We start from the raw sequence: 115,343 nt of genomic DNA, 5'->3' as shown, positions 1-115,343 counted from the left end.
GATTGTGCTTGGCAATGTAATGCCTGGGAGATATCGACTATTCTCATGTTTCGTATTCATTTCATCCATAAGTTCTGAGCGATTTCCCCAAATACGTACATCATGTCCATTGTCAGCTAATACCATCGCTAACGCTGTTCCCCAGCTACCTGCTCCTACTACTGTGATTTTTGTCATAAAATCACATCCTCTCCATTAGTCTCTTGCTCGAGCAATAATGTGAATCGGCGTTCCTACAAAACCGAACGCTTCACGTAAACGATTCTTTAAGAAGCGCTCATATGAAAAGTGCATTAATTCTGTATCGTTTACAAACACAACAAATGTTGGTGGTTTTACCGCAACCTGTGTCGCATAGAAGATTTTCAGACGGCTACCATTATGAGTCGGTGTTGGATTCATCGCTACCGCATCCATAATTACATCGTTTAATACGTTTGTTTGTACACGGATACTATGGCTTTCATTTACCTCATTGATAACCGGTAATAACGTTTGTGTACGTTTTTTCGTTTTTGCAGATAAGAATACAATCGGTGCATAATCCAAGAATTGGAAATGAGCACGAATGTTTTCTTCAAATGCTTTCATTGTTTTTTCATCTTTTTTCACTGCATCCCATTTGTTTACAACGATAATAACAGCTCGTCCTGAATCATGAGCATATCCAGCGATTTTTTTATCTTGCTCAATAATTCCTTCTTCTCCGTCTAAAACAACTAAAACAACGTCAGAACGTTCAATCGCTCTAAGCGCACGAAGTACACTATACTTTTCTGTACTTTCATATACTTTTCCTTTTTTACGCATACCAGCTGTATCGATGATTACATAATCTTGATCATCTTTACTATATGGTGTATCGACAGCATCACGCGTCGTTCCTGCGATATTACTTACAATTACACGTTCTTGACCAAGAAGTGCATTTACAAGCGATGATTTCCCTACGTTTGGACGTCCAATTAAAGAGAAACGGATTGTTTCATCGTCATACGCTTCTTCTTCAATCTTTGGAAAATGATTTGCAGCTTCATCTAACAAATCACCAAGTCCTAAACCGTGTGTACCTGAAATCGGGAATGGCTCGCCAAATCCTAATGAATAAAAATCATAAATATCACTACGCATTTCTGGATTATCAACTTTATTTACCGCAAGTACAATTGGTTTTTTAGAACGATACAAAATTTTAGCAACTTCTTCATCCGCTGCAGTTACACCATCGCGACCATTCGTCATAAAAATGATAACATCTGCTTCATCAATCGCAACTTCCGCCTGTTGACGAATTTGTGTCAAGAACGGCTCGTCTCCAATATCAATTCCACCTGTATCAATAATGTTAAACTCATGATTTAACCATTCTCCCGCACTATAAATACGGTCTCGAGTTATACCTGGGATATCTTCTACGATTGAAACTCTTTCTCCAACTATTCTATTGAAAATAGTAGATTTTCCTACGTTCGGGCGGCCTACTATTGCTATTACTGGTTTCGGCATATACTTTCATCCTTTCAACTTGCTTCTGTTTATTATGTAAAAAACCCTTCTTTGTGCAAGAAGGGATTTGCATTCCAGAATATTTCTCAACGTATCAAAACACCTCACATTATAACACACGTTCCTAATGTTTCACAATAATATATACATTCTCTTGTAAGCGATGCGCAATACCATCTAAAATTGCCTCTAAATTATTTGCAACAAATTCTAGTTCCTCCATCGACTCACAAACAAATAAAGGAGCACCACCTGCAAATTTTTCTGGCGCTGTTGTAATAACTGCCAGGATAACGCTTTCTAACATCATCTCTTATCTCCCCTTCCTTTCGGGGCTTCCGATGACATATGGACAGCACTTTCTAACGTTGGTACATTTCCTATGACACTTATTGCTTTCTCTGCATCTTGATCTTGCGGTAAGACAAAAATCCCAACCCTGCCATCCTCTAAATCACGCTTTGCTAACGGTACAAGCGCTGGTGTACCAGAATCTCTATAAATGCCTAACGCCACCGAAACATCGTGTAAAATAGCTTGCCGTTGCCCTAAATTTGAGATTGTCACCATCGCATCAATTGATTTCGGTTTTAATATAAACCCCATGCCATATTTCATAATCTCTTCTTGCCTCACCGGCAATCCAATATTCATAATATAAATATTATCGATATAAAGCCCTGCTCCTTCAAAACGCAGCGGAACATGCTCAATATCTACAAGGTCATGGAGTCTTCTACCAGACATTAATTTTTTCGCAATAAAAAATGCGATTATAGCCATAATTACTCCAGCAATCCATGAACGGAACCCTATATACGCAAACGTCGTTACAAACGACGTTAACATCGCCAAATAGTTGCGACTTTCAAAAACCAATGCAATCCCTTCAATGTACGTATTTCCACGCGGTACGAGCTCATATCCATCTAATTGTTGAAGTGTATTTCTTTCCATATTACGTACATCACGAAATTGTGTCGCTGCTAACGTAAGAAATGTAATGGCAGAAAAATCCTTTTTCAAAATAGATGGGATTGCAATCGCTCCTAAAGCTGCTGCAATTAACCCCATTGCAATATGAATAATCTTTCCATGTAGCCTCGTCGGATATTGCCGTGTATCCGTCCGAAGCATTAACACCCTTGTAACTGTCCCCGCTATTACGCCGCATAAAATGGCTGGTGTATATTCAGTCATGTATTACCCTCGCCTTTCTTTTACGTGTTTTTCTCTTAAACTGTTCCATGTATACTGATGCTTTTGCAATCCAAAACAATACTGCCATGAATAATGTAGAAACGGCGACGATATCAAAAAATGCTAAACTACCGTAATCATATGGAAAATTCAATTTCCGAAAAATAAATGTCACTAGCAACTCTCCTTGTAACATCCCTACATATAGGGAACATAATCGTAATATGCGATCCCCATGCAATAACACTGATGCATACACAAGAGCACTACTTAGCAGAAACACTCTATCCACCACAATCCAAATCGGATCATATATCTCTAACAGATGAAAACTTGTATATAACATCGCAATAATAAGTGCCGAAAGTAAGCTATATAATTTTTTCCAAACAGAATACAGCGCGATCCCTATAAAAGAAATAATACAAAGTAAAAGAGCATTTACTGATACCATGAATGAGGCGATCGTTACATGTAACGGAGAGCAAATTATAAAAATCAATATACAAGCGCCTAACTTCCACCGAATATGGTCCTTTTTCATAAAAAAGGTTACGACAACCCACCCTATCCAAGCTATAAAATAAAAAGTACTTCCATCCATCTACTTCACCTCCTATGTTTTCCATTATGGGAATTTTTTATGAAAGTTAATCCACTTTATTTACGCATAGTTTTTTCTTATAACAGCAACACTTTTAACAAGGAGGTGTTATTCATTATGGGTAAAGATCGCCAAGAACGAAAACTACGAGAATCACGCCGCGTTGAATCTGATCGTGATCAATCACTACAATATCCAGGTGCAACTGGACTTGATACACCAGAGCAGGCTCGAAAACAAAACCAGCACTAATGAATACAAAAAGACGGTTTCGATATTGTACGAAACCGTCTTTTACATAATCATTTTAATGATTTTTATTTATATCGAAATAATATTTTGTGTACTATATCCTCCTATCACTTTTTTTACCTCCACCTATTTCCTTTAGAAAATCAAGCCCTCTCCAAAAATCTAGTAACTAATCATCTTCATTTTTTAACCTTTTTTCAATTACAATTTTTATAAAATACCAATTCCATTTTATATTACGAGAAAGAAAACAAAACAAAAAAATCAACCGAACGGTTGATTTTTTATCTCCTACTATAATGCGCAGTATCAATACCACGCTGCATTAACCAATGATATGTTTCACCTTTTACAACAAGAGGTACAGATTGCAACTCTTCTATCGTCTTCGCACCAAGAGCTGTCATAATAAATTTCAAATCTGTATGTAGAAGTTCAATTTCATCCACTAATTTCTCGATACCATCTTGCATTAAAATACGTAAAAAGTAACCAGCAAACGCAGTTGTATTCGACCCTAATGCGATTGCTTTCGCTACGTCAAGCGCTGTCTGTATACCCCCTGATGCAATAAAAGAGAGGTTATTATTTGTAGAGGTTGCTTCAATAATCGAGGTTGCTGTTTGTATGCCCCAGTTATTAAAATAAGAAAGCATTCGCTGTCTTCTTTCATTTTCAACAGCAGCAAAATTCGTACCACCTTGCCCACCAATATCAATTGCCGTTACACCTACGTTCGCTAACTGTTGCATTGTTTCCTTGCTCATCCCAAATCCAACTTCTTTTACAATGACAGGAACTTTACTATTTAAAACAATTTTCTCTATGCGCTGAAGTACACCAGTAAAGTCACGGTCTCCTTCTGGCATCGTTAACTCTTGTATGACATTTAAATGAATTTGCAATGCATTCGCTTCAATCATATCAACGGCACGCTCTGCCTGCTCGATAGTTGCCTCACTACCTAAATTAGCAAAGAAAATACCATTCGGGTTTACCTTTCTAATCACCTTATAAGAAGCAGCCTCACTTTCATCTTTTAACGCCGCCATTTGCGACCCTACAGCCATAGCAAGGTTATGCTGTTTCGCTACATATGCTAATTGCTCATTAATATGTAACGTTTTCTCTCCTCCACCACCAGTCATCGCATTGATAAAAATCGGCGAACTTAGTGAAAGTTCGCCGATTTTTGTTTCACATGTTATTGTGTCATAATTTGAATTTGGCAAGCTTTGATGCACAAAATCAATATCATGAAAGCCATGCGTACGAGACTGACCAGTAGAAAGAGCGTATTCAATATGATCTAATTTACGTTTTGCCCTTACCACTTGTACCCCTCATTATTTCTTTAATTTTTTCAGTTGTTCACCAATAATATCACTTAATTGGAAAGTAGCAGAATCAGCATTTGGCTCATACTGACTATAATCTTCAATTACATTATTTTCCTCAAGCGCTTCTTTTATACTTAAAGAAATACGTTTCTCCGCTACGTGAACTTCAAGTACTTTCACTTTTACTTCTTGTCCCATTTCCAATACTTCATTCGGGTTTTTCACGTGACGATTTGCAATTTGAGATACGTGTACAAGTCCTTCAACGCCAGGTAAAATCTCAACGAATGCACCAAATGTAACAAGGCGTTTTACTACTCCCTCACGAATATCTCCAGCTTTTATTTCGCCAGCAACGTTTTCCCAAGGTCCTGGTTGAGCCGCTTTAATTGATAAAGAAATACGTTGTGTATCAGCATCAACAGATAACACCTTCACCTTCACCTTTTGACCTTGCTCTAATACTTCAGAAGGTTGCTCTACACGTTCGTGTGAAATTTGTGAAATGTGAACTAAACCGTCCACGCCACCAACGTTAACGAAAGCACCAAAGTCAGTTAATCGTTGCACTGTTCCTTCAACAACGTCACCTTCTTTTAATGAAGAAATTGCTTCTTTTTTCTTAGAATCTAGTTCTAATTCTACTACCGCTTTATGCGAAAGGATTACACGATTTTTTTCACGGTCTAATTCAACAATTTTCACCGCTAATGTTTTACCTTTATAGTCAGTAAAGTCTTCTACATAATGTACTTCTACAAGTGAAGCTGGAATAAAACCGCGAACACCAAGGTCCACAACTAATCCGCCATTCACAATATCTTTTACAGTAACATTAAATACATGACCAGAAGTAAATTTCTCTTGTAATTCTACCCATGCTTTTTCTGCATCAACAGCACGTTTAGATAAGACAAGATCATCTTCTTCTAATTTAATAATTTTCAACTCTAGTGTTTGATCTAATTCTACAACATCGCTTGCTTTTTCAATATGAACGTTAGCTAATTCACTAATTGGAATTACGCCATCTGTTTTGTATCCAACATTTACAAGCACTTGTTTCTCTTCAACTTTCGTTACAGAACCTGTAACAACGTCACCAACTTGTAATTCTTTTGAATCCATAACTTCTTCATTCATTTTCTCTACCATGGAAATACCTCCCTACAGAATTGACAAAGCATTTTTTTATGTATATACGAAATGAAAACAAAGTTTTCATTTGCATGTTTAAGAATTTCTCATCACATACTCTTTTTCAATACCATTCACAAGAAAATATATTAAACCTATATAAATAGTATACAGCAAAACCATCTTGAAAAAAGTATGTTTTGAAATATAATAGCGAATATATTCTGACAGTTTTATTCCTCTTTAACTAACTTCTTACAAATTAGCTCATTTGTCAAGGAAAGAGACTCACAATTCACGTATCCTTTACATTTCTATTTCAACAAAAAAAGAAAGAGGATTATCCCCTTTCTTTATTTCGCAAACACTCCTGAAACAATACTCATAATTTTTTGGACAACTTCTTCAATTGATAAAGAAGTCGTATCTAATTCCAATGCATCATCAGCCTTTTTTAGTGGAGAAACTTCGCGTTCTGAATCTAATTTATCACGCTGAGCAATTTCTTCTTTTAGCTGCTCTAAATTAGAATCGAAACCTTTATTTAAATTTTCTAAATGCCTTCTTTCCGCTCTTTCTTCAACAGAAGCAAGCATAAAGATTTTCACTTCAGCATCCGGTAATACATGTGTACCAATATCACGACCGTCCATTACAACGCCGCCTTTTTTCGCTAACTCTTGCTGACGACGTACCATTTCTTCACGAACAAGGCGATGCTTCGCTACAATAGATACTTGATTCGTCACATCAGGTGTACGGATTACTTCAGAAACATCTTGTCCATTCAAAAATACAAGCTGCGTATTTTCTCCTTGCTGAAATTCAATATTTACATTCTTTACAACTTCCATTAACTGTTCTTCATTTTCAATATCTACTTTTTGTTCAAGGGCTGCATATGTAAGCGTACGGTACATCGCGCCTGTATCAATATAAACGTAAGAAAGTTCCTTCGCAACAACTTTTGCCACTGTACTTTTCCCAGCAGCTGCTGGACCATCTATAGCAATTGAAATTCGTTTATCCATTGTAACACCTCATTTTTTCACTTATAAAACAAAACGAAAAGCAGGTGTTCACCCTGCTTCTTCTCATTTGCTTCACGTCATTAAATCCTCAATTATTGTAGCATAATCCTTCATAGAAGAAAATGAAAACTACCTATTCACCTGCAAGATTTCTGCTTTATTTTTTACCATGACACCTTCGTAATAAACAATTTTAGATAAATATTTCACTGATGACTTATGTATAAATAACAATTGTACAACAGAAAGACAAATGAATTGTATTATTAATATACGAATAAAAATTCTCTCCATCTTTTTCAACATAATTGCCCCCTCCTATACTATATTTGCACATTTCGTTTCGTGATTTTATACATCGTACATATAGCAGTTAATTTTATTGTCATTTTCGAGACATACTTTTATACATTTCCATTGTCGAATTTACTCAAAACATGTTATGTTCTAAATGTATTTTTTTACTTGAAAGGGGTATAAGCATTGAAAAGAATCCTAGTTTTACACACAGGTGGAACAATTGCAATGGAGGAAGATAAAGAAACTGGGGTCGTACAACCAGGTGAAAAAAATCCTCTTTTAAAATTCATTCCTGATTTAGAAGGCGATGTTGATTTAATCGTTGAAGATGTGTTCCATCTACCATCTCCTCATATGACACCGAGCGAAATGTTACAATTACAAGTCATCATTGATGAAAGAGTAAAACAAGACAACATTCATGGCGTAGTCATTACGCATGGTACGGATACATTAGAAGAAACAGCTTATTTCTTAGATTTAACAGTACAAGCAACCATTCCGATTGTTGTGACAGGTGCAATGCGCTCTAGCAATGAGTTAGGTGCTGATGGTCTATATAACTTCTTATCAGCTGTAAAAGTTGCTAGTTGTGATGAAGCTGCAGAAAAAGGTGTTTTAGTCGTATTAAACGACGAAATTCATTGCGCTACAAATGTAACGAAAACACATACAAGTAATGTCGCAACATTCCAAAGCCCACAATATGGACCAATTGGAATGGTAACAAAACGCGGTGTTGTCTTCCATCACGCTTTAGTACATCACGAAACATATACGATAAACAAAGTATCTAAAAATGTAGTTGTTCTAAAAGCATATGCCGGCATGGATGATACATTATTAGCAGCAATCGAAAATCTTCCTGTAGACGGTATTGTTATCGAAGCGCTTGGACAAGGTAATCTACCTCCAAGAACACTTCCTAGTCTAGAACGATTATTAAATAAAGGTATTCCTGTCGTATTAGTTTCTCGCTGTTTCAACGGTATCGTTCAAGACGTATATTCGTATGAAGGTGGCGGTAAACACTTAAAAGATATGGGCATTGTATTCACATACGGCTTAAATGCACAAAAAGCACGCATTAAATTACTTGTCGCATTAGAGAATACAAATTCTCATGAATCCATTCAAAATATGTTTATGCACGAATAAAAAGGAGCTGTCGAGGTTTTCCCGACAGCTCCTTTTTATTTTTCTCTTGATGCAATAGTTTGTGCAATCGCATCTCCATGAAATCTACCGTTCTCGATAAATATTTCATTTGCATTATTTCCAGCAGCTATGACACCTGCAATGAAAATATTTTCAGCATTCGTTTCCATTCTATCCTCTGTATAAATTGGACGTCCTGTTTCTTCACCAATCTTAACACCCATCTTTGTTAAGAAGCTATGATCAGGATGATAACCAGTCATCGCAAATACAAAATCATTTTGGATTGTAAAATCTTCACCATCAACTGTAAACGTTAATGTATGCTCAGTAATTTCTTTCACATGAGCCCCGAAATGCATTTGAATTGTGTCGTTTCGTACTAACGCCTCAAATTCCGGCAAAATCCAAGGCTTTATGCTTGGTGAATACTCACTTCCACGATACAGTACCGTTACACGCGCACCAGCTTTAACAAGTTCTAACGCGGCATCTACACTCGAGTTTTTCCCACCTATAACTACTACATCTCGATCAAAATAAGGATGCCCCTCTTTAAAATAGTGAGCTACTTTCTTCAATTCCTCACCTGGAACATTCATATAATTTGGATTATCATAATATCCAGTTGCTACAACAATATATTTCGCTATATATATTTCTTTACTTCCGTCACGCTTTGTCGTCTCAACCTGAAAAACTTCTCCATCGTTTTGAACTTTCTCCACTCGCTCAAAAGCATTTACACGTACAGATTTACGTTTTACTACTTCACGATAATACGCAAGCGCTTGATTTCGAACTGGCTTACGATTTTCTGTAATAAAAGCTACATCACCAATTTCTAATTTTTCACTAGAAGAGAAAAATGTTTGATGAGTTGGATAATTATAAATGGCATTTACAATGTTTCCTTTTTCAATTACTAACGGATTTATCCCTACCTTTTGCAACGAAATCGCTGCCGCTAATCCGCACGGACCGCCTCCGATTATAATAACTGTTTCTTTCTGCATACTCGTCCACTCCTAGTCTTCTACCGATACACTATTTATAAAAACAAGAAAAAACCTACTTACAGCAGTAGGCACCTATCTTTATTGTATTCATTTTTCATATATTTGTCATCTAAACGAAACGTACATCCGATAGACATCTGCTAAAAACTGCTGAAATTTAATACCTTGTTTCCCTAATACATTCTCAGGATCAATCTTTCTAGCTGGATCAAGCGTTTTATGTGACACGATATCTTTTTTCGGATTTAAGCCAAAATTTTGGCATAAATACGCATGATACCATGTAAAACGATTATATGCTTCCCAAAAGTTAACATCACCGCCATAACAAAGTTCCACTCCAATGGCCGCCTTATTCGCGTCATAGCCGTATAAGTCATTATCCGTCGGCACACCATATCGAACATGATATGCAACTTCATTTATAGGAATAATCTCCAATATTGTTTTATCATCTATAAATGTATGCGCCGAAGCTTTCGGTTGTAATTCATTAAAGTAATCTCGATTTCCTATCGCATTGCTTCCAGGATTCCCCGTATCATGACTTACAATAAATCTCACTTTAGTTAGAGGAATCCCCGGTCGTGAACTTCCATATCCTATATAGTTGCGCTCTATAGGAAACATCGCCATTGCTACCAACTCCCGCTCTAGAAGATTACCTTACTTCCTTATATATGTATTCGGTAGCAATGTCCTTATCGCATATTTCTTACGCGAAGAGAAAATCGAAAATATTTGAAGTGAACACCATAAACAACAAGATACTTACAGCCACTCCATAAAAACCGTAAAACCAAACACAATCTTCTTTCGTATCTAAACCGAAAAATTTGTTTACCGATTGTAATAATGTGCCACGCTTGCTTTGTTTGTTTCGTAATACTTCCACTCGCTCTACAACATCTGCTGGCATCATAAATCTTTGGTCTACTGTCATTTTCATCATTTATCTCTCCTTAAAATCATTTCCGTTTTGTTTATCTAAGGAGAGTATAGCACGTTTGTTCGTATAGAACAAGTGTTCTTTTTGTTTTTATTTTATTTTTCAGCAAGCCAAGTAAAAATTGAGATTACAACGGTAATAATCGGCCCTACTACAACCACACCAAATATCAAAAACAGTAGCCCTTCCCCGAACATCCGGACAGTACTTATTTTTCGAGCTTTCACCGTTCTTGCAAGTTCTCCCTCTAACCTCTTAACCTTTTCTTCTAATTGTTCTACTCGTTCCAGCATTTCATTCTTCATATACAACACCTCATTTAATACTTCAACAAAAAAACGTGATTCCCTCGAAAGGAAATCACGTTTTCTCAATATATAATATTTTATACCCAACCTCTGAAGCGGCTTGCTTCAGCCATTTTACGAACACCAATCATGTAAGCCGCTAAGCGCATATTCACTTTACGAACTTGTGCTGTTTCATAAATAGAATCAAATGATTTTACCATTACTTTTTCTAAACGTTGTTCTACTTCTTCTTCAGTCCAGTAGTAACCTTGGTTATTTTGTACCCACTCAAAGTAAGATACCGTTACACCACCAGCACTTGCTAATACGTCTGGAACAAGTAAAATTCCGCGATCTGTTAAAATTTTAGTCGCTTCTAATGTTGTTGGACCATTTGCAGCTTCAACAACGATTTTCGCTTTAATATCATTAGCATTTTCTTCTGTAATTTGGTTCTCAATTGCAGCTGGAACTAAAATATCGCAATCAAGCTCTAACAATTCTTTGTTTGAAATTGTATTGTTAAATAGCTTTGTTACTGTGCCGAAGCTATCACGACGGTCTAATAAATAATCAATATCTAATCCGTTTGGATCATGTAAAGCGCCGTAAGCATCTGAGATTGCAATAACTTTCGCACCTGCATCATGCATAAATTTAGCTAAGAAGCTACCAGCATTACCGAACCCTTGAACAACAACGCGTGCACCCTTAATATCAATGCCACGTTTTTTCGCAGCTTCGCGAATACAAATTGTTACACCTTTCGCAGTTGCTGTTTCACGTCCATGTGATCCACCTAATACAAGCGGTTTACCTGTAATAAATCCTGGTGAATTAAATTCATCAATACGGCTATACTCATCCATCATCCATGCCATAATTTGAGAGTTTGTGAATACATCTGGAGCTGGAATATCTTTCGTCGGACCTACGATTTGGCTAATTGCTCGTACATAACCGCGACTTAATCTTTCTAACTCACGGAATGACATTTCACGTGGATCACAGATAATTCCACCCTTACCTCCACCATATGGTAAATCAACAATACCACATTTTAAACTCATCCAGATTGAAAGTGCTTTCACTTCATTTTCTGTTACATTCGGATGGAAGCGAATTCCACCTTTCGTTGGACCAACAGCATCATTATGTTGTGCACGATATCCTGTAAATATTTTAACAGTCCCGTCATCCATACGAACTGGTATTTTCACTGTCATCATACGAATTGGTTCTTTTAATAATTCATATACTTCGTTTGGATAACCCAATTTTTCTAACGCTTCACTAATAACAATTTGTGTTGAATTCAATAGTTCAAAATGTTGTTCCCTTTGTTGTTGTGTTTTTGTTTGAGTTCCCTTTTCGGCTACCATAGTAAGTAAACCCCCTGTAATTTCACTTGTTTAGTAAACCTTCATTGCCTAGTATACACCCTTAAATTTGGAATGCAATAGAAAACGCTAACAAATATATACAAACTATTTTCTGTTGCAAGCGTTTTCACTATTATTATAGTCCTTTTATTACTTTTAGAAAAGTAAAATACTTAAATATTTAAATATTTTTTATTTTCCTCAGCGACGCTCCCATAAAACTGCATATTTTTTTTTCAAAAAGTATGTTCGCGTATTTACTATCATCCCTTCCCTTATCCAAATAAAAACAAAACCTCAGCTATGTTGTATTAGCTGAGGTTTTGTTTTTTCACAAAGTAATTGTGTATTTGTTCTATTGCGTTAAAATCCATTAATTCTTTACCGTACTCCATGATGCGATAAATAGTTGCTGTAGACGGATTGCCGTATTCCGCTAAAATAGCTATAAAATCCGCTTTTAACAATTGAATTTGTTCCTCTTCTTCCACCCAAAGATAGAAGCGCTCATCCCACGTATATAGCTTTCCGCCAGTTACACCAAGGTTATATAAGCGATTCGACAGGTTAATTATGTCATCTAGCGTAGCAAACTCATATAATATATGTTCACTTTCATCTAGAGTCACTTGCATTTCAATAAACTCGTCACGGAACTCATCATCCGTATCAATTTCTTGATTTTCTTTCGTTACAATTACAACCATCCCTTGTGCTTGTAGAGAAAACACTTCAACTGCAATCGGACCATCTGCTTCAAACCCTAATTCCTTATTTGCTTCTTGCATCATATCACGAAATAATTGCTGTACTTTCGGCGCATTTCTCCATAAATCTTCTTTCGTTAATCCTCTTTCAGATAAATCATCAAATGTTAGAAAAATTTTTATCTTATTGTAATTTAATCGTTCCAGCCTCATCTCATACCCTCCCTACGTAACCAATGCATCTAATTTTTATTATATGAAATAGAAAATAGATGGTTCTTTTCGAACAACTATTCCGACATTTTTAACCATTCATCCCATTCTTCTTTCGTATCACCAATTAAGATTGTTTCAATGTCCAACTGGTTTAGAACGCCTAGCTTTCCGATAAATCCAACAGAAAGAGATTCCCTTTTTTCTTGTAATACATTTATAAAGTTCATCGTCTTTTTCATTTCTAGTTCGTCAGCAAAAGATACAAATACATATTTCGGCTGTATTTCCTCTACCGCTGACAACATACCATCTTCAGCTAAGTTTGTCCTAATATATATCGCCTCATATCCTTTTAAGCGTAAATAAGTTGAAAAAATAAATCCTTTCAATGCATTCTTTTCTAACACAATAACTTTGTGTAAAGAAGAAAACATTGAGGCATTGTGATACACCATCCCTAGACGCGTTTGTAAAAATGATAGTGCATATTGAAATTGCACCATTGAAATCTCATTATTATTTTTTGACGTTAATAATTTGTCTGTCACTCGAAGAACGATACTGGCAACAACCTTTTCTGTTGAATATATACTAAAAGCTTCGTTTAATAATGCAGCAATTGTAATTTCATCAAATTTTAACAAAGCTTGTAGCAAATCGTCCACTAAAACAACTTCTTTATCGAAATGTATCTCTTTTTGAACTGTACTCTGCAAACGATTCTCTTCTAATAACTGAACTGCTTGTCCAATCATCATACCGGAAGAAACTTTTTCCATTAACCATTTTAAAATTTGAATATGCTCTTCTGTATATAAACGATGCCCAGCTTGATTCCGCTTTGGGGCAATAATTTGATATCGTCTTTCCCATGCGCGAAGCGTACTCGGCTGAACTCCAATTATATTTGAAACAGCTTTTATATTATATTTTCCACTAAGAGTTGGCATCATTTCCCTCCGCACAATGTAATAATATGTGTTTGAGCAGGCGCTCGGAAACGAAGTGGTATCAATGTTGTTCCGTACCCATTACTAACAAAGAGAATCGTATTCAAATGGTTATATACGCCACCTTTTAAATATTTTTTAGATGGGAATAATCGGATTTGTCCTCCATGCGTATGTCCACTTAATACAAGTGAAATCTGTTCATTTCCAGACATCTTTTTTATTATATCAGGGTTGTGACTAACTAAGATACGAAAACCATCTTCTTTACAATCCGCCAATGCCAAATCTAAACGATCACGGTGCAATCCAACATCATCTATACCGAGCAAACAAATTTTCTCGCCTAATTCAGACTCAAATACCACTCTTGTATTATCTAAAACTTTTACGTTATTTTCTAATAATAAAGCATCTAATTCATGATATTCTATCTCATAATCATTGTTTCCCCACACAAAATATACAGGAGCTATCTCTCTTAACTTTTGAATATTGGCAGAGATTTTTGATAAAGAGACTCCTTTCTCTGCTAAATCTCCTCCGATAATTACGAGATCTACTTTTCCTTTTACTTGTTCAATTAACAAATTCGAAATGACTCTTCTATGAATATCAGAAATAAAAAACACATTTACTTTTTGAAAACTTTTCGGAAATTCTTTAAATACTAAAGTATGTTCCAACACTGTATTACGCATCGCTTCTTTATACATCACAAGAAGTAATAAAATCCCCATTCCTATGAGAGTACTGAATAATATAATCCATATCATATTTTTTACTCCCCTCATCATAAAGATAACCCTAGGCTTTTATAACAAACTGCGTTCGCCTAATTCACTAGCTCTCTTGCTTTGTGGACTTATCTTTTATCGGAATTTTTAATTCTTGACCTGCACTCACTTCATCTTCTTGCAAGTTATTATACTTTTTAATTACTTCAACCCCATTTTCATCTGAAAAATATTGCTTCGCTATACTTTCTAAAGTTTCTCCCTCTTTCACAGTATGCGTTATCGCTTTTTCAGACTGTTTCTGCGACTCAGATTTAGCTGAATCAAAGAAGATTACTTCAAACGCACTTTTCCCGGCATTATTACTATCGCCCTTCACCTGAATATATTTATCCGTATACCACAAAATACTAATCGGCAGCAGAATGAATAGAAATGTTAAAACCCGGACGAAAATATGATTTATTTTAAACTTTTGTTTTTTCTCTTTATTTCTATGAATTTCACTACGCGGCGGTAAACTTTCTTTTTCTTCTACTCGCTCAACTTCTAATTCCTCTTCAAAATCAGGAATTCGTTTCCTCATGTTGTTCACCACCACCTTCCATTTATTTTCTTAATTGGAGTCCCATTATAAAATCAACAAGAAAGTGTGCAAAGATTGTTATAAACAAATTCCCTGTCCATTCAAATACATAACCAAAGACAAAGCTAATGAAACAGACGAAACAAAACAAAAATGGCTTTGTTATATAACGAATATGTAACACTGCAAATACGAAACTCGCAATTACAATTCCAAAATGAGTCTGCACTACACCTCTAAATAAAAATTCTTCTGCAAAACCGATTACGAACGTAATAATGAGTAAATGCAGAACCGACATTCCTCGAAACATCTTATCGTTAATACCACCATCATCAAACCAAGACTCTGGAAACACTCGCATTGCAACATAATCTAATAACACAATACCAATCGCTAACAAACCACCTATAATAAGTATAGATACTGGTTCCCATCTCCATAAATTAAACACTTCTTTTACATCTTGAAATAATATATATGCTAGTAAACAGCCAATACCGATAATAATTAACTGTGTTATATATAGATTCAGCCTTATTTCCTGCGGACTCATATCTTCAACATTATGCCTTTGAATGTTCATCATTCCCCCATCTTTTCTAGGCCGAAAAGCTTTTGTAACTCTGTTTCCCAATTATAGTCGAAATCCGATTGTTGCGCTCGTCTTTTTTTATAATCTTCTTTTGTAATACCACAATAATCACAGCAATTATTTAACTCTTTCTCTTTCCTATAACCGAACTGTTGCAACACATATTCACGTCTACATCCTTTAACTCGTATCCATGACTTCATATTTTCTAGCTCACTATATTTATTACGCAACCTTATCTCTACTTCAGCTATTAATCGGTTCATAATTTCATCTGACAAACTCTCTAATAATAATCTTCGTTGTTGTATAATTCCAACCTGTTCGAGATGATAACGAACGAAACGCCAATATTGCTCATTAAATCTTGCTGCATTATAACAAATTTCTTCTACATCTTCTATTGGTAATTCTTTCGTTTGAAACATTCTTTCTTGTAGTAAAGAAAATAAAAATTGTATTTGCGACTTACTTGGCAATTCATCCTCAATGATTGAAATTGGTAAATCATGATCCAACGGACTACACAATAAAATAGCTATACTCGGTTCGCCATCTCTTCCAGCTCTTCCGATTTCTTGTAAGTAAGAAGCTATATTAGTTGGATAATGAAAATGAATAATATATTGCGTATTCGCCTTATTTACCCCCATACCAAATGCACTTGTACATATTACAAGCTGCAATTGATCGTTCATAAACTGTTGTTGAATTAACATACGCTCTTCATGTTCCATACCACCATGATAAAAAGCTACACCAGTAACACCTTTTCCTCTCAAGTATTCCGTTAACCTTTCTGTCCACGCTCTACTTGAACAATATACAATTCCCGACCCTTGTAAATACATCACCTGCTCCAAAAGCGCCTCTTTCTTTTCTTCTATCGTCTCTACAAATTGCACCTCCATTGCAATATTAGGACGGTCAATAGAGTATACATGTTCCGCGGCACCCTTTAAATTTAAACTGTCTGCGATATCTTGTAGTACCCCTTTTGTCGCTGTGGCTGTCAATGCTAATACTGTAGGAGAACCAATATTTTCAATAACTACATTTAGTTTCTTATAGTCCGGTCTAAAATCATAACCCCATTGAGAAATACAATGAGCCTCATCAACAACAAATAATGAAATATGAATTTTCTTCAATTCCCTAATTAATAACTCCGACTGTAACATCTCTGGTGAAACAAAAATAAATTTATATGAAGATAATTTTTTCATCGCTTCTCTTTTTTCATTTAATGTCCGAAAACTATTAAATGCTATCACTCGGTTTTTCACAACATACTTTAATTGTGTCACTTGATCTTCCATTAAAGATAATAACGGTGATACAACAAGCACTGTTCCTTCTCGCATAAGCCCCGGAAACTGATAGCACATAGATTTCCCTCTTCCAGTCGGAAGCATTGCTATCACATCTTTTCCTTCTAATAAATCTGTAATAACTCCTTTTTGACCTGGACGAAATTCAGAATATCCAAACCACTTATATAAATATTCTTCAAGTTTCATTTACACCCTCCATCCGCGCTAATACAAGACGAACTTCAAAATAAGAGATATCTTCTCCAACCGCTTGTTTCAAAACACGTAACTTCCGCGTTTGTAATGCTTCAATTACTTTTATTACTTTGTCTATCTTTTCTTTTTCCATAAACATTTCAATAGAAAAATCTTTTTCTCGCAAAGCAATTTCAACAAAATGATCTTCTATCGTTGCAACCTTTAAATTCCGAATCGTCGCTATTTCTTCTAAAGAACGCCCTTGTCTCCAAAAATTATATGTTTTTTTCGTGGATAAACTAAATAATTCAGCTCTCTCATTTGGATAAGATATAATTTCAGCTAATAGTGGAAATTCATTTTCTTTATCACGAACTTCTTGTATAAAGAAATGCATTGTACCCCAAAATAAAAAATACACCCTGAATATATCTTGTTTCGTAATTTCTGCTAATTGTTGCAATGTACAACCAATACGTTCATAGCCCGTTAGTCGATATGTTACAATCGTCGCTTCTATCGCATTACTCTTTTCCAAAAGATTATGTACTTCCGTCCATAGTTTCCTCGCCAACTCACTTCTTTTATATGGCCTTCCTGTTAGAAAACGTTTTACCCACATCATTATTTCTGTATCTTGTTGAATTGGGATAAACTTCGTATTATTCTGTTGTAAATTTGATATGGTTTGAATAATCAATGATAATCTTTTCCAAAATGTTTCACCTAATTCACCATAATGTAAACCATGCAAATGTGCTGGAAAAGCATAAACATCCTCCCATTTATGTAACTGCATTTTACCCGTAGGTGTTAACACATATGTATTTTCATGTATTTCTTGAATAAAATCCGCTTGCAACAACTTTACAACTTCACCATCATAGTCATTTCTATTTAATGATTTATATATTCCGAATAAAAAAGAAATCCGGAACATATTTCCATCTTGTAAAGTTTGCGAAGAACGTTTGCCCTTTAGTAAATAATAAATAGAAGAAACGGTTCTTTCACCATTCAATTGTTTTAAACAATGCAACAAAGTATATTGTATTTGCATGACCGCTTCCACCTTCCAATCTTAACTTCATTCTTTTCAGTACAATTACACTATCTACTGTCGCTCATTAAACTTATCATATAAGAACTATATACTTGTATATATTCTATTGTATCAAACGAAATCACATTTACGTATTTTGAAAATCTTATGACATAATTCAAAAATAAGTTGACACTCTAATTGATAAGCATTATCATTATAATTTTATGTTGAAAAGTTTCACAAACCGTTTTACAATAAGGTTATAATTTTTATGGCGAGCTTTTCACATACATATTATCAGGAGGGAAAAAAGATGGCAAAATATACAATCGTTGATAAAGATACTTGTATTGCATGTGGTGCTTGTGGCGCTGCTGCACCAGACATTTATGACTATGATGATGAAGGTATTGCATTTGTAACATTAGACGATAACCAAGGTATCGTTGAAATTCCAGATGTATTAATTGAAGATATGATGGATGCATTCGAAGGCTGTCCAACTGACTCAATTAAAGTTGCTGACGAATCATTCGACGGAGACGCTTTAAAATTCGAATAGTCTTTTATTAACTTCAAAAAACGCCCCTCATATTGATGAGGGGCGTTTTTTGTATCTAAATTTTATTTTCCTTAATAAAAAACCATTAGTAGTTCCACACTACTAATGGTTTTAATATATATTATGCATTTTTCATTTTTGCAAACATCCATACTTTCAGGCGTGAGAATAATGCTACAAATACAATTGTTACAACAATTCCTTTAATTAAATTAAATGGTAAGATTGCCGTTACAACCGTTGTTCTGATAGCTTCGCTAGACATAGCCGGTGAATTTAAAAACCAAGTGTAAGCCGGGAATATGATGATGTAGTTTAATACACTCATAATAAGTGCCATTGTAATTGTCCCTAGCATTAATCCTGTCGTTAAACTCTTCACAGTACGATACTTTCTAAATAAGAAAGCTGCTGGTCCAATAAATAAACATCCTGCAATAAAGTTTGCAATTTCTCCAACTGGTACTCCTGTTAAACTTCCTTGAATCCCGTAATGTAAAATGTTCTTTATCGCCTCTACAATCACTCCTGCTACTGGTCCAAAGATAATTGCTGCAATTAGAGCTGGTACATCACTAAAATCAATTTTCAAAAATGGCGGAAGCCCTGGGAACGGGAAATCCAACATCATTAGTAAATATGCAATACTACTTAGCATCGCTACACTCACCATCTGCACTACACTGTTTTTTTGTTTCATCTTTCTCTCTCCTTTTCCATCGATCATCTCATGGAAAGTGGAAAGGTTCTGCTATGCCTATTTTTTCATAGAACGAAAAAACCCTTTGTGTTTTACACAAAGGGAGAATTTAAGGCACATCAAACAGACGTTCAAATCCATATCTTTTTTGAACGCTTGAACCTCCATCTTCTCCCATCCAGACTATACTGTCGGCTTTGGAATCACACCAAATCCTGCCTTAACGGCTCGCGGGCTTAGAACAAAATCATAAATAGTTCATCACCGCCGGTCGGGATTTTCACCCTGCCCCGAAGATAGACCGATATTCTATTTTCCCCTTCATTATACAACAACCTCATAACATTGTGAACTAAAAAATTGTAACTTATTTAAAATTAGTTATTTATTTTTCGTAACAACAAATGAATTGCGAAATATTTTACAATACAATCCATATTTTTTATTATTCGGCATTTCTCTTTTGAATTACCTAGTCATATATAATTAAAAGTGATAAGATATTGAATTGTTAAGATAAGAACATTTTCTGAGTTATGGAGGAAATGTCATGAAAAAAGAAAAGAGACATTCTATTCGAGAAGCAATGAAAAAAAACTTAAGAAAAGAATACTTTTACTTAAAAAAAGAATTACTTTTCTACTGCCCAATTGATTTAGGCACATTCTCAAACGAGACATACTATGCTACTTTCGATGAAGATGGCATCAGTATTTATCAGTATGATAAGAAAACAGAAAGTAAATTAAAATTGTGTGAGCGTCATCCGTGGAAGAGTTGGAGTAAAGTGAAGATTGATCACTATTTGACAACTTCTCAATTTATTTTTCAGGGTGAGCGAAATTGGATCTTATCTCTTTTTCAAAAAGGAAAAGAAGCTCAAAAAATTATTGAAGAGCATACATCTTTACAAACAGAAGTTGTTTCCCGCTCTTTCTTAAAAAAACTTCCTGGCTTTCGTTCTAATACACCACTGAATAAATACATCGGTAGCATTTGTTACACTGCACTTATTGCATTTTTATTAAAATGGATGATTCCATTTCAAGCACCACAAATCGCTCTGTATTCTATTTCGATTGGTTGTATGCTTCTTGGCCTACTTTGTTTGACAATCGGTTTAATTGAACCGACTATCGTACTGTTTCGAACAAAAGAGAAAACAAGAACAAAAGTTTTTTACTTATATAGCTATTTAGCTATTTCTGGATTTATATGTGTCTTTATTTTTTGGTAAAAGAAACCGTCCCAAAATAAATTTTGGGACGGTTTTCTTTTAAATATAGATACTCTAATTCACTCAATACTTCTAGGAGAAGCGCCCATATAATTTCATTTACATTGAACCTTATTTAAGAATATTCAAAGTTTAATTTTTGAGACGTTGCCTTTACTTAACATATAATTGTTGATTAGGATAAATTAGCTCTTGCTGCAATCCATTTTTTTCTTTAATTTCCTTAAGTGTCATACTAAATTTCCGTGCAATACTAACTAAAGTATCCCCTTTTTGTACGACATATAATGATGAAGAAACAACTTCATTTCTTTGTTCACTTAAAACAAGCAATGGGTTCATCGCATTCTTTTTCGCCATCGTCCATCTTCCTTGATGAAGTTCTAGATGTAAGTGTGCACCTCGCGATTCTCCCGTGTTCCCTACTTCTCCAATTTTTTCTCCTTTTGAAATATAATCCCCTTGAACTACATATCTCTTATTTAAATGTGCATACACAGCCTCATATTCTCCATGTTTAATAAATATAACGTTTCCATAACTACTTGAATAATAAGACTTTGTTACCTTCCCTTCTTGAATAGCTGACACAGGCGTGCCGATCGGTGCCGCTATATCTATACCGTAGTGTTTTCCGTGTCTTGTCCCAAAATAATCACTTATCTGTCCTTCAACAGGCCATGCCCATTGATTTCCCTCTGCGTACACATGTAATTGAGATAAAAACAGTACTGTCAATAACATAACGCCGTATTTTAAAACTTTCATATACATCCTCCGTTTTCTAATTACCACCATACCTTCTCTATTTTGGTATATTACAGAAAAAAGTATACAAAAAAGAAAGTGAATCACTCCACTTCCTTCTCTTTCTTATCACGAAAAACGATTGCACTGCGATTATACTCTACATCTTTTACTTGTAATCGAGCGTTTATTACTCTAGCTACTGCAAATAAATAGTCAGATAATCTATTTACATACTTTAGAACAACTTCATTTATTTTTCCTTCTTTTTGTAAGGACACGATACATCGTTCTGCTCGCCTTACAACTGTACGTGCAATATGAATAGCAGCTGCCGACTCGCTTCCACCTGGTAAAATAAAGCGCTCTAGCGGCGGTGCTTCTTCTATATACGAATCAATCCTACTTTCTAAGTTTTCGACCATTTCAATTTTTACTTTATAAGGTATCTTCTCACCTACTATCGCCAAGTCTCCCCCGCAATCAAATAGTTCATGTTGAATCGTTTCAAGTTCATTGTAAATATCTCCGAAAGGCCCGCCTTGTAGTTTAGTCATTGCATATCCGATATGAGAATTCGCCTCGTCTATTGTTCCATACGCTTCCACACGGATATCATCTTTATCAACCCTACCACCTATTACACTTGTCGTTCCTTTATCTCCTGTTTTTGTATATAATTTCATTTCTTCACAGCACCTCTCTTGTTATTCTTTATTCGAGCAACATAGAAAAAAGTTCTACCATTCTTTATTTAATTGAGTTTACAAAAAAATAAAAAACAGCAGAACTTTATTCATTATCAACTTTAAAAACGTATATCTAAATTATACGATTCGGTAAATAGACAGAGAATGTAGTTCCTTCTCCAACAACACTTGATACAGAAATTTTACCATCATGGCCTTGAACAATATTTTTCGCAATCGCAAGCCCGAGTCCTGTTCCACCTTTTTTCCCACGTGTTCTTGCTTTATCAGCTTTATAGAAACGATCAAATAAAAATGGAATATCTTCTTCTGGAATACCAACGCCCGAATCTTGTACTTCAAAAATGAGACCATTATTTTTCGTATCAATTACAAGTGTTACATGTCCGCCTGCGTTCGTATGACGTATTGCGTTATCAATTAAATTCGTCAATACTTGTTCCATACGATCTGCATCAAACGGGTATTGTTCAATTGGATTTTTGAAATCAACTGTTAGTTCAACTTCTTTATCCTTTGCAATCCCTTGGAATTTACGACCAATTTTTTCAACAAACGGATGTATGTCCACTTCACCTATATGTAACTCTACATTACCACTTTCCATGCGTGCTAAATCTAATAATTCATTTACAAGTTTACCTAAACGAACGGATTCATCATAAATGATTTGAACAAACTCATTAATTTCTTCTTTCGTTTGCACAATATCATCTAAAATTGCTTCACTATACCCTTGCAGCATGACCATCGGTGTACGAAGTTCATGCGATACATTCGCAATAAAGTCTTGACGCATCTTTTCAAGACGACGTTCTTCCGTCATATCTCGCAGTACTGCTACAGCCCCGCGAATTTTCGTTTGATTGTAGAGCGGCGTCATAAGAACTACATAGTTCCCTTTTTGTAAATTAATTTCAACAACTTGTTGTTGTTCGCTTTCTACAACGAGATGGAATAGTTCAACAAGTTCAGAAGGCAGTTTTTTACTGAGCTCTATCTCTTTTTCTTCTTGCCAAACTTGTAAGAAATGTTCAGCCGGCGGATTGATTACTACAACTTCACCTTCTTGATTTAATGTAATAACCCCATCTGCCATACTACTCAAAATACTTGCTAACTGTTCTTTCTCTTGCTGCAGGGCATTCATATTAAACTTCAACTGTTTCCCCATTTGATTTAAGGCCGTTGCAAGCTCACCAATCTCGTCCTGAGATACCATAGGGGCTTTCGCATCAAACTTCCCACGCGACACTTCAAAAGCAACCTCACGCATTTTACGAAGTGGTGCTGTAATTCGAGTAGATAAGAAGAATGCAAAGAAAGTTGTTAATATAATCGCAATCCCTGCTGATAAGAATATAAAATCAGTCGTTCTTTCCATACCTTGTATCGGCACTTGTAAAGATTCGTACACAAACACTGCACTTTGATTTTTTGATTGCACTGGTTTTCCGACAATCATAATATCATTTTCAGTATTTTTATTCTTTCTACTATTAGAGGCTTTTCTAATGTTATTCTTAATTTCTTTTTTGTCTGTAAACACAGCCGCTAATTCTTTATCTTCTTTTAAGTCATCCATTGTAAGAGTGACTAAGCCTTCTTGTTTCGGTGAAGAAGAGATTTCTTTACCATCTTCTACAATAATAATCCTTGAAAGTGGATCAGAGAATTTGTAAGCGATATTCTCAATCGTTTTTACATCGGCACCTTCTTCAATTAACTCTGAAACACTTGTTGCGACTTTTTGAAGCCTAGCTTCACTCATATCAACATAATACGTTCTAAAAAACTGTGAAAGTAAAATCGCAACAAATCCAAGAACAAACGAAACGAGAAGTAATATGGTCATCCATAACTTCCCTACTACACTTCTCCAAAGCATCAGTCGTTCACAACCTCAAATTTGTAACCTACACCCCAAACAGTAACAATCATTTTCGCTGCATCTGGTGATTTTTTGCTTAACTTCTCACGTAAACGCTTTACATGTGTATCAACTGTACGTAAATCTCCGAAGAATTCATATTGCCATACTTCTTTTAACAGTTGCTCACGATCGAATACTTTATCAGGAGCTTTCGCTAAAAATAATAGTAACTCATATTCTTTCGGCGTTAAGTTTACTTCATTACCATCTGCAGTAACACGGTGTGCATCGTTGTCAATTGTTAAGTGCGGGAATACAGTAACATCTTTTGTCGTTGTATCTTGTGTAAAGAATGTTGTTGGTACAGCACGACGTAATACCGCTTTCACACGTAGCACGACCTCACGTGGACTAAATGGCTTTACAATATAATCATCTGTTCCAACTTCAAATCCTTGTACTCTATTTACTTCTTCACCTTTTGCTGTCAGCATAATAATTGGTGTCGCTTTCTTCTCACGAACCCCTTTACATACTTCAATGCCATCTTTACCAGGCATCATAAGATCTAATAAGATTAAATCGTAATCATTTTGTAACGCCATTTCTAAAGCTGTATCACCATTATCTGCTTCTTCAATTGTGTATTGTTCTCTTTCTAAGTACATTTTCAATAAACGACGAATACGATCCTCATCATCTACAATTAAAATTCTTGATTCATTTTCCATCTCTACCCGCTGCGTACTCTCACTTCAGCGGTTCACACCTACCCTTCTTTACTATTATGTTGCGCTATTCTCGTTTATTTAAGCAATCTTCTAAATGTTTCACTTCCCATATTATGCTTCACAAGAATAATAAATTTTGTTCAATTTTTTTCCAAAACTATGTATTTTTTTTGAACAGTATATAATGTCCTCGACATCATTTTACAAAATCAACCGCTACTTTGTCATGTTTTTCTCAAAAAAGAAGAAAAGTTGACAAAAATAAAATAGGAAAGTGACATGCACTCTCCTATTTTATTTCTCTATGCATATGAATGTAAACCGGCAATAATTAAGTTTACTACAATAAAGTTAAACATAATAATTGCAAAACCAATTACTGCAAGCCAAGCTGATTTCTCTCCATGCCACCCTTTAGATAATCGTAAATGTAGTACTGCAGCATAAAAGAGCCACGTTATAAGTGCCCAAACCTCTTTCGGATCCCAGCCCCAAAAACGCGTCCACGCTATTTGAGCCCAAATCATTGCAAAAATTAACGCTCCTAATGTGAAAACTGGGAATCCAATTGCAATAGATCGATATCCGATTTCATCTAGTAAATCACTATTCGTATTCTTTACTAACGGCTGAAGTGCTGCCGATACTCGCTTCCGTAGAACAAGTCTTAATACAATATAAAGTAACGTTCCAACTAACACTGACCAAATAACAGTATTTAATTTCTTCGCATTTACAATCGCTGGAACTTCAACTGCCGGTTCTAATTTATTTTCTGTCAGTAACTTCCCTTCATGCGGTCCAACTAAAGCCGGAAGATTGTACTTCATTTCCAGTTGCTGTTCATTTTTATCAACCCATTGAAACTTCGCTTCATATTTCATACTAGAAAATACCGTTGTTACTCCAATAAATCCAACTGTACAAACAAGTGTAAATACTACCGTCTCTAGCCAAAATGTCCGTTTACTTCTCGTTGATTGATCTACATTTTTTAATAAATACATAACGCCCGTAATAAAACTAATCGCTAAAATTGCTTGTCCTGCTGCTGCAGTCGTCACGTGAATATGTAACCAATTACTTTTTAAAGATGGAATAAGCGGAGATATTTCCCTCGGAAACATACTTGCATAGGCAATTAATAAAAGCGCAACTGGTAATGCAAATAGTCCAATTATACTTACACGGTACATAAAATACATTACAATAAATGCTCCTACAAGCATCATGCCGAAAAATGTACCGAATTCAAAAAAGTTACTAACTGGTGCATGCCCTGATGCGATCCACCTTGTAACAAAATATACTGTTTGTGCTATAAACCCTAAAATTGTAATTGTTATTCCTACATTTGCCCATTTATGACCCTTTTCTTTAATGGCTCCACCAAAAAATAGAGTCGCAATTAAATATAAAATAAATGCGGTAAAGAGAAAGTTACTACTTATTTGCACCATATCGTTTCCCCACCTTAACTAATTTTTTTATCGATTACTTTATCATTTGGCTGTGGAATTGCTGTACCTTCTATTACTCTTTCAATATCTTTCTTTAAACCGAACCAATTTTTATTCGTATGCCCTGCAATCCACCATTCATCATTAACACGTTGTATCCAAATACGGCGATGATTCCAATACATACCTTGAATGACACCAACCATAAATATAAACCCTCCAATACCGAGAATCCAAAGCGTTAAATCTTTTCTTACAGTAAGTGCTGTTGCATTTTGCATTTCAACACCTGCAAACGACATTTTATATTTGTTGTTTCCATCAGGTTCTATATTTTGCTGAATACCAACAAAACTCACTTCACCATCTAGTGTTTCAGGTGTAAACATTTTAAATACAAATGCAGGATTGTTCGGTAATTTCGTTTTTGTATTTGGTTTTCCATTCTCATCGAAATAAAAATCAGGAAAATAGCTTAATAGTTCTAGAGAATAACCATTTCCTAAATCATATTTTTCCTTAGGATTCGTTAAATCTACTTTAATCGGTCCCCATTTTTGATTATTTTCTTTATTTTGCAAGTTGAAGGACATACTTTTAAATTCACTTTCTTTATAATCCACTTGATACACTGCAAATTGATCAAATTTCAGTGGTTCATTTACTCGAATTTCCGCTTCTTTTACTTTTTCCAACTTTGGTTTTTGCCCTGCTATATTTTCGCCCACAGCTTTATATAATACAGCATTCGTTTGAAAGTTTTTCGCAATCATTTTATCGCCTACACGATCAATCGCTTCCTCAAAAACTTCCTTGTCCTTACTTTTATCATAAACTTCTTTTATAAATTTCTCGTTTTTTAAGTAGTATTGTCCATCCGTCCCTGGTATTTCTTTCGTTTCACCATCACGTAACCAAAGTGCTTCGTCTACGTACATACTCGGTAAAAAACGAAGCATCGCACCGAATAAAAAGATAATAAGACCGATATGATTTACATATGGACCCCAACGCGAGAAGCGTCCCTTTTCTGCTAAAACGTTTCCGTCTTCCACTTTCACGTTATAGTTTCTTTTCTTTAAATTCTTTTGCACTCTTTCCAGGTCACCATCTTTCGGTGTACCAGTCCCATATAATCTCTGTCTCTTTAAAAAGCTAGGATGTCTTTTTACGCCTTGCTTTTTTAAAGCTTTATAAAGTGGAATAACGCGGTCTAAACTACATATCACAAGTGAAATACCGATAGAAGCAATCAAAATCATATACCACCATGAACCGTATAAATTATTAAATCCTAATTGATAGTATAATTGCCCTAAAAATCCGTATTCTTGTTTATAATATTCAGCTGGTGCAATCCCTGGAGTTATGTACATTTCTTGCGGAAAAATAGTTCCTATCGCTGATGCAGCTAAAGTTATTACGATTAGCCATACACCCACTTTTACAGAAGAGAAAAAGCTCCAAATTTTATCGACTATCGTTTTTGTTTGCGTGAGAGATCTCCGTGCACTCCCCTCATAGCGCATATCCAATAGTTTTGCATTTTCATTGCTTTCAAATGGTTTCCCGCAAGCTTCACAAAAAACGGTTCCTATCGGATTAACATGTCCACATTCACATTTAATTTCTTTCAACACTCTCACCGCCCCTGTCTCTATATGTACTATTGTATATTCTAACCTCGAGTTACCGCAATACTCAGAATTTTTAAACCAGAGGCACTATAGACACGCACCTCTTATGTAAAGGCTTTCTTTATTACGGAGTAATTTTCTTTAAATACCCTTCTAACTGTTCTTTCGTTTGTTCACCTATAATTTGCTCCACTACTTTTCCATCTTTATCAATCAAAAAGCTTGTCGGTAATGGACCTACTCCATATGTTCCTATAATCTTTTGTCCTTTATCAATAGCAACTGGGAATTTCAAACCATATTGGTTCACAAAGTTCTTTACTGCAATATCCGTTTCATCCGCATCTAACGCTATGATTTCAACGCCTTTTTCTTTATACTTTGGATATAATTCATTCATATAAGGCATTTCTTTTTCACAAGGTTTACACCACGTACCCCAAAAGTTTAAAAATACACCTTTTCCCTTTAAATCTTTTAGTTCAATTTTCTTCCCTTCTAAATCCGTCACAACAAAGTTAGGTGCTTCTTTTCCGATTTGCATTTTCTCTTTATTAGCAAAGAATCCTTGATAAAGGGTAAATCCTACAGCACCACATAAAATGAGTAGAATAATAACGCGAAATAATAAGCGATTTTTCTTCATATTACCTCTCCTCTCCTCGGTAAATGTTATGTATTATCTTCTGTAAATGTTGTATTGAATAAATCACCAGCAGAGCACTCCACTGGTGAATTTTTAACTCTATAGCTTATCTTGGCTTTGTAGAAGCAAGCGCGCGTAATTGTTTCACCTCATGTGGTGTCAATTCTCTCGCATCACCAGGTCGCAGGCTTCCTACTTCTAAGAAAGCATAACGTTCACGTTTTAATTTCACTACTTTACAGTCTAACGCTTCAAACATACGACGTACTTGACGGTTACGTCCTTCATGAATTGTTAATTGTACAATAGCCATTTCTTTACGCTTGTCCCAAGAAATAATTTTCACATGTGCTGGTGCTGTTTTACCGTCTTCTAGTGCAACACCGCGTTCTAACATGCGAATTTTCTCACCTGTTAATGGGCCTTTTATTTTTGCAACATACGTTTTTTCAACTTTATATTTAGGATGCATTAATATATTTGCGAAGTCCCCGTCGTTTGTCATTAATAATACTCCTGACGTATCATAATCTAGACGTCCGATTGGGAATAAACGTTGTGTAATTTCAGGGAAAAAGTCTGTTACAACACTTCTACCTTTATCATCTGATACACTTGAAATTACACCAGTTGGTTTATATAGTAAAAAATAAACAGGTTCTTCTTTTTCAAGAGGGATGTTATTTACTTCTACTTTATCTTGAGGAGTTACTTTTGTTCCTAACTCTTTCACTATTTTTCCGTTAACTTTCACTTTTCCTTGCTGAATTAATTCCTCAGCCTTTCTTCTCGATGCAATACCTGCTTGCGCAATCACTTTTTGTAATCGTTCCATTTCTTTTTTTCACCTCGAATTTATCTTACCTTACATTAGAAAGACTTGGCAACCGCATACGCTTTACGGTTATTCGCTCCATCTCACTTAAACAACATAGCGATGATATTAAACATATAAAGGTCAAATCATGTTTTTATCCTTTATTATTGTCCATATTTTTCATATTTCTCACAATAAAAGTTCATCATTTTGTCAAAAATACCACATAAAAAAACCACTATTAAGCTACACCTTAATAGTGGTCGTATACGTATTATACGCGAAATAGCATAAAAAATGAATAGCTTTACTGAAACAATAGGGAAACAAAGACAATCGAGCAAATAATTCCGATTAAATCTGCAAAAAGACCTACTTTTAATGCATCTCCCATTTTTCTAATACCAACAGCTCCGAAGTATACTGTTAAAATATAAAAAGTCGTATCTGTACTCCCTTGCATCGTAGAAGCTAATCTCCCAATGAATGAGTCTGGCCCATATGTGGCAATTAAATCAGTCGTAATACTTAGACCAGCAGAACCTGAAATAGGGCGTATTAGTGCTAATGGAACGATTTCTGCTGGAACATGAATTAAATCTAGCATTGGCTTCATTACTGATATCATTGCATCTAGCGCACCTGAAGATCGGAATATAGAAATAGAAACAAGCATTCCAACCATAAACGGTAAAATGGAAATTGCAATTTGAATCCCTTCTTTTCCTCCCTCAACGAACGATTCATACGTCGGCACTTTCTTTATCGTGCCATATAAAAGGATAAAACCAATTACACAAGGGATTACCCATAAGGAAATTGTATTTACAATACTCATTTTTTCCGCCCCTTTCTACTCCTTCTTCGGTAAAAATAGCGGTCAATCCAAATCGCTCCAATCATAGAAAGTACTTGTGCAATAAATGTTACCCCAACAATTTCAGTAGGATTGGCTGATTCATACGTCATTCGAATTGAAATGACTGTCGTAGGAATTAATGTAATAGCTGATGTATTTAATGCTAGAAACGTCACCATAGAACGGCTCGCCGAATCCTTTCCTCCATTTAACTCTTTTAGTTGTTCCATCGCTTTAATACCAAGAGGGGTTGCTGCATTACCTAGACCAAAAAAGTTTGCCATCATATTTGATAGAATAAATCCCATGGACGGATGGTCCTTTGGTATTTCTGGAAACAACCTTTTTACTATCGGCATAAAAAGCGAAACTAATTTTTTTAACAATCCGGCTTCCTCTGCAATTTTCATTAAACCAAGCCAAAATACTAAAACACTAATAAGTCCTATACAAATCGTTACTGCATCTTTTGCTCCGTCAAATACAGCCTTATTCACTTCTTCCATCGTTCCATTTATCATGGCGTATACAATCCCAATGACAGCCATCGCTACCCATACGAGATTAACCATCGTTCCCAACACCTATCATGTAAGAAAAAATTTCTTTCACATTATTCCAGTAAAGTCCCGTTGTAGCTACTAACTTCCGTTTACTATAAAATAAATTCCGTTCTCCAACTTTCTCATTGCCAACATAAACATCTGTCTTTCCAACCTTTACTCCATCCTCAAGCGTTATACTTTTATCCAGTTCAACTTTTAATAACACGTTCTTTCTTTCCTCTTCAGTTAACGGCACGGAAAAACTATTTTTCGTATAAACATGGTTGGCATACTTCTTTTCATTTATTTCAGCAATTGCTCCTTGTCCTAAAACTTTCGTTTGCTTGAAACGTTCGAATCCTTTGTCAAATAGATTCATATGATCATCCCAATCACTAGAAGCACTCAAAGTTACGACAATTAAATCTAGTCCATCTTTTGATGCCGTTGTAACAAGCGTTCTTCCTGCTTTCTTCGTAAAGCCTGTTTTTCCTCCTGTTGCAAATTCATAATAAGACGTTACCAACTTATGTTTATTTTTCCACGGGTAATCCCAAGAATCGGATTTATACGTTTTTGTTCCAAAGATTTTTTTAAATGACTCGTTTCCCATTGCATACTTCGTTAATAACGCCATATCGTAAGCCGACGAATAATGTGATCCATCTCCATCTAAACCATGAGGGTTTGAGAAGTGAGTATCTTTCATTCCAATTTCTTTCGCCTTTTCATTCATTAAATATACGAATCCATCTATACTCCCACCCACACTTTCAGCAATTACTTGCGCTGCGTCATTACCAGATCTAAGCATGAGTCCGTATACTAAATCTTCTAACTTCACTTTTTGTCCAGGCTTTAAATAGATTGCTGATCCTTCCACCCTCACCGCTTCATTGCTAACTGACACCATTTCTTTCATCTTCCCTGATTCAGCAGCTAACAAGGCAGTCATAATTTTTGTTATACTAGCAATTTTTTGAGGTTCATGTTCTGCTTTTCCGTATAATACACGACCAGACTGTTGCTCCATTAATACAGCATTTCGAGCACTGACATTGCTGTTCATCTTTGCATATGTAGGAATTGGCATAACGCTTGCGTACATAATAAGAAGCGTAATGATTACACAAATTCGTCTCATATTTCCCCCCACGTCCTTTTGGCACTTTTTGTACAAGTGTATGCTTGGCCTTTTAAAATATGAACGAAATCTTCCTTCTGCTTTCATTAAAAAAGACGCAGAGAATTTGCGTCTAATATGGTGTCCATTCAATTTGTTTCGCAGTTTCAAACCTTTTTTCTACATCAGGCCAATTTACAACATTCCACCAGTTTTTAATATATTCATCTTTTCGATTTTGGTATTGTAAATAATACGCATGTTCCCAGACATCTAGTACAAGGAGTGGTATCGTATCCCATTGTGTAAATAATTGATGAAGTGTACTTTGCAAAATTTCTAACCTTCCAGACCGGGGCACCCAAACGAGAATTGCCCAGCCTGAACCTTCTACTTTAGAGGCCGCTTCTGTAAAATGTTTTTGGAAACGTAAAAAGCTCCCAAAATCTTGTTCGATTTGTTGTGAAAAAGCACCTCTTGGACTTCCACCACCGTCTTTTTTCATGTTATTCCAAAATATCGTGTGTAAGTAATGACCTGACCCATGAAAAGCCGCTTCTCTCTCCCAATGCTTAATTAAATCAAATTGATTTGTTTTTCTCGCTTCTTCCATCATCTTCTCTGCTTTATTTAACCCTTCCACGTAACTCCGATGATGTTTATCATGGTGTAACATCATAATTTCTTTAGAAATATACGGTTCTAACGCATTATACGGATAAGGTAATGGCGGGAGTGTATGTCCTCCAATTGGAACAGCTCGTTCGCTATCCCCTCTTTCATATAATTCATATTCCTCTTCTTCTTGCATAAATACTTCCTGCAAGTGATGCTGAATGTGTTCTACATCATCACTTATTTCATACATAAACTCTGCATCTGTTTCATACTCATGCTCTTTCATACGCTCTAACAACGTCTGAATTTTATAAGCAAGCATATGGACATCATACACTTCCATTGCGCGGCTATCTAATACGTGAAGAACACTTTCACACCAATTTTCTACTTCATGAAAGTAATCTGTAAATACACCTTGCTGATTCATGTTGCACCTCCCTAATGCTATCCACTTAACTATATTCAATGAAAATCCCTTATATAACTGTACAAAAGGAAAAGAAGCTAAGTCACCTTAGCTTCTTTTCCCCAATCAATATTTGTGTAACATCTTTGTCTGATAATCCGTCTCATAATATTCTAGTTCTTCACGCATCAATTGAAATTTACCTTCTAAACTCTTCATCACTTGCCCCAATGATGCAGGTGGTGTTTGTTGAAAAACGATAGAATTTTTTCCGGTATATGCAGACCGACTATTTTCATACCAATAATCACTCTTCGGTGAAAAAAACTCCGCAATTACTTGATGGTAAATCTTATATAAAATTTTTTCAGCTGCTGTTTTTCGAAATGGCTGACTATTCAACAAAACAAAACATGCATCATGTCCTTCTTCGCAAAAAACGAGAAGTCGTCTCATTGATGCTAATAACCCTTTATAATATTGCTCGTTCCCTGCCGGTGTCTCCTCTAATAAAGAAGGCAACGTATGATAATTTACATAATTGGTTATTAAATGAATAGCATCTTCTAAAAATATAGAAACTTGTTCTGTTTGATTTTCAACCATCAAATTAGACATTTTTCTCTCTCCTTTGCCATTTCACACTATTTCTACTCTTTTATTTTTATGTAATTCAGCCAATATTTCTTGTACTTTCAACACCGTTCCTTCATCAAAATATTGTTGAAATTCTTCCATATTATTTAAATACAAACGTTTTTGCGCACGAAGCTCCCTATCTTTCACTAAACAACATATCGCTACAATATCGCGCAAATATATGTTTTTTTCTTCTACTTTATACACTGGATTTCCTTCAAAAGGAGTAATTTCTTGTAAAACTTCTTCAAAATATCGAACGTATAAAACCGAAAAAGTTTTCTCTTTATCATTTAATATATATGTCACTTCAGATTTGTTAAAAAAATCCTCTGATGTATTAGGTTTCGCTTTTTCTAACTCATATCCTACATAACCTTTTATAATCATATACTCCCCCCTCCTCCTTCTTTTATCTTATTCTAACTTAATTTTCTGATAAACAAAATATTCTTTTAAATATACCTATATAAAAAATAGCTCCCCTATACAGGAATTTACCTTTTTATTTTTCTTGAAGTTTGTCATAATAATATTATTGTCTCAGTTTTCTTACACAAGGAGAGTTGTATTTATGTCGTTTTCATGGAAACGTTTCTTACAAATCGGGAAAATTATCTTCCCATTTGTTGTATTAACAATTGTATTCTTTCAAGCAAAAAAAGAATTAGCGGGCATTTCTTTTTTAGAAGCGATTGATACAATTAAAAACATTCCAACTGGAGGAGTCTTTTTAGCAATTACACTTGGTGCATTCGCTGTATCAACAATGTTCTTTTATGACTATGTTATGCTTCGTTACTTAAAAGCTGATATTCCTGTCCAAAAGATTTTCCGTATCTCGTGGATTGCTAATACTTTAAATGGATTTATCGGGTTTGGTGGTCTCGTTGGAGCCGGCGTACGCACAATGCTTTATCGTCCATACATAAAAGAAAATGGAAAACTTATTAAAAGTATCGCTTGGATGACAACTGCCTTTATTAATGGATTAGCCATTCTTTCATTTCTTGGTCTTATCGGAATATTAGACACGAGATTTATTTTGCATGAAAAACCATGGCTATGGCCTGTTCTTATCTTCTTTGCTCTTTTCGTTCCTATATATATCGGGTTTTCTAAATTAAAAAATAGAAAAGCGACGCAAACAGAGGGACAAGAAGAAGAGGAGAAGAACCCAACCGTTTTATACTCATTAGTTTCATTAGTCGAATGGGTATCTGCTGGTATTGTTATGTACGTCATATTATTATTATTTGGCATTGAAATCGAATTCCAAAAGTTTTTAGGCGTATATGTCATTGCTGCTTTAGCTGGTGTCGTTAGTCTTGTTCCTGGTGGCCTTGGATCATTTGACCTTGTCTTCTTAACTGGGCTTGGGCAATACGGCATCGATACAGGTGTTTTACTCCCTGCTATGTTATTATATCGTCTCGTCTATTACATCTTACCATTCTGCCTTGGTCTCATTTTTGCAGCTTTTGAAATGACAGGAGTAGCCATTAAAAAGTTTGAAGATAAACCTTTTATTGCGCCTGCATTAGAGACAACTGGTGTTATATGGACCTTGCAGCGTGACTTTCTAGGAAAGTTAGGTTCTTGGGCATCTGCTGCTTTAACAGTATTTGCTGGCTTAATGGTTATTTTATCAACCATTCTACCGACAAGTATAAATCGGGCACACGCCTTACATATTCTAGCTCCAAAACACCTTATTCAATTTTCTTTTAGCTTATCACTAACATTCGGTATTCTCCTACTCATTCTTTCACGGGGGATATATTACGGAACAAAACGTTCTTATTATATGACGATTGTTTCTTTAATTGGAGCGGCTATTTTTAATACACTAAAAGGAATTGATGTTGAAGAAACGTTTATTTTATTAATCGTACTCGCAGTATTGTATATGCTTCGTAAAAGGTTTGTACGTGAGAAAATGGAAGTCTCACTTTCCGATATCGTAAAAGTTTTTATATTCCTACTTGTAACGTTATATTTATATAAAAACTTAGGTATTTTATTTGCAGGTGCAAAGGAAGCTTTCAAACCTGATTTTGTCGTTCGTAATATTACACAAGTGAAACGAAGTGCATTAGCAGCTGCCTTTTTTGTTCCTACTTTTTTACTAATTGGTTCACTCATTGCAAATCGTTATCGAAATGAATTTCCCGGGCAACCAGCTAATGATAAAAGATTACAAAACTTCCTAGATGAACATGGTGGAAATGTACTTAGTCATTTAGGTTTTTTAGGAGATAAGCAGTTCTTTTTCAGTAGTGATGGAAAAGCACTCATTCTCTTCTCAATAACTGGAAAACGACTTATTGTACTAGGTGATCCAATTGGTGACCCTTCCTCCTATCGTACTGTATTGCAAGAGTTTTTAGCTGAGGCTGACCGATTTGGATACATTTGTGTATTCTACCAAATTGAAAGTAAATGGATGAGTTTATATCACGATTTTGGTTATAACTTCTTTAAGCTCGGTGAAGAAGCTGTTGTTGATTTAAATACCTTTACAATAACAGGAAAGAAACGTGCTGGCATGCGAGCTACTTTCAACCGTTTTGAAAGAGAAGGCTATACATTCTCTATTCATGAGCCACCTTTCTCCGACGAATTATATGAAGAGTTAAGAAAAGTTTCAGATGCATGGCTTGGTGGAAAAAAAGAGAAAGGTTTTTCACTCGGATACTTCGATCGTGAATATATTAGTCGCGCTCCTATCGCAACATTATCTGATGCGGATGGAAAAATTATTGCATTCACAACATTCATGCCCGTATATCAAAACGGATCATTATCTGTCGATTTAATGCGATATTATCCAGATGCGCCTAGCGGCATTATGGACGCAATTTTCATCCACTTATTCCAGTGGGCAAAAGAAAATGAATACCACTCCTTTAATATTGGTATGGCACCACTTTCAAATGTTGGTTTATCCACACAGTCTTTCTGGTCTGAACGAGTGGCTGCTGCAATCTTTAATAACGTTCGTTATACGTATAGTTTCAGCGGATTACGCCATTTTAAAGAAAAATATAAACCAGCATGGAGCGGTAAATATTTAGCATTTAGGAAGAATCATTCTTTACCAATTACAATGCTCTCTGTAACAAAATTAATAGGAAAAAGAAAAAACAGCTAAATTCTTAGCTGTTTTTTCTTTTTTGAACTTGTACAATAAATTCTTTTTCATACTTCTTACCATTTATATAGAAATTCCCCCACATTTTATACGTGCCCTCGGCAGGAAATGTAATCCGGTATTGTAATTGCTCATCCGTATCTACAGGCATAGCATATAAAAAGTTCTCCTTCGTTTCATCCACGATATAGAGTGACTCTACTTCTCCTCTCTCTGAATGTAATTTCAATTTTTCACCCTTTTTCGCTTGAAACTGAAATGTTAACGTAACTGGTTCATTCGGATGTAATGCACCAAATAAAAGAGAAACTTCATACTCTCCTATTTTTTTTGTAAGTACACTGTCGATTGGAAATTTCACTTTTTTCTTATTGTTCTCCTCTTTCGTTCTACCAAAATCTTTCCTAGCGAATGACTCTACGGACTTATTTTTATCTTCGTATAAAAATATTGTATATTCTTCGTCTTTCGCTATTTTGGAGGATAACTTATATGACCCGTTCCCTGCAAATGTAGGTTTAATTTGTTGTATGTGTTTTAACTGTCCATCTACAATCACTGCCCGAATTTGATCATTTACACCACGAATTTCATTATTCTTTTTGTTTAACAACTGAAATACAATATCTACTTTCTCATTTCCCTTTCCATTTGACACATCCCACTTTACTTCCTGAACATCTCCTACAGTCTCTTCGTTTTCTTGATATTTTTTTATGTAAAATCCTCCTGCCACAATAAGTACTAACGCAATAAGTCCAATGACAAGATTTTTCAAAACATCACCTACCATTTTTATTGTCTCTGTTCATACAAAACTTCTTAAGGTATATATTCTAGATTATGATTTATGAAATCCTCCTATTTTGCACATATTACAAATAATAAAAAGATTTTAATTGAAAGGATTCGTAGTGTATAATGCAAATGATATTGATTTCTATCAATACATTATAAGGAGGACTTTTCATGAGTGTACATATCGAAGCAAAACAAGGCGAAATCGCTGAATCTATTCTATTACCTGGTGATCCATTACGTGCAAAATATATCGCTGAAACATTTCTAGAGGATGTTACTTGCTATAATAACGTACGTGGTATGTTAGGTTTCACTGGAACTTATAAAGGAAAACGTGTATCTGTTCAAGGTACAGGTATGGGTGTTCCTTCTATTTCTATTTATGTAAACGAATTAATCCAAAGCTACGGAGTTAAAAATTTAATTCGCGTTGGAACTTGCGGTGCAATTCAAAAAGATGTAAAAGTTCGTGATGTTATTATCGCAATGACGGCTTGTACTGATTCTAATATGAACCGTTTAACATTCCCAGGATTTGATTTTGCACCAGCTGCAAACTTTGATCTTTTAAAGAAAGCTTACGATGCTGGAACTGAAAAAGGATTACACGTTCGTGTCGGTAACGTTTTAACAGCAGATGTGTTTTATCGTGAAAGCATGGACATGGTTAAAAAACTTGGAGATTACGGTGTATTAGCAGTAGAAATGGAAACAACTGCTCTTTACACATTAGCAGCGAAATACGGTGTAAATGCATTATCTGTATTAACAGTTAGCGATCACATCTTCACTGGCGAAGAAACAACATCTGAAGAGCGTCAAACTACATTTAACGAAATGATTGAAATCGCTTTAGATGCAGCAATTCAACAATAATACACTAAAGAACTTGTCATACGTCTGGCGAGTTCTTTTTATGTGACTTTTTATAAATAACTATTTTATAAAGAGACAGATTTCTCTCCTCTACTTTCTTGTAACGTTTGTTATAATAAAGTGAAACTTTAATCAGTGGGGATTTTTCCCATTCCCCATTGATTATTAGTTGAACCAATCAGGATTTTACGGGCAGGTGATCTCCCGCCTAACTCCCTTGTATTTGCCGAATTTTGAAGTAGGAGTCTTATTACCTGTTAAGGCGGGATAAAGAAATCATTTACAGTATTTCTCATAAGAGGTGACGCAGTGAAAAACAGAAGTATCGTCTTTAAACTATTTTTATTAACATCCACTTTATTTACAATCATATTCCTACTTTTTTTCCTAGGACAATCTCTATTTTTAGAGAAATTTTATATTAATAAGAAAGTAAAAACAGTCCAAACTGCTTTTGAAAAATTCGTAGATAATTATGATAAAAGTGATAAAAGTTATGAGCAGGTTAGAAAACTAAAACAAGAATTTCATGATAAAACAAATGCAGATATGCAGTTTTTGGATTCTAACGGTATTATTAAAAGTGATAACAATTACTATATCGATGTATTTAATCCCAACAATAATAAACAGTATTCCATTCCACTCAATAATCTTTTAACACCAGAAGAATATAATAAATTCGAAAATTTAGGTTTAAAAAAAGATGTAATAATCAATGTTGATGGAGTCGTACAAGAGAATAATATAATCACACCACAAAAATTAGGAACGAATTATAATCAATGGCAGAACGAACATTTCTATTCGGATTTTCAGTCAATTAATGGTAACCCTTCTAAGAACAGACTTGCAAGCCGATACAAATCTACAACTCGAATCGTCTTTACAGGTGTTATAACTAAGTTACAGCTCCCATCCAAAGCTGAGGTTCGTCTTGCAAATGATATTGAAACATTACAAGCCGTTCAATATTTCGCAGATATGATTAGAGAGGGCACTTCTAACTCGAACCAATTAAGTACTTTTATATTAGATGGTGGAGAAAATATAAAAAATAGTATCTTTGTAAAACCGATTATAGAAAATGGAAGGATTACAGAATACGCTTTTGCGATAGCATCTTTGCAGCCTGTTAATGAAGCGATGCTCGTTTTAAAAGATTATTATGTTTATGCCTTAATTATCGTGTTTCTCGTTATTATTTTGTTATCCTTCTACTACTCAAAAATCATTGTTAAGCCATTAATTAAAATAAATCGTGTTACAAAAAAAATGGCTAATTTTGATTTCAGCGAGAAATTACCTGTTACAGCTGACGATGAAATTGGCGGGCTTTCTGGCAGTATCAATACATTATCTGTAAATTTAAAAGATCGAATCGATCGATTAAATGTCGCTAATACAAAGTTACAACAAGATATTGAACGTGAACGTCAATTGGAAAAAACAAGAAAAGAATTCATTTCTGGCGTGTCACACGAATTAAAAACACCACTGAGCGTAATTAGAAGTTTTGCAGAAGGAATTAAAGATGGTGTTAGTAAGGATACTTCGTATTATACTGATGTTATTTTAGAAGAAACAGAAAATATGAACAGGCTGATTGTTGAAATGTTAGAATTAGCAAAGTTGGAATCTGGTACTTACAAACTAGATATGACGACGTTCTCAATCGGTGAATTAACGCAACAAGTCTACACAAAATTATTATTTAGCATGGAAGAAAAACATTTACAAGTGAACATCGATGCAGACCCTTCTATACTTGTTAAAGCAAATCGCAGTCGCATTGAGCAAGTAGTTGTGAACTTACTAAGTAATGCAATCCGTTATACGCCAGATGGAGAAAAAATACAAGTCTCTATTATAGAGGCAGAAGATACCGTAAAAGTCGAAATCGAAAATACAGGAAACCCTATCCCTGAAGAAAGTCTTGAAAAAATTTGGGATCGCTTCTATCGTCTAGATGCATCACGTAGCCGTCACACTGGAGGTACTGGTCTCGGATTATCTATTGTAAAAAACATTTTAGACCTCCATCATGCCGAATACGGTGTGTATAATACGACTAACAGTGTTGTATTCTATTTCAATTTACAAAAAGTAAAAGAAGTCAAATAATTTGTCTTAATTTCACTAGGAGTTCACATGAAATTCACACTCTCCCTTTATAGTAAGAAACAAGTTAATCCTTTCCTTTACACATATAAAAGAGGAGAGTGCGTGAAATGAAACAAGCAGGACAACCTATTCAAAATGAAAAACAATTAGAAACTATCAAAAATATACTTTTACAATCTTCGAAACGTGATGGCTTATTATTCGTATTAGCTGTAAATTCTGGCTTAAAAGTAAGTGAAATCTTACAATTAAAAGTTAGTGATGTAATCGATGAAAATGAAAATGTTCGCCATTCCATTTTATTTTACAATGAAAAAGTGAAGAAACATAAATGGTTTGCTGTAAATGAAGACTTACAGCACGCAATCGAAGACTACATGAAAGAACGTAAAACTTGGAAACGTAATGAACCATTGTTAAAATCTCAAAAAGGAACAAAATCTATTACGAGACAACATGCATGGTACATTTTAAACAAAGCTGCAAAAGAAGTTGGATTAGAAGGGATTAGCTCACATACACTTCGAAAAACTTGGGGTTATTGTGCATACAAATCAGGTGTTGATATTGCATTTTTACAACACTTCTTTGATCACAGTACTCCATCAAAAACTTTAAAGTATATCGGTATTGCTTAATAACTCTTATACATAAAAAAGGTTACCATTTGAAAATTTGGTAACCTTTTTTATATTTCATATTCTCTTTTCTTGTCTCTCCTATACTGTAGTGGTACTCTAATACTAAGGGGGAGAAATTATGAACACACTTACAATTGAATTACCAAAAGAAACGGCTGAAAAACTTGATTTATTAAAACAAGCTTATGAAAAGAAAACAGGTGCTTCTATCTCTGAGAGCACTCTCGTTCAAACACTTATCTCAAAAGAATTTATCCAGGCGATAACTCCTTTTGATTTACAACAATTTGTCAACGGAAAAGAACAGCATTAATCGCTGTTCTTTTTTTATCTCTATTTAAAATATACAAAGTTTTTTATATATTTTTAGAAAAACCATTGACAATGATAATGATAACCATTATCATTTATTATGAAGCCAACAATTGATGAATCAACCAAACGCTCAGTAACATTGTTACCCCTCTTTTTCATATAGAAAGGCACTGTACATTCCCCCTGTTTGTACAGTGCCTTTCTTGTTTATTATTATTCAAAAAAATTTAATTGCTCCGGCTTCGGCTCACCATATGTAATGTTCATCATTTTCATAAGCTGTTTCGCATTATCTGCTGCATCCCCACCTGAATTGTTGTTAAACAGTACGTATATATCCTTTGTTTTCTTTTTTAATTGCTCTAGTCGTTCAACCCATTCTTCCAGTTCTTTATTGTTGTAGCGATATAAACAGCGAACCGCTCTCCAATTTTCCCCTTTATCAAGCCAACCATGAACATTTCGACCGTGAAAACGTATTAATGCCATGTCTGAATTCGTAACCTCTAACACGAGTGGCACAGAACCTATCCCAGCCTGTGGTTCATCACAAATTGTATGAACCCATTTCTCCTGTTCTAGAAACTGTAACGTCTTATCTCTCATTTCTGGATAAAACCATGTTTGATTTCGAAATTCTATTGCACATGGTAAACCTTCCATTTTTTCTTTCGTATATCGAAGAAAATCTACATTTTTCTTTTTGCAATCAAACCATGGTGGATATTGAAATAAAATTGTTTTTAATTTATCAGCTTCTAATAAAGGAAGAATAGACTGTTTATACAAATCAAACATCTCATCGAACGTAGAAAAAGGAATTTCACCTTTCATATGTCCTGTCATTCCTTGATACGCTTTTACGACAAAAGAAAAATCTTTCGGCGTTTCCATTGCCCATTTTATATAATTTCGTGCAGGTTGCATCGCGTAAAATGAACTATCCACTTCCACAATAGGAAAATACTCGCTATATGTTCGTAATTTATTTCTATTTTCATAGGAATCTATGTATAAAGAATTATGATCTCCCCATCCTGTCACTCCAATGAACAGCACATATATCCCTCCCTTTTTAACTTCATCTTCTATTCACTTTCCAAACACTTTGCATCATGTAGCCTTTTCTTTAAGAGTATCCTTATAAAAATATGATATACTATATGGAAGAATTTTTAAAATGAGGGGTTATTTATTTATGCTTCCAAACGATGCTACTGTATCTCATGAAAAACGAATTGAAGAACTAGAAAATAAAGTACGTTTTTATGAAGAACTTGTGAATCAATTACCACATCATTTCACATACAAAAATCCACATATTGGTTTACGAATAAAGAAAACCAGAACAACTCATTCCATTCAAGAAATACCAAAAGAAAATAAAGAAGCTAATTTTCAACTTACTTGTGATTCATTATTTTTATTTGAACAACTTGAAAAACACTTTGTTCATATTTTTGATGCCTTTTCACATCATGTAACCTTTGTCGATAGTAAAGGGAATATTACTTTATGTAATCAAGTTGCCGCAGATGATTTCGGTGTAATACGCAATGATATTATTGGAAAACCAATTCAACAATTACTAAACTTGCCGGAAGAAAAAATTAAAGCAATTGAAACATTAAGAACGGGAACAGAAATATATAATGAAGAAGTTTTAGACAAAAATTACGGTATTATAAATAACCGAATTATTCGTGATTATAACGGTGAGATTTTTAGAGTTATTAGTGTCTTTCATTATTTAAATACAGAACGTGATGCAGAGAAGTTTTCGTTAGCAGGGCGAATCGCAGCTGGAATTGCACACGAAGTACGAAATCCTCTTACAACAGTACGAGGATACTTACAATTTTTACAAGAAAGCGTTTCTACATCAAATCAAGAGTTATTTAAAAACTTGCTTATCCCTGAATTAGATCGTGCAAATAATATTATTACAAAATTTTTAGCTGTTTCAAAAACACGGGAATTTACAAGAGAACCGTTTCCGATCAATACATTTTTACGTGACTATATTGAACAGTTACTAGCTAGTGAAGTCTCCTTGCATAACATTTCAATTGATTATAACTTCTCTAATGAATTAGATGATATTTTAGTCAATATTGATCGACATGAACTTGTTCAAGTGTTTTTAAATCTATTTCAAAATGCCGTCGATGCTCAAGGCGACAAACCACTTTCTATTCAAATCACTAGTTATCGCCTTGATAACTTCGTTCGGATTACTTTCACAGATAATGGAATTGGTATTCCTCCAGCTATTCAAGAATATATCTTTGATCCATTCTTCTCAACGAAGGATTCGGGAACAGGACTAGGCTTGTCAGTAACAAAAAAAATCATCCAAAATCATAACGGCACATTAAAAATGACTAGTAATGAAGATGGTACAACTTTCACTATTTCAATTCCAATCTTACCTAAAACAACCCTTGAAAAATTAAATCAATGTAAATAAAGGACTAATCCACGAACTACATGCCAATTGTTAAACACTCCCAACAATTAGCATGTAGTTTTTTATGTTGCACTTTTCTTCTTTACATTATATAAACCTTTCTCTATATCTTACTTATTTCTTTCTAGGTGGGCCAATTTCTTATTTTTTTAGAAATGGTAGTTTGTCCATCACGAATTTAGTATAAATTTCATTTTAATATATAGTAATGACTAATGATTCTATGAAATGAAAGAAAAGAATGAAAAGATGAACAATAAAAATAAAGGAAAAGTATTTTATGGTAATGATTGTTGCGAAATAAGAGCATGTAGCCATATTAACATCCCTAAGTCAGAACTTACAGAATTTGTTAGACTTCTTCAAGCTCTTGGTCAAGCTATTCTAGTTCAATATGGATCTGGTTGCCTAGGGGAGGAACTACGGGGACTACTGGTGCTCAAGGGCCTCAAGGCGCTCAAGGACCTGCGGGCGATACAACTGCGACACTATCTGTCTTCCGAATTTACTAACCACAATTTCCGAAAATATTTTGGGAGGATAAGTGCTCCTTTTTTACGTTTCTTTACCTCAAATTTACTCTATCTTAATCCTCATTTTGTATGATAAATAATAAAGTCAAAGATATGAAAGAGGGATGAAAAATGAGAGTTATGTCACTGATACGCATTTGGATTGCTCTTATGGTATGCATTATTTTATGTGTAGGATTTTTTTTAACTCTAAAATATTCCACTATTTCAAAAGCGGAGAGAAAAACAGTTCCATACAAACTTTTGTATTCGAAACAAAACGACATCCCTTATTCCAAATCCACAAATAATGAAAAAAAAGTTATAAAAGGAATGCTTATTACGAAAGCTTCTAACTACGAAACTCTACTTCAAATTGCTGAAACGATTAAAGATCAGTATACAAATAAAGGAATTGATGAAATCACGCTGTCTATCCATAATGAAAATAATGGTAGTTATGAAGAAGAATTACCTTACGAACCGATTAGTAAAGGAACAATAATCGTCACATACGATTCTCAATCTTTTGGCATTACGAACATTACTCTTAATGAATAGTAGCATTTATCTCACTCATTATGAGCTCACTTTATTTTTCACATGAGAAAGAGGCGAATAATGAAATTCGCCTCTTTTTTCACCATAATGATGGAATCCACTCTTTCACTTTATCAAACCACTCTTGCTGTTCTTTTTTCCTTTGTTGTTCCTCTTCTTGCCTTCTCTTTTCTTCTTCTTTTCTTCTCTTTTCTTCTTCAATTGTTTGCAATTGTTTTTTATAGTCAGCCTCAGATATTAACGACAATTGGAACGCTTTTTGGGCTGGGTTTGCATTTGCTTTTTTCATGATGTCCCGGAACATCGTCGTCGTAATTTGACTACCACCTGGCACATAATGCTCGCTATCTGTTTTGTCATATCCCACCCAAATCGCACCTACTAAATCTGGTGTGTATCCTACAAACCACGAGTCCTTCGCTCCTACGCTCGGACCATTTACAAGTTGAGTCGTCCCTGTCTTTCCTGCTGTATCAACATTATTAACTTTCGCTTTTCCACCTGTTCCCTTTTCTACAACACCTTTTAATAAATACGTCATCTTTTGAGCGATTTTCTCACTCGTCACTCGTGTCTCTTTCTTATACCATTTCCCTATTATTTCCCCTTCAGCATTTTGAACTTCTCTAATTGCATGAGCCTCTACTTGAACCCCATCATTAGCGAATGTACTATATGCTTGGGCCATTACAAATGGAGATGTCCCTACATGCATCCCACCTAAAGCAATTGGATACGTACGGTCTTCTGGTACTAATGGAATACCAAATCGCTCTAAAGATTTCAATCCTTTATCTAATCCTATTTGTTCTAATAACCACACAGCAGAAACATTATACGACTTTGCTACCGCTTCGTACATTGTCACATTACCATGAAAAGCCTGATCACTATTTTTAGGTTCATATTCTTTAATATGAAATGGTTCATCCTTTAATATATCGTATACCTCATACCCTTGTTCTAAAGCGGGTACATATACAGCTAGAGGCTTTAATGTTGAACCTGGCTGTCTTTTTAATTGCGTAGCATGATTAAATTGTAAAAACTGATATGGTCCTCTCCCCCCAACTAAAGCTGGAACACCGCCTGTTTTGGGATTGATAAGGACTACACCCGTTTGCATAAGTTGATCTGAGCCACTATCTTTGAAATAACTATCATTATTTACAACATCTTCTACAGCTTGTTGTTTTTTCGGATCCAGCTCAGTATAAATACGATAACCACCTGCTAAAATTTCATTTTGTGTTAATTCATACTTATCCATCGCTTCTCTAACTATATAGTCTACATATTGGGAGTATTTACCTTTATATTTATCATCAACCCCACGTTTTAATACAAGGCCTGACTCTTTTTCTTTATTGTATTGCTCTTCAGAAATATATCCTTGTTCCTTCATTAAACTTAATACGACATTACGTCGTTCAATTGATTTATTAAAGTTTTTATAAGGCGAATACGCAGACGGCGCTTTAATTAAGCCCGCGATCGTTGCAGCTTCTGAAATTGATAAATCTTTTACCTCTTTATCAAAATAAGATTTAGCTGCCCTCTTTATCCCCCAAGCACCTTCCCCAAAATAAATTTGATTCATATACATTTCAATAATTTCATCTTTTGTATAAGTACGTTCTATTTTTTTCGTTAAAAAGTATTCCTTTATTTTACGAGAAAATGTACGATCTTGTGTCAGAAATACATTCTTCGCGAGCTGCTGTGTAATTGTACTTCCCCCTGCTACAACTTCTCCTGCTGTAATATTTTTAAAAACTGCACTTATAATTCCACTATAATAAATACCATGATGGTTAAAAAATCCCTTATCTTCTACTGCAACAATTGCCTGAACCATAATATCAGGAATATCTTTTCTTTTAACGCCTTCTGTTTTCGAAGAAGCTAATTTAGTTGCGACCTCATTATTTGCATCATAAATTAAAGTCGGTTGTGGAACAGCTTGTTTTAATTCAGATATGTCTTGAATGGAAATTATTATATTTACAGCAATAAATAGAGTAACGAGTACACTTCCCAATACAATTAATGAATTACGAAGTTTCTTCCTCTTATTGAACCACTCAAGCATTTTTTTAAAATGAGTGTTCTTCAATTTCATTCGTTCACTTCCTTCATTTATTTACACTCTTCTTTTTAAAAGGAAGAATATACCGCCTTTTAAATTTATTATAATAACGTAGTCATTCCTATAGTGTAAAGCTTTTCTTTTACATTCATACTTTTTGCAAGAAAAGGACATTCTACAAGTAAGATATTCACTATTGGATATTAATATTATTAATAGAACAACGAGAGTTATGTTAAGTTTTTGTAAACTTTTCGATAAAATGTTTTAAAAAACGACAGTTTTTTGTTAGAATTGATTAGCCAATATATTTTACATATATTACTTTTGTGGGGGTAACAATAATGGTCTTTAAATCAAAAAAAGATAAATTTTCTGAAATGTTAATGAATGTTTCCGAAAATTTAAAAGAAGGCGCGCAATTTTTCGTGGAGTATAAAATTAAAAATGCTAGCGATTTAAAAGAGTTTTCTATGCGCATGAAAGAGTATGAGTCAAAAGGTGACTCATTTATTCACGAAATCATTATGGAGCTAAACAAAGCGTTTATTACTCCGATTGAACGTGAGGACATCCTACAACTTGCAATGAGTATGGATGATGTATTAGACGGATTAGATCACAGTGCTGGTCTGTTCGAAATGTATTCTATTACAGAAGCTGATGAATACATGATTAAATTCGTAGAAGCAATTAATCAATGTGCAATTGAAATTGCAAATTCTGTTGAACTACTGTCTAAAAAGAAGTTAGTCGACATTCGTACGAACGCGATTAAGATTAAGGATTACGAATCACAATGCGATGATATTCGTCGTCATGCGATTAAGCACTTATTCTCTCGTGAGAAAGATCCGATTAAGATTATTCAATTTAAAGAGATTTACGAAGAGCTTGAAGAAGTAGCTGATAGCTGTCAAAGCGTTGCAAACGTATTAGAAACAATTATTATGAAGAATGCGTAAGGAGTTTGATCATGGATACACTCTTGATACTGACCGTTTTAGTAGTCATTTGCGCTTTAGCTTTTGACTTTATCAATGGATTTCACGATACAGCAAACGCTATTGCAACGGCTGTTTCAACGAAAGCTCTAAAGCCTAGACATGCAATTATTATGGCAGCTATTATGAACTTTTTAGGTGCAATGACATTTACAGGTGTAGCAAAAACGATTACAAAAGATATCGTTGACCCATTTGCTTTACAAAATGGTTCTCTTGTAATTTTAGCTGCTTTACTTGCGGCGATAGCATGGAACTTAATTACTTGGTACTACGGTATCCCAAGTAGTTCTTCGCATGCAATTATTGGCTCAATCGCAGGTGCAGCCATTGCTGCTGCTGGTATTAGCTCATTAAACCTTAAAGGATTCATTAAAATTCTTGAAGCTTTAATCATTTCACCAATTATCGCTTTCGTTATTGGTTATATCGTATACAGTATTTTTAAAGTGGTCTTTAAAAACTTTAACTTAACGAAAACGAACAAAAACTTCCGTATATTCCAGATTTTCACTGCAGCATTACAAGCCTATACACACGGTACGAATGATGCACAAAAAGCAATGGGAATCATTACGATGGCTCTTATGGCTAATAACTATCATACTTCTAGCGATATTCCATTCTGGGTACAATTATCTTGTGCTATCGCAATGGGGCTTGGTACTTCTGTCGGTGGATGGAAAATTATTAAAACTGTCGGTGGACAAATTATGAAAATTCGTCCTGTAAATGGTGTAGCTGCCGATTTATCATCATCACTTGTTATTTTCGGTGCAACATTCATTCACTTACCGGTTAGTACGACGCACGTTATCTCTTCTTCTATTTTAGGGGTTGGTGCTTCTCACCGTGTGAAAGGGGTAAAATGGGGAACTGCAAAACGTATGTTAATTACATGGGTTATTACACTTCCTATTTCAGCTTCTTTAGCTGCTCTGTTTTACTATCTATTACATTTTGTTTTCTAATCAAAAGTCGTCTTCCTTATTTTTCTAGGAAGACGACTTTTTTGTGAACAAGCCTATTTCTCATTAAAAAGCGTGTATAATAATTGGTGGATAAGTTATTTAGAGGAGTTGGCAATTTTGGAATACATCATGTTACTTTTCATCGGACTAATCGCCGGGACAGTCGGCAGCCTAGTTGGGCTTGGAGGCGGAATTATTATTGTTCCGTTATTAATTGGATTACACAGTTTATCACCACAACTTGCAGTAGGGACTTCTATGGTAACAGTCGTTTTTACAGGGCTATCTTCCACCCTTACTTACATGAAGCATAAACGAGTAGATTATAAAAGTGGACTTATTTTATTTATCGGAAGCGGCCCTGGTGGTATTATCGGATCATGGGCAAATAAATTTTTAAACCAAGACACATTTTCTTTATACTTTGGGATTTTCCTTATATTCGTCTCAATTCTACTTATGCTTCGAGACAAATTAAAACCTCTTTCCCTCTCAAATACGTCTGTAATTAAGCGTTCTTTTACAGATAATGATGGAAATACTGTACACTATCAATTCCCACCGTTTCTTGCTATCTTTATTGCCTTTATAGTTGGGTTTATATCTGGGTTATTTGGAATTGGTGGCGGTGCCTTACTTGTTCCAGCAATGATGCTTCTTTTTGCATTCCCAGCACATATTGCAGTAGCAACTTCAATGTTCATCGTATTTCTATCAGCAATTGTAAGTTCTGCAACTCACATCTCACTTGGAAATGTCAGCTGGATTTATGCATTAATCCTTATTCCTGGTGCATGGATCGGCGGAAAAATCGGGGCTTATATTAATACAAAACTAAGTGGTAACGCCGTAATTAATTTATTACGTATTACGTTAATTATTCTTGGAACTAGATTAATCATTATTTCCATTTTATAACGTATTCTTTTTAGAATGCGTTTTTCTTATACACATGAATATAAAAATCCTCCGAGGAGAACAAATAAAATTAAACAAACACATAATAACATATAATTTGAAATATGTACTTTCTTCAAGTTGACCACTCCTATAACTGCGACTGTTATCTTTATGATAGCGAAAAAATAGTTCACTTGCAGTTACAGAGTGCTAACAATGCAAAATCAATTATTACAAATTTTATCCTTATATTTCATTTCTTTGTATATTCTATCGATTTAATAAAAAAAGATGTCATATTGACATCTTTTTTAGTGAAGAAGTGACCATCCCATAAAGTCTTCATGTACTTGGCACGCCCTCTTATCATTTCGATCATATAATTCAGCATAACTATCTGTTTCTTCATCATAAGCCATCGTATAAATAATTTGGCCGTCTACTTCAACGGATAAAACGACTCCACCTTTCATCTCTTCTACATGAATGATAGCATTCGCCGGAATTCTCATATCCGTCATTCTCATCGCATCTAACAATATACTAAACCCCCTACAGCGTATTCATTGCTAGTACTATTACACACTAAATAGTATACTACTGTAATAGCATACATTTCGTCAATGAAATTGCTGTTGAAATAGCATATTGTCTATATACATATACGCTAAAATAGAAGAAATAGAAACATATTAATGGGGGGCTAACATTGATTCTACACAAAGGAGATGTACTATTCCGTCAAGGTGAGGACGGTCCTTTATACTTTATAAAAACAGGCTTATTAAAAGTAGTTCGGCTAGAGGAAGACGGAACACCATTTTTATTCAACATTATCGTTCCAGGTGAAACAATACCTCATCATTCTTTGATTTCACCGAAAGAATATCACGGTACAGCTATCGCTTTAATAAAAACAGAAGTTGAACCGATCACTAGTAGTGAATGGTATGAGAGACTTCAAGCAAATCCCGAATCATATGCCAACATCGCTATGCAATTGCAATCTAAATTAAGAATGATGCAACAACGAATTGATCAATTGACAACCGTCTCTCCGAAAGAACGTCTTCATCGTTTACAAGAATGGTTCACATTATATTTAGGTGACATTCCTATATATGAAATATTAACACAAACTGAAATTGGTCAACTGATAGGCATACGCCGTGAAACAGTTAACCGTTTATTACGAGAACAAATAAAAAACGAGGTAAAATAAATACCTCGTTTTTTTGTTTATTCTCATTCGTCTTATTGTAAGCTTGTTGCTGGGCCGAAAAATTCATAATGAATATGCTCTTGTTTCACACCTAAATCAGTTAGTGCAGCATTTATATGCTTCATAAATGCTACTGGACCACAAAAATAAAATTCTGCTTCAGTTGTCGGAATAATAGTTTTTAACCACTCGCTTTCAACGAAACCTTCTTTATCAAAGTTCTTCATTTCTAAATCTTTTTCAGTCGGTGCAGAATAACAAGTATATGCTTTAACTTTTTCATATTCATTTTCTACTGCCTTAACGTGTTCTTTCATTGCATGTGTATTACTATTTATTGCTGCATGAACAAAATATACATTACGTTTTGAATCTTGTTCAATTAACGTATTTAACATACTCATCATCGGTGTAATCCCTACTCCACCACTAATTAGTACAACTGGTAACGTTGAATCCATATTTAACACGAAATCTCCCGCTGGTGCACTTACTGGTAAAACATCTCCTTCTTTTACATGTTCATGTAAGTAATTAGATACTTTACCGTCTGGTGTATCTACACCTTTTTCTTTCTTTACACTAATACGATAATATTCTTTCCCAGGTGCATCGGATAAACTGTATTGACGATTATGTGTATATGTCTCACCTTCAATATTGATTTGAACCGTTACATATTGACCTGGGATGAATGAAGAAACTTTCCCTCCATCTTCAGGTTTCAAATAAAATGACGTAATAACATCGCTTTCCTTCACTTTTTTAACAATCACAAAGTTGCGGAAGTCTTTCCATCCACCTTCTTTATGTGCAGCTTCTTCATACATCTCTGCTTCAATGCTAATAAATGCATCAGCAATGACACCATATGCTTCTCCCCATGCATTTAAAACTTCATCAGGTGCACCTGCGACCTCTTTAATGGCACGTAGTAAACATGTACCTACAATCGGATAATGCTCAGCTTTAATACCTAAACTTCTATGCTTATGACCAATTTGTTTTACAACCGGAATAATTGCTTCTAAATTATCAATGTACGTTGCAGCTGCATAAACAGCATTCGCTAACGCTTGTTGTTGTCTTCCCTTTTTTTGATTCGTATGGTTAAAAATATTCAATAACTCCGGATGTTCTGAAAATAAAATTTGATAAAATCTCGTTGTAATTTCAACGCCTTTTTCTTGTAATAATGGTACTGTTGACTTTACGATTTCAATTGTTTTTGCACTTAACATTGTATCCCACTCCTCTATTTCCTTAACTGTTTTTAGTTTAACTGAATCTTATAATGCAGATTGTGATTTTAATCACTATTAACACGTTGTTTTTGTGAATAATATATGAACATTGCATTTACAAAAGAAAATAAGCTAACTAGAATTCTAGCTAGCTTATTATTTTGTTTGTATAGCTTGTTCAATTACCTTTCTATCTTTCCCATCGCCAAACTCCGTATACCCCCAGATATTCGTTTCACCTCTATATTTATTTACGATAATATCCAAGTCATGATATACACGGTGGGCATACACTACATACTCAATATTTTGAAGTTCCACACCTTTTTTTACAATTTCATAGCTTCTATTTACATCGCGTTTTATTTTTTCATTCTTTATTTCCGTATGTATATTTTTTAAAGATGGTTCTTGTTGTTGAAACCATTGCTTAAATTGCTTCCAATCCCCGTCTGTATAATTCTCTGCTTTACCGTAATTTAAGAAATTATTATAGCTTTCATGTGTCATTCGAATAAAATCTAGCACGTTTGTCTCTTCTTGCACATCTTCTACTTGAGCTATTGTATTTACCTCAGCAGGCTTATTCGCATAATGTAACAGCACTTTCATAAGACTATAACTCGCAATGATCATTACGATAATAATCCCGAATACACTTAACAATTTCTTCATATACAGAACTCCTTCTCTACTAAAGATATTACAATGTATGACTATACTTGTAACATTCTCTCGTAGAAATATAATTCCTGTATTAATTCTTCCTATCATTTCAACAATATTTTTCTACACATTTCGTCTTGGCAAATGCTCCTGTAAAACAATATAACCTTCATAAGCTGTATAACCAAGTATAGCTATTAATCCGATATAACAAGCAAATACTGTCCATTTCGTTTTCGTATCCACTTTATAATAGTTTTCTTGTTGTTCCTTTTCTGTTTTCCATTCATTTAATTTTCTTTCTGACGCTTCAAATACTTCTCTTATGTGAATAGTATACTCATCTTTTTCATCTTCATATGGAACATAATCTAACGGTTCAAACTTCGGTAAAAGATACTCTAACACTTCCATTTTTTGAAGTTCACCTATTTGTAACTCTTTTTCCCGTTCTCTTTGTCTTAATGCATTCATCTCATGATGCATCATGTATATAGTCCGATGTACAGCTCCAGTTTCTTTTAATTCCTCTTCAAGCCTAGCAACATATTCTTTCATTCCATCAATTTTATGCCCTAATTCCTTAATCGGCTCATCTCTCTTTATCACTCTGTATAATTCCATACAACCGATAATAACAATAAATCCTCCCAAAATACTTTTAAAGTAAATTGAATAGCCAAGTAATAAAATAAGGCCTGCTCCCCAAATTTTAGTACTGACAACTGAAATAATTCGCCCACCATCTAGCGGCGAAACAGGAATTAAATTAAAGAAATTAATCATACTTCCAAGCAAAATAACAAGCGCCCAAAACGGCTCTTGCGTCATTATATAAAGTGGAATCGCGGGTAAAAATGAAAGAAGTCCGAAAAGCGGCCCCATATAGGCGATGTAAGCTTCATCTTTCGCATTTTTCGGCATCTCTTTCATTCCAATAAGGGCCCCCATAAACGGAATAAAGATTGCTGGCGATGTTGGGATCCCCTTTCTTTTCGCAGCCCATAAATGGCCCATTTCATGAACAAACAACAAATAAATGAGCGCCACTCCAAATTTCCAACCATATAGAACTGCGTATGCGCCAAGCGATAGAAACATACTAAATACCGTTGAAAACTTTGCTAATTTAAAAATTGCAAATACCCACTTTAACTTAGACAGTAAAAATAGACCTATCGCAACAATAATTCCCCATAATCCTTTTTTATTATTTTTCATATTCCTCTCCTTTATCTCTCATTAATGAATCCTATTCATTCATCAAAGCTTGTTCTTTTCTCTATTATGACATATTTTTTTCTATTGTTAGAAATAATGTTTATTTAATCCATTTTTAGCCAAAAATATAAATAAAGGAGGTATATACGAATGAATTTACAATCTCTCATAATAAGTGTTTTATCATTTTTAGCTTCAACTCTTATTTTTTATACAGTGAGCTATGTATTATTATTAGATTGGTTGCCAAATCACTTACTTATCACTCTTATCATTCTTTCCGCTCTTATGATTTCATTTCTTATTACACGAAAATCAATGAATGAGCCATCTGCAAAAGCAAAATAATAGAGAGGGTGTTCTTCTCCCCTCTCTATTATCATTTCCTAGGAAAGGCTATATAGAATTTCAATTCAGTTACAGCCAATAAGGATCTTATCTCAAAATTCAGTTGGAACAAAGAAGTTAAGCGGGAATCAACGCCGAATTGGCAAAGACTATTAATCAACGAAAAATGAGCATCCTCTGCCGATTAAAGTCTCACTTTATCTTTGAAAATTCATTTTTTCACCATACTCTTTAACGATTTGAATTATATTTTGAAACACGCCTATTTTTTCTTTTTCACTGTTTAATATTTTCAAATCATACTTTTCGTAATATGTTTCTAATGATTTTAATTGTGATTCTGAAGCACCTTTTATCGGAACAGTAGCCTGCAATTCATATTGCTTATACCCTTCCTTTACTTTTTCACCTAAAATCATTTCGCTCTCTTTTGCTCCAATTAATTTTTGAACTTTTTCTGGGAAAGTGAGTTGCAAATAATACTCTCGTTCCTTCACTAACTTGTTGTATAGTGATTGTGAAATCGTATACCGTACCATATAATTCACGTTTTGATCGCCCGCTTTAATATGAAACGTAGTAATCTGCAAATCTTTTTTTGTCACTTCCGTTAAAGGACCTACCTGCATCTCATCTTCTTTTTGTTCTGAAACATTTGGAAATATAGCCAAAAGCTTTTCCGTATCTTTTTCATTCAACATATACATAGCTTTCTTATATTGCACCCATCCTCGTCTATCTTCTCCCCTTAACCATGCATAATAAGTTTCTTTTTTCCCATCTCTACTAATTTGTATTTCATATTCAGGTTCACCGAAGCTTCCGGTTATTTCTTGTTTCTCAGCTTTATCCAAAATGTCTATTACTAACTTCGCTTCTGATTCCTGCAACTTTTTCTCTTTATGTTTTTTTTGTATAACGGTTACCTCTATTGTTTCTTTCACTTCATTCACCGTCTCTTCTACTTTTTTTGTTTCTTTTTTTTGCTCAGCTTGACCACAAGCTGCTAGTAACATAACAAATAACAACAATACATATTTCCCTTTCAAATTAATCCTCCTTTTACGATAAGAAATTCTTATAATCTTCATACATAAAACAAAAACGTGACATCCTATTAAATAAGTTATACTAATCATTGAAAGGAGGTCTTTATCATGTCCATTAATTTTCATGATCCAAATAATAAATACACATACGCAACAAGAAACGCTCATATTTCTTGGGCTGAAATGGTAAAAAACATTACAGACATACAAAACAAGCAAATAATTGATATTGGCTGCGGTGGCGGGATTTATACGAAAGAACTTGCTCTTATGGGAGCCAAAAATGTTGTGGGACTTGATTTTTCAAAAGAAATATTACAAGCTGCAAAAGAAAATTGCGGCAACATTCCAAATATTTCTTTCATCCACGGTGATGCACATAATATCCCATACCCTAATGAAACATTCGACATAGTTATTTCTCGTGCAGTTATTCATCATTTACAAGACATTCCTACATTTTTATGTGAAGCTTCTCGTATATTAAATAAAAACGGTGTACTTATTTTACAAGATCGAACGATTGAAGATTGTACAGTTCCAGGAAGTCCCGAACACATTCGTGGATATTTTTTCTCTATATTTCCAAAACTCATTGAAATAGAGTCAAAAAGACGCCAAAAAACCAACACGATACAGAAAGAATTACAAAAACATTCTCTTCACGTGCTTCCCACACAAACACAATGGGAAGTACGAAAAATACATGATTCTGTAGAAGCATTGCTACAAGATTTATCTCCTCGAACAGGTCGATCCATTCTATATGAGTTAACAGATGATGAACTTTCTCAACTTCTACAACATATACAGACCGCATTACAAAACGTCTCTCCTATTATTGAAAGAGATCGATGGACAATTTGGAGCGCCATGAAGTTGTAAGAAAGGAAGCCTCACAAAATAATGTGAGGCTTCCTTTCTTTCATAATCTAATTTTGCAACACTCTTGATATCCTCCACTTCTGGCCTGTGCACTTCCACACTTCGGACATACTAAATATCTAGACTGATTTGTCAACAAACTACCTTTTTGAAAGAGTAAAACTTCTGCTTGTTTAAACGAACGCGAATAATATAACCACATAAAACCAATTATAGCAATAATGCCAAATAATACTCCCATCGCAAGCATTTCAGTCACCTCTTTTGGTTTGTTCTTTCCAGCAAGTGGATTGTTGTAATATTCTCTGTAAATTCAAATAATCCCTTCTTTACTCCTATAAATATCAACTTTCTCTATAAATTTTACAATTCTCCACAAATTTTTACTCCCATTTTACAATTCATTATTCCTTTTGCAACAACGAATATTACTTTCGATATTTCCGTATATAAATATATCTTTCAAAAAAACATATTGACTTTCTAAAAAAAACATGCAACAATACTGTCAGAATACTTGAATAAAAATTCATTGACGAGAACGAGTACGTTATAGAACTGTTCCCCAGAGAGTTGGCGATTTGCTGAAAGCCAACGTTCAGTGCGTAACCGAAAATCATCTCCGAGAAGTAGAACCGAATGTTACAGTAAGTTCTTACCGGCCGTCCCCCGTTACAAGGAACACGTATCATGTTGTACGTTGCAAAGCCGTATACATATAGATTTATTTCTACATGTGTAAATTAGGGTGGTATCGCGGGTAAATATAACTCGTCCCTTTCTTTAGGGACGAGTTTTTTGTGTTCTTACAAATGAATTTAAAAAAGGAGGAAAAACAATGAACACTGTATCAAAAAAACATATTTTTTTCACGGGTCTTATGCTATTTTCTTTATTTTTTGGGGCAGGTAATTTAATTTTCCCTCCCATGCTTGGCCAAAATGCAGGTGAAAACTTTTGGCCAGCAATGATTGGATTTTTACTAACAGGAGTTGGCTTACCACTACTAACTGTTATCGCAATTTCTCTATCTGGAAATGGAATGCAGCAACTTGCAAGTCATGTTCATCCATTATTCGGAATTTTCTTTACAGTAATTGTATACATTGCTATCGGTCCATCTATGGGCATCCCACGTGTTGCAAATGTCGCTTATGAAATGGGTGTTAGTTCTTTCTTACCAGAAACAATCCGCTCTAGCAGCCTAGTGCTATTTGTATATACAATCATCTTCTTTACTATCGTATTTTGGCTGAGTTTGAATCCATCTAAACTTGTTGATCGTATTGGAAATGTATTAACACCTATTTTATTACTCTCTATTTTCTTATTGTTTGTTAAAAGTGTATTTACACCACTTGGGCAATCAGGACCAGCAATGCAAGAGTATCAAACTTCTCCAATCTTCAAAGGCTTTATGGAAGGCTACTTAACAATGGACACTATTTCAGCACTTGCATTCGGAATTATCGTTGTAAATGCAATTCGTTCTAAAGGTGTGAATGATCGTAAGTCCATTGCCATCGCCACAGCAAAAGCAGGGCTTATTGCCGCTACAGGGCTCGTACTTGTATACGGTGCACTCGGCTGGCTTGGGGCAACTAGCGTCTCGCTCGGATATGCAAAAAATGGCGGACAGCTACTTACTGTTATCGTACAACAATTATTCGGTCCATACGGTTTGCTCCTATTATCTCTTATCGTTACACTCGCTTGTTTAACGACATGCGTTGGACTCGTATCTGCGTGCAGCCAATATTTTTCAACATTATTGACTACATTTTCATACAAAACGTTCGCGAGTATCATTTGCGCATTAGGATTATTAGTTGCCAACTTAGGTTTAACAAAAATTATCGCAATCTCTGTTCCAATTCTACTTGTTGTGTATCCAATTGCGATTGTACTCGTACTACTATCATTACTTCATAAATACTTCGGTGGATATCGCTCTGTTTATGTAGGTGCTTTAATCGGAGCAGCTGTAGTGAGCGTATTTGATGGATTAAAACAAGGTGGTATTTCAGTTTCATTCATCACACCATATTTTGAATTTATCCCTTTATATAATGAAGGAATCGGTTGGCTAATACCAGCATTAGCAGGAGCTCTTCTTGGCCTTACAATCGCTAAGTTAAGCGGTACGAAAAAAGTTCCATTACTAATCGAATCTAACGAAGTAAAAGCCTCCTAAAAAAACTCCCAAAAGGGAGTTTTTTTACATTTGATAAGCAGTATGATTAAAACTGCTTATTTTATAAGCTTTCGTATAATATTCAATATTTGTATCAACTGTTTCTACCTTGACAACATCATAGCGCTCTTCTTGCTTTACTAAAAATAAATAGTATTCCTCTGTTGCCTCAATAATCGCAATTTTATCTGTTTCAACATTATATTGTTCACAAAGTGCTTGTAATGCGTTCACATACTCCCCTAATTTTTTAGACTTATCCATTCCGAATATAGTTTGAACTAACATATACATTCTCCCCTTTATATGTACTGTTAACACCTTGATGATAACGCTTACATTATTTATCGTCAATAAAAACATTCGATGGTTTTAACGCCAAATCTATATTGTAGCGAGCCAATAATCAGCGAGGAATTCCCCGCCAATTAAAGCTTCACTTTATCACTTCGTTAATTGATGCCTAAATGCATAAATAACTGCCTGAGTACGATCACTTACATTCAATTTATTTAATATGTTACTCACATGTGTCTTTACCGTTTTCAGTGCAATAAATAACTCGTCCGCAATCTCTTGATTACTTTTTCCCTCTGCAATTAATAACAAAATCTCAAACTCTCTTTCCGTTAAGTCATCATGCAAAGGTTGCTCTTTCTTTTGACGCATACGGGACATCATTTTCCCGGTAACTTTCGGCTCTAATACTGTTTCTCCATCATAAGTAGCTCGTACAGCATCAGCAATATCACTTGCTCTTGATGTTTTTAATAAGTAACTGGTCGCACCAGCCTCAATAACAGGGTACAATTTTTCGTCATCTAAAAAGCTTGTTACAACTACAATTTTTGCTTCTGGCCATTCTTGAATAATAGCACGTGTTGCTTCGACACCATCCATCTCATCCATAACAAGGTCCATTAAAATAATATCCGGTCTTAATTGCAATGCTAATTCTGATCCTTTTCGTCCATTCTCAGCTTCCCCTACTACTTCAATATCTGGCTGTGTAGATAAATATGCCGATACACCCATACGAACCATTTCATGATCATCGACAAGCAATACTTTTATCATACTTCTCCCCCTCTCTCAATCATAATCGGTACTTTTACTTCTATTTGTGTACCTTTGGCCGGGAAACTAAGCACCTTGAGTGTCCCACCAATTTCATGAACACGCTCTTGCATCGATCTTAGGCCATATGAACCTGCCTTATTAACGCCTACTTCAAACCCAACGCCGTCATCAATAATTTTTAAAATCGCATATTGATCAATTTTTCGAAGGCGCACTTCTGTTTTCTTTGCCTTTGCGTGTCGCAACGTATTTGATAGCGCTTCTTGCACAATACGGAATAAATGATCTTCTACACCTTTTTTTAATTCTATTGGCTCAATAAGCCATTCAATTTTCATATGTTGTTTTCGCGATAATTCCGTTAATAATTCCTCTATACCTTCTGTCAGTTTCTTACCTTCCAATTGTACAGGACGTAAATGAAGGAGCAATGCTCTCATTTCTGATTGAGCATTTACAACCATATTTTCAACAAGTTGTAATTGTTTTTTTGTCACATCTGGAAATTCAGTTATTTGTTCATTAATCGCTGACATCATCATCGACATTGCGAAAAGCTGCTGACTTACTGAATCATGCAACTCCCTTGCTAAACGATGCCTTTCTTGAGAAATCGCTTCTTGTCTCATCTCTTCATTCCAATGAGCTCGTTCATTCGTTACTTTTTGAAAGAGTCCAGCTTGCTCCTCTAATCGACGAGCCAAAACGATTACTTTTCGTTCCACTTCATGAAATTCATCATCTGCAGTAAACGAAACATCGCTCGGAAAATTCCCTCGCTCTACTTCAAATAGAAACGTATTTAATCCTTGTATACGCTGCTCTATATAGTAACCGATTGCATATCCTACAATTCCCCCGATAAGTAAACTTGTAGTCATAATAAACAAGCCAATTGGAACAGAAGCGATGGATTCCTTCCATAATAAATCATACACTTGTTGCTCGCTTTTCCATACATATACAATTGTACAAATGAGTGCGATACTAACTGAGGACAACATAGAATAACGAATATACATCCACGAAATATTTTTTTGTTTCTTCATTATACTTTCCTCACTTCCGTGTCGCCTACGACAAGCGAAGAAATAATTTTAATACGACGAGGAGCCTCTTTATACTGCTCTGTTCTAAATGTAACATTGCGGTTAAACCCTGTCTCTTCATGACCTGGCAAGAGCACACGTCCGACAATAACAGAATGATTTAAAGAAAGTTCAATATCATATGGCACATATAAACGAATATTACCAACGACACCCCGAATAACAATTATCGTTTCCCCTTCTGGAATCATAGCAGTAGTTAAATCTATTTCCACATCACAAGCACCGTATTGAACATTAATATCCTCAAGTTCATAAATATGATCCATCATTCGTACATTGCCTACAAACATATTTTTCAAATATGGTTCTGTACGATATATTTGCTTCTCTTCGTCTATAATCCCTTTTTCTTTAATTTCAACCTTCATTGCTTTTTGCTGATGCCCTTGTTGAATCAATTGATAACCAATTAAAGCTAAACAAGCAAATACGACAAGAACAAATGCTGCTGATGAAAATAAGAAGAATAAAAATACGATACCACCAACAAATAAAAATACATTTCCCCGTACATAACGATTCTTTTTACGATAATGCCTTCCAAACATAAGCATAATAAATGCAAAAATGAGACCACCTGGTTCAAAATGTCCAAGTATCATATCAAGAAAAAGACCGAATCCAAATATGATGAGGAGCATCCCCATTAATTGTGTCTTTGAAAAATGTTTCTTCATTTCAGCTCCCCCCTTCTTGTCACATATACATAGAAGAAAAGGCATTGCTTTCCAACACCTTTTCTCCTATCACTATATCATAAGCCTGTTTTATAATATACTACTATTATTTTGTTAACTCTTTCGTTAACGATACATCATTCTTTTCTTTCATTTCACGCTCAAGTTTTGCAATTTTCATATCAAATGTGTCACGCTCATGCTCTTCATTCATACGAGTTTCTAAGTCACGAATGTGATCTTCAATTTCTTCAAATCGTAAGAACGGATTATTTTCATCCATTTTATGCATCGCAGTATTCATACGACGATTTGCATGTGCCATATTTTCACGTGCCATTAGTTCCATACGCTTTGCGTGCATTTCTTTTAATTTATTTTTCATTTCAGAAAGACGACGCTCTAACTCATCAATTTGCTCTACAACACCTGCATACATTTCTTCTAATCGAGTTACTTGCCCTTCATAATAAGCTACCTCTTCTAACGCACGTTCGTGCAATTGTAATTCGCCTGCTTCTTGAGCAATGATAGCTTGCTTTGATCTTTTGTTAACGAAATAACGTGCTTGCTCAAGCTCACGAGCAAAGTTAGATTTTAATGTTTTATGACGTTCAATTAACTTCTCAATTTTTGTTATTTCACGCTCACTATCACGTAAATATTGGTTTAACATCGCAATTGGATTTTTTCTTTCCTTCTCATCTAACACGTTATGAAAATCAGCTAAAATTGCATCGCGTACACGTCCGAATAAAGATTGTTTCATTATAAATCTTCCTCTCTTCTACTTTATTTATAATTTGATTTATTGTTTTAGTTTTTCATTAATTTGTTCCACTCATCTTCAAAGTTGCTATATGGTTTAGAACTTTCTGGAGCAGATTCAACAACTACATCTTTTTCTTTTTTCCACTCACGGTATCCGTAGTATAAAACCACTAAAGCAGCGATACCGATTAATGCTGGTGAATGAGAAAGCGCAATGGATAAACCGATTAAACCAACAATACCCCAAGCTAACTTTCCAAAAAATGACTTAGCTCGCACAAATGATTTATAGCTCCAATATACAACTCCTGCTCCGATTGCGAATCCTACAATACCAGCAAGACTACCAAGAGCAATTAAAGCCAAAATACCGGCTGCGATAAACGCTAGAAATTGTTTCATCTTGTGCTTGCCTCCCTTCGATTTGATACTCTTATCTTAACTATTTTTTCATCTTTCCATAACGAGCTTAAGAACCGTTTTTAACTCAGACTTAAGACCGAGTCATATTCAGCCCTTTACGCAAAAAAACGTGCAGAGTTTATTCTCTGCACGTTTTTTTAATTACTAACATTCATATTAAATTAAGCTGTTTTATGATACTCTTTTTTCTCAGCTACTTTAGAAAATCTTGGAAATCCAATTAAAATAGAAACAATCCCACATACTCCAACTAAGATTGGATAAAATGCATATGGCAACAATTCAACCGGAGATAACGCTGCAAATCCTGCTGCCGTTAACATTTGGGCACCGTACGGAATTAATCCTTGTACACAACATGAGAAAAGATCTAATACACTCGCTGATTTACGAGGGTCTATTTCATATTGATCTGCAATATTTTTTGCAAGCGGGCCTGTAAAAATAATCGAAATCGTATTATTCGCTGTACACATATTAGTCATACTTACTAAACCAGCAATACCAAATTCTGCACCTTTTTTCGAACGAATATTACGTGTTAATACATTCATTAAATATTGAATACCACCATTATATTGGATTAATTCAACCATACCGCCAATTAATATAGCAAGTAATACTAACTCCATCATACCGCCCATTCCAGTCGTTACACTTTTAAAGAAACTTTCTAACGTGTAACTTCCATCTATAAGACCGATAACACCAGATAATACAGTTCCACCAGTTAATACAATAAGTACATTCCAGCCAAGTAGCGCTGTAATAAGTACTCCTGCGTACGGTAAAATCTTTATCCAATCAAAGCTATGTGCTTTAATTTGCGTGTCACTTCCTGAAGTAACTATTACTAATAGTACAATTGTAATAATAGCCGCTGGTAACACAATTAAAAAATTCGTTTTAAACTTATCTTTCATTTCTGTTCCTTGTGAACGAACAGCTGCGATTGTTGTATCTGAAATAAATGATAAATTATCACCAAACATCGCTCCCCCAACAACAGTAGCCATTGCAAGCGCAATTGAGATATCAGTTTGACCACTAATACCTACAGCAATCGGCGCTAATGCTGCAATTGTTCCCATTGAAGTTCCCATTGCTAATGAAATAAATGCACCAATAACAAAGATTCCAGCTACGATAAATCCTGGCGGTAAAATAGTTAACGCTAAATTAACAGTTGAGTCTACTCCGCCCATTCCTTTAGCAGTTTCAGAAAATGCACCTGCAAGCACAAAAATTAATACCATAATCATAATATCCGGATTTCCTGCACCTTTAGCGAACCGCTCTACTTTCACATTAAAACTTTCTTTACGATTCATCACTAAAGCGACTCCTACAGCAATTGAAATCGCTACAAGTATCGGCAATTTATAGAAATCACCTGTAATAATTCCAGAACCAATAAATAGCGCCAAAAATATCCCAAGTGGTAATAAAGCTAAACCATTTCCTCTCGTTTCTTTCAAAGTACCATCTCTCCCTAGTTTCAACCTTTTTTTAATGAATAACAAAAGACCTCTTCCGGTGAGAAGAGGTCTTATACATCTATAAGAAACGCTCTTCTCATCTTTCAAGCACATGCTTGCTGGATTTGGCACAGCACTCTGAAATCGAGTCCGCTGCCGAGGCATCGTAGGGCCAGTCCCTCCGCCTCTCTTTATAAGAAGGTTTCATATTTATTTTTTAATAATAATTTCTTCCCTAACTTTACTCGCTTACAAAACAAAAGTCAATTATTTTTTGTATAGATTTTTTTGGTAATTATACAAAAATTTGAATACAATAATCATTTTAACTTTTCGATTTCTTCTTCCAATATTGAAATCCAATAAAATTCACTATTTTTTATTGCTGCTAATATCCATTTCGTAGTGTACCAAGCTAACTCATACTCTTCCTTCGTGACATCGCCACTTTTATAAGCATCCTCTAGCTCCTCTTCATCTAATACATACACCTTACCGCTAGGTAATAATACTACATCTAAATATAAATCATCAAAATACGGTAAACCACGATCGTCTATTTCATATTCTTTCGTCACATCAATATAATATTGCACTAAATTGTGCCTATCATCTAACATAACTGTAATCGCAAAGTTCTTTCCATTAATGAAATATTGAACCCACGTATACCCATCACTTGCAATACAAATTTCTTTACCATCATATTCTTTACAACTAGGCTCTCTCACCTTTTTTATATCCAGTATTCCGAGCATTCCCTCTTCCACTTGCTTAAGCCTATAACTCTTTTCTATTAGTCTTTTCCACGAAGAACCGTCACCATTTTTACGTTTCATTATGTATACTCCTCTTCTATATACAGAAAAGCTCCCACATATTATGTGAGAGCTTGTTCATATTATAATTAAGCAGCTTGACCCTTTTCAGAAATCTCTTTTAAATAAGCTTGTCCTTTTTCAGCGTCATATTGACCTTCCCACTTAGACATAACTACAGCTGCTAAAGAGTTTCCTACAACGTTAACTGCTGTACGAGCCATATCTAAAATACGGTCAATACCAGCAATGAACGCTAAACCTTCAGGTGGAATACCTACTGTACCAAGTGTCGCTAATAATACAACGAATGATACGCCCGGTACACCTGCGATACCTTTTGATGTAACCATTAATACAAGTAATAATGTAATTTGTTGTGTAATAGATAAATCAATACCGTACATTTGCGCCAAGAAAATAGCCGCAATTGCTTGATATAAAGTTGATCCATCTAAGTTAAATGAATAACCTGTCGGAATAACGAAAGATGTAATTGCTTTCGGACAACCGAATTTCTCCATTTTCTCCATGATTTTTGGTAAAACTGTTTCTGAGCTTGCTGTAGAATACGCTAAGATCAGCTCGTCTTTTAAAATCTTAAAGAATTGGAAAATGTTAATTCCAAATATTTTCGCTGTAAGTCCTAAGACAACTACGACGAAGAAGATCATTGCTCCATATACGACAATTAGTAATTTCCCTAATGGAATTAATGAAGCAAGACCAAATGTAGAAACTGTAACACCAATTAGTGCAAACACACCAAATGGTGCAAATTTCATAACTTGGTTTGTTACATAAAACATTGCATCAGCTACACCTTGGAAAAATTGAAGAACTGGTCTTCCTCTCTCACCAATTGCTGCTACACCTAAACCAAATAGTACAGAGAAGAAGATAATAGCAAGCATATCTCCGTCAGCCAATGACTTCATAATGTTCGTTGGAACAATATTTACAAACGTATCTGCAAATGAATGACTTTGTACTTGCTCTGTCGTATGTGTATATTTCGAAATATCTGTCTTTGTTAACTGCTCCATATTTACGCCTTTTCCTGGTTGGAAAATATTCGCTATTAATAGACCAACAATAATTGCAATTGTTGTAATAATTTCAAAGTAAAGAATTGTTTTTCCGCCTAGTCGACCTAGTTTTTTAACATCGCCAACACCAGCAACCCCAACAACAATACTTGCTACAACAATCGGTACAACGATCATTTTAATTAATCGGATGAAAATATCACCAATTGGTTGTAAGTACTTAACAACAGCTGGATTATCAAAGAAAATCGCCCCAACCGCAATACCAAGCGCAAGCCCTATTAATATTTGCCATGCAAGTCCTATTCTTTTCATATTTGTTGTAACCCCCTCTTCGATGTGTCACTCTATCTCTCATTCTATCTCTATAAAACTAAGAAATTAAGAGTATTACATATTATTCGACAATTCACTACATTTTGTCCCTGTTAAAAATCATAAATCAAAATTTAAAATCTGACAACAAAATAACTTTCCCCGAATGCAAATAATTTTCTTGACAAAAAATAAACCCATGTTAGAAAACCTCACATGAGAACGATTCCTTACTAGTGTTTTATTAGCTTTCTAAGTACTATTTCACCCCATAAAAACTAATACTTTCCTCCTGTATTTTACAGATAAATCCCAAAATATACCTTTATTACAGCCATAAATAAAATGTAAGTACTATGACAATTAAAGTTGAAAAATGATAAATTCCGACAAAACTTAGCAATTTTATAAAGTTTTCTTTACATTATGATTACAACGATAGACACTCTTCTTCTTATGATATATAACATTCATAGGGAAAGGAGTCAGACAACTATGAAAAAGAAATTTGCAGCGTTTAGTGTTTTAGCAGCAGGAACGATTTTTGCTTCCCCGTTACTTTCACCCGTATACGCTGAAACAAATCAAGATAAATTATCTAACATTCAATCTGAATTAGAAGGCAAACAAAGTGACTTACAAAATAAATCAGTCGAGAAAGAACAAATAGAAAAAGAAATTCAAGAATTACAGAAAAAAATCGATGAATTAACTACTTCTATTAATAAAAACGAGGCTGAATTAAACGATACAAAAAAAGAAATTAGCAAAACACAACAAGTAATTACTGACAAAAAGAAACATATAGAACAATTACAAACAAACATAGATACACGTCAGGAAGTTATTAAACAACGATTACAATCTATGCAAGAAAAACCGCGTACAAATATCATTACAGAAGTATTAACAAACTCTACAAACATTGCTGATCTTGTTGATAATATGTACTCCGTAAGTTTAATATTAAACAACGATACAGATATTGTAAAAAAACAAACATCTGATCAAAATGCTGTAACTACAGAAAAAGAAGCTGTTGAGAAAAAAGAACAACAACTGAAAGAATCTGAGCAAAAACTAGAACAAAAACAACAAGAATTACAAAATAACCAACAGCAGCAACAGACTCTTATTAACGATCTACATACGAAAGTAGCAAAAGTAGATTCAGAGATTGAAGGATTAGAAGAATCCAAAGGCATTTTAGAAAATCAACGTCAAGCTGTGCAAAAAGCAATTGAAGAAGAAAAACGGGCCGAAGAAGCTCGTAAAGCGGAAGAAGCTCGCCAGGCAGAAGAGGCTCGCAAACAACAAGCTACTAAATCTGCTCAAGCAACTCAAGCAGCTCCAACACCACATGATACAAACATCGGTGGCTTTATCAAACCAGCAGCTGGATCAAAAACTTCCGGATTTGGTGTACGTTCTTTAGATAACCATAAAGGAATTGACATCGCCGCTTCGGGAACGGTTCCAATTATCGCTGCTGCAGATGGCGTTGTTATTCGCTCAGAATTATCATCTAGTTACGGAAACGTAGTGTATTTATCTCACCGTATAAACGGAAAAACATATACGACAGTATATGCTCATATGAATAGCCGTTCTGTATCGAATGGACAAACTGTAAAACAAGGCGATCAGCTTGGATTTATGGGGAACACGGGCCAATCATACGGACAACATTTACACTTCGAACTTCATCTTGGAGAATGGAATGTCGGCAAGACAAACGCAGTCGACCCATCTCCTTATATCGGATTATAAAAAACCTCGGTACCTACCGAGGTTTTTTATTTACACTTCACACAATATAGGCATTCTACATAGACTATAACTAAATGCCTATAGTTTACGAGGTGATCAATATGAATACGCAATTACAACAAAAAATAGAAGAAGCTAGAGCGACATTTATCGGCCGGATATTTACATTTGGCGGATCAGTTTTATTTTTAATCGGTTCATTCCTCGCAGTCACCACAGCCTATAAAGCGTATAATCGTCTATTACATTCAACAACATAAAAAAAGACGGGAGATCCCCGCCTTTTTTTATGCAAACATTTTAAATACACCTATCACATTTAAAAATACAATTATTACAGTTATCGGAATGACATAACGAAGTAAGAAGAACCAAATGTTAAATAACGTTTTCCCCTTCGTTTCCGTCACTTCTAATTCTTTCATCAACAACTCTTTACTCATTTTATTTGGTACAAATAATGAAATAGCTAGTACTCCTAACGGCAGCAATACGTTACTTACCGAAAAGTCGACTAAATCAAAGAATGTTTTCCCAAATATTTTCACGTCACTCATAATCCCAAATGATAACGCTGATGGAATACCGACTGCAAAAATAAGAATACCAATTAATAATGATGCTGACGGACGCTTCTTCTCATTACCTTTCGCAACAGATGCTACTACAATTTCAAGCATTGAAATTGCTGATGTTAAAGTCGCAAAGAAGAATAAAATTAAAAACATAATAAAGAAAAATTGACCAAATGGTATTTTTGCAAATACTGCTGGAAGGACGATAAACAGTAATCCCGGTCCTTCAGTCGGTTTAACTCCTAATGCGAAAATCGCTGGGAAAATTGCTAATCCTGCAAGTACTGTAACAAAAACAGTTAAACTTACAATAGATGTTGCCGATTTCGCTAAATGTTCCTCTTTCTTTAAATACGAACTATACGTTACCATTACCGAGGCACCTACAGTTAGCGAGAAGAAAGATTGTCCCATCGCATATAAAATTGTATCTGCTGTAAGCTTTGAAAAATCTGGTTTCAAGAAGAACTCTACTCCAGCAAAAGCACCATCGAGTGTTAACGCACGAACAATAATCGCAATAAATAAAATAAATAATAGCGGCATCATGTACTTACTTGCCTTTTCTATACCTTTCTCTACACCTTTACTTACAACAAAAATCGTACAAAGCATAAAGATAAATTGCGCTCCAATCGCACTTAACGGATTTGAAATCGTTTCACCGAACAATTGTCCATAATCAGCTACTCCATTCCAGAAACTTCCTGTCACACTATAATATAAATAAAGTAAAATCCATCCACCTACAACACTATAAAAAGATAGTACACTAAAACAAGTAACAACTCCCATACGACCAATCCAAGGATATAATTTGCTATTTGGCACTAGTACTTTATAAGCTGTAACCGCCTCTTTTTGCGTGCTACGTCCAATAACAAACTCCGCTATTAGAAGAGGCATACCTATAAATAAAGTTAGCAGTAAAAATACAAGGAAGAATGCGCCTCCCCCGCCATTACCTGCAACATATGGAAATTTCCATATCGCACCAAGACCTACTGCGGCTCCGGCTGCTGCGAGTACAAAGCCTATTTTCGACGTCCATTGCTGTGTTTCTTTCATCATAAATTCTCCTTTTCTGAATATTTAAACTTTTGTTAATTATACACTTTCATTTCATACTCGCACACCTCCTTTAGAAAATAAAAAAGTCCCCTACACGCAAATATGCATGTAGAGGACGATATATGTAATGTAAATACCGTGGTACCACCTCAATTGGATTGATAAATCCCACTTGTTCAAGTACAGGAATAATTCCGATACTCTATCCTTTTAACGGCGGAACCCGGGTTGCCTACTACAATGTTCAACATACCTCTCGCAAGCCCATTCTGTATAATTTATCGTACCGGGCTCCCACCTAACCCCAGCTCTCTGAACGCATCAAATATACGTACTCTTCTTGCTCATCGATTTCATCTATTGAAGTTACTTGTGATTATAAATTATATTTTTATATTTGTAAAGCGCACTTTATCTTTTATTATTTTAAAACCTTTCCCTCTAATTCTCGCAAAAAACTTTCTCTTTCTCTCTCGTTTTGCACATATACTGATTTCAACACTTCTTGGAGTAATATATTTCGTTCTCTCTTTTCTAACTGTAAATCTTTTAACTTCACCCTTACTTCATATAAAAAATCTAAATACGATTCATATGTCTCATCATATTTATTTGCAATCTCATCTCGAATTTTTTTTGCGAGCTTTGGGCTCGCTCCCCCAGTAGAAACTGCTATATTAAGCAAACCACGATGAATCGCTGCTGGAAAGTGAACATTACCACTTTCCGGATTTGTAATAACATTTACTAATTGATTCTCTGCGGCATCTTCAGCAACTTGTTCATTTAATATTGAATCACTACTCGCTGCAACAACTAAAAAAGCATTTTTAATATCACTTTTTTCATATTCTCTTTGATACCAACGAATTTTCTTTTCTTCCACAAGTTTTACTAAATTCGCATCTAATTCTGGACTGATCACAACTATATCCGCACCTTGTTTGAGTAAAGGAATAATTTTAAATCCTGCAACTTTTCCCCCACCAATAACAACAACGCGTTGCTCATTAACTCGCACTGTAAGTGGATACATACTGATCTCCTTTCAATAACTCCGTCGTTTTCTGAATTAACATATCTTGTAACGCTTCATTCTTCCCTAAATATGAACTGATTTTTATCTCTTCCAATGCATATTGGCGCACTTCTTTCTCAATATGTTTCATAAGTAAACCTGTAAATAACAAATAAGGTAGCACAACGATGTTCTCCACTTCCCGTTCTACAACTTCCTTCAATTTCCTCTCAAATTTCGGCTCCGCAGCCGCTAAATAACAAACCTCAACTTTTTTAATTTTCTCCTCAGCTTGAAATAAAGAGGCGATCCATTTTATATCTTGTAATACTTCAGGATCACTACTTCCTCTTGCAACGAGCAGAAGGGTCACTTCAGCCTTCCCTTCCTTTTCAATACCACTTCCGTTATATACTGATTTGATCAGTGTTTCTGATACACCAAACGGATTACCATAAGTCACTTTAACATTCGGATATTGATTCTTGAGCTTTACCAATTCAAATGGAATATCTTTCTTCACATGACCTGCCGCTAATAAAAAAACAGGGATGGCAATAATCTCCGTGGCCCCACGCTTCACACATGTACGAAAACCATCTTCAATAGAAGGATTCGCTAACTCTAAAAAACAAACTTCTTGAATATTCGCTTCTATACGACTCATACACGATGTAATAAATTGAATCGCCTCTTCTTTCGCTGTCTTCAAACGACTTCCATGACATATATATAAGACGGCTTTCATTTTACAACACTCCACTTACTTGATAAGCATTTTCCGTTTGCTTCTCAAACCAATGGATTTTTTCTCTAAAACGGACAACTTCTCCAATTACAATCATGCTCGGATTTTGAATTTGCTCTTTTTTCGCAACATCTACAATTGTTCCTAATGTCCCAACAACTGTACGTTGCATAGACGTCGTCCCCTGCTCAATAATAGCAGCTGGCGTACTTTTACCTTTTCCATGCTTCATAAGTTGCTCACATATGTAGGGCAAATTACTAACCCCCATATATATCGCTAAAGTCTCTACACCTTTCGCTAAACTTTCCCATTTCACTTCTTCTTCAGCACCTTCTTTCCTATGCCCAGTCACAATAGCAAAACTTGCACTTGCATCACGGTGCGTCACTGGAATACCAGCATAAGCAGGTGCAGCTATTCCAGACGAAATACCTGGGACGATTTCAAATGGTACACCTTGCTTTGCTAATGCTTCCGCTTCTTCTCCCCCTCTACCAAATACAAATGGATCGCCGCCCTTAAGCCTCGTTACAACTTTCCCTTTTTTCGCATACTTAATAAGAAATGTATTAATTGTTTCTTGCTTCATCGTGTGATAATTCGGGAGTTTCCCGCAATAAATTAAATCCGCGTCAGGCTTTGCGTGTGAAAGCAGCTCTTTATTCACAAGGCGATCGTATAAAATAACATCTGCCTTCTCAATACATTTCAACCCTTTAACAGTAATTAAATCTGGATCGCCAGGACCCGCTCCAACAATATAAACCTTCCCCATCATCTCTCCTCATTTCTACTATTAAAATGAAACTTCCATTCGTATATAAGAATGGAAGTTTTTATTTTTTCGTATTACTAATCTCTACTCATGAATAACAAATGCTGCACCTTTTCGAATCTTCTTTTTTTCAAACAAAGAAATCTCTTTTACCTCTGGCAACGGTAAAAAATGTTTTTCAAGCTCAATCTCCGCAAGCTTAAATGCCTGTTCTTCACTTTGAGCAACAACAACAATCGGAACAATATCACTCACTAATACAGCTTCAAATCGATATAAATCCATATTGTCCCCCCTAAGACGCTATGACTTCTTCTAACACGTTATTTAACGCTATTTGTAATGTGTCTACACCAACACGACCTACAAAATCATAAAATGTTTCGGCTGGTAATTTATTCTCTTTGAAATAACTTATAAATGATGCGAGTACATCAGGTAAATCCTCGCCATCTATTTTTCCTTTTAACTTTTGATTGTAGGCACCGCCATCTAACAACGTTCCACCTACATATATCTCAAATGCTTCAACAATTCCCTTTTCCTTCGTTTTCATTTTCACCCCTTGTAACCCAATGTCAGCAATTTGACGTTGACCACATGAATTCGGGCAGCCTACCATATGAATTCGAACTGGAACATCGAGTGCAATTTGTGTATCTAAGTATTCTGCAATTTTTCGTAATCTTTCTTTCGTTTCTACTAGTGCAAGATTACAATATTCAATACCGGTACATGAAACCGCATGACCAATAAATGATTTTGGGCTTGCAGATATCGCTTCAAACAACGGTTCACTAAGTAATCCTTTTACATTTTCCGGAGGAACGTTCGGAATAATGAAATTTTGTGAATTACATGTACGAATTTGTCCATTTCCATATTGCTTTGCGATTCTTGCAATCTCAAACATTTCTTCTGCATGTAAACGACCTACCGGTACATTAAAACCTACATATTTTAATCCCTCTTGTTTTTGGTCTTGAACACCATAAAAATAGCCTGCATTCCATCCTTTGAGTGCACTTTCCCCTTTACTTTGTAAAGGCCCTGTATATTCTATTAGTTTCTCTTTAAATTTCTCTGCTCCCCAGTCCGCAACAAGAAATTTCAAACGGGCTAAATGACGTTTCTCACGATATCCAAAATCACGGAATATAGTAGCAATCGCAATTGCCACTGCCTTCACTTCTTCTGGTAAAACGAACACATCTAATTCATCAGCTAAATATGGACGGGCTGATAATCCTCCGCCTACTTTTATATGAAAACCAACTTTTTTATCACCATCTATTTCTTTCGTAGCAGGTGTAAATGCAACACAGTTAATCTCTGCGTTTGCTGAGTTATAAATATTAGAACTAATAGACATTTTAAATTTACGTGGCAAATTAGAAAACTCTTCATTATGTTGGAAATAGTCATATACCTCTTTCACAATATGTGTCGTATCAAATAGTTCATTTGCATCAATTCCAGCAAGCGGATTACCTGTAATATTCCGCGTTATATCACCACAAGCCCCCGCTGAAGATAATCCAACTCTTGCTAATCTTTTAAAAATATCTGGTATTTGCTGAATTTCTAACCAGTGAAACTGAATCGCCTGTCTCGTAGTAATATCTATTACATCACGTCCATAATCCTCAGCGATAGAAGCAAGTACTTCTGCCTGCGCATTTGTAATAATCCCTGACGGAATATTTACCCGCATCATAAAATAACCAGCTTCTTTTGGACGTTGTAAATACAATCCCGCCCATTTAAAAGCATCCCACTCTTCTTTCGGAATAGATTCAAATCCATTTTCCGCATAGTAAGGAATATCATTAAAAATTTCTAAGCCATCTTTTTCTAATTTATTTTTCTCCGTTTGATTTAGTTTTTCATTGTTAGCCCATACTTTTTCATAACTCATTTTTAAATCCCCCTATATAAAGTGAAACTTTAATCAGTAGAGTTTTGTTCATCCCACGCTGATTATTAGCCTTAACCAATCGGGTATTTACGGGCAGCCCGCCCCCCACCTAACTTCCTTGCCCCAATCGAACTTTGAGGTAGGAATTTTACTTCCCGGCAAATAGCGGGATAAAACTACGCTCTTGTAAGTACTTCACGATTTGTTCTGCACATTCTTCAATAGAATATTTGTGCGTTTCTACAATTAATTCTGCTTGCTCTGGCTCTTCATAAGGCGAATCAATACCTGTGAAATCCTTAATATCACCTTTTCTTGCCTTTTTATAAAGCCCTTTCGGATCACGTTTCTCACACTCTTCAATCGGACACTTCACAAAAATTTCAATAAATTCATCTGCCGCTAATAAATCTCTTACTTGTTTGCGGTCTACTCGAAATGGTGAAATAAATGCTGTAAGGACAACTGTTCCTTGATCTACAAATAACTTTGCCACTTCGCCAATACGTCTTATATTTTCCATGCGATCACTTTCAGAAAATCCTAAGTCTTTATTTAAACCGTGGCGAATGTTATCCCCATCCAGCACGTAATTTCCAATATTCTTTTCAAACAGTTTACGAGCGACCGCATTCGCTACTGTAGATTTACCCGAAGCTGATAAACCAGTAAACCAAATTACAAAACTGTGATGTCCATTCTTCAATCTTCTCTCATCTTTTGAAACCGAAGCTGTATGCCAAGTAATATTCGTATCCATCTCGTTCTCTCCCTATTCTGTTACAACTTCTTTTTTTAAACCTTTAATTAGCACTTCTACTACTTCTTTACGACTAAATGTACTTGGCGGAATCTCACCGTTTCTTAATAATTCTCTTACTTTCGTACCTGATAAAATAACATGATCTTCTTTTCCGTGCGGACATGTTTTCGTTGAAGCCATCGCTTCACATTTCGTGCAGTAAAAACTATGTTCAAAGAATAGTGGTGTAATGCCTAACTCTTCTATCGTAAAATTCGTGAAGATTTCTTGCGCTTCGTATGTTCCGTAATAATCTCCTACTCCGGCATGATCACGTCCTACAATAAAGTGGGTACATCCAAAATTCTTTCTTACTAACGCATGAAATATCGCTTCTCTTGGTCCTGCGTAACGCATTGCAGCAGGAAATACACTTAAAAAGACACGATTTTTCGGATAATAGTTTTGAAGGAGTACTTCATAGCTTTCCATTCTTACATCAGCAGGAATATCGTCCGATTTCGTTTCTCCAACGAGTGGATTTAAAAAGAGACCATCTACAATTTCAAGAGCAGATTTTTGAATATACTCATGGGCACGATGTACCGGGTTTCTCGTTTGAAATCCGACTACTGTTTTCCACCCACGTTTTTTAAATTCTTCTCTCGTTTCAATTGGGTCTAAATGATAAGAAGGAAATTGATTATTTTCAAAGCGTTTTGTTAGAATAATAGTTCCTCCAACGTAAACGTTTGGTCGTTCATATAACTTTTTCACTCCTGGATGAACCTCATCCGTTGTTTTATATACAAGTAACGCTTCTTTTTCTTTATCTGGTACGAAAATATCTTCTATTTGAATAGCACCATATATATTTCCATTGTTGACAAGCTTTACTTCCTCTCCGGTCTTCAGGCTTTCTGCGACTTCTTCTGTTACCGGTAATGTAATTGGTATACTCCACACACTACCATTTGCTAAACGAAGCGTCTCTACGACTGAATCATAATCTTCCTTCCCCAAAAAACCAGTAAGCGGGCTATATCCACCTGTCGCCAATAGTTCTAAATCACTTAAAGCAATGTTGTCTAATTTAATTTCTTTTTCAATTTGTGATACATCATATGTCTCATCTATACGGTTTACTAATTCGTTTACTGTGCTCATTTTCTATATCCCCTCTTAGCTTTATTTCAAGATTCATCTTATTGATAATGAAGACCACATTCGGTTTTCACTTTCCCAGCCCATCTACCATCTCTTGAATCGCCACCATCCCCTACAGGTAAAGTACATTTCTCACACCCAATACTTGGATAGCCAACATCATGCAACGGGTTATACGGCAAGCTATGTTTGTATACATATCGCCAAACTTCTTTCCACGTCCAATGAATGAGTGGACAAACTTTAATAGATTGAAAACGATGATCTTGATTTATAAACTTTGTATGCTTACGTGTTTCTGATTGTTCCCTTCTTAAGCCCGATATCCATGCTTTTTCCACGACTAATGATTTTTCTAAAGGTAAAATTTTTCTAATCTTACAACAAAGATTCGGATTGCTCTCCCACAGTTTTTCACCATGCAACTTCGCCTGTTCATCAAGTGTAAGTTCTGGCTGCTTTTCTATAATATTCAATGAAGGAAATCGTTCCCTCACTCTTTGAATTAATTCATATGTTTCTTGAAAATGAACATTTGTATCCAAAAATACAACTTTAGCAGATGGATTTACTTGGTTTATAAGGTGCAGCAATACCATACCTTCCACCCCAAAGCTACATGCGTAGACGATTTCATCTTTATACTCTTCATAAGCCCAATTTAATACTGATAACGCGCCTTTTGTTTCATCTTCTTCCGAAAACGAAACAACATTTTCTTCCCACGTTTCATACGTCAACATGTTTTTTCCCCCTGTAAAAGCAAAAAGACGGTTTTAACCTAATGAAAATAGGTTAAAACCGCCTCTAGTTTTTCTAGTCAGCGCTTTTCACTTTAAACGTACTTTTTCACTTTTCTCTAACTGAATTACTTTTCCATCTTGCACAACAATTGTAATTGAGCCATATTTCATATCAGCAAGCATCGCTTCAATCTTCTCGGATACTTCATCAAAATGTTCCCGTACACCCACGCGAACAGCCCCCCTTTTTATTCATAAAAAAAATCTTTCCCATTTCGAAAAGACTGTTCGGTAATATATTTTACCTTATCTTTCAAAATGGATTCCATTTTGCTGGATTTAGCACCTTGCTTTCTATAAGCAGGTTGCCGAGCTTCTTCGGGCCAGTTCCCTCCGCTTCTCTTGATAAGCTTTGTATTTGTATTTTATCACAATTCTGATTTTTTTCAATCCTAGTTTTCCGATATATTTTAATTATTTTATTTTACAAAAAAGGAATTGCCCATCCGAACAACTCCTTTTTCTATTTAAACAAGCTCTTTAATACGTATGCGATCGTTCCCAATAATATTTTCATATGTTTCGCGTTCCACAACTACTTGCGATGTTCCGCCTTTTGCAAAGACAACGGCTGGTCTTCGAATCCGATTGTAATTATTCGCCATCGAGTACCCGTAGGCTCCTGTACAGGAAACTGCTAGTAAATCAGCAGAAGCGACTTTCGGTAAATGAATATCCCAAATCAACATATCTCCGCTCTCACAACATTTCCCCGCAATCGAAACGAGTTCCTCATTCTCATCATTCCCTCGATTCGCTAACATTGCTTCATAACGCGCACTATATAAAGCAGGTCTTAAATTATCTGTCATTCCACCATCGACTGATACATATTTCCGAATACCAGGAATATCTTTCACAGACCCAACTGTATAAATTGTTGTCCCAGCATCACCTACAATGCTACGGCCTGGTTCAATCCATATTTCTGGCAATGGATATTCACATACAGTAAATTGTTCTCTCACTGCACTTGTTACAGCTCGCACATATGTCTCAAGAGTTAACGGTGTATCCGACTCTGTGTAGCGTATTCCAAATCCCCCACCTACATTTAACACTTTTACTACATAGTTTGTTTGCTCTCTCACTTCTTCTAAAAATTGGCGAAGAACTTCAATCGCTCGAACAAAGCCAGCTGTTTCAAATATTTGCGATCCGATATGTGAATGAATCCCTAGTACATTATAATTGGATTTTTGTAAAGCAAATCCAATTGCCTGCATCGCTTGACCGTTTGAAACGCCAAATCCAAATTTCGAATCATCTTGGCCTGTTGTAATATATTCATGTGTGTGCGCCTCTACTCCAGGCGTTACACGAATTAATATGTTCACAAACTTTCCATGTTGCATCGCTAAATCGTGTAAAACTTCTAATTCAAAGAAATTATCTACGACAAAACAACCGATATTCGCCTGAAGAGCCATCACTATCTCTTCTTCTGTTTTATTATTTCCATGAAAATGAATACGTGATGCTGGAAATCCTGCTTGGAGCGCAGTATATAATTCTCCTCCAGAAACAACGTCTAATGACATATTCTCTTCACGAGCTACTCGGCACATCTCCATGCACAAGAACGCCTTGCTTGCATATGCTACTTGATAAGAGAAACCACTTTCTTTAAAAGCACGATGAAATGCTCGGCATTTTCCTCGAATAGACTCTTCATCGTATACATAAAGTGGTGTTCCGTATTGCTTTGCTAGCTGCGTCGTATCGCACCCTCCAATTTCTAAGTGTCCTTGCCCATTAATTCGGCTTGTGCCGTGTAAATACATTTAAATTCCTCCCTTATTTCCTCTAAAACTCATAACCCCAATCTTCTATTCATTGCAGCACGCTTTTAGATAGACAAAAAACGCGCGGAACAATGTTCACACGCGTTTCTTATTAGGAAAAATATATATTGAAAAAATAAACGAGTTGTTATCTCCTCAAAATAAGAAACCGCATCAACATCTCCAAATAGCTCTCCATAAAATAAATCTTATGACAGTACTACATTTATTCAATGTAGTCCCAATATATGAATAAGATGGTTATTCTTATATTTCGGCAATAGTCCCTTTCAGCCTATGATCACAGATTCCATGAAATCTCCCATAGCTTACTCTTTCCTATCGCGGCCTCTACCTTTGAGAGTAGATGAGGTAAGTCTATTTAATTTTCAAACATCTAATTGTTGCTATTAACAATACCAAAGGACCATTTTATTTGTCAAACAATTTTTTATATTGTTTTTTTACAGTTTAATTTTGTATCATTTGGTAAGCGCTTTACTGAAATCTTTGTCACTTCCCATTCGCCTTCTTCGTTATTAAATGTAATCGTTACCTTCTCAAATGGGGGAGCAATTTTCCCAGCAACACGTTCATACTTTGTCACTTCAATACTTGCTTGAAATAAATATGTACCGCTATACACTTTTTTTAAACTAATAATTTTAGGGCATTGATACGGTTTCAAACTTCCATATTGTTTTTCAATTGCTTTATTTATTTTTGGAAATAAAACAGAATAAAGTGCATCTTCCATAAGAGGTGCATCATATTGAGCTATTGACACACTCGGTGAGGTAAAAAGTATAACACTACTGCATGCTATAAAATATAATAATTTTCGCATTATAACCTCCGTATTATCACGCGATTCTTTCTGCGTACGATAATTATCATACATAGAAATTCTGTTTTATTGTCTCCCACCACTCTTTTTCTACTCGATTATTATAAAAAAGCCCACAACTCTCTTTTATTTTCGTATAATGATACTCATAGTATAATAATCATAATAACAAAGGACTGTTCGTATATATAAAATGAGTCGTTAAGCAAACTGACTCACAAGAACTGTCATGCTTTTTAGGAGAGGAGTATATTATGCTACAACATCTGTTTCCAAAACTGCGATTTGCACTCGTTGCAGTCGTTTTACTATGGATTAAAACATATATTGTGTACAAGCTAGCATTTGATATTAAAATTGATAATTTCTTTGAAGAATTCATGCTTTTTATTAATCCACTAGCTGCGTTACTTTTATTTTTCGGCTTAGCTTTACTTGCATCTAAGTACCGAAACCGAATTATAATTGGAATCAGTTTTATACTGTCATTTATTTTATTTGGAAACGCAATGTTTTATGGGTTCTATAACGATTTCGTTACTTTCCCGGTTTTATTCCAAACAAACAATATGGCTGATTTAGGGACAAGTATAAAAGAACTCTTTACGTACAAAACATTACTTTTATTTGCAGATGCAATTATTTTAATGTTTATTTCGCGTAAATTCCCATCATTTGGCGACAAAACACCACTTTCCCGCTCAGAGAAGCGAACTTTCTTTAGCGGTGTAACAGCTTTATTAGCACTACAAATTGTTGTATCAGTTATTTATAAACCACAAATGTTCTCGCGCTCATTTGACCGTCAAACTGTCGTAAAGAATTTAGGTTTATACACATATCATCTATTTGATATTACACTTCAATCCAAGTCTTCAGCTGAGCGTGTATTTGCAAGTGGGGATGGATTTTCTGAAATCAAAAACTATACAGACTCAAAAGACAAACAAGTTGATAAAAACTTATTTGGAGCTGCAAAAGGTAAAAATGTAATTTTAATTTCAATGGAATCTACACAAAGCTTTGTTATTAATAAAAAAATAAATGGAAAAGAAATTACCCCATTTTTAAATGAATTTATTAAGGATAGTTTCTATTTCGATAACTTCTATCATCAAACTGGACAAGGCAAAACTTCTGATGCTGAATTTATCGTTGAAAACTCACTTTATCCGCTAGATCGTGGTTCTGTATTCTTTACTCATGCAACAAACGAATACACAGCGACACCAGAACAATTAAAGAAATACGGATATTCTTCTGCCGTCTTCCATTCAAATGATAAAACGTTTTGGAATCGGGATGTAATGTATCCTGCGCTTGGATATGATCGTTACTTTAATTTAAATGATTACGCAGGAACGGAACAAATGTCTGTCGGTTGGGGATTAAAAGATAAACAGTTCTTTGAACAATCTATTCCAAAGTTAAAATCTTTACCGCAACCGTTCTATACAAAATTTATTACATTAACAAATCATTTTCCGTTTCTTCTAAATCCGGAAGACCAATATGTTGATGAATTCAACTCAGAAAGTGGTGTTGTAAACCGCTACTTCCCAACTGTTCGTTACACAGATGAAGCTCTTAAATTATTTATTAAACAATTAAAAGAAGAAGGACTGTATGATAATTCCGTTATTGTCATTTATGGTGATCATTATGGTATTTCCGAAAACCATAACGCAGCTATGGCACAGTTCCTAGGAAAAGATACTATTACACCATTCGATTCTATGCAATTACAACGAGTTCCTCTTATTATTCATGTGCCTGGTCAAGAAGGAAAAGTTGTTTCTAAAGTATCTGGTCAAATTGATATTAAACCAACGCTCCTTCATTTACTTGGTATTAAAACAAATAAATCCGTTGAATTTGGAACTGACTTATTTATTAAAGAAAAAGACCCGCTTATGGTAATGCGTGATGGTAGCTTTGTTTCTGAAGAGTATGTTTATACAAAAAATATGTGCTACAAAAGAAGTACGGGTGAAGAAGCTGATATGACGCTATGTCAGCCGTATATTGAAAAAGCAAAAACAGAATTAAAACTCTCCGATAAATTAATTTATGGAGATTTATTACGTTTCGATCCTAATAATCAATATAAAACTGGAACGATGACAACGAAATTTGAATAGTAAAGGAATCAACTTTATACAAGTTGCTTCCTCTTTTTATTTTCACTTAATTTTTAAATCATCCTTCTATGAAATCTTTCACAAATTGGTAATTTCTTTCGTATGAGGAATAAATTTATGTTATGATAAAATAAGTAAACTTTCATACACTAATTAAGAATTTATTACAGAAAGCAAGGGATCAGATTTTGTATAGAGCAGCTATTCCAAACTTATTTACGCTCGGAAATTTATATAGCGGATTTTTATCAATCGGCTATGCATCTTTAGGATATTATAAATCAGCTGCTATTTTAGTACTTATCGGGATGATGTTAGATAGTCTTGATGGTCGTGTTGCTCGTTTATTACGTGTTGATTCACAAATGGGAAAAGAGCTCGACTCGCTTGCAGATGTCGTAACATTTGGTGCAGCACCTGCTGTTTTAATGTATTACACATCTTTCTCAAACTACGGAATCATCGGATTATACATAGCGGGATTATTCCCTCTTTTCGGAGCATATCGTTTAGCACGATTTAATGTAACACCATCTTCTACTTCAATGAAATATTTCACCGGAGTACCGATTACAGCAGCGGGAGGGCTTGTTGCTTTCTTAACATTATTTTCACATACCATTCCAAAAATCGTTCTTATTACCGTATTTGTAACGTTCGCATTTTTAATGGTGAGCCGCATTCGTATCCCAAGTTTAAAAGATGTACCAATTCCACGATATAGCATCATTATTACACTATTTTTAGTTGGAATCATTATTACAATGTATCAAACAGGATTTGGCAATTTTTCTGTTTTCTTATTCATTGCCATTCCACTATATATTTTGTACATGTTATCTCAATTCATTAGACAAAGACCGTCTAAAAAAGCAAATAAAGAAAAATAAGAAAACCTTCCGAGTCCGGAAGGTTTCTTTTTATTTTGTGACTAATACCTTTTGATTTACAGGTGTTACTGGCTCTTCTTCGTTTAATACAGCTAAAATATTTCTGACAGCCATTTCAGCCATCGCATCACGAGTTTCAAACGTTGCATTCCCTACGTGTGGAGCAAGTACTACATTCTTTAACTCTTTTAGCTCTTCTGTAATTTTCGGTTCAAATTCAAACACATCAAGAGCTGCCCCTTCAATTTCATTCGTTTTTAATGCACGAGCAAGTGCTGCTTCATTCATAATTGGTCCACGTGAAGCATTTACAATATACGCTGTTTTCTTCATCATTTTAAACTGCTCTTCATCAATCATATGATGTAATTTCGGATTATAAGCACAGTTAATTGTAATAAAATCTGCTGTTTGTAATAATTTTTCCAACGTCACATACGTTGCTCCCAGTTCACTTTCAGCTTCAAACTTACGATTTGGCCCTGTATATAAAACATCCATTCCAAATGCTTTCGCACGTTTTGCAACAGCCTTCCCGATTTCTCCAAGACCAATAATTCCGATTGTCTTACCGTGGACTTCTCGTCCTAAGAAAAATAACGGTGCCCATCCGTTAAATCCAGTCGTACGACATAACGTATCCCCTTCAGGAATTCTACGCGCCGCTGCTAAAAGAAGTGCAAATGTTAATTCTGCAGTCGCTTCCGTTGATACTTTCGGTGTATTCGTTACTGCAATTCCTTTTTCACCCGCATACGTGTAATCAATATTGTCGTAACCAGCACCATAGTTTGCAACAATCTTTAAATGAGGCGCTGCATCAATAACTTCTTTTGGCACCTTTGTCGAAAGTAAACTTAACAATGCATCTTTATCTTTTACAAGCTCTGTTAATTCATCTATAGAAATTAACTCCTCTTTATCGTACATTTCTACATCATGATCTTTTAATAGTTCTAATCCAATTTCCGGAATTTTTCCCGCTACTAATATTTTTGCCACTACTAACACCTCTTCTATAGAAAATAAGATATCTCTTATATTTCATTGTAAGAAATCCACATATAAAAACCAAGGAATTTGATTATAGTTTTGAAAATCGACACTTTTCCATGAAAAAAGAGGAGATGCAACTCTCCCCTCTTCTTACGCCTTTTCCTGCGATTCTTTTCCGAGCTTCACATCAATAGTTCCTTCTGCAACCGTATCGCTAATTTGCTCCTCAATAACCGATTGAGATGCAGCATTCGTTTCAGAAGTATAAGCTTGTTGCTGTGCAACTTGTACATTTTGTTTATTTTGTTGTTTCGCCATTTCTTACCCTCCTTTTCATTCTTTCTTATTTTGAACAAAAAGGGTGGTTTTCATCAAAAAATTGCGTTTCATTTTGAATTTGTTACTTCTTCTTCAAGCGACCTCATTACTCTTGCTCGCTTCGTAAATGTTGCAATCTGAGTAACACCGTGCGCTCGTAATGTTTGTACATTCTCTTGTACATAGTTCCCTAAATCATTTGGATAATGGGCATCCGAAGAAATCGTAATTGGAACACCATACTTAGCTAATACTTGTAAATATAGTGGACTTGGGCACATTTCACGAACAGGATAACGATAGTACAACCCTGCATTTATTTCTGTTGCCGTATTCATTTCTACTAACGCACAGGCAATTTCCTTATAATAAGAAAGCTGTTCATTCTCATCCAATCGATAATTAAATACCTTTATATTATCTAGATGAGCGATAATATCAAATAACTCGGTACGAATCGCACTCTCAACTGTTTTAAAAAACGTATCGTATAATGCGCGTAGGTCATGCACCTCAAAATATTCTTTCGTATCTGGATTATCAAATCCCCAGCCATTTAGAAAATGAACGGAACCAATTACATAATCAAAGTCTCCTAGCGCTAATAATTCTTTTAACTCTCCTTCACAACCAATAAAATAATCCGCTTCAATTCCAAGTTTAAGTTTGACACCTCTTTTACTCCAGCGTTCTTTCGCCTCTTCAATTGCCTTTGTAAAATCATACAGTGAAACTACCCTTACTTGATCTAACCATTCTTTTTGTATACGACCGAGCTTAGAATCACTAATATCTACATATTTTTCATAATATCCTTTTGCTTCATGAAAACGATATAGATGATCAACAATTCCCACTTCTTTTATTCCTTTTCGCACAGCTTCTTCTAAATATAGATCTATCCATTCTGTTGTAAATGGCCCTTCCTTCACACGTTTTTGCAAACGCTCTTGTGTTTTCATAAGCCAATCCATAGAATGCCTTTCTTGAAGCGGTTCATAACATTCCAACGCTTCATTTATTTTAGCAAGCCATCCTATTGAATACGGTCCTTCTTCTAAGTGAAGATGATAATCTACTTTCATATACATTCCCCCTTATAATGTATCTATTTCCCTTCTATCCCCAACTCTCGAAAGCTTTCCATTTCGTTCTTTCACCTCTCGCATGACATCTTCCAATGCGATATTTTTTTCAGCTAATAAAACGAAACAGTGATAAAATACATCAACCATTTCTTTCACTACTTCTTCTTTATCATTATTTTTACATGCGATAATTACTTCAGCACACTCTTCACCAATTTTCTTTAAAATTTTATCTTCTCCTTTTGAAAATAAATAATTTGTATACGATTCAGGAAGTGGGCTTTCCCTTCGTTCTTCAATTGTTTTATACAGCAACTTAAAGGCATTTTCCATATGTATCCCCCTATATAATTTGATAGTGAAAACATGTCTTCTCCCCCGTATGACAAGCAGGTCCTACTTGTTTCACATTCACAACAATTGAATCTTGATCACAATCTAAGTATAGAGATTGCACATATTGAACATTCCCTGATGTTTCTCCCTTATTCCATAACGACTGCCTCGAACGAGAGTAAAACCATGTTCTTTTCGTCTCTAACGTTTTTTCATATGCTTCTTCATTCATATAAGCTAGCATTAAAACTTCTTTCGTACCTTCTTCGATGACAATTGCCGGTATTAATCCTTTTGAAAAATTAGGTTTCATAACCGCACCTCAACATTTGCATCTCTTAATTTTCGCTTTACACTCTGCACTGTCGCCTCACCATAATGAAAGATGGATGCCGCTAATGCTGCATCAACTGTTGTCTTTTGAAAAACTTCTATAATGTGATCCGTATGACCACAGCCTCCTGATGCGATGACTGGAATGGAAACACTTTTTGAAATTTCTTCTGTTAAACGAAGATCATATCCACTTTTCGTTCCATCTGCATCCATACTCGTTAACAAAATTTCACCCGCCCCGAGCTTAACAACACGATTCGCCCATTCTATGGCATCCATTCCTGTGTCAACTCTTCCGCCGTTGACGTATACGTTCCATTTATCTTCTGCTACTTTTCTAGCGTCAATTGCCACGACAATACATTGTGATCCAAAGTGTTCTGCGCCCTCTTCGATTAGCTTCGGATTTCGCACTGCCGCTGAGTTTATTGAAACTTTGTCTGCTCCAGCTCTTAGTAAATTGTACATATCTTTCACACTTGAAATCCCCCCGCCAACCGTAAGAGGAATAAATACTTTAGCTGCTGTTTTTTCTACAACATCTATAATCGTTTTTCTTCCTTCATGAGTCGCTGTAATATCTAAAAATACGATTTCATCTGCCCCTGCCACGTTATATGCTTCAGCTATTTCAACCGGATCACCGACATCTTGTAATCCTATAAAATTTACCCCCTTTACGACTCGCCCTTCTTTCACATCTAGACATGGAATAATTCGTTTCGCTAACATAACTTCGTTACCTGTAACACTTCTTCTAAATCAATCGTTTTCTCGTAAAGCGCCTTTCCAATTATGACACCATATATATTCATATCATTTAACTTTTTCACATCTTGAATAGATGCCACTCCTCCAGAGGCAATGAGACGAATGCCCACACTTTTTTGAAGTAACGCCAATTGTTCAAAATTTGGCCCTGCAAGCGTCCCGTCTTTCGAAATGTCTGTAAACACAATCGTTTGAACATCTAAACTTTCCATTTGTTTCGCTAAACTAATATAAGAAATTTCAGACAGATCAAGCCAACCTCTCGTTGCTACGAAACCATTTTTCGCATCAATTCCAACAATGATTTTCTCTTTATATAGACGAACTGCTTCCTCTAAAAATGACTTATCATAAAGAGCTGCTGTTCCTAAAATCACTTTTTCTACACCTACTGACAATAACTTCTCCACCGCTACAAGTGAACGAATTCCTCCTCCCACTTGCACAGGAATACGTACCGCCTTGCAGATTTTTTCAATGACGGGCAAATTTAACGACTCGCCAGCAATTGCACCGTCTAAATCAACAATGTGTAGTATTTCCGCTCCAAGCTTTTCAAATATGATTGCCTGCGCTACCGGATCTTCATTCATCACCGTTTCTTTACTAAACTCTCCTTGATAAAGTCTAACGCATCGTCCTTCTTTTAAATCGATAGCTGGGAAGATTTCCATGCTTCTACCACCTCTTGAAAATTTTTTAATATTTGCATGCCAATTTCACCACTTTTTTCTGGATGAAACTGTGCACCAAATACATTTCCTTTCGCTACAAACCCTGGTACTTGCATTCCATAATCACTTACTCCGCATACAATTTCATCTGGACAATCCGCGTAATATGAGTGAACATAATACACGAAAGAACCATCCACTAATCCATTCCAAAGCGGAAATTCTCTTTCCTTCCTTAATTCATTCCATCCCATATGAGGAATTTTATGCGAAACTTTTAACTTACGAATTTCCCCTGGTAGTAAACCCAACCCGCTACAATCTTTTAGTTCCTCACTTCGTTCAAATAAAAGCTGCATGCCCAAACATATACCGAGGAGTGGTTTTCCTATATCACAAACCTCTTTTAGTACACACACTAAATCTCTTTCTTCTAATACGTCCATCGCTTTCGGAAATGCACCTACTCCCGGTAAAATCACGCCATCGCTTCTCAATATCTCTTCTTTATCACTCGTTACAATGTACTCTGCCCCAATATGTTTTAATGCTTGCTCTACACTGCGAATATTCCCCATTCCATAATCTATAATGGCAATCAATTACAACATCCCTTTCGTTGAATTTACACCAGTAATGTTGGCATTTTTTTCGACCGCTTCTCTAAGCGCTCTACCAAAAGCTTTAAATAATGCTTCAATTTTGTGATGCGTATTACTTCCGTATAGAACGCGCGCATGTAATGTAATATTGGCAGCATGTGCAACTGCTCTAAAAAATTCTTCCGTCAATTCTGTATCAAAATCCCCAAGCTTCGGATTTGTTAATTCCCCTTGAAATACACAATATGAGCGTCCACTTATATCAATTGCGACAAATCCTAAAGATTCATCCATCGGTACATACGCAGAACCGTAACGATTAATTCCCTCTTTGTTTTGCAATGCTTCTTTCAAGCAATTTCCGAGTACAATTCCAACATCTTCAACGGTGTGATGTGCATCGACAAATGCATCCCCTTCTGCTTCAACTTGCAATCCAAATCTTCCATGTCTAGCAAATAAAGTAAGCATATGATCGAAAAAACCAACCCCTGTTTGAATAGATACATTTGTACTTTCATCAAGCTGCAAATTTAATTTAATTTTTGTTTCTGTCGTCTCACGTACTTGACTGGACTGACGCATTATTTTTCCTCCTCAAACCTTATTTGGATTGCTCTCGCATGTGCATGTAACCCTTCTTTATTTGCAAGCTCTACAATGTGATGCTGTACATTTTTTAATGCTTCCTCCGTATAAGAAATAAAACTTGATTTTTTCACGAAATCATCGACTGATAACGGAGAAAAAAATCTTGCCGTTCCGCTCGTTGGTAATACATGATTCGGTCCCGCTAAATAATCCCCGAGCGGTTCAGGTGCATATGACCCAAGGAAAATAGAACCTGCATGTTTCACATAATCTAGAGCATTCATCGGTTCTTTTATATGTAACTCTAAATGTTCTGGAGCAATTTCATTTGATAACTTTAGTGCCTCCTCTAAAGAAGGAACGATAAAGATGGCTCCATTTCTATTTATTGATTCACGTGCAATTTCACTTCTTGGTAACATTTCTAACTGTCTTTCTATCTCTTTTTCTACTTCTTTAGCTAGTTCCATATTCGTTGTAATACAAATCGCCGTTGCTCTCTCATCATGCTCTGCTTGCGATAATAAATCCGCTGCGATATATTTTGCATTACCTGTTTCATCCGCGACAACTACAATTTCTGATGGACCAGCAATCATATCGATATTTACTATTCCGTATACTTCTCGCTTCGCTAGAGCGACATACAAATTTCCCGGTCCAACTATTTTATCCACTTTCGGAATCGATTCCGTCCCGTATGCTAAAGTAGCAATTGCTTGCGCGCCACCTATCGTATAAATTTCATCTACTCCCGCAAGATTTGCAGCAGCTAATATATGCGGATCAATTCCTCCTTTCCTCGGCGGTGTTACCATTACAATCTTTTTCACACCTGCGAGTTTCGCCGGCAATACATTCATTAATACTGAAGAAGGATATGAGGCTGTCCCACCCGGTACATATACACCTACATTTTCTAACGGCCGAATGAGTTGCCCTCTAATTATGCCTTTACTTTCACAATCGAATATTGAGTGCTTCTTTTGCTTTTCGTGATACGAAACAATGTTTTTCTTCGCCTCTTTTAAAGCTTCTAAAAATGAATTCGTTACAAACATACTCGCTTGCTGTATTTCTTCTTCACTTACACGAAAATCTTTCATCTCTACACCATCAAACTTTTTTGTATAGAAAGATAAAGCTTCATCTTTCCCTTCCCTTACATTTCTAATGATTTCTCTTACACTTCTTTGAACAGTTTCTTCTATTATATTAGCGTTTTCTCTTAGCACTTTTACTTTAGATAATGCCTCCTTAAAGTCTTCATAAATGATTTTCATTTTAAGTCCTCCTATTTCCCTGATAAGATTTCTTGCTCCATCATATTTACAATACTGAATATTTCGTCTTTTTTAGTTTTTAAGGCTGCCTTATTTACAATCATCCGAGCCGATATAGAGTGCATTTCCTCAAATACAATAAGTCCATTCTCTTGTAATGTTTTTCCTGTTTCAACAATATCTACAATCGCATCTGCCAATCCAAGAAGAGGAGCGATTTCTACAGAACCTTCTATTTTAATAATTTCTACATCCTCTCCCTTATCATGAAAATAAGTAGAAGTAATATGTGGGTATTTCGTAGCAATTCTTTTCTTCCGGTAACTCTTCGGATTATACGTAGGAATAGAAGCAACACAAAACTTACAAATCCCCACTCCTAAATCCAGCATTTCATAAATATCTTTCTCGTTTTCCATTAAAATATCTTTTCCAACGATCCCAATATCAGCTACCCCATGTTCTACATAAGTAGCAACATCAACCGCTTTTACTAAAATAAATGAAACATTTGTATTTTTACTTTGAAATACAAGCTTCCGACCTTTATTTTTGAGATCGGAACAATCAATTCCAATCTGCTCAAAAAGTGGAATGACATGTTTTTCTAACCTTCCTTTCGTTAACGCAATTTGAATGTTACGCATGAAGCCTCTCCTTCTTTCTGGACTACCCATTTCTCATTCCATACATATTCCACTAAATATTCATTCTTTGCCTCAACGACCGTCCCTATTTTATTTTTTCTTGCAAATTGAAAGGTATCGCTTAAATTAGAGAATAGAGATAACCAAGCATTTTTCCCATCCTTTCGAAGTAAATTTCGTAACCTTTCTGCTTCCGCTAATCTATTTAACTCATAATGAATCACAATATCAATTTGATTTCGTTCATATGGTTCTTGCTGCTCTTGCAGCGCCTTCACAATTTGATTTACTTGTACCGCGAGTCCAACAGCTGGCAGCATTTCTCCAAAATTCCCAATTAGCTCATCGTATCTTCCGCCACTAACGATTTCTTCTCCAATTTCATATATATATCCTTTGAAAATAACACCCGTATAGTAATCTAAGTGTTGAATCATGCCCAAATCAATTGATATGTAAGAACCATATCCTAACGTTTCAATTGTTTCATACATTTCTTTTACTCTTGCAATTGCCATTTTCATTTCATTACTTGAAGCAAGCTTTTCTGCCTCCTCAATAACTTCTAAATTTCCAAATAGCCTTGGTAATTTCTCAAGTAATCTTACTGTCTCATCGCATCGATCTAATTTCTTTTCTCCGATAAAATTTGAGAGGGCAGCATAATTTTTACTTTCTATATACGTTCTAAGTACTCTTTCTTCTTCATCATGGATGGAGAGCTTTTTTACAATACATTTATATAACTGTACTTGCCCAATCTCAATTGTAAAAGATTGCACCTTCAACTTTTGAAGTGCTTGAATGACACTTATTACACATTCAATTTCAGCTCTTACATTATCAATCCCGATAACTTCAATACCACTTTGTACGATTTCATTATATTTTCCAGAATGGGATTCATTCGCTCGAAATACATTCCCGCTATACGTCACTTTAAGTGGCGTATCCCATCTCTGTGTTCCAAACACTCTTGCTAAAGGAATTGTCATATCTGGACGTAAAACGATAATCCTTCCCTTTTCATCAAAAAATTTATACATCTTCTCTTCATCTATCGGTCTATTTTGAAATGCAAAAACATCATAAAATTCAATTGTAGGTGTTCTTATTTCCTCATAACCTCTCTCTAAAAAAGTAAGCCTTAATTTTTGCTCCACTTCTTCAATTAACGTACATTCTTCGAATAAATAATCTCTCGTTCCATTCGGGTTCGCCCGTTTCCATTTTGTCATCTAAATTTTCACACCTTTCCCCTTCTAATGTATGCCTATTTCATTCACCTAAGCCGAAAATAAAAAGAGCCTTGTAGACAAAATACCTACAAGGCTCTTCAGTAGAGTGTAGGTACAACGGGAATAACCCTTGTACCTACACGTTTTCACGCTAGGTTCAAGGGTTTCATGTATGATGATGTAGTTGTGTAAGCATTGTAATAGATTTTATTTTATTCATAATACTTACTCCCTTTCTCCTCTGATTTTCACATAGTATATAACAGTTAATTTTGAATGTAAATACATTTTTAATATTCCGTCACTTTCTTTAATGTAAAGCCACTTTTCTTTCATACTCTTTTATTTCTTGTTCATATTGCATTGTAATACTAATTTCATCTAAACCATTCAATAACTTCTCTTTCCACATTTTCTCGATTGTAAAATGGAATCTGTGCATATTCGTTATAATTATTTCATTTTCTAAATCAACTGTGATTTGTTCCCTCGCATCTGTTTTTGCAAGTTGTTCACGCATATCTTTGTCCATTACAATCGGTAACATGCCATTCTTCATACAATTCATATAAAAGATATCAGCAAATCCTCCAGCGATAATAACGCGGAAACCATAATCAGCAAGCGCCCATGGAGCATGTTCTCTAGACGAGCCACATCCAAAATTATCACCTGTGATTAATATGCTGGCTCCTTTTCTTTCTTGCGCATTAAGCGGGAAATTAGGGTTTTCTTGGCGATTATTATCATATCGCCACTCATCAAATAAAAACTTCCCAAACCCAGTTCTTTCAATTCTCTTTAAATATTGCTTCGGAATAATTTGATCTGTATCAATGTTATCATTCATCAGTACTGCGGCAGTACCTTTATGAATACGAAATGGCTCCATCATAACTCTCCTTTCTAATATCAACAAAATGACCATGTAACGCAGCCGCTGCCGCCATTGCCGGGCTAACTAAATGCGTTCGTGCTCCCTTTCCTTGTCTTCCTTCAAAATTGCGATTTGACGTAGAGGCACAATGTTCTCCTTCAGGCACTTGATCTGGATTCATACCTAGACACATTGAGCATCCGGGCTCTCTCCATTCAAATCCAGCTTCTTCAAATATGCGATGTAATCCTTTATGCATCGCTGCTTCTCTTACCCTTTGGGATCCAGGTACAACAAGTGCTCGCACACCTTCTTTTACTTTTTTACCTTTCACGACAGATGCAGCAATTTCTAAATCAGAAAGCCTAGAATTTGTACAAGATCCAATGAAAACATGTTGAACTGGAATGTCATACGTACTTTGTCCGGGACTCAACCCCATATAAGAAAACGCTCTTTCGTCATTTGCATCATGCTTTTCTGGCAATTTCTCATCAATCCGAACACCCATACTAGGATTTGTTCCCCACGTAACGTACGGCGCTAAATCCGTAACATCTACTAGAATATGTAAATCATAAGCTGCATCTAAATCTGTATAAAGTTCTGACCATTTTTTCTTAATAGATTCATAGTCTTTCGGCGCATATTTACGCCCTTTTACGTAAGCAACCGTTTTTTCATCTGGTGCAATAATGCCAGCCTTTGCTCCCCCTTCAATTGCCATATTGCAAAGCGTCATCCTCTCTTCCATATCCATAGCATGAATGGTCTCTCCGTAAAATTCCATTACGTAACCTGTTCCAACTGCTACTCCGTACTTTGAAAGAAGGTGTAAAATAATATCTTTCGCATAAACACCTTGCGGTAACTTTCCTTTTAACTCAATGCCCATCGCTTTCGGCTTTCGTTGCCATAACGTTTGCGTTGCCAATACATGTTCCACTTCACTCGTACCAATACCAAACGCTAGTGCGCCAAAAGCACCGTGTGTTGCTGTATGACTATCACCACAAACAATCGTTTTTCCTGGCTGTGTGAGTCCAAGTTCTGGTCCTATAACATGAACGATGCCTTGCTCTTCATCTCCGATATCCGCTAATGACACCTGAAATTGTTTACAGTTTTCCCGAAGTGTATCTAGTTGCTGCTTCGCAATGCGGTCGGTAATATTCCAAACATCTTTCGTTGGAATATTATGATCCATCGTTGCAAATGTTAAATCTGGTCTGCGGACTGTTCGATTTGTAAGCCGCAAGCCTTCAAAGGCTTGCGGTGACGTTACTTCATGAACAAGATGTAGATCGATATATAATAAATCCAATCCATTTTCATTTGTCGCAACTACATGTCTTTCCCAAAGCTTATCTAGTAACCTTTTCCCCATTATCTTCCTCTCCCTACTAACGCTTGCTCTTCCATTTCTTGAATAACTGCCTTTGTAAACGAAGTTGTCGTTTCAGTCCCCCCGATATCTGCTGTACATTTTCCAGATTTAAGGACTGCAGAAACTGCTTCTTCAATTGCATATCCTTCTCTCGTTAATCCGAACGATTGCCCAAGCATCATTGCAACAGAACGCATCATCGCAATTGGATTCGCCTTATTTTTCCCCGCAATATCCGGTGCTGATCCGTGAATAGGCTCGTATAATGAAGGCCCCTTTTCAGCGTGACTTGCTGATGGAAGCATTCCTAATGATCCAGCTAATACTGAAGCCTCATCACTTAAAATATCACCAAATAAATTTTCCGTTACAATAACGTCAAATCTTCCTGGATTCCGAATTAATTCCATAGCCGCTGCATCTACTAAAATGTGTTCTACTTCCACATTTGGGTAGCGAAGTGCTACTTCTTCTGTCACATTTCTCCATAGTTTACTAGACTCTAAAACATTCGCTTTATCAATAGATGTTACTTTTTTCTTCCGCTTATTTGCTAATTGAAAGGCATACGAAACGATACGTTCAATTTCATGTCGATGATACGTAAGTGTATCTGTCGCCACTTCTTCCGTTCGCTCTTTCGGATAAGAAAAATAAATTCCGCCTGTTAATTCACGAACGACAACGAAATCAATTTCATCAGCATTTTTTAATGGTGATAAATGTGCAGTTGCACTTTCTACCGTTACAGGGCGAACATTCGCAAATACACCGAGTCCTTTTCTTAATGCTAATAATCCTTTCTCAGGCCTTTCTTTCGCACTATCCCACCTTGGTCCACCTACTGCTCCAAGTAAAACCGCATCACTCGCTAAACAGGCGGCAAGTGTTCGCTGTGGTAATGGTTGCCCAGTTAAATCGATAGCAACACCACCAAAGTACTCATCTTGCAAATGAAAATGATGTCCATATAGCCTTTCTACCATATGCAATACTTCCTTCGCACTTTCCATAACTTCTGGACCAACACCATCACCAGCTAAACAAACGATACGTTTTTCCATTTTTAACACTCCTTTTAACTGAATTTTCAGAACCTTAATTTGATAGGTGAGGAAAGCTTCTCTCACCTATCAAATATTTATTTCACAAGCGCTATAAGAGATTTTAATTTCCCTGCTGCATGGACATAAGCTCTCGCCGACGCTTCCAATACGTCTTGCGCAACTCCAAAACCTGATATTTGGTGACTACCTTCTTTTAATTCAACATGAACGTGAGCAAGTGCATCTTGACCTTGTGTAATAGATTGTATGCGATAATCTGCCAATTCACATTCTAATCCTAAAATTCTTTGAATCGCATTGTATATCGCTTCAATACTACCAGAACCAGTGGCTGCATCTTCATATACATTTCCTTCCTCATCCTTCAGCACAACTGTTGCGCATTGTGTACTATTTGATACGAAATGCACTTGTAATTGCGTAATGTTATATTGCTGGGCTGCAAATGCTGCTTCACCAAGCATAATTGCGCGTAAATCTTCCTCAGTAATTTCCTTTTTACGATCCGCCAATTTTTTAAATGCTTCGAATGCCGCATCTCGCTCTTCATTTGTAAATTCATAACCAAGCTCTTTCATTTTTTCCGTAAACGCATGACGGCCAGAATGTTTCCCAAGTACAAAGAGATTTTGAGATTCTCCTATAAGCGCTGGTTCGATAATTTCATAAGTTGTTACTTCTTTTAGAACCCCATCTTGGTGGATGCCTGATTCATGAGCAAATGCATTCGCTCCAACGATTGCTTTATTTTTCGGTACAACCATACCCGTTAACCTGCTTACTAATGTACTCGTTGCCTTAATCTCTTTTAAAGTCATCGAAGGTTCTGCTTTATAAAAATCTTTTCTAATATGAAGAGCAACCGCAACTTCTTCTAACGCTGCATTCCCTGCTCTTTCTCCAATGCCATTAATCGTTCCTTCTACTTGCACTGCTCCGCCTTCAACCGCAGCTAACGAATTTGCTACTGCCATACCAAGATCGTCGTGACAATGACAAGAAAAAATCGCTTTTTCATATGATGGAACGGATTCTTGTAAGTATCTAAAAAGAGAATAATATTCTTCCGGATTCGTATATCCAACTGTATCCGGAATATTAATTACATTCGCTCCTGCGCGAATCGCAGTTTCTACTGCTTCAGCTAAAAATGCTCTCGATGTTCTTGTCGCATCTTCTGCAGAAAATTGTACTGTCGGAAATAATGATTTTCCAAGCGTAACCGAACGATGAATACTATTTAACACATCTTCTTTTGACATACAAAGTTTATATTTCATATGAATATCACTCGTAGCTAGAAATACGTGTAGACGAGGAGATACAGCACCTTTCACAGCTTCATATGCTCTTCGAATGTCACTTTCTTTCGCTCTAGCTAAACTCATAACCGTAGCATTTTGAATTGTATTCGCGATGCGTTTTACCGATTGGAAGTCACCTTCGGAAGCTGCCGCGAATCCAGCTTCCATTACATGAATACCAAGCCTCTCTAATTGCCTAGCAATTTGTAACTTCTCTTGTTCATTTAAATTTACTCCTGGTGATTGTTCGCCATCACGAAGCGTTGTATCCATGAACAAAATCTGCTTCATATTATTTAATCCCTACCTTTACTCGCGGCTGTACGAAAGGCATCATTTCACGTAATTTACGTCCTACTACTTCGATTTCATGTTCATTCTCTTTCTCATTTGTCGCGTGGAAATTTGGTCTTCCTGCTTTATGCTCTGCAATCCAGCCTCTTGCAAATGTACCATCTTGAATTTCTGCTAATACTGCCTCCATCGCTTTCTTCGTATCTTCAGTAACAACGCGTGGTCCTGATACGAAGTCTCCCCACTGCGCTGTATCTGAAACTGAATATCTCATATTTTCAAGTCCACCTTCATACATAAGGTCAACGATTAGCTTCAGTTCATGCAAACATTCAAAATATGCAAGTTCAGGCTGGTATCCCGCATCAACTAACGTTTCAAATCCTGCTTTTACAAGTGCAGTCACTCCGCCGCAGAGTACAGCTTGCTCTCCAAATAAATCTGTTTCTGTTTCTTCTTTAAACGTCGTTTCTAATACACCAGCTCTCGTTGCTCCAATTCCGTCAGCATAAGAAAGTGCTTTTTCAGTCGCAACTCCTGTTGCATCTTGATATACTGCAAATAATGCAGGAACAGCCCCTCCCTCGGTGAATGTACGGCGTACGAGATGCCCCGGTCCTTTTGGCGCTACTAGAAATACATCTACATTAGCTGGTGGTTTTACTTGATCAAAGTGAACATTAAATCCATGTGCGAACACGAGAGAGTTTCCAGCCTGTAAATTTGGTGCAATTTCAGCTTCATATACTTCTGGTTGTAATTCATCAGGTAATAGAATCATTACTACATCAGCTTTTTCCGCTGCTTCTGCTACTGTATATACAGAAAACCCCTCTTCATTCGCTTTATCCCAAGACTTACCTTTTCTTAAACCTACTACTACATCAAATCCGTTATCACGTAAATTTTGCGCATGCGCATGACCTTGCGAGCCATATCCGATGATTGCTACTTTCTTTTCCTTTAATACATTTACTGTTACATCTTTCTCATAATAAACTTTTGCCATTTTCATTTCCCCCTATATTTAAATGATTATTGAATTAACATAACTTGCTTATCTTGTTTTTTCATACTACGTGTAAATGCTGTTACACCTGTTCTAGCAATTTCTTTTAAACCGTATGGACGAAGTAATTCAATTAACGCTTCTACTTTATCTTGCGTACCTGTTACTTGCACAACTATGGAATCCTTCCCAACATCTATTACAGCGGCTCGAAATGGTTCAATTAAACTATATAATTCTGCCCTCGCTACAGAAGTTGCTACTTTAATAAGAGCAAGCTCTCTAGCAATCATTGCTTCTTCTGTAATATCTGATACTTTCAGAACATCGATTTGCTTATGAAGTTGTTTAATTAACTGCTCAACTTGCTGTTCACTTTCAACGTGTACAACAATCGTCATTCGCGATATATCTGATGATTCTGTATGACCTACTGAAATACTTTCAATATTAAAATGTCTTCGTGTCATAACTCCTGTAATTCGATTTAACACACCACTTTGATTTCGAACTGTCGCTGTAACAATTCTCTTCACCCTTTTTCCACTCCCTCCATTTGGTGAACACCTTTTCCTGGTGCAACCATCGGCATAACCTTCTCTGATTGAAGTACACGACAATCGATTACGACTGGCTCTTGTAATTCGATCGCATGCTGGATTTGCTTCTTTGCAAGAAGTGGATCGTCAATACGAACACCTTTTATACCATACGCATTCGCAAGAGCGACGAAATCTGGTTGGCATGGCAATAAAGAATGTGAATATCTTTGATTGTAAAATTCATCTTGCCATTGTCTTACCATTCCTAAAGCTTCATTATTTAAAATAAATACTTTAACGGGTAAAGCGTGTTCTTTTAATACACTTAATTCTTGCAGAGTCATTTGAAACCCAGCATCACCAACAATTGCAATAACTAGTTCATCTCGCTTTGCAATTTGCGCACCGATTGCTGCTGGAAATCCGAACCCCATCGTTCCTAATCCACCAGAAGTTACCCATTTATCTGGATTTTTCAACGGATAGTATTGTGCTGCCCACATTTGATGTTGCCCAACGTCTGTTGTTACAATCGCTTCTCCTTTCGTGATTTCATACAGCATATCAATCGCGTATTGAGGTTTAATACTTTCAGAATTTCGTTTATAAGAGAATGGATACTTTTCTTTTCTACTCTTTAATAAAGAGAGCCATTCATGATGATTTTCTTTCTTTCCTTCTGATTGAAGCAATACTTCTAACGCCCGCTTAGCACTTGCAACAATAGGAATCTCTGTTGGCACATTTTTCCCAATTTCTGCTGGATCAATATCGATATGTGCAACAGTCGCCCCTTTAGCAAAAAAAGCTAAATTCCCAGTAAGACGATCGTCAAATCTCGCACCTATATTAATGAGTAAGTCGCATTCATATAACGCCATATTGGCTGTGTAAGAACCGTGCATTCCCCCCATCCCTAGAAATAGCTCATCATCTGGCGGAAAACCACCAAGTCCAAGTAACGTATGCACAACAGGGATTTCATATTTACGGGCAAAACTTGTCAATTCTTTCGAAGCTTTCGCATGCAGTATACCTGCTCCAGCTAAAATTAACGGTTTTTTTGCGGTTTCAATTGCTTGTAGTAATTTGTTTATTTGAAGTAGATTCGGTTCATAATTAGGGTTATATCCTGGTAAATCCATTTGTACATTGCTACATCGCTCACCTTTCTCGACTACCATATCTTTCGGAAGGTCAATAACGACTGGTCCTGGTCTTCCTGTTTTAGCAATATGAAATGCTTCTTTAATAATTCGAGGTAAATCTGAGGCCTTTCGCACTTGATAGTTATGTTTTGTCACTGGCATCGTAAGTCCCATAATATCCGCCTCTTGAAAAGCATCGCTCCCAATTAACGTTGTTGCTACTTGGCCTGTAAATACAACAAGTGGCAATGAATCAATCATCGCATCCGCTAGACCCGTAATTACATTTGTAGCACCTGGTCCACTCGTTGCAATTACAACCCCTGGGTTCCCTGTAATTCTGGCATACCCTTCAGCAGCGTGAATTGCCCCTTGCTCATGCCTTGTTAAAATATGCGGAATTTCACAATCATACAGTGCATCATAGAGAGGTAAAACGGCACCACCCGGATAACCGAAAATCACTTTTACGCCTTCCTTTTCTAGCGCTTCTAACAATAGCTGTGCACCAGTTGCCAGTTTCTCTTCCGTTTTTGAAGACATTGTTCTTATAAGCCCCCTTTTTCAAACTTTTATACAATAAAAAAATCCTACGTCCACACTCCAGCTATGTGCTGAAGGGACGAAAGATTTCGCGGTACCACCCTTCTTTGCAAGAATACTCTTGCCTCAGTGATCCATAAATGGATCTAGCTAATAACGGAGCTACCGTCTAAGCCTAGACAAATGCTTTAGCTTAGCACTCAAGGGCGATGTTCGTCGACGTGAACCATCGGTTTTCAGCAACCACCGACTCTCTGTGAGGCTTCACAATCAACTACTCCTCCCTATCAACGCTTTCTTATGTTAAAAAAGTTGTTATCCAACTTTATTTTCTTCGTAAATTTTCTCTCCATCTTCTACAACTAACTTACGAAACTCTTCTAATAAACGGTTCGTATGTGGACCTGTTTGCCCTAAGCCAATCGTTCTACCATCTACTGTCGTAACAGCAATAACTTCAGCAGCTGTTCCTGTTAAAAACACTTCATCAGCTACATATACATCATGTCTTGTAAATAACTCTTCTCTTACGTCATATCCAAGTTTTTCGCCGATTTCTAAAATGGCGTTTCGTGTAATACCTTCTAACGCTCCAGCAGAACTTGGTGGTGTAATTAATTTATTTCCTTTAACAATAAACACGTTATCTCCTGAGCCTTCAGCTACATATCCTTGATCATTTAACATAAGTGCTTCTTGTACTCCAGCTAATTTCGCTTCAATACGAACTAAAATATTGTTTAAGTAATTTAAAGATTTTACTTGAGGGGATAAAACATCGGGACGATTTCGGCGCGTTGCAACTGTTACAACTGGAATCCCTTTCTCATAATATTCTTGTGGGAATAAAGATAATTGTTCTGCAATTACTACTACATTCGGCTTCTTACATGAATCGGGATCCAATCCAAGATTTCCTGCTCCTCTTGATACAACAAGGCGAATGTATCCATTAGATAATTTATTTTGTCGAATCGTCTCAACAACAATATTTGTTACTTCATCTAATGAATATGGAATTTCTAAAAGGATTGATTTTGCTGATTCATACAACCGGACAAGATGCTCTCTCAAACGGAAAACATTACCGCTATAAACTCTAATTCCTTCAAACACTCCATCGCCATATAAATAGCCATGATCATATACTGAAACTTTTGCCTCATCTTTTGGAACAAATTCTCCATTTAAGAAAATCCATTGCTCATTCACTAGAAGCGCCTCCTATGTTCTATGAATTTTTTATTGTTTCCTAGTTTACTCTCCTTTCTAAATAAATCAAGTGAATTTTTAGAAAATTTATAATTTTTAATCATACGTACTTCTTTACTTATATTGATTTAACAACATTGTTAGCGTTTACAAAAAGTAAAAAAATTTTTTCGCCAATTTCCACTAAAAAAATATTTGTTTAAAAGAAGGATTTTCATCAATTGATACGAATCTATTGTATTCAATAAACGGACGTCCGATTTTATAAATCCGGGAATATATAACGACTTTTGCTGAAAAAGGGGGAAAATAACAAAAATAGCGCTGTCTAAAAATAACATTCATATTTTTCATTTCGTAATCATAATCCTATTTTTAAAAAACAATTTGTCAAAATGAAGGAGGAAATAAATATGGCGTGTGTACAAATTAAAGGAACGAGACAAGAGGTAGTAGAAATGCTGCAATTATTTGATCTAATGGATACGAAAGGTTTTTGTAAATTCGATAATTACGTAGAGGTAGAACCAAATACGCAAGAACATAATCATTTTATTGCTTCAATCGACATCCATTCAAATACTTCTTCTGCCCAAGATACATTAAACGATCAATTCGTTAGTCAAATGCTTACTGGCGTATATAACGACTAAACAAAGATTTACTTCCTACCGTCTTTTCATAAATGCAGTGAACTTGAGCATACTAGCAATTAGATGGTAGGAGGTGAGAATTATGGCTAGAATTGGCGTTGAAAACTCATTAACAGACGTTCAACAAGCTCTTCAGCAACAAGGGCATGAAGTTGTTACACTTAACTCAGAACAGGATGCACAAGGGTGTGATTGTTGCGTTGTAACTGGGCAAGATTCTAATGTGATGGGCATTGCAGATGCATCAATTAAAGGATCAGTCATTACAGCTCACGGTTTAACAACGGATGAAATTTGTCAACAAGTTGAAAGTCGCACTTAAAAAATGAAAGAGGACTCCTTTTAAAAGGAGTCCTCTTTTTTATATTCACCTAACGGGAAAGTAACATATACTGGATGAAAGCCCTACCTCTCTCTCATCATTACGGTTCCACTGACCGCTCCTTGATTCACTAGTATACATATATAGCTTACAAATACAATTTATAGGGTTTGTTCACAAAAGTTGTTGATAAAATTACCCGATCTTTCGCAAACTTTTCGTATTGCATTCATAAGAGATATTTACTTTACACTAGCTGTAACCGAGACACGAATTAAAATTCTAACACCAATACAATAGCTTGTCAATATTTTTCCGCAAATTAAAAACAGACATTAACGGTTTGTCTGTTTTAGAATGGAGCTTTTTCTTTTATTACATATACAACAAAGCCGCTTACTAACATAAATAAGCCAACTACTAAGTTTTTGATATTAATCATAAATTCCTCTCCCTTATTCCACACATCATATATATTTACATTTCAATTATTCCGATCATCCTAAAGCGCACTTTTTCTAATATATCATAATTCCTAAAAAATGCAAGTTCACTTTTGACGACCATTCACAAATTTATCTACAGTGCTTGGTACAGTATTTAAAGCCTTTTCAATTAAATGTGTACTGCTGTTGAGATGTAATACTTGCACCCCATTAGAACCAACTACTAAAAAAGCTACTGGACTAATAGAAACCCCAGCCCCGCTTCCTCCTCCAAATGGATGCCCTTGCTTGTTCTCTTTATGCTGATTTTGCCCACCGTTATGTTTTTCAGTAATGAAACCCCCTTTAAAATCACTTCCACCAGCTCCAAAACCAAAAGCCACTTGAGATACTGTTAATACAACATTTCCGTCAGCTGTTGAAACCGGGCTCCCAACAATTGTATTTACATCTACCATCTCTTTTAAATTTGTCATTGCCGTTTTCATTAAATTTTCAATTGGATGTTCCATTATGTATTGCACCCTTTCCTCATTATTCCTTTTTATACTTTCCAAAATAGAGGAAGTCATACTAACTTTTCCTATTTCAAGAAAACATTTTCCTCCTTTTAATAGATATTACTACCCGTTAATGCGGGATAAAAAAGAAAAAGAGATACATACTACTATTGAACCTTGTTATGAAAGGAGCCATGACTTTGACTGAGAAATTTGATGATTATAAAAGAAGAGATAGAATAGATAGTGATTATAGTGACTATAAAGAAGAGTATGCCGCTGAGGTTGCACCACAACGCATTGATTATGATTACGATGATAAAGACGATAAAGATGTTGTAAAATCGTCCGCTGCTGGATCAACTGCTGGTTTTATCGCTCTTGCGCTATCTATCTTATCGCTATTTACATTCCCAACACTATTTGGTCTTGTTTCTGTTTTACTCGGTATTTACGCTTATAATCGCGGAGCTACTGTAACTGGCGGTATCGCTGCAGTTGTCGGTGGGATTGCTGCACTTATCGCAATTTTATTCCGAGTAGCACTTATTGGTTTATTGTTCTCCCTTTTCTAAAAAAGAAAAAGGTATCTCGCTTAACGCGGGATACCTTATCCTGTAAACACATCTTCCGATGGATATTTTATTTTTTGTTTTGCTGGTCGCGCTAAAGAGAACACAAGTGTTAATGGTCCAATTAATCCGCAGAACATAACAAACATAATAATACATTTTCCGAATGCCGATAGCTTTGCAGTAATTCCCATCGTTAATCCGACTGTACCAAACGCTGATATTGTCTCAAATAATAATTGAATAAAGCTGAAGTTTTCTGTAAGCATTAATATAAATACCGCTGTAAAAATAAGTATTTGACTGGCAACAGCAATCGCTAAGGCCCTCGTTACTGTCGACATTTTAATTGTACGCTGAAATAAAACAATTTCCTCCTTTTTTCTAAAGAAAGAAAGGACAGATGTAATTAAGATAACAAACGTTGTTAATTTAATTCCTCCACCTGTTGATACACTTCCTGCACCAATAAACATTAAAATCATCGTAAATAATATAGATGATTCTTCCATACTTCCATAGTCAACCGTATTAAATCCAGCTGTCCGCGGGGTAATACCTTGAAAGAAGGAAGCCCATAGTTTTTCATTTAAAGATAAATTCCCTAACGTCTTCACATTATTATATTCCAATACAAAAATTACAATCATTGCTATAACATTTAGCACTACTGTTCCAATAATCATTATTTTTGAGTGAAGTGATAATTTTCGAAAACTGCGACTATACCATATATCAATTAATACGGTAAAACCGAGTCCACCTATTACAATTAAAGAGCAAATCCCAATATTAATAATGGGATCTCCTACATATCTTGTTAAATTATCTGGCCATAAAGCAAAGCCTGCATTATTATAAGATGCAATTACATGAAAAATACTATAGTATAAACCTTTTCCAAAACCAAACTCTGGAATAAAGCGAAACGATAAAAAGATGACCCCAATAAGCTCAATACAAATCGAAAATATAAAGACACGCTTTACTAATTTTACAAGACCACCTATATTTGTTTGATTAAACGCTTCTCCAATTAATAAACGATGGCGTAATCCGATTTTTTTGCCTAATACCCAAACAATTAAAATGGCAATTGTCATAAGACCTAGACCACCTGTTTGAATTAAAAACATAATAACAATTTCGCCAAACATCGTAAATGTACTTGCTGTATCCACTACTCCCAAACCAGTTACGGTCGCTGCTGACGTTGCTGTAAAGAAAGCATCTACCCAACTAATATGTGCTTTCGTTGCGAATGGTAACTTTAATAACAAACCGCCAACCACAATTAAGCAGAAAAAACCTAACGCTAATATTTGTGGTGGGTTTAATCGTATAAGACGATTATACAGCCCTTGTTTTTTTGTTACTTCCATATCACTAACTCCCTTATTAAAGTGAAGCTTTCCCCTCATAAATAAAAAGCTTTTTAAAAGCCCTTAAAGAATTGGGACAAACCTTATATTCTTATAATATAGTTGAGCATAATCCTTTTTTTCATAGATTACAACTTTTATTTATATTCAGACTTCTTTTTCTTTTATGCTGGAAAACTATATATCCTAACTCAATATTGCTAGCAATAACAATTTCATATGTACTATTTTTCAAATCCCCATATCTTTCACTCTATGTTCACATAGAGGTCACATTCACCTTTTATAGTATATGTATCGAAGCTGTTCCTCCCTAATTTATAAGACATTCCCCAGTGTCTTTGAATAGCTTCCATCCCTAATTAAATTGACATAAATTGTCCCCTTCCCTTGACCATCTTATATGTGATGGTCTTATTTTTTTGTCTTTCTATCTTTTATTTAAAACTTCCTATCTCTTTCACTCTATGTTCACACAGAGGTCACATCTACCTTTTATAGTATATGTATCGAAGTTGTTCCTCCCTAATTTATAAGACATTCCCCAGTGTCTTTGAACAGCTTCCATCCCTAATTAAATTGACATAAATTGTCCCCTTCCTTGACCATCTTATAAATGATGGTCTTATTTTTTTGTCTTTCTATCTTTTATTTAAAACTCCCTCTCTCTTTCACCCTATGTTCACATGAGAGTCACACCTATCTTTTATAGTATATGTATCGAAGTTGTTCCTCCCTAATTTATAAGACATTCCCCAGTGTCTTAAAGCAACTTCCATCCCTAATTAAATTGACATAAATTGTCCCCTTCCCTTGACCATCCTATGTGATGGTCTATTTTATTTTCCAAACACAAAATCAATCTATCTGTACTTAAATAAAAACCTAAAAATTCAGAAAATATTGTCAAATTAGGGATTTTTTCGGTATAATTACTTTAGGAAGGAATTTCGCAAAAACAAAAGGGGGGATTTTATTGAAACAAACAAAAGCAATCTTAATCGCATTATTTCTAGGTCTAGTTGTTGGACTCACTCTAAATTTAGCCGCTCCATCTATCTTTGAGCCACTAAATCAATATGTGTTCAACCCAATTGGTCAATTGTTTATTAGACTTATTAAAATGCTAGTTGTTCCTGTTGTGTTCATTTCTATCGTACTTGGTGCTGCCGGCCTTGGAGATCCAAAACAACTTGGAAGAATCGGTTTAAAATCAATTTCATTCTTTCTCGTAACAACTGCGGTTGCCATCTCTATAGCGGTTACATTTGCACTTATTATAAAACCAGGAGCTGGCGGTAATTTTAAAACAGAAGGTCTTAAGTATGAAGGTGCAAAAACTGAAACATCTTTCGTCGACACATTGCTAAATATCGTACCAGATAACCCAGCAAAAGCGATGGCTGACGGAAACATGTTACAAATCATTGCCTTTGCCGTATTGATTGGACTCGGTATAGCTATTTTAGGAAAACGAGTTCAAGGTATCCATTCATTACTTGAACAGGGCAACGAATTAATGATGTATCTCGTTAATCTCGTTATGAAATTAGCCCCAATTGGAACATTCGGTTTGCTCGCTTCATCCGTTGGTAAAATGGGGCTTGCAGGCGTCGCTGCGATGTTCAAGTATATGATTGTCGTTATGTTAGTACTCATTATTCACGGGGTCTTTGTATATGGTGGCTTATTAAAGGTATTAGCAAAAGAAAGTATTGTTCGTTTCTTTAAACATTTCGGACCAGTAATGGCAATTGGATTTAGTACATCTAGCTCTAATGCATCGCTTCCATTTGCAATGAAAACAGCACAAGATAAGCTTGGCGTTCCAAAAGCGATAAGCTCATTTGTACAACCACTAGGGGCAACTATTAATATGGATGGTACTGCCATTATGCAAGGGGTAGCAACTGTATTTATCGCTCAAGTATACGGAGTTGAACTTACATTACCGCAATTAGCTATGGTCGTATTAACCGCTGTACTAGCTAGTATCGGTACTGCTGGTGTACCAGGTGTTGGACTTGTAATGCTTACAATGGTTTTAAATCCAGTAAATCTACCAGTAGAAGGTATCGCTTTAATTATCGGTATTGACCGTATTCTAGATATGTCTAGAACAGCTGTAAACATTTCTGGGGATGCAATTTGCGCAATGATTGTCGCAAAATCAGAAGAAAAATATAATACTGATCAATCGGCAGCATCGTAAATCAAAAAAGGAGTGAATATATTCACTCCTTTTTTGATTTACTCCCTTTTTTAGAACGATATTCTTTCCCTTTATTATCATTACCAGTTTCAAATTCAGTGCTAAATTCCTGATTAAACTGGCCGGACTTTGGTGATCCTTGATTACCGCTCCCTTTACTACCGTTACGATTCGTCATATTTCTCCCTCCCTTCCTTGTATTAGTAGTATGGCGCTCTATCTTTTTTCATACACATTTTATTTTTTAACATCTATTACACACGAAAGAAGACCTTCCATATATAAGGAAGATCTTCTCTTTCATCACGTAAGCGTTTTCTTGTTTATAATCACTTAAATAAGTTTTTTGGAAATCGAAATCATTACATTCATTTCATCTTCTGAAAGTGTAGAGAATCTTTCTTGTAAATATTGTTTTTTCGCATCTTCCATTTTCGCAACTAAATCTTTCCCTTGTTCTGTAATCTCTAAATACACAACTCGGCGATCTGATGTAGAACGTGAACGAGTTACAAAACCTTTATTAATTAATTTTTCTGTAACAGCTGTAATATGACTATTCGACACATTTAATTCATTTGCTACACGCGATACCATTTCTTTATTCGTACGATTTAATATTCTCAGGACGATGAATTCATTCCACGGTATGTAACCACCGAATATTTTTCCGATATCATTACGCAATGTGCGAAACATAGCAAACACATTTGTCGATAGTTCTTCCATTAATTGCTCTCGATTTTGAGACAACTTTGACAGCTCCTTTTATTTCATTTAGTTAAATAAAAACCTTATTAATAATTTTACATGAAATCTTACTTTTTGTCACCTTATTTTCCCATAATTCGTAGTTTTTTAATATGTATTTCATGATAAAATGAAGTTAACTTCCAGAAAAAGGGGGTATTTTAATGCATGAGGAGGAGAAATTCTCAAATCTCAGCCTAAAAGATAAAACGATTATCATTAGTATTATCGCTCTTTTTCTCATTATAATTTTTGCATTTATATTTTTTGTATATGTAGGAATCTTTCAAATTACAGGTATAGAGTATAGTTCACGTACTGCGTTACTTCTCTTTTTTTTATTAATCACTTTCTTAGACAGTATTACATTTTTCATCTTCAGTTTCTTCAAAGCGCTGCTATATCCACTGACACAAAACATGCCAAATTGGATTTCTATTACTCTTTTCTCATTCATTGAAATTACACTAGATTGGTTCGTCATTCATACTGCTGATGATTGGATAGAAAGCGTACAAATGTCCAACATAGCTGAATTATGTGTCGTACTATTCTTTTTCCTCTTAAATAAATTATTAAGTGACGAGAAAGAGTAAGAATACAAGCTTTTCTATATAAAAATTGGTACAATGAAAGCAAATCTTACTAAAGAGGTGTTAATTATGAACTTACAACAATGGGCTGATAAAGGTATGTCCTTTGATACATATGTGAATGAAATGCAAGTAAACCAATACGAGCTACTACACATTTACAATAACTTTTTAATTCCAAATGAATTACTTCCTGTATTAGAAGAACGTCAAAATGACGGCTGGCGTGTTATCGTATTAACTGCTGATTGGTGTGGCGATGCTCTTTTATGCGTACCTGTTATGAAACGAATTTCTGAAGTTGCAAATATTGAAATGAGTTTATTAATTCGCGACGAAAACTTAGAATTAATGGATCAATATTTAACAAATGGAACAGCACGTGCGATTCCAATCTTTATTTTCATTGATAAAGATGGAAATGAACAAGCCGTCTTTGGACCACGCGCTCCAAAAGTACAAGAATTAGTAACTTCAATGCGCGCTACATTACCTGAAAAAGAAGATCCAACATTCGAAGAAAAACAAAAAGAAATGTATGCTAATTTCCGTGCTACATTAGCTGATGATACTTCTCTTTGGGAGCATGTAATGGAAAATATGGTGAAAAAAATAGTAAAATAAAAAAACCTGCCGAGCTCGGCAGGTTTTTTTATTACATAATGAAGAAATAGAATACCGCAGCTAAAATGAAACGATAATAAGCGAACGGTGTTAGTTTCACACGAGATAATAATTTCAAGAATGAAACAATTGCAAGCATCGCAACAACGAATGCAGTTACAAATCCTGTTACAAATAGCGTTATATCTGCTGAGCTTAATACATCCCAGCTTTTAATTAAATCTAATCCACTTGCAGCTACCATCATCGGTACCGCTAAAATGAACGTATATTCAGCTGCCGCTGTATGCGACACGCGAGCTAATAAACCACCACTGATTGTAGAACCAGAACGAGAGAATCCTGGCCAAAGAGCTAAACATTGAAACATTCCAATTGTAAATGCCTGTTTATATGTGATTTCATCTAACGTTCTTGCTGTACTTGGTTTTGAAAACTTCTCAGCAACAATCATTAAAATACCACCGGCTACTAAGCTAATAACAACTGGTCCTGGACCAAATAAAACCTCTTTAATAGTGCTATGGAATAATACGCCAAGTATCCCGGCAGGAATCATCCCGATAATAATATGTAATAAATTTAACGATGGTCCGTCTGTTACTTTACCTATTCCAACTAACGACCATAGACGCTTCCAAAATATAACAACAACTGCTAAAATCGATCCCAATTGGATAACAACTTCAAAAACTTTCGCTCTCTCATCGTCAAATCCAATTAAATGTCCTGTTAAAATCATATGTCCTGTTGATGATACTGGTAGAAACTCTGTTAACCCTTCAACAGCACCCATGATTAAACCAATTAACCAATCAGCCACAAGTAGTGCCTCCTTAATAACAAATAATATGTAATTTTTTCACACCTTATCATAATACCTTATCCCTTTTCAAAGTGCATCCTTTTTTTATTGGTTTCATATGTTGTAGGCGCGTATTTCTTTTCTAATCTTTGATTAAATTGTATGATAGTAAGAGTTTGTTTTTTTATATGGAAAGGGGATTTTATGAAAGAAACTACTTCATTTTCACAAAAGTTAAAGCAATTTGTATTACTATTTTTTCCGATTTTCGTAACGCAAATGTCATTATTTGCGATGAGTTTTTTTGATACAACAATGTCAGGACATGCAAGTCCAACTGATTTAGCAGGTGTTGCAATTGGAACAAGTATATGGCTTCCAGTTAGTACGGGATTAACAGGAATTTTAATGGCTACTACTCCCATTGTTGCACAGCTTGTCGGATCCAAGAAAAAAAAGGACGTTCCCCACGTTGTCATACAAGCAGTTTATTTAGCAATTTGTGCTAGCTTCGTTGTTATCCTCATCGGTTTCTTCGTCGTTTCACCTATTTTAAACGGCATGCGCTTAGAAGAACCTGTGGAACGAATTGCAGCTCAATTTTTAAGTATTATCGCAATAGGAATTATACCTTTATTCACTTACACTGTTTTACGTGGATTTATTGATGCATTAGGAAAAACTCGAACAACGATGATTATTACATTACTATCATTACCAATTAACGTAATATTAAATTACCTATTAATTTTTGGTAACTTCGGTTTCCCAAAGCTTGGTGGTGTCGGAGCAGCAATTGCTTCCACTGCAACATATTGGTGCATTTTAATTATTACAGTCATTATTATTCAGACGAAAGAGCCTTTTGCCTCTTTCAACATTTTCAAACAATTATATCGCCCTTCTCTTTCTAGTTGGACAGCATTCTTAAAGCTTGGCGTTCCTATCGGATTTGCTATCTTTTTTGAAACGAGTATTTTTGCTGCGGTAACTCTCATGATGAGTAATTTTAGTACGACAACTATTGCAGCTCACCAAGCAGCTATGAACTTTGCTTCCTTGTTATATATGACTCCGCTAAGTTTAGCAATGGCAATGACTATTGCAGTCGGATTCGAAGTTGGAGCAAAACGTTACGATAATGCAAAACAATACGGACTGATTGGAATTGGATTAGCCCTTGCCTTTGCTTTATTATATTCAATTCTTCTCTACTTCTTTGATAATCAAATTGCTTCTATTTATACGACAGATGCAAAAGTTCATCATTTAGCAAAAGAATTTCTTATCTTTGCGATTTTATTTCAAATTTCAGATGCAATTGCAACCCCTGTACAAGGAGCTCTGCGTGGTTATAAAGATGTAAATGTTGCTCTAATTATGACTTTAATTGCTTATTGGATAATAGGTCTACCACTAGGTTACATATTAGCAACATATACAGAATGGGCCGCAAAAGGTTATTGGATCGGTCTTATTATCGGTCTAGCATTTGGCGCTGCCTTCCTACTTATCCGTCTCTTTCAAGTACAACGAAAATACACAACACAAAACAGCCGCTAATAATAAAGCGGCTGTTTTCTTTATGCATATTTTTTCTTGTAACGTATAATATAATGAAAAAGAAAGGTGGGTACATATGGACGACAAAGAAAAAAAGCAATCATTCGATGAAGAATTTGCCCCTGAAATTTCACCTGGATATCGGCAAGATGTTCATAAGCCACCTAAATATAAAAACACTTCGTTTTTAATGGGCATTACCATTTTCGCTGCTGTATTACTCATACTTATCATTTTCGTTTATTTTTGATGAAAGGTGGCCTATTATATGAAGAGACAAAATTCCAATCGTTCCAAAAGAACTGTTAAAACACAAAAAGGATATGCAGGCGATTCTGTTCATACACTTAAACAAGTGGAGCAAGGAAATTTATATATTGCTCAAAAAGAACTTGGTCAACAAAATGAAAATCTTTAAAGGTCCTTGATTACTTGAGGGCCTTTTTATTCCGCATTAAGTAGTACCCCCCCAAATGATCTATTGAGCAATGAATTTCCTTTATTGTACGCGCTGCTTTTGTTCTAGCACCATAAATATATTATTAACCTTTACAATTTTCACTTCATAATTCAATTTCATTTCGCTTCTCTTACCATTTTCAGTACCCGCAACGTACGCTACAGCTTGATAGAGAAAACTCTCATCTGTCTCTTCACGTATCTCCTCGCTTGTAAATTTATACTCTAAATCTCGAAAACGATTTGGATAATAATTTTCCATTAATTGTTCATACCCTCTATTTAAAAATATTTCTTCACCTTTTCGTTTCACATCTTCTTTATTATTAAACTCAAACACTGATAGTTGTTCAGTCACAAAATGCTCTCCTACCTTTTTCATTTCATTATGAGTTAAATTTTCTATACTTTTGTTCTTTAATTCCTTATTTAACTCGTAATGATCAATCGGTTTAAAGGTAGCAAAAACCTCCTCTTTATATGACCAAAACAATACAAAAGCGATACATAGAGAAATGATTAACAGTCTTTTTTTCGTAATACTCCCGCCCTTCTTCATAATGATAGCTATATTTTAATATATAGAAAGAAAATTCTGATATCATAAAGTAGAATAACTTAACTCAGAAACGAGGAACAATTATGGACTCTTACAAACATTATATAAAAGAAGCTTTGCCTAATCTTTCTATACATTCATATAAACAAAATGAAGAAGGTTGGGATAATGTAGCAATTATAGTAAATGATGAGCTACTGTTTCGTTTCCCGCGAAAACAGGAATATGCAGTGCGAATTCCGTTAGAAAAAGAACTATGCACACTTCTCTCTTGTTCACTACATGAAATTAAAGTTCCAAAGTATCACCTATTCTATAAAAAGGAGACTGATGCTATTCCGCTTTGTAGTTACTATACTCTCATTCATGGTGAACCTTTAAAAACAGAAATAGTTACTACACTAGAAAAACAAGAACGAAAAGCACTTATTACACAATTAGCAACTTTCCTTGCTGCTCTACATAGTATTCCTCTAAAAAGTGTTACAGCGTTAGGATTCCCTATTGAAAAAACACTTACCTACTGGAAAGAGCTACAAACTAAATTAAATCAGTATGTTACTAACAATCTTACTTCGTTCCAGAAATCAGCCTTAAATCGTTTATTCGAGAATTTCTTTGCCTGTCTAGCTACATCTAAATTTCAAAATACAATCATTCACGCTGATTTTACACATCATCACATTTTATTTAACAAGCAGAACAAACGCATTTCAGGTGTTATCGATTTTGGTGATGCGCAAATTGGCGATCCTGCTTTTGATTTTGCAGGACTATATTATGATTTCGGACATGAGTTTACTACATCTGTATATGAACAGTACAGTACACTTATTTCTCATCATGATCCATTACTCATTCACCGCATTACTACCTTTTATCAATATAGTCCTTTACTACATAATATTATTTATAACTTTGAATCAGAGAATGAACTCGAATTCATTACAAGTACAGAACAACTAAAAACGATATTACAGGGATGAGATTACATTCTCTCCCTATATACTCTCTCCTCATACATCATTAACTTTTTATCCATTTCAACAATAACTTTATACAATTGAAATGCCTGTAAAATTTGCAGTTGAATTTCAAAAGGAGCATTTTGTTCTTTTAACCATTGAAATACTTTCGTTTCATCTTTCATTGATTATTCCTCCCTTTATCCCGCTATTTGCGGGTAGCCCGATTGAACCCCACTGATTAAAGTTTCACTTTATTAAAATCTGCTACAAATATACCGTAAATGATGAAAAGCTTTTCATGTCAATAACAAAAAAGGATGCGAAGTTGCATCCTTTAATGAACTATATTTTTCTTCTGTTTCGCTTCTTTCTTTACTTCTTCCCCTTGGCATTCACTACGAAACGCACAACTTATACACTCAGAACGAAAATGACGCTCTGTATAATGCTCAGGTTGCTGTAACATTTCTTTCATTCTAGATAAATCAGCCATTCCAGTTATAATATCTTCCTGTTTCGGAATGTACTCATACTTAGTTCCTTCTATTAAATTAATAACTTCAATTTTTCCTGGAAGAACGCCGAAAGCTTTATAACTGAATACTGTCATTAACTTCTGACAAAGAGCAAGCATTTCCTCATCCGCATCGACAACATACTTTTTAATTACAAACGACTCAGCATTCCACTCACCAACTTCAAATGTCAATGACATGTGGACACCTAACTCTTCCATATATGTTTGAAACTTCTCGTATAAAAACAATGGTGGTGTCTGACTATCATCCCTTTCAACAAACTGTAATAAGTGATCCGTTAGCTTCGCTAATACAATATAGTACTCCGTCTTCGAAGCAAACATATTAATCCTTACTTTTTTCCAATACTTTTCTATTAATATTAAAAGTACAATTTTCGTTTGTTGACCCGCAGGTAGCGTGTAATACTCGTTAATAATTTGATTCACAATCATTTGCGCTATTTGTTGCCATTCAAATGAAGAAGGTTCTCTTCTTTTTATATGACGAAAATAAAATTTATGCGGACACCGCATAAAATCATACAAATGATAATCTGTCATCGTTTTGATTGAGATTTTCTCATGCACTTGCTCTTCAGCTCCCTTCTGCCATTAAGAAAGGTGTTTTACAAATTCAGCTCCAAACTGTAAACATTTTTCTACATCTTCATCTTCTGGCGTTAATTCTACTTTTAGTCCTTCTAACACAACTGCCGCTCCGCGCTCTTGTAGCTTTTCTATTAAAATATCAACCGCCACTCCGTATTTCGGATAAGCCGAATCACATGATCCGAATACTGCCGCTTTTTTCCCAGTTAAATCAATAGAATCCATTGCATCATAAAAATCTAAGAAATCATCAGGAAGATCACCATCTCCCCATGTGTATGCACCTAAAATAATTCCATCATACTGTTCCAATATAGAAGCTTCTGGTGAATCCATAATATCAATAACTTCAATTTCATTTTCTGTTTCACGAATTACGCCGGCAATATGGTCAGCCATTTCCTCTGTATTTCCACTCATACTTGCAAAAATCATTACTAACTTACTCAACTGAACCTCTCCCTTTACTTTGTATCTCTTTTTCTGTTTGAAT

At 35.4% G+C, this 115,343-nt stretch carries 129 protein-coding genes, 1 pseudogene, 4 riboswitches and 3 other annotated features (2 of these 137 cut by a window edge); of the genes and pseudogenes, 33 read left to right on the top strand and 97 right to left on the bottom strand.

What is annotated here, in order from left to right; all coding sequences use genetic code 11:
- The 5 genes from OXT04_RS00970 to OXT04_RS00950 form a co-directional block, all read right to left on the bottom strand.
- Positions 1-177, bottom strand: partial view of an NAD(P)H-dependent glycerol-3-phosphate dehydrogenase gene (locus OXT04_RS00970; protein ID WP_000161783.1) — the 5' portion only. Its footprint begins 846 nt before the window's first position; the window shows 177 of its 1,023 coding nt (coding positions 1-177); the start codon lies at positions 175-177; the stop codon falls past the left edge of the window.
- A gap of 18 nt (positions 178-195) precedes the next feature.
- The gene (der, locus tag OXT04_RS00965) at positions 196-1,506 is read right to left on the bottom strand and encodes a ribosome biogenesis GTPase Der (protein WP_001125890.1); all 1,311 of its coding nucleotides are present in this window, start codon (positions 1,504-1,506) and stop codon (positions 196-198) included.
- Between the two features lie 124 nt (positions 1,507-1,630).
- On the bottom strand, positions 1,631-1,816 hold the full coding sequence (locus OXT04_RS00960) for a capping complex subunit for YIEGIA (protein WP_000979048.1): 186 nt from the start codon (positions 1,814-1,816) through the stop codon (positions 1,631-1,633).
- Positions 1,813-2,706, bottom strand: coding sequence for a YIEGIA family protein (locus OXT04_RS00955; RefSeq protein WP_097987171.1), 894 nt, complete (start codon positions 2,704-2,706; stop codon positions 1,813-1,815). The genes OXT04_RS00960 and OXT04_RS00955 overlap by 4 nt, the downstream gene beginning before the upstream one ends.
- Positions 2,699-3,310, bottom strand: a complete 612-nt coding sequence (locus tag OXT04_RS00950; protein WP_002093921.1) for a YphA family membrane protein — start codon at positions 3,308-3,310, stop codon at positions 2,699-2,701. The genes OXT04_RS00955 and OXT04_RS00950 overlap by 8 nt, the downstream gene beginning before the upstream one ends.
- Positions 3,311-3,427: 117 nt before the next feature.
- Between OXT04_RS00950 and OXT04_RS00945 the strand changes: the two genes are divergently transcribed.
- Positions 3,428-3,562, top strand: coding sequence for a YpzI family protein (locus OXT04_RS00945; protein WP_000513900.1), 135 nt, complete (start codon positions 3,428-3,430; stop codon positions 3,560-3,562).
- 284 nt (positions 3,563-3,846) lie between these two features.
- On the opposite strand, the gene OXT04_RS00940 is transcribed toward OXT04_RS00945, so the two are convergent.
- From OXT04_RS00940 to OXT04_RS00925, 4 genes are all read right to left on the bottom strand, one after another.
- Complete coding sequence (locus OXT04_RS00940) at positions 3,847-4,896, bottom strand: type 2 isopentenyl-diphosphate Delta-isomerase (RefSeq protein ID WP_098014436.1); 1,050 nt, start codon at positions 4,894-4,896, stop codon at positions 3,847-3,849.
- A 12-nt stretch (positions 4,897-4,908) separates the two neighbouring features.
- Positions 4,909-6,057 carry a 30S ribosomal protein S1 gene (gene rpsA / locus OXT04_RS00935; RefSeq protein ID WP_072939611.1) on the bottom strand — a complete coding sequence of 383 codons (1,149 nt, stop codon included), beginning with the start codon at positions 6,055-6,057 and terminating at the stop codon, positions 4,909-4,911.
- 335 nt (positions 6,058-6,392) lie between these two features.
- On the bottom strand, positions 6,393-7,070 hold the full coding sequence (gene cmk, locus OXT04_RS00930; protein ID WP_267412616.1) for a (d)CMP kinase: 678 nt from the start codon (positions 7,068-7,070) through the stop codon (positions 6,393-6,395).
- A 129-nt stretch (positions 7,071-7,199) separates the two neighbouring features.
- A complete protein-coding gene (locus OXT04_RS00925) occupies positions 7,200-7,373 on the bottom strand; it encodes a YpfB family protein (RefSeq protein ID WP_023521499.1) in 174 nt (57 codons plus the stop codon).
- 180 nt (positions 7,374-7,553) lie between these two features.
- Between OXT04_RS00925 and ansA the strand changes: the two genes are divergently transcribed.
- The gene (gene ansA, locus OXT04_RS00920; protein ID WP_000822009.1) at positions 7,554-8,528 is read left to right on the top strand and encodes an asparaginase; all 975 of its coding nucleotides are present in this window, start codon (positions 7,554-7,556) and stop codon (positions 8,526-8,528) included.
- 35 nt (positions 8,529-8,563) lie between these two features.
- On the opposite strand, the gene OXT04_RS00915 is transcribed toward ansA, so the two are convergent.
- The 12 genes from OXT04_RS00915 to OXT04_RS00860 form a co-directional block, all read right to left on the bottom strand.
- Positions 8,564-9,544, bottom strand: coding sequence for a YpdA family putative bacillithiol disulfide reductase (locus tag OXT04_RS00915; RefSeq protein WP_098211389.1), 981 nt, complete (start codon positions 9,542-9,544; stop codon positions 8,564-8,566).
- Between the two features lie 108 nt (positions 9,545-9,652).
- Positions 9,653-10,183 carry a peptidoglycan recognition protein family protein gene (locus OXT04_RS00910; protein ID WP_001240655.1) on the bottom strand — a complete coding sequence of 177 codons (531 nt, stop codon included), beginning with the start codon at positions 10,181-10,183 and terminating at the stop codon, positions 9,653-9,655.
- Positions 10,184-10,262: 79 nt separating this feature from the next.
- A complete protein-coding gene (locus OXT04_RS00905) occupies positions 10,263-10,499 on the bottom strand; it encodes a DUF3961 domain-containing protein (RefSeq protein ID WP_001983018.1) in 237 nt (78 codons plus the stop codon).
- A 92-nt stretch (positions 10,500-10,591) separates the two neighbouring features.
- On the bottom strand, positions 10,592-10,801 hold the full coding sequence (locus tag OXT04_RS00900; protein ID WP_098211388.1) for a hypothetical protein: 210 nt from the start codon (positions 10,799-10,801) through the stop codon (positions 10,592-10,594).
- An 80-nt stretch (positions 10,802-10,881) separates the two neighbouring features.
- Positions 10,882-12,168 carry an NAD-specific glutamate dehydrogenase gene (gene gudB, locus OXT04_RS00895; RefSeq protein WP_000225172.1) on the bottom strand — a complete coding sequence of 429 codons (1,287 nt, stop codon included), beginning with the start codon at positions 12,166-12,168 and terminating at the stop codon, positions 10,882-10,884.
- Between the two features lie 311 nt (positions 12,169-12,479).
- Complete coding sequence (locus tag OXT04_RS00890; protein WP_001235396.1) at positions 12,480-13,088, bottom strand: genetic competence negative regulator; 609 nt, start codon at positions 13,086-13,088, stop codon at positions 12,480-12,482.
- A 77-nt stretch (positions 13,089-13,165) separates the two neighbouring features.
- Complete coding sequence (locus OXT04_RS00885; protein WP_141527827.1) at positions 13,166-14,041, bottom strand: MerR family transcriptional regulator; 876 nt, start codon at positions 14,039-14,041, stop codon at positions 13,166-13,168.
- Positions 14,041-14,817 (bottom strand): metallophosphoesterase, encoded by a 777-nt coding sequence (locus tag OXT04_RS00880; protein WP_000637796.1) that lies wholly within the window; start codon positions 14,815-14,817, stop codon positions 14,041-14,043. Before OXT04_RS00880 ends, OXT04_RS00885 begins: the two co-directional genes overlap by 1 nt.
- Positions 14,818-14,884: 67 nt before the next feature.
- Positions 14,885-15,364: a LysM peptidoglycan-binding domain-containing protein gene (locus OXT04_RS00875; protein WP_001231555.1), complete on the bottom strand. Its 480-nt coding sequence runs from the start codon at positions 15,362-15,364 to the stop codon at positions 14,885-14,887.
- Between the two features lie 22 nt (positions 15,365-15,386).
- A complete protein-coding gene (locus OXT04_RS00870; protein ID WP_001025783.1) occupies positions 15,387-15,950 on the bottom strand; it encodes a CPBP family intramembrane glutamic endopeptidase in 564 nt (187 codons plus the stop codon).
- The gene (gene recQ, locus OXT04_RS00865; RefSeq protein ID WP_097821904.1) at positions 15,950-17,479 is read right to left on the bottom strand and encodes an ATP-dependent DNA helicase RecQ; all 1,530 of its coding nucleotides are present in this window, start codon (positions 17,477-17,479) and stop codon (positions 15,950-15,952) included. The genes OXT04_RS00870 and recQ overlap by 1 nt, the downstream gene beginning before the upstream one ends.
- On the bottom strand, positions 17,469-18,530 hold the full coding sequence (locus tag OXT04_RS00860; protein ID WP_025118237.1) for a YpbB family protein: 1,062 nt from the start codon (positions 18,528-18,530) through the stop codon (positions 17,469-17,471). The genes recQ and OXT04_RS00860 overlap by 11 nt, the downstream gene beginning before the upstream one ends.
- 298 nt (positions 18,531-18,828) lie before the next feature.
- Between OXT04_RS00860 and OXT04_RS00855 the strand changes: the two genes are divergently transcribed.
- Positions 18,829-19,077 (top strand): ferredoxin, encoded by a 249-nt coding sequence (locus tag OXT04_RS00855; protein WP_001151993.1) that lies wholly within the window; start codon positions 18,829-18,831, stop codon positions 19,075-19,077.
- A gap of 121 nt (positions 19,078-19,198) precedes the next feature.
- On the opposite strand, the gene OXT04_RS00850 is transcribed toward OXT04_RS00855, so the two are convergent.
- Positions 19,199-19,777, bottom strand: a complete 579-nt coding sequence (locus OXT04_RS00850) for an ECF transporter S component (protein ID WP_267412615.1) — start codon at positions 19,775-19,777, stop codon at positions 19,199-19,201.
- A gap of 162 nt (positions 19,778-19,939) precedes the next feature.
- A riboswitch (FMN riboswitch) is annotated at positions 19,940-20,079 on the bottom strand.
- A 248-nt stretch (positions 20,080-20,327) separates the two neighbouring features.
- On the opposite strand from OXT04_RS00850, the gene OXT04_RS00845 reads away from it, so the two are divergent.
- Entirely contained in the window at positions 20,328-21,014 is a 687-nt protein-coding gene (locus tag OXT04_RS00845; RefSeq protein WP_000711798.1) for a hypothetical protein, read from the top strand.
- 153 nt (positions 21,015-21,167) lie between these two features.
- Here OXT04_RS00845 and OXT04_RS00840 read toward each other — a convergent pair whose 3' ends face one another.
- From OXT04_RS00840 to OXT04_RS00775, 14 genes are all read right to left on the bottom strand, one after another.
- The gene (locus OXT04_RS00840; protein WP_000866228.1) at positions 21,168-21,782 is read right to left on the bottom strand and encodes a peptidoglycan DD-metalloendopeptidase family protein; all 615 of its coding nucleotides are present in this window, start codon (positions 21,780-21,782) and stop codon (positions 21,168-21,170) included.
- A gap of 83 nt (positions 21,783-21,865) precedes the next feature.
- A complete protein-coding gene (locus OXT04_RS00835) occupies positions 21,866-22,447 on the bottom strand; it encodes a cob(I)yrinic acid a,c-diamide adenosyltransferase (RefSeq protein ID WP_000781271.1) in 582 nt (193 codons plus the stop codon).
- A gap of 136 nt (positions 22,448-22,583) precedes the next feature.
- The gene (gene resE, locus OXT04_RS00830) at positions 22,584-24,359 is read right to left on the bottom strand and encodes a sensor histidine kinase ResE (protein WP_000964683.1); all 1,776 of its coding nucleotides are present in this window, start codon (positions 24,357-24,359) and stop codon (positions 22,584-22,586) included.
- Positions 24,359-25,075, bottom strand: coding sequence for a DNA-binding response regulator ResD (resD, locus tag OXT04_RS00825; RefSeq protein ID WP_000426861.1), 717 nt, complete (start codon positions 25,073-25,075; stop codon positions 24,359-24,361). Before resD ends, resE begins: the two co-directional genes overlap by 1 nt.
- Before the next feature lie 302 nt (positions 25,076-25,377).
- Positions 25,378-26,535 carry a cytochrome c biogenesis protein ResC gene (gene resC, locus OXT04_RS00820; protein ID WP_000250087.1) on the bottom strand — a complete coding sequence of 386 codons (1,158 nt, stop codon included), beginning with the start codon at positions 26,533-26,535 and terminating at the stop codon, positions 25,378-25,380.
- A 14-nt stretch (positions 26,536-26,549) separates the two neighbouring features.
- Complete coding sequence (gene resB, locus OXT04_RS00815) at positions 26,550-28,175, bottom strand: cytochrome c biogenesis protein ResB (RefSeq protein ID WP_267412613.1); 1,626 nt, start codon at positions 28,173-28,175, stop codon at positions 26,550-26,552.
- A 121-nt stretch (positions 28,176-28,296) separates the two neighbouring features.
- Entirely contained in the window at positions 28,297-28,818 is a 522-nt protein-coding gene (gene resA / locus OXT04_RS00810; protein ID WP_000742194.1) for a thiol-disulfide oxidoreductase ResA, read from the bottom strand.
- A gap of 106 nt (positions 28,819-28,924) precedes the next feature.
- On the bottom strand, positions 28,925-29,653 hold the full coding sequence (rluB, locus tag OXT04_RS00805) for a 23S rRNA pseudouridine(2605) synthase RluB (RefSeq protein ID WP_000440553.1): 729 nt from the start codon (positions 29,651-29,653) through the stop codon (positions 28,925-28,927).
- A 289-nt stretch (positions 29,654-29,942) separates the two neighbouring features.
- On the bottom strand, positions 29,943-30,473 hold the full coding sequence (gene spmB / locus OXT04_RS00800) for a spore maturation protein SpmB (protein WP_000029514.1): 531 nt from the start codon (positions 30,471-30,473) through the stop codon (positions 29,943-29,945).
- A complete protein-coding gene (gene spmA, locus OXT04_RS00795) occupies positions 30,470-31,066 on the bottom strand; it encodes a spore maturation protein SpmA (protein WP_000247810.1) in 597 nt (198 codons plus the stop codon). Before spmA ends, spmB begins: the two co-directional genes overlap by 4 nt.
- Positions 31,059-32,183, bottom strand: coding sequence for a D-alanyl-D-alanine carboxypeptidase family protein (locus OXT04_RS00790; RefSeq protein WP_001252626.1), 1,125 nt, complete (start codon positions 32,181-32,183; stop codon positions 31,059-31,061). The genes spmA and OXT04_RS00790 overlap by 8 nt, the downstream gene beginning before the upstream one ends.
- A gap of 112 nt (positions 32,184-32,295) precedes the next feature.
- Complete coding sequence (locus tag OXT04_RS00785) at positions 32,296-33,210, bottom strand: superoxide dismutase (protein ID WP_001075742.1); 915 nt, start codon at positions 33,208-33,210, stop codon at positions 32,296-32,298.
- Between the two features lie 105 nt (positions 33,211-33,315).
- Positions 33,316-33,807: a YpuI family protein gene (locus OXT04_RS00780; protein WP_000067551.1), complete on the bottom strand. Its 492-nt coding sequence runs from the start codon at positions 33,805-33,807 to the stop codon at positions 33,316-33,318.
- A 21-nt stretch (positions 33,808-33,828) separates the two neighbouring features.
- The gene (locus OXT04_RS00775; protein WP_267412612.1) at positions 33,829-34,218 is read right to left on the bottom strand and encodes a hypothetical protein; all 390 of its coding nucleotides are present in this window, start codon (positions 34,216-34,218) and stop codon (positions 33,829-33,831) included.
- A 184-nt stretch (positions 34,219-34,402) separates the two neighbouring features.
- Between OXT04_RS00775 and mprF the strand changes: the two genes are divergently transcribed.
- Positions 34,403-36,982 (top strand): bifunctional lysylphosphatidylglycerol flippase/synthetase MprF, encoded by a 2,580-nt coding sequence (mprF, locus tag OXT04_RS00770; RefSeq protein ID WP_000010853.1) that lies wholly within the window; start codon positions 34,403-34,405, stop codon positions 36,980-36,982.
- A gap of 4 nt (positions 36,983-36,986) precedes the next feature.
- On the opposite strand, the gene OXT04_RS00765 is transcribed toward mprF, so the two are convergent.
- On the bottom strand, positions 36,987-37,775 hold the full coding sequence (locus OXT04_RS00765) for a hypothetical protein (RefSeq protein ID WP_000232602.1): 789 nt from the start codon (positions 37,773-37,775) through the stop codon (positions 36,987-36,989).
- A 176-nt stretch (positions 37,776-37,951) separates the two neighbouring features.
- Between OXT04_RS00765 and deoD the strand changes: the two genes are divergently transcribed.
- The 4 genes from deoD to OXT04_RS00745 all read left to right on the top strand — a co-directional run bounded on the left by deoD (position 37,952) and on the right by OXT04_RS00745 (position 41,737).
- Entirely contained in the window at positions 37,952-38,659 is a 708-nt protein-coding gene (gene deoD / locus OXT04_RS00760) for a purine-nucleoside phosphorylase (protein ID WP_000110707.1), read from the top strand.
- Between the two features lie 309 nt (positions 38,660-38,968).
- Entirely contained in the window at positions 38,969-40,783 is a 1,815-nt protein-coding gene (locus OXT04_RS00755; RefSeq protein ID WP_000797514.1) for a sensor histidine kinase, read from the top strand.
- A gap of 107 nt (positions 40,784-40,890) precedes the next feature.
- Positions 40,891-41,421, top strand: a complete 531-nt coding sequence (locus tag OXT04_RS00750) for a tyrosine-type recombinase/integrase (protein ID WP_000806236.1) — start codon at positions 40,891-40,893, stop codon at positions 41,419-41,421.
- 121 nt (positions 41,422-41,542) lie between these two features.
- Positions 41,543-41,737, top strand: a complete 195-nt coding sequence (locus OXT04_RS00745; protein ID WP_001094860.1) for a DUF3924 domain-containing protein — start codon at positions 41,543-41,545, stop codon at positions 41,735-41,737.
- Positions 41,738-41,952: 215 nt separating this feature from the next.
- On the opposite strand, the gene OXT04_RS00740 is transcribed toward OXT04_RS00745, so the two are convergent.
- On the bottom strand, positions 41,953-42,798 hold the full coding sequence (locus tag OXT04_RS00740) for a DUF72 domain-containing protein (RefSeq protein WP_000897363.1): 846 nt from the start codon (positions 42,796-42,798) through the stop codon (positions 41,953-41,955).
- A 139-nt stretch (positions 42,799-42,937) separates the two neighbouring features.
- Here OXT04_RS00740 and OXT04_RS00735 point away from each other — a divergent pair, with 139 nt between their 5' ends.
- From OXT04_RS00735 to OXT04_RS00725, 3 genes and pseudogenes are all read left to right on the top strand, one after another.
- The gene (locus OXT04_RS00735; RefSeq protein ID WP_071714672.1) at positions 42,938-44,209 is read left to right on the top strand and encodes an ATP-binding protein; all 1,272 of its coding nucleotides are present in this window, start codon (positions 42,938-42,940) and stop codon (positions 44,207-44,209) included.
- 228 nt (positions 44,210-44,437) lie between these two features.
- Positions 44,438-44,721: pseudogene (locus OXT04_RS00730) on the top strand (hypothetical protein).
- Positions 44,722-44,853: 132 nt separating this feature from the next.
- Positions 44,854-45,282 (top strand): hypothetical protein, encoded by a 429-nt coding sequence (locus OXT04_RS00725; RefSeq protein ID WP_267412611.1) that lies wholly within the window; start codon positions 44,854-44,856, stop codon positions 45,280-45,282.
- Between the two features lie 79 nt (positions 45,283-45,361).
- On the opposite strand, the gene OXT04_RS00720 is transcribed toward OXT04_RS00725, so the two are convergent.
- Entirely contained in the window at positions 45,362-47,404 is a 2,043-nt protein-coding gene (locus tag OXT04_RS00720; protein WP_000769253.1) for a transglycosylase domain-containing protein, read from the bottom strand.
- A 311-nt stretch (positions 47,405-47,715) separates the two neighbouring features.
- On the opposite strand from OXT04_RS00720, the gene OXT04_RS00715 reads away from it, so the two are divergent.
- From OXT04_RS00715 to OXT04_RS00705, 3 genes are all read left to right on the top strand, one after another.
- On the top strand, positions 47,716-48,336 hold the full coding sequence (locus OXT04_RS00715) for a DUF47 domain-containing protein (protein WP_000231445.1): 621 nt from the start codon (positions 47,716-47,718) through the stop codon (positions 48,334-48,336).
- 11 nt (positions 48,337-48,347) lie between these two features.
- Positions 48,348-49,346 (top strand): inorganic phosphate transporter, encoded by a 999-nt coding sequence (locus OXT04_RS00710; RefSeq protein ID WP_000380276.1) that lies wholly within the window; start codon positions 48,348-48,350, stop codon positions 49,344-49,346.
- Positions 49,347-49,463: 117 nt separating this feature from the next.
- Complete coding sequence (locus OXT04_RS00705; protein WP_267412610.1) at positions 49,464-50,264, top strand: sulfite exporter TauE/SafE family protein; 801 nt, start codon at positions 49,464-49,466, stop codon at positions 50,262-50,264.
- Between the two features lie 293 nt (positions 50,265-50,557).
- Here OXT04_RS00705 and OXT04_RS00700 read toward each other — a convergent pair whose 3' ends face one another.
- Positions 50,558-50,785, bottom strand: a complete 228-nt coding sequence (locus tag OXT04_RS00700) for a hypothetical protein (protein ID WP_000883009.1) — start codon at positions 50,783-50,785, stop codon at positions 50,558-50,560.
- A gap of 170 nt (positions 50,786-50,955) precedes the next feature.
- Between OXT04_RS00700 and OXT04_RS00695 the strand changes: the two genes are divergently transcribed.
- Positions 50,956-51,468, top strand: a complete 513-nt coding sequence (locus OXT04_RS00695; protein WP_000600585.1) for a Crp/Fnr family transcriptional regulator — start codon at positions 50,956-50,958, stop codon at positions 51,466-51,468.
- Positions 51,469-51,500: 32 nt separating this feature from the next.
- On the opposite strand, the gene hmpA is transcribed toward OXT04_RS00695, so the two are convergent.
- From hmpA to OXT04_RS00680, 3 genes are all read right to left on the bottom strand, one after another.
- Positions 51,501-52,709: an NO-inducible flavohemoprotein gene (gene hmpA, locus OXT04_RS00690; protein WP_065228520.1), complete on the bottom strand. Its 1,209-nt coding sequence runs from the start codon at positions 52,707-52,709 to the stop codon at positions 51,501-51,503.
- A 159-nt stretch (positions 52,710-52,868) separates the two neighbouring features.
- Positions 52,869-53,387, bottom strand: a complete 519-nt coding sequence (locus OXT04_RS00685) for a hypothetical protein (RefSeq protein WP_000735528.1) — start codon at positions 53,385-53,387, stop codon at positions 52,869-52,871.
- Positions 53,388-53,501: 114 nt separating this feature from the next.
- Positions 53,502-54,599 carry a site-2 protease family protein gene (locus OXT04_RS00680; RefSeq protein ID WP_000794493.1) on the bottom strand — a complete coding sequence of 366 codons (1,098 nt, stop codon included), beginning with the start codon at positions 54,597-54,599 and terminating at the stop codon, positions 53,502-53,504.
- A gap of 150 nt (positions 54,600-54,749) precedes the next feature.
- Here OXT04_RS00680 and OXT04_RS00675 point away from each other — a divergent pair, with 150 nt between their 5' ends.
- Complete coding sequence (locus OXT04_RS00675; RefSeq protein ID WP_001053359.1) at positions 54,750-54,947, top strand: hypothetical protein; 198 nt, start codon at positions 54,750-54,752, stop codon at positions 54,945-54,947.
- A gap of 197 nt (positions 54,948-55,144) precedes the next feature.
- Here OXT04_RS00675 and OXT04_RS00670 read toward each other — a convergent pair whose 3' ends face one another.
- Complete coding sequence (locus OXT04_RS00670) at positions 55,145-55,996, bottom strand: YhfM domain-containing protein (RefSeq protein WP_000677053.1); 852 nt, start codon at positions 55,994-55,996, stop codon at positions 55,145-55,147.
- 108 nt (positions 55,997-56,104) lie between these two features.
- On the opposite strand from OXT04_RS00670, the gene OXT04_RS00665 reads away from it, so the two are divergent.
- Complete coding sequence (locus OXT04_RS00665; protein ID WP_267412608.1) at positions 56,105-56,881, top strand: class I SAM-dependent methyltransferase; 777 nt, start codon at positions 56,105-56,107, stop codon at positions 56,879-56,881.
- 40 nt (positions 56,882-56,921) lie between these two features.
- On the opposite strand, the gene OXT04_RS00660 is transcribed toward OXT04_RS00665, so the two are convergent.
- Positions 56,922-57,131, bottom strand: a complete 210-nt coding sequence (locus OXT04_RS00660) for a hypothetical protein (RefSeq protein WP_000880630.1) — start codon at positions 57,129-57,131, stop codon at positions 56,922-56,924.
- 273 nt (positions 57,132-57,404) lie between these two features.
- Positions 57,405-57,663 (top strand) — a binding site (T-box leader).
- Positions 57,664-57,719: 56 nt separating this feature from the next.
- Here OXT04_RS00660 and brnQ3 point away from each other — a divergent pair.
- Positions 57,720-59,075: a branched-chain amino acid transport system II carrier protein BrnQ3 gene (brnQ3, locus tag OXT04_RS00655; RefSeq protein ID WP_001099141.1), complete on the top strand. Its 1,356-nt coding sequence runs from the start codon at positions 57,720-57,722 to the stop codon at positions 59,073-59,075.
- Positions 59,076-59,099: 24 nt separating this feature from the next.
- Here the strand turns inward: brnQ3 and OXT04_RS00650 are convergent, their stop codons facing one another.
- The 9 genes from OXT04_RS00650 to gltP all read right to left on the bottom strand — a co-directional run bounded on the left by OXT04_RS00650 (position 59,100) and on the right by gltP (position 66,798).
- Positions 59,100-59,438: a DUF3922 domain-containing protein gene (locus OXT04_RS00650; RefSeq protein ID WP_072939635.1), complete on the bottom strand. Its 339-nt coding sequence runs from the start codon at positions 59,436-59,438 to the stop codon at positions 59,100-59,102.
- An 81-nt stretch (positions 59,439-59,519) separates the two neighbouring features.
- Positions 59,520-60,152, bottom strand: coding sequence for a response regulator (locus OXT04_RS00645; protein WP_000598707.1), 633 nt, complete (start codon positions 60,150-60,152; stop codon positions 59,520-59,522).
- Positions 60,149-61,204 (bottom strand): sensor histidine kinase, encoded by a 1,056-nt coding sequence (locus OXT04_RS00640; protein WP_000744326.1) that lies wholly within the window; start codon positions 61,202-61,204, stop codon positions 60,149-60,151. The genes OXT04_RS00645 and OXT04_RS00640 overlap by 4 nt, the downstream gene beginning before the upstream one ends.
- Positions 61,204-61,944: a cell wall-active antibiotics response protein LiaF gene (gene liaF / locus OXT04_RS00635; RefSeq protein ID WP_000716093.1), complete on the bottom strand. Its 741-nt coding sequence runs from the start codon at positions 61,942-61,944 to the stop codon at positions 61,204-61,206. Before liaF ends, OXT04_RS00640 begins: the two co-directional genes overlap by 1 nt.
- A gap of 106 nt (positions 61,945-62,050) precedes the next feature.
- Complete coding sequence (locus tag OXT04_RS00630) at positions 62,051-62,713, bottom strand: PspA/IM30 family protein (protein WP_000814127.1); 663 nt, start codon at positions 62,711-62,713, stop codon at positions 62,051-62,053.
- A 47-nt stretch (positions 62,714-62,760) separates the two neighbouring features.
- Entirely contained in the window at positions 62,761-63,117 is a 357-nt protein-coding gene (locus tag OXT04_RS00625) for a lmo0954 family membrane protein (RefSeq protein ID WP_000808640.1), read from the bottom strand.
- Positions 63,118-63,299: 182 nt separating this feature from the next.
- Positions 63,300-64,616, bottom strand: a complete 1,317-nt coding sequence (locus OXT04_RS00620; RefSeq protein WP_000665496.1) for a Na+/H+ antiporter NhaC family protein — start codon at positions 64,614-64,616, stop codon at positions 63,300-63,302.
- Between the two features lie 94 nt (positions 64,617-64,710).
- Positions 64,711-64,816, bottom strand: a riboswitch (SAM riboswitch).
- 120 nt (positions 64,817-64,936) lie between these two features.
- The gene (locus OXT04_RS00615; RefSeq protein WP_267412606.1) at positions 64,937-65,455 is read right to left on the bottom strand and encodes a ribonuclease FAU-1 family protein; all 519 of its coding nucleotides are present in this window, start codon (positions 65,453-65,455) and stop codon (positions 64,937-64,939) included.
- A gap of 68 nt (positions 65,456-65,523) precedes the next feature.
- Positions 65,524-66,798 carry a glutamate/aspartate:proton symporter GltP gene (gene gltP, locus OXT04_RS00610; RefSeq protein WP_000821130.1) on the bottom strand — a complete coding sequence of 425 codons (1,275 nt, stop codon included), beginning with the start codon at positions 66,796-66,798 and terminating at the stop codon, positions 65,524-65,526.
- 495 nt (positions 66,799-67,293) lie between these two features.
- Here gltP and OXT04_RS00605 point away from each other — a divergent pair, with 495 nt between their 5' ends.
- Together OXT04_RS00605 and OXT04_RS00600 are read left to right on the top strand one after the other, a co-directional pair.
- Positions 67,294-68,568, top strand: a complete 1,275-nt coding sequence (locus OXT04_RS00605; RefSeq protein WP_000726083.1) for a murein hydrolase activator EnvC family protein — start codon at positions 67,294-67,296, stop codon at positions 68,566-68,568.
- A gap of 101 nt (positions 68,569-68,669) precedes the next feature.
- Entirely contained in the window at positions 68,670-68,828 is a 159-nt protein-coding gene (locus tag OXT04_RS00600; protein WP_001095997.1) for a hypothetical protein, read from the top strand.
- 27 nt (positions 68,829-68,855) lie between these two features.
- On the opposite strand, the gene OXT04_RS00595 is transcribed toward OXT04_RS00600, so the two are convergent.
- From OXT04_RS00595 to OXT04_RS00540, 12 genes are all read right to left on the bottom strand, one after another.
- Complete coding sequence (locus OXT04_RS00595) at positions 68,856-70,211, bottom strand: sodium-dependent transporter (RefSeq protein WP_000665433.1); 1,356 nt, start codon at positions 70,209-70,211, stop codon at positions 68,856-68,858.
- 111 nt (positions 70,212-70,322) lie between these two features.
- Positions 70,323-70,571: a binding site (T-box leader), on the bottom strand.
- A 64-nt stretch (positions 70,572-70,635) separates the two neighbouring features.
- Entirely contained in the window at positions 70,636-71,250 is a 615-nt protein-coding gene (locus tag OXT04_RS00590; RefSeq protein WP_267412605.1) for an NAD(P)-binding protein, read from the bottom strand.
- Complete coding sequence (locus OXT04_RS00585) at positions 71,225-71,980, bottom strand: sirohydrochlorin chelatase (RefSeq protein ID WP_097821910.1); 756 nt, start codon at positions 71,978-71,980, stop codon at positions 71,225-71,227. Before OXT04_RS00585 ends, OXT04_RS00590 begins: the two co-directional genes overlap by 26 nt.
- 1 nt (position 71,981) lies before the next feature.
- A complete protein-coding gene (gene cobA / locus OXT04_RS00580) occupies positions 71,982-72,758 on the bottom strand; it encodes a uroporphyrinogen-III C-methyltransferase (RefSeq protein WP_097821911.1) in 777 nt (258 codons plus the stop codon).
- A gap of 84 nt (positions 72,759-72,842) precedes the next feature.
- Positions 72,843-73,043: a DUF3906 family protein gene (locus OXT04_RS00575; RefSeq protein WP_000366918.1), complete on the bottom strand. Its 201-nt coding sequence runs from the start codon at positions 73,041-73,043 to the stop codon at positions 72,843-72,845.
- Between the two features lie 10 nt (positions 73,044-73,053).
- Positions 73,054-74,676, bottom strand: a complete 1,623-nt coding sequence (locus OXT04_RS00570; RefSeq protein WP_000119608.1) for a nitrite/sulfite reductase — start codon at positions 74,674-74,676, stop codon at positions 73,054-73,056.
- Positions 74,677-74,824: 148 nt separating this feature from the next.
- Entirely contained in the window at positions 74,825-75,436 is a 612-nt protein-coding gene (gene cysC, locus OXT04_RS00565; protein ID WP_016513100.1) for an adenylyl-sulfate kinase, read from the bottom strand.
- Positions 75,437-75,448: 12 nt separating this feature from the next.
- Positions 75,449-76,585 (bottom strand): sulfate adenylyltransferase, encoded by a 1,137-nt coding sequence (sat, locus tag OXT04_RS00560; RefSeq protein ID WP_000108781.1) that lies wholly within the window; start codon positions 76,583-76,585, stop codon positions 75,449-75,451.
- Between the two features lie 38 nt (positions 76,586-76,623).
- The gene (locus tag OXT04_RS00555; RefSeq protein ID WP_000959018.1) at positions 76,624-77,328 is read right to left on the bottom strand and encodes a phosphoadenylyl-sulfate reductase; all 705 of its coding nucleotides are present in this window, start codon (positions 77,326-77,328) and stop codon (positions 76,624-76,626) included.
- Positions 77,329-77,415: 87 nt separating this feature from the next.
- Positions 77,416-77,559 carry a YezD family protein gene (locus tag OXT04_RS00550; protein WP_000538896.1) on the bottom strand — a complete coding sequence of 48 codons (144 nt, stop codon included), beginning with the start codon at positions 77,557-77,559 and terminating at the stop codon, positions 77,416-77,418.
- A gap of 72 nt (positions 77,560-77,631) precedes the next feature.
- Positions 77,632-77,740, bottom strand: a riboswitch (SAM riboswitch).
- Between the two features lie 115 nt (positions 77,741-77,855).
- Positions 77,856-79,172: a diaminopimelate decarboxylase gene (gene lysA / locus OXT04_RS00545; protein WP_000280643.1), complete on the bottom strand. Its 1,317-nt coding sequence runs from the start codon at positions 79,170-79,172 to the stop codon at positions 77,856-77,858.
- Positions 79,173-79,352: 180 nt separating this feature from the next.
- Positions 79,353-79,534: riboswitch (Lysine riboswitch) on the bottom strand.
- Between the two features lie 89 nt (positions 79,535-79,623).
- Positions 79,624-80,019, bottom strand: coding sequence for a DUF3888 domain-containing protein (locus tag OXT04_RS00540; RefSeq protein ID WP_001228820.1), 396 nt, complete (start codon positions 80,017-80,019; stop codon positions 79,624-79,626).
- 254 nt (positions 80,020-80,273) lie between these two features.
- On the opposite strand from OXT04_RS00540, the gene OXT04_RS00535 reads away from it, so the two are divergent.
- Both OXT04_RS00535 and pssA read left to right on the top strand, forming a co-directional pair.
- Entirely contained in the window at positions 80,274-82,160 is a 1,887-nt protein-coding gene (locus OXT04_RS00535) for an LTA synthase family protein (RefSeq protein WP_000939088.1), read from the top strand.
- 188 nt (positions 82,161-82,348) lie between these two features.
- Complete coding sequence (gene pssA, locus OXT04_RS00530) at positions 82,349-83,050, top strand: CDP-diacylglycerol--serine O-phosphatidyltransferase (protein ID WP_000285417.1); 702 nt, start codon at positions 82,349-82,351, stop codon at positions 83,048-83,050.
- Positions 83,051-83,080: 30 nt separating this feature from the next.
- Here the strand turns inward: pssA and OXT04_RS00525 are convergent, their stop codons facing one another.
- The 20 genes from OXT04_RS00525 to ilvE form a co-directional block, all read right to left on the bottom strand.
- On the bottom strand, positions 83,081-84,052 hold the full coding sequence (locus OXT04_RS00525; RefSeq protein WP_267412603.1) for an NAD(P)-dependent oxidoreductase: 972 nt from the start codon (positions 84,050-84,052) through the stop codon (positions 83,081-83,083).
- 144 nt (positions 84,053-84,196) lie between these two features.
- Positions 84,197-84,364 (bottom strand): DUF4025 domain-containing protein, encoded by a 168-nt coding sequence (locus OXT04_RS00520; protein ID WP_001118893.1) that lies wholly within the window; start codon positions 84,362-84,364, stop codon positions 84,197-84,199.
- Between the two features lie 68 nt (positions 84,365-84,432).
- Positions 84,433-85,449, bottom strand: a complete 1,017-nt coding sequence (locus tag OXT04_RS00515) for a histidinol phosphate phosphatase domain-containing protein (protein ID WP_065228510.1) — start codon at positions 85,447-85,449, stop codon at positions 84,433-84,435.
- Positions 85,450-85,461: 12 nt separating this feature from the next.
- Positions 85,462-85,785 carry a phosphoribosyl-ATP diphosphatase gene (gene hisE, locus OXT04_RS00510; protein WP_065228509.1) on the bottom strand — a complete coding sequence of 108 codons (324 nt, stop codon included), beginning with the start codon at positions 85,783-85,785 and terminating at the stop codon, positions 85,462-85,464.
- Between the two features lie 10 nt (positions 85,786-85,795).
- Positions 85,796-86,101 (bottom strand): phosphoribosyl-AMP cyclohydrolase, encoded by a 306-nt coding sequence (gene hisI / locus OXT04_RS00505; RefSeq protein WP_000803964.1) that lies wholly within the window; start codon positions 86,099-86,101, stop codon positions 85,796-85,798.
- The gene (gene hisF, locus OXT04_RS00500) at positions 86,098-86,856 is read right to left on the bottom strand and encodes an imidazoleglycerol phosphate synthase cyclase subunit (protein ID WP_000880113.1); all 759 of its coding nucleotides are present in this window, start codon (positions 86,854-86,856) and stop codon (positions 86,098-86,100) included. Before hisF ends, hisI begins: the two co-directional genes overlap by 4 nt.
- Positions 86,850-87,569 (bottom strand): 1-(5-phosphoribosyl)-5-[(5-phosphoribosylamino)methylideneamino]imidazole-4-carboxamide isomerase, encoded by a 720-nt coding sequence (hisA, locus tag OXT04_RS00495; RefSeq protein WP_000402295.1) that lies wholly within the window; start codon positions 87,567-87,569, stop codon positions 86,850-86,852. Before hisA ends, hisF begins: the two co-directional genes overlap by 7 nt.
- Positions 87,542-88,171, bottom strand: a complete 630-nt coding sequence (gene hisH / locus OXT04_RS00490; RefSeq protein WP_267412600.1) for an imidazole glycerol phosphate synthase subunit HisH — start codon at positions 88,169-88,171, stop codon at positions 87,542-87,544. Before hisH ends, hisA begins: the two co-directional genes overlap by 28 nt.
- Positions 88,172-88,756, bottom strand: a complete 585-nt coding sequence (gene hisB / locus OXT04_RS00485) for an imidazoleglycerol-phosphate dehydratase HisB (protein ID WP_001249954.1) — start codon at positions 88,754-88,756, stop codon at positions 88,172-88,174.
- On the bottom strand, positions 88,756-90,045 hold the full coding sequence (gene hisD, locus OXT04_RS00480) for a histidinol dehydrogenase (RefSeq protein WP_267412599.1): 1,290 nt from the start codon (positions 90,043-90,045) through the stop codon (positions 88,756-88,758). The genes hisB and hisD overlap by 1 nt, the downstream gene beginning before the upstream one ends.
- A gap of 11 nt (positions 90,046-90,056) precedes the next feature.
- The gene (gene hisG, locus OXT04_RS00475) at positions 90,057-90,692 is read right to left on the bottom strand and encodes an ATP phosphoribosyltransferase (RefSeq protein WP_001244467.1); all 636 of its coding nucleotides are present in this window, start codon (positions 90,690-90,692) and stop codon (positions 90,057-90,059) included.
- Entirely contained in the window at positions 90,668-91,930 is a 1,263-nt protein-coding gene (locus OXT04_RS00470) for an ATP phosphoribosyltransferase regulatory subunit (protein WP_061660284.1), read from the bottom strand. The genes hisG and OXT04_RS00470 overlap by 25 nt, the downstream gene beginning before the upstream one ends.
- 310 nt (positions 91,931-92,240) lie before the next feature.
- The gene (gene leuD / locus OXT04_RS00465) at positions 92,241-92,822 is read right to left on the bottom strand and encodes a 3-isopropylmalate dehydratase small subunit (protein ID WP_000433187.1); all 582 of its coding nucleotides are present in this window, start codon (positions 92,820-92,822) and stop codon (positions 92,241-92,243) included.
- The gene (leuC, locus tag OXT04_RS00460; RefSeq protein ID WP_267412598.1) at positions 92,800-94,194 is read right to left on the bottom strand and encodes a 3-isopropylmalate dehydratase large subunit; all 1,395 of its coding nucleotides are present in this window, start codon (positions 94,192-94,194) and stop codon (positions 92,800-92,802) included. The genes leuD and leuC overlap by 23 nt, the downstream gene beginning before the upstream one ends.
- Positions 94,194-95,258, bottom strand: coding sequence for a 3-isopropylmalate dehydrogenase (gene leuB, locus OXT04_RS00455; protein ID WP_000415378.1), 1,065 nt, complete (start codon positions 95,256-95,258; stop codon positions 94,194-94,196). The genes leuC and leuB overlap by 1 nt, the downstream gene beginning before the upstream one ends.
- 77 nt (positions 95,259-95,335) lie before the next feature.
- Positions 95,336-96,856: a 2-isopropylmalate synthase gene (leuA, locus tag OXT04_RS00450; RefSeq protein WP_000809597.1), complete on the bottom strand. Its 1,521-nt coding sequence runs from the start codon at positions 96,854-96,856 to the stop codon at positions 95,336-95,338.
- A gap of 1 nt (position 96,857) precedes the next feature.
- A complete protein-coding gene (gene ilvC, locus OXT04_RS00445) occupies positions 96,858-97,868 on the bottom strand; it encodes a ketol-acid reductoisomerase (protein ID WP_267412597.1) in 1,011 nt (336 codons plus the stop codon).
- 26 nt (positions 97,869-97,894) lie between these two features.
- Positions 97,895-98,404, bottom strand: a complete 510-nt coding sequence (ilvN, locus tag OXT04_RS00440) for an acetolactate synthase small subunit (RefSeq protein WP_000822952.1) — start codon at positions 98,402-98,404, stop codon at positions 97,895-97,897.
- Positions 98,401-100,101, bottom strand: a complete 1,701-nt coding sequence (gene ilvB / locus OXT04_RS00435; protein WP_097997115.1) for an acetolactate synthase large subunit — start codon at positions 100,099-100,101, stop codon at positions 98,401-98,403. The genes ilvN and ilvB overlap by 4 nt, the downstream gene beginning before the upstream one ends.
- Before the next feature lie 72 nt (positions 100,102-100,173).
- Positions 100,174-100,401 (bottom strand) — a binding site (T-box leader).
- 15 nt (positions 100,402-100,416) lie between these two features.
- Positions 100,417-101,313 carry a branched-chain-amino-acid transaminase gene (gene ilvE, locus OXT04_RS00430; RefSeq protein WP_001005486.1) on the bottom strand — a complete coding sequence of 299 codons (897 nt, stop codon included), beginning with the start codon at positions 101,311-101,313 and terminating at the stop codon, positions 100,417-100,419.
- A 413-nt stretch (positions 101,314-101,726) separates the two neighbouring features.
- Between ilvE and OXT04_RS00425 the strand changes: the two genes are divergently transcribed.
- Entirely contained in the window at positions 101,727-101,966 is a 240-nt protein-coding gene (locus OXT04_RS00425; protein ID WP_000752514.1) for a DUF3911 family protein, read from the top strand.
- An 82-nt stretch (positions 101,967-102,048) separates the two neighbouring features.
- Positions 102,049-102,288, top strand: a complete 240-nt coding sequence (locus OXT04_RS00420) for a YkuS family protein (RefSeq protein ID WP_000101021.1) — start codon at positions 102,049-102,051, stop codon at positions 102,286-102,288.
- 352 nt (positions 102,289-102,640) lie between these two features.
- Here OXT04_RS00420 and OXT04_RS00415 read toward each other — a convergent pair whose 3' ends face one another.
- Both OXT04_RS00415 and ytfJ read right to left on the bottom strand, forming a co-directional pair.
- Positions 102,641-102,730 (bottom strand): hypothetical protein, encoded by a 90-nt coding sequence (locus OXT04_RS00415; protein WP_000608227.1) that lies wholly within the window; start codon positions 102,728-102,730, stop codon positions 102,641-102,643.
- Positions 102,731-102,838: 108 nt separating this feature from the next.
- Positions 102,839-103,306: a GerW family sporulation protein gene (gene ytfJ, locus OXT04_RS00410; protein ID WP_002093915.1), complete on the bottom strand. Its 468-nt coding sequence runs from the start codon at positions 103,304-103,306 to the stop codon at positions 102,839-102,841.
- A 128-nt stretch (positions 103,307-103,434) separates the two neighbouring features.
- Here ytfJ and OXT04_RS00405 point away from each other — a divergent pair, with 128 nt between their 5' ends.
- Entirely contained in the window at positions 103,435-103,809 is a 375-nt protein-coding gene (locus OXT04_RS00405) for a hypothetical protein (protein ID WP_000136546.1), read from the top strand.
- A 35-nt stretch (positions 103,810-103,844) separates the two neighbouring features.
- Here OXT04_RS00405 and OXT04_RS00400 read toward each other — a convergent pair whose 3' ends face one another.
- A complete protein-coding gene (locus OXT04_RS00400) occupies positions 103,845-105,188 on the bottom strand; it encodes a TrkH family potassium uptake protein (protein WP_267412595.1) in 1,344 nt (447 codons plus the stop codon).
- A 976-nt stretch (positions 105,189-106,164) separates the two neighbouring features.
- On the opposite strand from OXT04_RS00400, the gene OXT04_RS00395 reads away from it, so the two are divergent.
- Positions 106,165-107,400 (top strand): dicarboxylate/amino acid:cation symporter, encoded by a 1,236-nt coding sequence (locus tag OXT04_RS00395; protein ID WP_242320311.1) that lies wholly within the window; start codon positions 106,165-106,167, stop codon positions 107,398-107,400.
- A 22-nt stretch (positions 107,401-107,422) separates the two neighbouring features.
- Here OXT04_RS00395 and OXT04_RS00390 read toward each other — a convergent pair whose 3' ends face one another.
- On the bottom strand, positions 107,423-107,578 hold the full coding sequence (locus tag OXT04_RS00390) for a hypothetical protein (protein WP_000184928.1): 156 nt from the start codon (positions 107,576-107,578) through the stop codon (positions 107,423-107,425).
- 155 nt (positions 107,579-107,733) lie between these two features.
- Entirely contained in the window at positions 107,734-108,153 is a 420-nt protein-coding gene (locus OXT04_RS00385) for a MarR family winged helix-turn-helix transcriptional regulator (protein ID WP_000081434.1), read from the bottom strand.
- 161 nt (positions 108,154-108,314) lie between these two features.
- On the opposite strand from OXT04_RS00385, the gene OXT04_RS00380 reads away from it, so the two are divergent.
- Complete coding sequence (locus OXT04_RS00380; RefSeq protein WP_000544072.1) at positions 108,315-108,746, top strand: YrvL family regulatory protein; 432 nt, start codon at positions 108,315-108,317, stop codon at positions 108,744-108,746.
- A 33-nt stretch (positions 108,747-108,779) separates the two neighbouring features.
- On the top strand, positions 108,780-109,367 hold the full coding sequence (locus tag OXT04_RS00375; protein ID WP_072939643.1) for a thioredoxin family protein: 588 nt from the start codon (positions 108,780-108,782) through the stop codon (positions 109,365-109,367).
- Between the two features lie 31 nt (positions 109,368-109,398).
- Here OXT04_RS00375 and uppP read toward each other — a convergent pair whose 3' ends face one another.
- Positions 109,399-110,190 (bottom strand): bacitracin resistance undecaprenyl-diphosphatase, encoded by a 792-nt coding sequence (gene uppP, locus OXT04_RS00370; protein ID WP_000796253.1) that lies wholly within the window; start codon positions 110,188-110,190, stop codon positions 109,399-109,401.
- A 186-nt stretch (positions 110,191-110,376) separates the two neighbouring features.
- Here uppP and OXT04_RS00365 point away from each other — a divergent pair, with 186 nt between their 5' ends.
- From OXT04_RS00365 to OXT04_RS00355, 3 genes are all read left to right on the top strand, one after another.
- Positions 110,377-111,735 (top strand): MATE family efflux transporter, encoded by a 1,359-nt coding sequence (locus OXT04_RS00365; protein ID WP_000665559.1) that lies wholly within the window; start codon positions 110,377-110,379, stop codon positions 111,733-111,735.
- A gap of 76 nt (positions 111,736-111,811) precedes the next feature.
- Positions 111,812-111,985, top strand: a complete 174-nt coding sequence (locus tag OXT04_RS00360; RefSeq protein WP_000341062.1) for a hypothetical protein — start codon at positions 111,812-111,814, stop codon at positions 111,983-111,985.
- Between the two features lie 18 nt (positions 111,986-112,003).
- Positions 112,004-112,153, top strand: coding sequence for a hypothetical protein (locus OXT04_RS00355; RefSeq protein WP_000828707.1), 150 nt, complete (start codon positions 112,004-112,006; stop codon positions 112,151-112,153).
- Between the two features lie 81 nt (positions 112,154-112,234).
- On the opposite strand, the gene OXT04_RS00350 is transcribed toward OXT04_RS00355, so the two are convergent.
- A complete protein-coding gene (locus tag OXT04_RS00350; protein WP_000715250.1) occupies positions 112,235-112,753 on the bottom strand; it encodes a hypothetical protein in 519 nt (172 codons plus the stop codon).
- Positions 112,754-112,836: 83 nt separating this feature from the next.
- On the opposite strand from OXT04_RS00350, the gene OXT04_RS00345 reads away from it, so the two are divergent.
- On the top strand, positions 112,837-113,739 hold the full coding sequence (locus OXT04_RS00345; RefSeq protein ID WP_016513111.1) for an aminoglycoside phosphotransferase family protein: 903 nt from the start codon (positions 112,837-112,839) through the stop codon (positions 113,737-113,739).
- A 2-nt stretch (positions 113,740-113,741) separates the two neighbouring features.
- Here the strand turns inward: OXT04_RS00345 and OXT04_RS00340 are convergent, their stop codons facing one another.
- The 4 genes from OXT04_RS00340 to OXT04_RS00325 form a co-directional block, all read right to left on the bottom strand.
- On the bottom strand, positions 113,742-113,903 hold the full coding sequence (locus OXT04_RS00340; RefSeq protein ID WP_000651086.1) for a hypothetical protein: 162 nt from the start codon (positions 113,901-113,903) through the stop codon (positions 113,742-113,744).
- 152 nt (positions 113,904-114,055) lie between these two features.
- The gene (locus OXT04_RS00335) at positions 114,056-114,829 is read right to left on the bottom strand and encodes a hypothetical protein (protein WP_000544579.1); all 774 of its coding nucleotides are present in this window, start codon (positions 114,827-114,829) and stop codon (positions 114,056-114,058) included.
- 24 nt (positions 114,830-114,853) lie between these two features.
- Positions 114,854-115,300 (bottom strand): flavodoxin, encoded by a 447-nt coding sequence (locus OXT04_RS00330; protein ID WP_000041153.1) that lies wholly within the window; start codon positions 115,298-115,300, stop codon positions 114,854-114,856.
- Positions 115,293-115,343, bottom strand: the end of a protein-coding gene (locus tag OXT04_RS00325) for a hypothetical protein (RefSeq protein ID WP_000929009.1). Its footprint extends 126 nt past the window's final position; the window shows 51 of its 177 coding nt (coding positions 127-177); its start codon lies beyond the right edge, outside the window; its stop codon occupies positions 115,293-115,295. The genes OXT04_RS00330 and OXT04_RS00325 overlap by 8 nt, the downstream gene beginning before the upstream one ends.

Source organism: Bacillus sp. GC_Bacil_1 (assembly GCF_026540675.1).
Lineage (GTDB): Bacteria > Bacillota > Bacilli > Bacillales > Bacillaceae_G > Bacillus_A > Bacillus_A cereus.
The sequence above is the reverse complement of the archived record's forward strand: the minus strand, read 5'-3'. Positions and strand labels throughout refer to the sequence as shown.

Excerpts from the sequence above, each read along its gene's own strand:
- OXT04_RS00365 (WP_000665559.1), top strand. The coding sequence starts at position 110,377 with ATGAAAGAAACTACTTCATTTTCACAAAAGTTAAAGCAATTTGTATTA.
- OXT04_RS00575 (WP_000366918.1), bottom strand. The coding sequence starts at position 73,043 with ATGGATTTATATCGATTTGAAGCTGTATTAGTGAGTGATATTGTTCCG.
- OXT04_RS00570 (WP_000119608.1), bottom strand. The coding sequence starts at position 74,676 with ATGAGTTATGAAAAAGTATGGGCTAACAATGAAAAACTAAATCAAACG.
- OXT04_RS00710 (WP_000380276.1), top strand. The coding sequence starts at position 48,348 with ATGGATACACTCTTGATACTGACCGTTTTAGTAGTCATTTGCGCTTTA.
- OXT04_RS00910 (WP_001240655.1), bottom strand. The coding sequence starts at position 10,183 with ATGGCGATGTTTCCTATAGAGCGCAACTATATAGGATATGGAAGTTCA.
- brnQ3 (WP_001099141.1), top strand. The coding sequence starts at position 57,720 with ATGAACACTGTATCAAAAAAACATATTTTTTTCACGGGTCTTATGCTA.
- hmpA (WP_065228520.1), bottom strand. The coding sequence starts at position 52,709 with ATGTTAAGTGCAAAAACAATTGAAATCGTAAAGTCAACAGTACCATTA.
- OXT04_RS00880 (WP_000637796.1), bottom strand. The coding sequence starts at position 14,817 with ATGATATGGATTATATTATTCAGTACTCTCATAGGAATGGGGATTTTA.
- OXT04_RS00400 (WP_267412595.1), bottom strand. The coding sequence starts at position 105,188 with ATGGAAGTAACAAAAAAACAAGGGCTGTATAATCGTCTTATACGATTA.
- OXT04_RS00775 (WP_267412612.1), bottom strand. The coding sequence starts at position 34,218 with ATGATTATAAAAGGTTATGTAGGATATGAGTTAGAAAAAGCGAAACCT.
- hisB (WP_001249954.1), bottom strand. The coding sequence starts at position 88,756 with ATGCGTCAGTCCAGTCAAGTACGTGAGACGACAGAAACAAAAATTAAA.
- OXT04_RS00665 (WP_267412608.1), top strand. The coding sequence starts at position 56,105 with ATGTCCATTAATTTTCATGATCCAAATAATAAATACACATACGCAACA.
- OXT04_RS00600 (WP_001095997.1), top strand. The coding sequence starts at position 68,670 with ATGAATACGCAATTACAACAAAAAATAGAAGAAGCTAGAGCGACATTT.
- resC (WP_000250087.1), bottom strand. The coding sequence starts at position 26,535 with ATGGTGCAAATAAGTAGTAACTTTCTCTTTACCGCATTTATTTTATAT.
- leuA (WP_000809597.1), bottom strand. The coding sequence starts at position 96,856 with ATGAAGCAGATTTTGTTCATGGATACAACGCTTCGTGATGGCGAACAA.
- OXT04_RS00785 (WP_001075742.1), bottom strand. The coding sequence starts at position 33,210 with ATGAATCAGCAAGGTGTATTTACAGATTACTTTCATGAAGTAGAAAAT.
- OXT04_RS00590 (WP_267412605.1), bottom strand. The coding sequence starts at position 71,250 with ATGTATCCACTTACAGTGCGAGTTAATGAGCAACGCGTTGTTGTTATT.
- OXT04_RS00875 (WP_001231555.1), bottom strand. The coding sequence starts at position 15,364 with ATGAGGAAACGAATTCCTGATTTTGAAGAGGAATTAGAAGTTGAGCGA.
- spmA (WP_000247810.1), bottom strand. The coding sequence starts at position 31,066 with ATGGTTAATCTCGTATGGGTAGCGATGGCTGTCATTGGGATTGTATAC.
- OXT04_RS00380 (WP_000544072.1), top strand. The coding sequence starts at position 108,315 with ATGCATGAGGAGGAGAAATTCTCAAATCTCAGCCTAAAAGATAAAACG.
- OXT04_RS00720 (WP_000769253.1), bottom strand. The coding sequence starts at position 47,404 with ATGAAATTGAAGAACACTCATTTTAAAAAAATGCTTGAGTGGTTCAAT.
- OXT04_RS00675 (WP_001053359.1), top strand. The coding sequence starts at position 54,750 with ATGAATTTACAATCTCTCATAATAAGTGTTTTATCATTTTTAGCTTCA.
- leuB (WP_000415378.1), bottom strand. The coding sequence starts at position 95,258 with ATGGAAAAACGTATCGTTTGTTTAGCTGGTGATGGTGTTGGTCCAGAA.
- cobA (WP_097821911.1), bottom strand. The coding sequence starts at position 72,758 with ATGGGGAAGGTTTATATTGTTGGAGCGGGTCCTGGCGATCCAGATTTA.
- sat (WP_000108781.1), bottom strand. The coding sequence starts at position 76,585 with ATGAGCACAGTAAACGAATTAGTAAACCGTATAGATGAGACATATGAT.
- hisD (WP_267412599.1), bottom strand. The coding sequence starts at position 90,045 with ATGAAAATCATTTATGAAGACTTTAAGGAGGCATTATCTAAAGTAAAA.
- OXT04_RS00890 (WP_001235396.1), bottom strand. The coding sequence starts at position 13,088 with ATGAGGCTGGAACGATTAAATTACAATAAGATAAAAATTTTTCTAACA.
- cmk (WP_267412616.1), bottom strand. The coding sequence starts at position 7,070 with ATGGATAAACGAATTTCAATTGCTATAGATGGTCCAGCAGCTGCTGGG.
- OXT04_RS00860 (WP_025118237.1), bottom strand. The coding sequence starts at position 18,530 with ATGCAAATACAATATACTTTGTTGCATTGTTTAAAACAATTGAATGGT.
- OXT04_RS00870 (WP_001025783.1), bottom strand. The coding sequence starts at position 15,950 with ATGAACATTCAAAGGCATAATGTTGAAGATATGAGTCCGCAGGAAATA.
- gltP (WP_000821130.1), bottom strand. The coding sequence starts at position 66,798 with ATGAAAAGAATAGGACTTGCATGGCAAATATTAATAGGGCTTGCGCTT.
- OXT04_RS00750 (WP_000806236.1), top strand. The coding sequence starts at position 40,891 with ATGAAACAAGCAGGACAACCTATTCAAAATGAAAAACAATTAGAAACT.
- OXT04_RS00685 (WP_000735528.1), bottom strand. The coding sequence starts at position 53,387 with ATGAAGAAATTGTTAAGTGTATTCGGGATTATTATCGTAATGATCATT.
- cysC (WP_016513100.1), bottom strand. The coding sequence starts at position 75,436 with ATGGATACGAATATTACTTGGCATACAGCTTCGGTTTCAAAAGATGAG.
- OXT04_RS00745 (WP_001094860.1), top strand. The coding sequence starts at position 41,543 with ATGAACACACTTACAATTGAATTACCAAAAGAAACGGCTGAAAAACTT.
- OXT04_RS00520 (WP_001118893.1), bottom strand. The coding sequence starts at position 84,364 with ATGGCGAAACAACAAAATAAACAAAATGTACAAGTTGCACAGCAACAA.
- OXT04_RS00765 (WP_000232602.1), bottom strand. The coding sequence starts at position 37,775 with ATGGTAGGTGATGTTTTGAAAAATCTTGTCATTGGACTTATTGCGTTA.
- OXT04_RS00660 (WP_000880630.1), bottom strand. The coding sequence starts at position 57,131 with ATGCTTGCGATGGGAGTATTATTTGGCATTATTGCTATAATTGGTTTT.
- OXT04_RS00630 (WP_000814127.1), bottom strand. The coding sequence starts at position 62,713 with ATGAAACAATCTTTATTCGGACGTGTACGCGATGCAATTTTAGCTGAT.
- ytfJ (WP_002093915.1), bottom strand. The coding sequence starts at position 103,306 with ATGACTTCCTCTATTTTGGAAAGTATAAAAAGGAATAATGAGGAAAGG.
- OXT04_RS00640 (WP_000744326.1), bottom strand. The coding sequence starts at position 61,204 with ATGAAGAAACAAAAAAATATTTCGTGGATGTATATTCGTTATTCTATG.
- OXT04_RS00950 (WP_002093921.1), bottom strand. The coding sequence starts at position 3,310 with ATGGATGGAAGTACTTTTTATTTTATAGCTTGGATAGGGTGGGTTGTC.
- OXT04_RS00680 (WP_000794493.1), bottom strand. The coding sequence starts at position 54,599 with ATGAAAAATAATAAAAAAGGATTATGGGGAATTATTGTTGCGATAGGT.
- OXT04_RS00885 (WP_141527827.1), bottom strand. The coding sequence starts at position 14,041 with ATGCCAACTCTTAGTGGAAAATATAATATAAAAGCTGTTTCAAATATA.
- OXT04_RS00900 (WP_098211388.1), bottom strand. The coding sequence starts at position 10,801 with ATGAAGAATGAAATGCTGGAACGAGTAGAACAATTAGAAGAAAAGGTT.
- hisI (WP_000803964.1), bottom strand. The coding sequence starts at position 86,101 with ATGAAACCTAATTTTTCAAAAGGATTAATACCGGCAATTGTCATCGAA.
- OXT04_RS00840 (WP_000866228.1), bottom strand. The coding sequence starts at position 21,782 with ATGAAAGTTTTAAAATACGGCGTTATGTTATTGACAGTACTGTTTTTA.
- deoD (WP_000110707.1), top strand. The coding sequence starts at position 37,952 with ATGAGTGTACATATCGAAGCAAAACAAGGCGAAATCGCTGAATCTATT.
- hisF (WP_000880113.1), bottom strand. The coding sequence starts at position 86,856 with ATGTTAGCGAAACGAATTATTCCATGTCTAGATGTGAAAGAAGGGCGA.
- liaF (WP_000716093.1), bottom strand. The coding sequence starts at position 61,944 with ATGAAGAAACATTTTTCAAAGACACAATTAATGGGGATGCTCCTCATC.
- recQ (WP_097821904.1), bottom strand. The coding sequence starts at position 17,479 with ATGAAACTTGAAGAATATTTATATAAGTGGTTTGGATATTCTGAATTT.
- lysA (WP_000280643.1), bottom strand. The coding sequence starts at position 79,172 with ATGTATTTACACGGCACAAGCCGAATTAATGGGCAAGGACACTTAGAA.
- OXT04_RS00790 (WP_001252626.1), bottom strand. The coding sequence starts at position 32,183 with ATGAGACGAATTTGTGTAATCATTACGCTTCTTATTATGTACGCAAGC.
- hisA (WP_000402295.1), bottom strand. The coding sequence starts at position 87,569 with ATGGAAATCTTCCCAGCTATCGATTTAAAAGAAGGACGATGCGTTAGA.
- mprF (WP_000010853.1), top strand. The coding sequence starts at position 34,403 with ATGTCGTTTTCATGGAAACGTTTCTTACAAATCGGGAAAATTATCTTC.
- OXT04_RS00845 (WP_000711798.1), top strand. The coding sequence starts at position 20,328 with ATGAAAAAAGAAAAGAGACATTCTATTCGAGAAGCAATGAAAAAAAAC.
- rpsA (WP_072939611.1), bottom strand. The coding sequence starts at position 6,057 with ATGGTAGAGAAAATGAATGAAGAAGTTATGGATTCAAAAGAATTACAA.
- spmB (WP_000029514.1), bottom strand. The coding sequence starts at position 30,473 with ATGAGTATTGTAAATACAATTTCCTTATGGGTAATCCCTTGTGTAATT.
- OXT04_RS00540 (WP_001228820.1), bottom strand. The coding sequence starts at position 80,019 with ATGCGAAAATTATTATATTTTATAGCATGCAGTAGTGTTATACTTTTT.
- OXT04_RS00725 (WP_267412611.1), top strand. The coding sequence starts at position 44,854 with ATGAGAGTTATGTCACTGATACGCATTTGGATTGCTCTTATGGTATGC.
- hisE (WP_065228509.1), bottom strand. The coding sequence starts at position 85,785 with ATGGAAAATGCCTTTAAGTTGCTGTATAAAACAATTGAAGAACGAAGG.
- rluB (WP_000440553.1), bottom strand. The coding sequence starts at position 29,653 with ATGGAACGATTACAAAAAGTGATTGCGCAAGCAGGTATTGCATCGAGA.
- OXT04_RS00415 (WP_000608227.1), bottom strand. The coding sequence starts at position 102,730 with ATGATTAATATCAAAAACTTAGTAGTTGGCTTATTTATGTTAGTAAGC.
- OXT04_RS00595 (WP_000665433.1), bottom strand. The coding sequence starts at position 70,211 with ATGAAAGAAACACAGCAATGGACGTCGAAAATAGGCTTTGTACTCGCA.
- OXT04_RS00625 (WP_000808640.1), bottom strand. The coding sequence starts at position 63,117 with ATGAAACAATTTCTAGCGTTTATCGCAGCCGGTATTTTGGCTTTAATT.
- OXT04_RS00420 (WP_000101021.1), top strand. The coding sequence starts at position 102,049 with ATGGCTAGAATTGGCGTTGAAAACTCATTAACAGACGTTCAACAAGCT.
- resE (WP_000964683.1), bottom strand. The coding sequence starts at position 24,359 with ATGCTTTGGAGAAGTGTAGTAGGGAAGTTATGGATGACCATATTACTT.
- OXT04_RS00850 (WP_267412615.1), bottom strand. The coding sequence starts at position 19,777 with ATGAAACAAAAAAACAGTGTAGTGCAGATGGTGAGTGTAGCGATGCTA.
- hisG (WP_001244467.1), bottom strand. The coding sequence starts at position 90,692 with ATGCGTAACATTCAAATTGCGTTAACGAAAGGAAGGTTAGAAAAACAT.
- OXT04_RS00350 (WP_000715250.1), bottom strand. The coding sequence starts at position 112,753 with ATGAAGAAGGGCGGGAGTATTACGAAAAAAAGACTGTTAATCATTTCT.
- OXT04_RS00615 (WP_267412606.1), bottom strand. The coding sequence starts at position 65,455 with ATGAAACGTAAAAATGGTGACGGTTCTTCGTGGAAAAGACTAATAGAA.
- der (WP_001125890.1), bottom strand. The coding sequence starts at position 1,506 with ATGCCGAAACCAGTAATAGCAATAGTAGGCCGCCCGAACGTAGGAAAA.
- OXT04_RS00535 (WP_000939088.1), top strand. The coding sequence starts at position 80,274 with ATGCTACAACATCTGTTTCCAAAACTGCGATTTGCACTCGTTGCAGTC.
- OXT04_RS00855 (WP_001151993.1), top strand. The coding sequence starts at position 18,829 with ATGGCAAAATATACAATCGTTGATAAAGATACTTGTATTGCATGTGGT.
- OXT04_RS00515 (WP_065228510.1), bottom strand. The coding sequence starts at position 85,449 with ATGAAAGTAGATTATCATCTTCACTTAGAAGAAGGACCGTATTCAATA.
- OXT04_RS00945 (WP_000513900.1), top strand. The coding sequence starts at position 3,428 with ATGGGTAAAGATCGCCAAGAACGAAAACTACGAGAATCACGCCGCGTT.
- ilvB (WP_097997115.1), bottom strand. The coding sequence starts at position 100,101 with ATGTCTTCAAAAACGGAAGAGAAACTGGCAACTGGTGCACAGCTATTG.
- resA (WP_000742194.1), bottom strand. The coding sequence starts at position 28,818 with ATGAAGAAAAATCGCTTATTATTTCGCGTTATTATTCTACTCATTTTA.
- OXT04_RS00345 (WP_016513111.1), top strand. The coding sequence starts at position 112,837 with ATGGACTCTTACAAACATTATATAAAAGAAGCTTTGCCTAATCTTTCT.
- OXT04_RS00360 (WP_000341062.1), top strand. The coding sequence starts at position 111,812 with ATGGACGACAAAGAAAAAAAGCAATCATTCGATGAAGAATTTGCCCCT.
- leuC (WP_267412598.1), bottom strand. The coding sequence starts at position 94,194 with ATGGGGAAAAGGTTACTAGATAAGCTTTGGGAAAGACATGTAGTTGCG.
- OXT04_RS00960 (WP_000979048.1), bottom strand. The coding sequence starts at position 1,816 with ATGATGTTAGAAAGCGTTATCCTGGCAGTTATTACAACAGCGCCAGAA.
- OXT04_RS00375 (WP_072939643.1), top strand. The coding sequence starts at position 108,780 with ATGAAAGCAAATCTTACTAAAGAGGTGTTAATTATGAACTTACAACAA.
- resD (WP_000426861.1), bottom strand. The coding sequence starts at position 25,075 with ATGGAAAATGAATCAAGAATTTTAATTGTAGATGATGAGGATCGTATT.
- ilvC (WP_267412597.1), bottom strand. The coding sequence starts at position 97,868 with ATGGCAAAAGTTTATTATGAGAAAGATGTAACAGTAAATGTATTAAAG.
- OXT04_RS00340 (WP_000651086.1), bottom strand. The coding sequence starts at position 113,903 with ATGAAAGATGAAACGAAAGTATTTCAATGGTTAAAAGAACAAAATGCT.
- OXT04_RS00555 (WP_000959018.1), bottom strand. The coding sequence starts at position 77,328 with ATGTTGACGTATGAAACGTGGGAAGAAAATGTTGTTTCGTTTTCGGAA.
- OXT04_RS00905 (WP_001983018.1), bottom strand. The coding sequence starts at position 10,499 with ATGATGAAAATGACAGTAGACCAAAGATTTATGATGCCAGCAGATGTT.
- OXT04_RS00715 (WP_000231445.1), top strand. The coding sequence starts at position 47,716 with ATGGTCTTTAAATCAAAAAAAGATAAATTTTCTGAAATGTTAATGAAT.
- OXT04_RS00915 (WP_098211389.1), bottom strand. The coding sequence starts at position 9,544 with ATGCAGAAAGAAACAGTTATTATAATCGGAGGCGGTCCGTGCGGATTA.
- OXT04_RS00355 (WP_000828707.1), top strand. The coding sequence starts at position 112,004 with ATGAAGAGACAAAATTCCAATCGTTCCAAAAGAACTGTTAAAACACAA.
- OXT04_RS00835 (WP_000781271.1), bottom strand. The coding sequence starts at position 22,447 with ATGAAATTATATACAAAAACAGGAGATAAAGGAACGACAAGTGTAATA.
- OXT04_RS00645 (WP_000598707.1), bottom strand. The coding sequence starts at position 60,152 with ATGATAAAAGTATTGCTTGTCGATGATCATGAAATGGTTCGTATGGGT.
- OXT04_RS00390 (WP_000184928.1), bottom strand. The coding sequence starts at position 107,578 with ATGACGAATCGTAACGGTAGTAAAGGGAGCGGTAATCAAGGATCACCA.
- OXT04_RS00605 (WP_000726083.1), top strand. The coding sequence starts at position 67,294 with ATGAAAAAGAAATTTGCAGCGTTTAGTGTTTTAGCAGCAGGAACGATT.
- gudB (WP_000225172.1), bottom strand. The coding sequence starts at position 12,168 with ATGGTAGCCGAAAAGGGAACTCAAACAAAAACACAACAACAAAGGGAA.
- OXT04_RS00425 (WP_000752514.1), top strand. The coding sequence starts at position 101,727 with ATGGCGTGTGTACAAATTAAAGGAACGAGACAAGAGGTAGTAGAAATG.
- OXT04_RS00735 (WP_071714672.1), top strand. The coding sequence starts at position 42,938 with ATGCTTCCAAACGATGCTACTGTATCTCATGAAAAACGAATTGAAGAA.
- OXT04_RS00955 (WP_097987171.1), bottom strand. The coding sequence starts at position 2,706 with ATGACTGAATATACACCAGCCATTTTATGCGGCGTAATAGCGGGGACA.
- OXT04_RS00650 (WP_072939635.1), bottom strand. The coding sequence starts at position 59,438 with ATGTTTTTATTGACGATAAATAATGTAAGCGTTATCATCAAGGTGTTA.
- leuD (WP_000433187.1), bottom strand. The coding sequence starts at position 92,822 with ATGGAGCCATTTCGTATTCATAAAGGTACTGCCGCAGTACTGATGAAT.
- OXT04_RS00780 (WP_000067551.1), bottom strand. The coding sequence starts at position 33,807 with ATGTCTAATTTGATGGTTGAAAATCAAACAGAACAAGTTTCTATATTT.
- OXT04_RS00470 (WP_061660284.1), bottom strand. The coding sequence starts at position 91,930 with ATGACAAAATGGAAACGGGCGAACCCGAATGGAACGAGAGATTATTTA.
- OXT04_RS00585 (WP_097821910.1), bottom strand. The coding sequence starts at position 71,980 with ATGAAAGCCGTCTTATATATATGTCATGGAAGTCGTTTGAAGACAGCG.